The 112,303-nt window shown below is 71.8% G+C and carries 105 protein-coding genes, 1 pseudogene and 1 riboswitch (2 of these 107 only partly in view); of the genes and pseudogenes, 42 read left to right on the top strand and 64 right to left on the bottom strand.

Annotated elements, in window-relative coordinates; translation table 11 throughout:
- Positions 1-302, top strand: the 3' portion of a protein-coding gene (locus ACWC5C_RS05945) for a D-alanyl-D-alanine carboxypeptidase family protein (protein WP_450874121.1). The gene continues 571 nt to the left of window position 1, outside the view; only the last 302 of its 873 coding nucleotides appear in the window; its start codon lies off the left edge, out of view; its stop codon occupies positions 300-302.
- A gap of 71 nt (positions 303-373) precedes the next feature.
- Here ACWC5C_RS05945 and ACWC5C_RS05950 read toward each other — a convergent pair whose 3' ends face one another.
- The 5 genes from ACWC5C_RS05950 to ACWC5C_RS05970 all read right to left on the bottom strand — a co-directional run bounded on the left by ACWC5C_RS05950 (position 374) and on the right by ACWC5C_RS05970 (position 5,256).
- The gene (locus ACWC5C_RS05950; protein WP_450874123.1) at positions 374-1,231 is read right to left on the bottom strand and encodes a helix-turn-helix transcriptional regulator; all 858 of its coding nucleotides are present in this window, start codon (positions 1,229-1,231) and stop codon (positions 374-376) included.
- Between the two features lie 184 nt (positions 1,232-1,415).
- A complete protein-coding gene (locus ACWC5C_RS05955) occupies positions 1,416-2,447 on the bottom strand; it encodes an L-idonate 5-dehydrogenase (RefSeq protein WP_450874125.1) in 1,032 nt (343 codons plus the stop codon).
- 49 nt (positions 2,448-2,496) lie between these two features.
- Positions 2,497-3,279, bottom strand: coding sequence for an SDR family oxidoreductase (locus ACWC5C_RS05960; protein ID WP_450874127.1), 783 nt, complete (start codon positions 3,277-3,279; stop codon positions 2,497-2,499).
- 48 nt (positions 3,280-3,327) lie between these two features.
- Positions 3,328-4,725 carry a GntT/GntP/DsdX family permease gene (locus tag ACWC5C_RS05965; protein WP_450874129.1) on the bottom strand — a complete coding sequence of 466 codons (1,398 nt, stop codon included), beginning with the start codon at positions 4,723-4,725 and terminating at the stop codon, positions 3,328-3,330.
- Positions 4,726-4,746: 21 nt separating this feature from the next.
- The gene (locus ACWC5C_RS05970) at positions 4,747-5,256 is read right to left on the bottom strand and encodes a gluconokinase (protein WP_450874131.1); all 510 of its coding nucleotides are present in this window, start codon (positions 5,254-5,256) and stop codon (positions 4,747-4,749) included.
- Positions 5,257-5,438: 182 nt separating this feature from the next.
- On the opposite strand from ACWC5C_RS05970, the gene ACWC5C_RS05975 reads away from it, so the two are divergent.
- Positions 5,439-6,155 (top strand): FadR/GntR family transcriptional regulator, encoded by a 717-nt coding sequence (locus tag ACWC5C_RS05975; protein WP_450874133.1) that lies wholly within the window; start codon positions 5,439-5,441, stop codon positions 6,153-6,155.
- 9 nt (positions 6,156-6,164) lie between these two features.
- On the opposite strand, the gene ACWC5C_RS05980 is transcribed toward ACWC5C_RS05975, so the two are convergent.
- Entirely contained in the window at positions 6,165-6,551 is a 387-nt protein-coding gene (locus ACWC5C_RS05980) for a VOC family protein (RefSeq protein WP_450874135.1), read from the bottom strand.
- Between the two features lie 250 nt (positions 6,552-6,801).
- Here ACWC5C_RS05980 and ACWC5C_RS05985 point away from each other — a divergent pair, with 250 nt between their 5' ends.
- The 3 genes from ACWC5C_RS05985 to ACWC5C_RS05995 all read left to right on the top strand — a co-directional run bounded on the left by ACWC5C_RS05985 (position 6,802) and on the right by ACWC5C_RS05995 (position 9,286).
- Entirely contained in the window at positions 6,802-7,053 is a 252-nt protein-coding gene (locus ACWC5C_RS05985; protein ID WP_450874137.1) for a hypothetical protein, read from the top strand.
- Positions 7,054-7,252: 199 nt separating this feature from the next.
- Positions 7,253-8,095 (top strand): helix-turn-helix domain-containing protein, encoded by an 843-nt coding sequence (locus ACWC5C_RS05990; RefSeq protein ID WP_450874139.1) that lies wholly within the window; start codon positions 7,253-7,255, stop codon positions 8,093-8,095.
- A gap of 111 nt (positions 8,096-8,206) precedes the next feature.
- On the top strand, positions 8,207-9,286 hold the full coding sequence (locus ACWC5C_RS05995; protein WP_450874141.1) for a hypothetical protein: 1,080 nt from the start codon (positions 8,207-8,209) through the stop codon (positions 9,284-9,286).
- A 139-nt stretch (positions 9,287-9,425) separates the two neighbouring features.
- Here ACWC5C_RS05995 and ACWC5C_RS06000 read toward each other — a convergent pair whose 3' ends face one another.
- Positions 9,426-9,755, bottom strand: a complete 330-nt coding sequence (locus ACWC5C_RS06000; RefSeq protein WP_450874143.1) for a hypothetical protein — start codon at positions 9,753-9,755, stop codon at positions 9,426-9,428.
- A gap of 200 nt (positions 9,756-9,955) precedes the next feature.
- On the opposite strand from ACWC5C_RS06000, the gene ACWC5C_RS06005 reads away from it, so the two are divergent.
- The 9 genes from ACWC5C_RS06005 (at position 9,956) to ACWC5C_RS06045 (ending at position 14,795) form a co-directional block, all read left to right on the top strand.
- Positions 9,956-10,807, top strand: coding sequence for a helix-turn-helix domain-containing protein (locus tag ACWC5C_RS06005; RefSeq protein ID WP_450874144.1), 852 nt, complete (start codon positions 9,956-9,958; stop codon positions 10,805-10,807).
- Between the two features lie 12 nt (positions 10,808-10,819).
- Complete coding sequence (locus ACWC5C_RS06010; protein WP_450874146.1) at positions 10,820-11,050, top strand: DUF397 domain-containing protein; 231 nt, start codon at positions 10,820-10,822, stop codon at positions 11,048-11,050.
- Positions 11,022-11,555: a DUF6879 family protein gene (locus ACWC5C_RS06015; protein WP_450874148.1), complete on the top strand. Its 534-nt coding sequence runs from the start codon at positions 11,022-11,024 to the stop codon at positions 11,553-11,555. The genes ACWC5C_RS06010 and ACWC5C_RS06015 overlap by 29 nt, the downstream gene beginning before the upstream one ends.
- On the top strand, positions 11,536-12,012 hold the full coding sequence (locus tag ACWC5C_RS06020) for a DUF6879 family protein (RefSeq protein WP_450874150.1): 477 nt from the start codon (positions 11,536-11,538) through the stop codon (positions 12,010-12,012). The genes ACWC5C_RS06015 and ACWC5C_RS06020 overlap by 20 nt, the downstream gene beginning before the upstream one ends.
- 156 nt (positions 12,013-12,168) lie before the next feature.
- A complete protein-coding gene (locus ACWC5C_RS06025) occupies positions 12,169-12,372 on the top strand; it encodes a hypothetical protein (RefSeq protein ID WP_450874152.1) in 204 nt (67 codons plus the stop codon).
- Positions 12,356-12,880, top strand: coding sequence for a DUF6879 family protein (locus ACWC5C_RS06030; RefSeq protein ID WP_450874154.1), 525 nt, complete (start codon positions 12,356-12,358; stop codon positions 12,878-12,880). Before ACWC5C_RS06025 ends, ACWC5C_RS06030 begins: the two co-directional genes overlap by 17 nt.
- Positions 12,856-13,707: a helix-turn-helix domain-containing protein gene (locus ACWC5C_RS06035; protein WP_450874156.1), complete on the top strand. Its 852-nt coding sequence runs from the start codon at positions 12,856-12,858 to the stop codon at positions 13,705-13,707. The genes ACWC5C_RS06030 and ACWC5C_RS06035 overlap by 25 nt, the downstream gene beginning before the upstream one ends.
- 58 nt (positions 13,708-13,765) lie before the next feature.
- Positions 13,766-14,077 (top strand): hypothetical protein, encoded by a 312-nt coding sequence (locus ACWC5C_RS06040; protein WP_450874158.1) that lies wholly within the window; start codon positions 13,766-13,768, stop codon positions 14,075-14,077.
- Positions 14,078-14,393: 316 nt separating this feature from the next.
- Positions 14,394-14,795 carry a hypothetical protein gene (locus ACWC5C_RS06045; RefSeq protein WP_450874160.1) on the top strand — a complete coding sequence of 134 codons (402 nt, stop codon included), beginning with the start codon at positions 14,394-14,396 and terminating at the stop codon, positions 14,793-14,795.
- An 8-nt stretch (positions 14,796-14,803) separates the two neighbouring features.
- Here the strand turns inward: ACWC5C_RS06045 and ACWC5C_RS06050 are convergent, their stop codons facing one another.
- Both ACWC5C_RS06050 and ACWC5C_RS06055 read right to left on the bottom strand, forming a co-directional pair.
- A complete protein-coding gene (locus tag ACWC5C_RS06050; RefSeq protein WP_450874162.1) occupies positions 14,804-15,718 on the bottom strand; it encodes an anti-sigma factor RsbA family regulatory protein in 915 nt (304 codons plus the stop codon).
- On the bottom strand, positions 15,718-16,023 hold the full coding sequence (locus tag ACWC5C_RS06055; RefSeq protein WP_450874164.1) for an STAS domain-containing protein: 306 nt from the start codon (positions 16,021-16,023) through the stop codon (positions 15,718-15,720). Before ACWC5C_RS06055 ends, ACWC5C_RS06050 begins: the two co-directional genes overlap by 1 nt.
- Before the next feature lie 200 nt (positions 16,024-16,223).
- Here ACWC5C_RS06055 and ACWC5C_RS06060 point away from each other — a divergent pair, with 200 nt between their 5' ends.
- Positions 16,224-17,063, top strand: coding sequence for an aldo/keto reductase (locus tag ACWC5C_RS06060; RefSeq protein WP_450874166.1), 840 nt, complete (start codon positions 16,224-16,226; stop codon positions 17,061-17,063).
- An 11-nt stretch (positions 17,064-17,074) separates the two neighbouring features.
- Here ACWC5C_RS06060 and ACWC5C_RS06065 read toward each other — a convergent pair whose 3' ends face one another.
- Positions 17,075-17,827, bottom strand: a complete 753-nt coding sequence (locus tag ACWC5C_RS06065) for a dienelactone hydrolase family protein (protein ID WP_450874168.1) — start codon at positions 17,825-17,827, stop codon at positions 17,075-17,077.
- Positions 17,828-17,869: 42 nt separating this feature from the next.
- A complete protein-coding gene (locus ACWC5C_RS06070) occupies positions 17,870-18,478 on the bottom strand; it encodes a TetR/AcrR family transcriptional regulator (RefSeq protein WP_450874170.1) in 609 nt (202 codons plus the stop codon).
- Between the two features lie 422 nt (positions 18,479-18,900).
- On the opposite strand from ACWC5C_RS06070, the gene ACWC5C_RS06075 reads away from it, so the two are divergent.
- Entirely contained in the window at positions 18,901-19,161 is a 261-nt protein-coding gene (locus ACWC5C_RS06075) for a hypothetical protein (protein WP_450874172.1), read from the top strand.
- Positions 19,162-19,236: 75 nt separating this feature from the next.
- A complete protein-coding gene (locus tag ACWC5C_RS06080) occupies positions 19,237-20,181 on the top strand; it encodes a hypothetical protein (RefSeq protein WP_450874174.1) in 945 nt (314 codons plus the stop codon).
- A gap of 35 nt (positions 20,182-20,216) precedes the next feature.
- Here the strand turns inward: ACWC5C_RS06080 and ACWC5C_RS06085 are convergent, their stop codons facing one another.
- Together ACWC5C_RS06085 and ACWC5C_RS06090 are read right to left on the bottom strand one after the other, a co-directional pair.
- Entirely contained in the window at positions 20,217-20,930 is a 714-nt protein-coding gene (locus tag ACWC5C_RS06085) for a DUF4232 domain-containing protein (protein WP_450874176.1), read from the bottom strand.
- 123 nt (positions 20,931-21,053) lie between these two features.
- The gene (locus tag ACWC5C_RS06090) at positions 21,054-22,142 is read right to left on the bottom strand and encodes an AI-2E family transporter (RefSeq protein ID WP_450874178.1); all 1,089 of its coding nucleotides are present in this window, start codon (positions 22,140-22,142) and stop codon (positions 21,054-21,056) included.
- 127 nt (positions 22,143-22,269) lie between these two features.
- On the opposite strand from ACWC5C_RS06090, the gene ACWC5C_RS06095 reads away from it, so the two are divergent.
- Entirely contained in the window at positions 22,270-22,866 is a 597-nt protein-coding gene (locus tag ACWC5C_RS06095; protein WP_450874180.1) for a TetR/AcrR family transcriptional regulator, read from the top strand.
- Between the two features lie 13 nt (positions 22,867-22,879).
- Complete coding sequence (gene dnaE, locus ACWC5C_RS06100; RefSeq protein WP_450874182.1) at positions 22,880-26,398, top strand: DNA polymerase III subunit alpha; 3,519 nt, start codon at positions 22,880-22,882, stop codon at positions 26,396-26,398.
- Positions 26,399-26,418: 20 nt separating this feature from the next.
- Here the strand turns inward: dnaE and ACWC5C_RS06105 are convergent, their stop codons facing one another.
- Complete coding sequence (locus ACWC5C_RS06105; protein ID WP_450874184.1) at positions 26,419-27,201, bottom strand: SAM-dependent methyltransferase; 783 nt, start codon at positions 27,199-27,201, stop codon at positions 26,419-26,421.
- Between the two features lie 84 nt (positions 27,202-27,285).
- On the bottom strand, positions 27,286-28,209 hold the full coding sequence (locus ACWC5C_RS06110; RefSeq protein WP_450874186.1) for an alpha/beta fold hydrolase: 924 nt from the start codon (positions 28,207-28,209) through the stop codon (positions 27,286-27,288).
- A 74-nt stretch (positions 28,210-28,283) separates the two neighbouring features.
- On the opposite strand from ACWC5C_RS06110, the gene ACWC5C_RS06115 reads away from it, so the two are divergent.
- Positions 28,284-30,647, top strand: coding sequence for a BTAD domain-containing putative transcriptional regulator (locus ACWC5C_RS06115; protein ID WP_450874188.1), 2,364 nt, complete (start codon positions 28,284-28,286; stop codon positions 30,645-30,647).
- Here the strand turns inward: ACWC5C_RS06115 and ACWC5C_RS06120 are convergent.
- Positions 30,644-30,781, bottom strand: coding sequence for an SCO1431 family membrane protein (locus ACWC5C_RS06120; protein ID WP_450874190.1), 138 nt, complete (start codon positions 30,779-30,781; stop codon positions 30,644-30,646). The genes ACWC5C_RS06115 and ACWC5C_RS06120 overlap by 4 nt on opposite strands.
- A 154-nt stretch (positions 30,782-30,935) precedes the next feature.
- Here ACWC5C_RS06120 and ACWC5C_RS06125 point away from each other — a divergent pair, with 154 nt between their 5' ends.
- Positions 30,936-32,345, top strand: a complete 1,410-nt coding sequence (locus tag ACWC5C_RS06125; protein ID WP_450874192.1) for an amidase — start codon at positions 30,936-30,938, stop codon at positions 32,343-32,345.
- 196 nt (positions 32,346-32,541) lie between these two features.
- Here the strand turns inward: ACWC5C_RS06125 and ACWC5C_RS06130 are convergent, their stop codons facing one another.
- Genes ACWC5C_RS06130 through ACWC5C_RS06140 form a run of 3 tightly spaced genes read right to left on the bottom strand, consistent with a single transcriptional unit; the run spans position 32,542 to position 35,017 of the window.
- On the bottom strand, positions 32,542-32,754 hold the full coding sequence (locus ACWC5C_RS06130) for a hypothetical protein (RefSeq protein ID WP_450874194.1): 213 nt from the start codon (positions 32,752-32,754) through the stop codon (positions 32,542-32,544).
- Between the two features lie 14 nt (positions 32,755-32,768).
- Positions 32,769-33,395, bottom strand: a complete 627-nt coding sequence (locus ACWC5C_RS06135) for a SecDF P1 head subdomain-containing protein (protein WP_450874196.1) — start codon at positions 33,393-33,395, stop codon at positions 32,769-32,771.
- 32 nt (positions 33,396-33,427) lie between these two features.
- Positions 33,428-35,017, bottom strand: coding sequence for an acyl-CoA mutase large subunit family protein (locus tag ACWC5C_RS06140; protein WP_450874198.1), 1,590 nt, complete (start codon positions 35,015-35,017; stop codon positions 33,428-33,430).
- A 132-nt stretch (positions 35,018-35,149) separates the two neighbouring features.
- Here ACWC5C_RS06140 and ACWC5C_RS06145 point away from each other — a divergent pair, with 132 nt between their 5' ends.
- A complete protein-coding gene (locus tag ACWC5C_RS06145) occupies positions 35,150-36,064 on the top strand; it encodes a L,D-transpeptidase family protein (RefSeq protein ID WP_450874200.1) in 915 nt (304 codons plus the stop codon).
- A gap of 168 nt (positions 36,065-36,232) precedes the next feature.
- Here the strand turns inward: ACWC5C_RS06145 and ACWC5C_RS06150 are convergent, their stop codons facing one another.
- From ACWC5C_RS06150 to ACWC5C_RS06165, 4 genes are all read right to left on the bottom strand, one after another.
- Positions 36,233-37,414, bottom strand: a complete 1,182-nt coding sequence (locus tag ACWC5C_RS06150; RefSeq protein WP_450874202.1) for a hypothetical protein — start codon at positions 37,412-37,414, stop codon at positions 36,233-36,235.
- Positions 37,414-38,058 (bottom strand): RNA polymerase sigma factor, encoded by a 645-nt coding sequence (locus ACWC5C_RS06155; RefSeq protein WP_385438984.1) that lies wholly within the window; start codon positions 38,056-38,058, stop codon positions 37,414-37,416. The genes ACWC5C_RS06150 and ACWC5C_RS06155 overlap by 1 nt, the downstream gene beginning before the upstream one ends.
- A 55-nt stretch (positions 38,059-38,113) precedes the next feature.
- A complete protein-coding gene (locus ACWC5C_RS06160) occupies positions 38,114-39,154 on the bottom strand; it encodes a DUF4328 domain-containing protein (RefSeq protein WP_450874204.1) in 1,041 nt (346 codons plus the stop codon).
- 352 nt (positions 39,155-39,506) lie between these two features.
- A complete protein-coding gene (locus ACWC5C_RS06165; protein ID WP_450874206.1) occupies positions 39,507-41,153 on the bottom strand; it encodes a beta-N-acetylhexosaminidase in 1,647 nt (548 codons plus the stop codon).
- A gap of 188 nt (positions 41,154-41,341) precedes the next feature.
- Here ACWC5C_RS06165 and ACWC5C_RS06170 point away from each other — a divergent pair, with 188 nt between their 5' ends.
- The 7 genes from ACWC5C_RS06170 (at position 41,342) to ACWC5C_RS06200 (ending at position 48,549) form a co-directional block, all read left to right on the top strand.
- Positions 41,342-41,920 carry a 2-oxo-4-hydroxy-4-carboxy-5-ureidoimidazoline decarboxylase gene (locus ACWC5C_RS06170; protein ID WP_450874208.1) on the top strand — a complete coding sequence of 193 codons (579 nt, stop codon included), beginning with the start codon at positions 41,342-41,344 and terminating at the stop codon, positions 41,918-41,920.
- A gap of 168 nt (positions 41,921-42,088) precedes the next feature.
- Positions 42,089-42,469 carry a succinate dehydrogenase, cytochrome b556 subunit gene (sdhC, locus tag ACWC5C_RS06175; RefSeq protein ID WP_450874210.1) on the top strand — a complete coding sequence of 127 codons (381 nt, stop codon included), beginning with the start codon at positions 42,089-42,091 and terminating at the stop codon, positions 42,467-42,469.
- Between the two features lie 5 nt (positions 42,470-42,474).
- Entirely contained in the window at positions 42,475-42,945 is a 471-nt protein-coding gene (locus tag ACWC5C_RS06180) for a succinate dehydrogenase hydrophobic membrane anchor subunit (protein ID WP_123107238.1), read from the top strand.
- A 24-nt stretch (positions 42,946-42,969) separates the two neighbouring features.
- A complete protein-coding gene (sdhA, locus tag ACWC5C_RS06185; protein ID WP_450874212.1) occupies positions 42,970-44,724 on the top strand; it encodes a succinate dehydrogenase flavoprotein subunit in 1,755 nt (584 codons plus the stop codon).
- On the top strand, positions 44,724-45,497 hold the full coding sequence (locus tag ACWC5C_RS06190; protein ID WP_385438783.1) for a succinate dehydrogenase iron-sulfur subunit: 774 nt from the start codon (positions 44,724-44,726) through the stop codon (positions 45,495-45,497). The genes sdhA and ACWC5C_RS06190 overlap by 1 nt, the downstream gene beginning before the upstream one ends.
- Before the next feature lie 227 nt (positions 45,498-45,724).
- Complete coding sequence (locus ACWC5C_RS06195; protein ID WP_450874215.1) at positions 45,725-47,167, top strand: protein kinase domain-containing protein; 1,443 nt, start codon at positions 45,725-45,727, stop codon at positions 47,165-47,167.
- Positions 47,168-47,304: 137 nt separating this feature from the next.
- On the top strand, positions 47,305-48,549 hold the full coding sequence (locus ACWC5C_RS06200) for a VanZ family protein (RefSeq protein ID WP_450874217.1): 1,245 nt from the start codon (positions 47,305-47,307) through the stop codon (positions 48,547-48,549).
- Here the strand turns inward: ACWC5C_RS06200 and ACWC5C_RS06205 are convergent.
- Positions 48,535-50,001: a metallophosphoesterase gene (locus tag ACWC5C_RS06205; protein ID WP_450874219.1), complete on the bottom strand. Its 1,467-nt coding sequence runs from the start codon at positions 49,999-50,001 to the stop codon at positions 48,535-48,537. The two genes, ACWC5C_RS06200 and ACWC5C_RS06205, sit on opposite strands and share 15 nt — an antisense overlap.
- Positions 50,002-50,052: 51 nt before the next feature.
- On the bottom strand, positions 50,053-50,304 hold the full coding sequence (locus ACWC5C_RS06210) for an SCO4848 family membrane protein (RefSeq protein WP_055547269.1): 252 nt from the start codon (positions 50,302-50,304) through the stop codon (positions 50,053-50,055).
- Positions 50,305-50,314: 10 nt separating this feature from the next.
- On the opposite strand from ACWC5C_RS06210, the gene ACWC5C_RS06215 reads away from it, so the two are divergent.
- On the top strand, positions 50,315-51,673 hold the full coding sequence (locus ACWC5C_RS06215; RefSeq protein WP_450874221.1) for a D-alanyl-D-alanine carboxypeptidase family protein: 1,359 nt from the start codon (positions 50,315-50,317) through the stop codon (positions 51,671-51,673).
- Positions 51,674-51,676: 3 nt separating this feature from the next.
- Here ACWC5C_RS06215 and ACWC5C_RS06220 read toward each other — a convergent pair whose 3' ends face one another.
- The 3 genes from ACWC5C_RS06220 to trpS all read right to left on the bottom strand — a co-directional run bounded on the left by ACWC5C_RS06220 (position 51,677) and on the right by trpS (position 54,604).
- Positions 51,677-52,660 (bottom strand): YihY/virulence factor BrkB family protein, encoded by a 984-nt coding sequence (locus ACWC5C_RS06220; protein ID WP_450874223.1) that lies wholly within the window; start codon positions 52,658-52,660, stop codon positions 51,677-51,679.
- 116 nt (positions 52,661-52,776) lie between these two features.
- On the bottom strand, positions 52,777-53,388 hold the full coding sequence (locus ACWC5C_RS06225) for a 2'-5' RNA ligase family protein (RefSeq protein WP_450874225.1): 612 nt from the start codon (positions 53,386-53,388) through the stop codon (positions 52,777-52,779).
- A 202-nt stretch (positions 53,389-53,590) separates the two neighbouring features.
- Positions 53,591-54,604, bottom strand: a complete 1,014-nt coding sequence (gene trpS / locus ACWC5C_RS06230) for a tryptophan--tRNA ligase (RefSeq protein ID WP_385438796.1) — start codon at positions 54,602-54,604, stop codon at positions 53,591-53,593.
- Positions 54,605-54,836: 232 nt separating this feature from the next.
- On the opposite strand from trpS, the pseudogene ACWC5C_RS06235 reads away from it, so the two are divergent.
- Positions 54,837-55,373: pseudogene (locus ACWC5C_RS06235) on the top strand (RNA polymerase sigma factor); the annotation flags it as partial.
- A gap of 487 nt (positions 55,374-55,860) precedes the next feature.
- On the top strand, positions 55,861-57,105 hold the full coding sequence (rocD, locus tag ACWC5C_RS06240) for an ornithine--oxo-acid transaminase (protein WP_450874227.1): 1,245 nt from the start codon (positions 55,861-55,863) through the stop codon (positions 57,103-57,105).
- A 59-nt stretch (positions 57,106-57,164) separates the two neighbouring features.
- Here rocD and ACWC5C_RS06245 read toward each other — a convergent pair whose 3' ends face one another.
- From ACWC5C_RS06245 to pdxR, 3 genes are all read right to left on the bottom strand, one after another.
- Positions 57,165-58,352 (bottom strand): glutathionylspermidine synthase family protein, encoded by a 1,188-nt coding sequence (locus ACWC5C_RS06245; RefSeq protein ID WP_450874229.1) that lies wholly within the window; start codon positions 58,350-58,352, stop codon positions 57,165-57,167.
- 15 nt (positions 58,353-58,367) lie between these two features.
- Entirely contained in the window at positions 58,368-58,724 is a 357-nt protein-coding gene (locus tag ACWC5C_RS06250) for a hypothetical protein (RefSeq protein WP_450874231.1), read from the bottom strand.
- Between the two features lie 84 nt (positions 58,725-58,808).
- Positions 58,809-60,308 carry a MocR-like pyridoxine biosynthesis transcription factor PdxR gene (gene pdxR / locus ACWC5C_RS06255; RefSeq protein ID WP_450874233.1) on the bottom strand — a complete coding sequence of 500 codons (1,500 nt, stop codon included), beginning with the start codon at positions 60,306-60,308 and terminating at the stop codon, positions 58,809-58,811.
- A 47-nt stretch (positions 60,309-60,355) separates the two neighbouring features.
- On the opposite strand from pdxR, the gene ACWC5C_RS06260 reads away from it, so the two are divergent.
- The gene (locus ACWC5C_RS06260; protein WP_385438808.1) at positions 60,356-60,838 is read left to right on the top strand and encodes a carboxymuconolactone decarboxylase family protein; all 483 of its coding nucleotides are present in this window, start codon (positions 60,356-60,358) and stop codon (positions 60,836-60,838) included.
- Between the two features lie 26 nt (positions 60,839-60,864).
- The gene (locus tag ACWC5C_RS06265; protein WP_450874235.1) at positions 60,865-61,632 is read left to right on the top strand and encodes an isocitrate lyase/PEP mutase family protein; all 768 of its coding nucleotides are present in this window, start codon (positions 60,865-60,867) and stop codon (positions 61,630-61,632) included.
- A gap of 60 nt (positions 61,633-61,692) precedes the next feature.
- Here the strand turns inward: ACWC5C_RS06265 and ACWC5C_RS06270 are convergent, their stop codons facing one another.
- From ACWC5C_RS06270 to purN, 15 genes are all read right to left on the bottom strand, one after another.
- Positions 61,693-62,682, bottom strand: coding sequence for an ABC transporter substrate-binding protein (locus tag ACWC5C_RS06270; protein ID WP_450874237.1), 990 nt, complete (start codon positions 62,680-62,682; stop codon positions 61,693-61,695).
- A 1-nt stretch (position 62,683) separates the two neighbouring features.
- On the bottom strand, positions 62,684-64,705 hold the full coding sequence (locus ACWC5C_RS06275) for an ABC transporter permease (protein WP_450874239.1): 2,022 nt from the start codon (positions 64,703-64,705) through the stop codon (positions 62,684-62,686).
- Positions 64,706-64,751: 46 nt separating this feature from the next.
- Positions 64,752-65,852: a quaternary amine ABC transporter ATP-binding protein gene (locus tag ACWC5C_RS06280; RefSeq protein WP_450874241.1), complete on the bottom strand. Its 1,101-nt coding sequence runs from the start codon at positions 65,850-65,852 to the stop codon at positions 64,752-64,754.
- Positions 65,852-67,438, bottom strand: coding sequence for a GMC family oxidoreductase (locus ACWC5C_RS06285; RefSeq protein ID WP_450874243.1), 1,587 nt, complete (start codon positions 67,436-67,438; stop codon positions 65,852-65,854). Before ACWC5C_RS06285 ends, ACWC5C_RS06280 begins: the two co-directional genes overlap by 1 nt.
- 211 nt (positions 67,439-67,649) lie before the next feature.
- Complete coding sequence (locus ACWC5C_RS06290; protein WP_450874244.1) at positions 67,650-69,152, bottom strand: aldehyde dehydrogenase family protein; 1,503 nt, start codon at positions 69,150-69,152, stop codon at positions 67,650-67,652.
- 171 nt (positions 69,153-69,323) lie between these two features.
- Positions 69,324-70,229 (bottom strand): serine/arginine repetitive matrix protein 2, encoded by a 906-nt coding sequence (locus tag ACWC5C_RS06295; protein WP_450874246.1) that lies wholly within the window; start codon positions 70,227-70,229, stop codon positions 69,324-69,326.
- 154 nt (positions 70,230-70,383) lie between these two features.
- Positions 70,384-71,181 carry a hypothetical protein gene (locus ACWC5C_RS06300; RefSeq protein ID WP_450874248.1) on the bottom strand — a complete coding sequence of 266 codons (798 nt, stop codon included), beginning with the start codon at positions 71,179-71,181 and terminating at the stop codon, positions 70,384-70,386.
- 1 nt (position 71,182) lies between these two features.
- Positions 71,183-71,602 carry a hypothetical protein gene (locus tag ACWC5C_RS06305; protein WP_450874250.1) on the bottom strand — a complete coding sequence of 140 codons (420 nt, stop codon included), beginning with the start codon at positions 71,600-71,602 and terminating at the stop codon, positions 71,183-71,185.
- A complete protein-coding gene (locus ACWC5C_RS06310; protein ID WP_450874252.1) occupies positions 71,589-73,343 on the bottom strand; it encodes a hypothetical protein in 1,755 nt (584 codons plus the stop codon). Before ACWC5C_RS06310 ends, ACWC5C_RS06305 begins: the two co-directional genes overlap by 14 nt.
- 135 nt (positions 73,344-73,478) lie before the next feature.
- Positions 73,479-74,468, bottom strand: coding sequence for a malate dehydrogenase (locus tag ACWC5C_RS06315; RefSeq protein WP_450874254.1), 990 nt, complete (start codon positions 74,466-74,468; stop codon positions 73,479-73,481).
- 214 nt (positions 74,469-74,682) lie between these two features.
- Positions 74,683-75,855: a DUF2690 domain-containing protein gene (locus ACWC5C_RS06320; protein ID WP_450874256.1), complete on the bottom strand. Its 1,173-nt coding sequence runs from the start codon at positions 75,853-75,855 to the stop codon at positions 74,683-74,685.
- Between the two features lie 404 nt (positions 75,856-76,259).
- Positions 76,260-76,664, bottom strand: a complete 405-nt coding sequence (locus ACWC5C_RS06325) for a DUF3017 domain-containing protein (RefSeq protein ID WP_450874696.1) — start codon at positions 76,662-76,664, stop codon at positions 76,260-76,262.
- Between the two features lie 199 nt (positions 76,665-76,863).
- A complete protein-coding gene (locus tag ACWC5C_RS06330) occupies positions 76,864-77,751 on the bottom strand; it encodes a bifunctional methylenetetrahydrofolate dehydrogenase/methenyltetrahydrofolate cyclohydrolase (protein ID WP_385438840.1) in 888 nt (295 codons plus the stop codon).
- 149 nt (positions 77,752-77,900) lie between these two features.
- Positions 77,901-79,490: a bifunctional phosphoribosylaminoimidazolecarboxamide formyltransferase/IMP cyclohydrolase gene (purH, locus tag ACWC5C_RS06335; protein WP_450874258.1), complete on the bottom strand. Its 1,590-nt coding sequence runs from the start codon at positions 79,488-79,490 to the stop codon at positions 77,901-77,903.
- A complete protein-coding gene (purN, locus tag ACWC5C_RS06340) occupies positions 79,487-80,134 on the bottom strand; it encodes a phosphoribosylglycinamide formyltransferase (RefSeq protein ID WP_450874260.1) in 648 nt (215 codons plus the stop codon). The genes purH and purN overlap by 4 nt, the downstream gene beginning before the upstream one ends.
- A gap of 354 nt (positions 80,135-80,488) precedes the next feature.
- Between purN and ACWC5C_RS06345 the strand changes: the two genes are divergently transcribed.
- The gene (locus tag ACWC5C_RS06345) at positions 80,489-81,430 is read left to right on the top strand and encodes a hypothetical protein (RefSeq protein WP_450874262.1); all 942 of its coding nucleotides are present in this window, start codon (positions 80,489-80,491) and stop codon (positions 81,428-81,430) included.
- 73 nt (positions 81,431-81,503) lie between these two features.
- Here the strand turns inward: ACWC5C_RS06345 and ACWC5C_RS06350 are convergent, their stop codons facing one another.
- The 8 genes from ACWC5C_RS06350 to ACWC5C_RS06385 form a co-directional block, all read right to left on the bottom strand.
- Positions 81,504-83,303, bottom strand: a complete 1,800-nt coding sequence (locus tag ACWC5C_RS06350) for a cell division protein PerM (protein ID WP_450874264.1) — start codon at positions 83,301-83,303, stop codon at positions 81,504-81,506.
- A 195-nt stretch (positions 83,304-83,498) separates the two neighbouring features.
- Positions 83,499-84,383: a succinate--CoA ligase subunit alpha gene (sucD, locus tag ACWC5C_RS06355; protein ID WP_385438852.1), complete on the bottom strand. Its 885-nt coding sequence runs from the start codon at positions 84,381-84,383 to the stop codon at positions 83,499-83,501.
- A 21-nt stretch (positions 84,384-84,404) separates the two neighbouring features.
- Positions 84,405-85,577, bottom strand: coding sequence for an ADP-forming succinate--CoA ligase subunit beta (sucC, locus tag ACWC5C_RS06360; protein WP_450874266.1), 1,173 nt, complete (start codon positions 85,575-85,577; stop codon positions 84,405-84,407).
- Positions 85,578-85,892: 315 nt separating this feature from the next.
- On the bottom strand, positions 85,893-87,509 hold the full coding sequence (locus ACWC5C_RS06365) for a hypothetical protein (RefSeq protein ID WP_450874268.1): 1,617 nt from the start codon (positions 87,507-87,509) through the stop codon (positions 85,893-85,895).
- Positions 87,510-87,605: 96 nt separating this feature from the next.
- On the bottom strand, positions 87,606-88,553 hold the full coding sequence (locus tag ACWC5C_RS06370) for a hypothetical protein (protein ID WP_450874270.1): 948 nt from the start codon (positions 88,551-88,553) through the stop codon (positions 87,606-87,608).
- A 158-nt stretch (positions 88,554-88,711) separates the two neighbouring features.
- Positions 88,712-89,908, bottom strand: coding sequence for a VWA domain-containing protein (locus tag ACWC5C_RS06375; protein WP_450874271.1), 1,197 nt, complete (start codon positions 89,906-89,908; stop codon positions 88,712-88,714).
- A complete protein-coding gene (locus tag ACWC5C_RS06380; RefSeq protein ID WP_450874273.1) occupies positions 89,905-92,250 on the bottom strand; it encodes a DUF5682 family protein in 2,346 nt (781 codons plus the stop codon). The genes ACWC5C_RS06375 and ACWC5C_RS06380 overlap by 4 nt, the downstream gene beginning before the upstream one ends.
- Entirely contained in the window at positions 92,247-93,383 is a 1,137-nt protein-coding gene (locus ACWC5C_RS06385; protein ID WP_450874275.1) for an ATP-binding protein, read from the bottom strand. Before ACWC5C_RS06385 ends, ACWC5C_RS06380 begins: the two co-directional genes overlap by 4 nt.
- Positions 93,384-93,519: 136 nt before the next feature.
- Between ACWC5C_RS06385 and ACWC5C_RS06390 the strand changes: the two genes are divergently transcribed.
- A complete protein-coding gene (locus ACWC5C_RS06390) occupies positions 93,520-95,100 on the top strand; it encodes an SWIM zinc finger family protein (protein ID WP_450874277.1) in 1,581 nt (526 codons plus the stop codon).
- The gene (locus tag ACWC5C_RS06395) at positions 95,097-96,737 is read left to right on the top strand and encodes a DUF5691 domain-containing protein (protein WP_450874279.1); all 1,641 of its coding nucleotides are present in this window, start codon (positions 95,097-95,099) and stop codon (positions 96,735-96,737) included. Before ACWC5C_RS06390 ends, ACWC5C_RS06395 begins: the two co-directional genes overlap by 4 nt.
- 87 nt (positions 96,738-96,824) lie before the next feature.
- On the opposite strand, the gene ACWC5C_RS06400 is transcribed toward ACWC5C_RS06395, so the two are convergent.
- Positions 96,825-97,235, bottom strand: coding sequence for a cobalamin B12-binding domain-containing protein (locus ACWC5C_RS06400; protein WP_385438871.1), 411 nt, complete (start codon positions 97,233-97,235; stop codon positions 96,825-96,827).
- A gap of 236 nt (positions 97,236-97,471) precedes the next feature.
- On the opposite strand from ACWC5C_RS06400, the gene ACWC5C_RS06405 reads away from it, so the two are divergent.
- On the top strand, positions 97,472-98,329 hold the full coding sequence (locus ACWC5C_RS06405; RefSeq protein WP_450874697.1) for an esterase/lipase family protein: 858 nt from the start codon (positions 97,472-97,474) through the stop codon (positions 98,327-98,329).
- A 184-nt stretch (positions 98,330-98,513) separates the two neighbouring features.
- Positions 98,514-100,181, top strand: coding sequence for a peptidoglycan DD-metalloendopeptidase family protein (locus ACWC5C_RS06410; RefSeq protein WP_450874281.1), 1,668 nt, complete (start codon positions 98,514-98,516; stop codon positions 100,179-100,181).
- A 27-nt stretch (positions 100,182-100,208) separates the two neighbouring features.
- On the opposite strand, the gene pcrA is transcribed toward ACWC5C_RS06410, so the two are convergent.
- The gene (gene pcrA / locus ACWC5C_RS06415) at positions 100,209-102,716 is read right to left on the bottom strand and encodes a DNA helicase PcrA (RefSeq protein WP_450874283.1); all 2,508 of its coding nucleotides are present in this window, start codon (positions 102,714-102,716) and stop codon (positions 100,209-100,211) included.
- 183 nt (positions 102,717-102,899) lie between these two features.
- Positions 102,900-103,094, top strand: a riboswitch (cyclic di-AMP (ydaO/yuaA leader).
- Positions 103,095-103,101: 7 nt separating this feature from the next.
- Here pcrA and ACWC5C_RS06420 point away from each other — a divergent pair.
- Positions 103,102-104,301, top strand: a complete 1,200-nt coding sequence (locus tag ACWC5C_RS06420; RefSeq protein WP_450874285.1) for an NlpC/P60 family protein — start codon at positions 103,102-103,104, stop codon at positions 104,299-104,301.
- Positions 104,302-104,350: 49 nt separating this feature from the next.
- Here ACWC5C_RS06420 and ACWC5C_RS06425 read toward each other — a convergent pair whose 3' ends face one another.
- Together ACWC5C_RS06425 and ACWC5C_RS06430 are read right to left on the bottom strand one after the other, a co-directional pair.
- Complete coding sequence (locus tag ACWC5C_RS06425; RefSeq protein ID WP_450874698.1) at positions 104,351-105,001, bottom strand: L,D-transpeptidase family protein; 651 nt, start codon at positions 104,999-105,001, stop codon at positions 104,351-104,353.
- Positions 105,002-105,246: 245 nt separating this feature from the next.
- Positions 105,247-105,600, bottom strand: a complete 354-nt coding sequence (locus tag ACWC5C_RS06430; RefSeq protein ID WP_385438882.1) for a hypothetical protein — start codon at positions 105,598-105,600, stop codon at positions 105,247-105,249.
- A 232-nt stretch (positions 105,601-105,832) separates the two neighbouring features.
- Here ACWC5C_RS06430 and ACWC5C_RS06435 point away from each other — a divergent pair, with 232 nt between their 5' ends.
- Positions 105,833-106,921: an NlpC/P60 family protein gene (locus ACWC5C_RS06435; RefSeq protein ID WP_450874287.1), complete on the top strand. Its 1,089-nt coding sequence runs from the start codon at positions 105,833-105,835 to the stop codon at positions 106,919-106,921.
- A gap of 188 nt (positions 106,922-107,109) precedes the next feature.
- The gene (locus ACWC5C_RS06440; protein WP_450874289.1) at positions 107,110-108,000 is read left to right on the top strand and encodes a hypothetical protein; all 891 of its coding nucleotides are present in this window, start codon (positions 107,110-107,112) and stop codon (positions 107,998-108,000) included.
- A 29-nt stretch (positions 108,001-108,029) separates the two neighbouring features.
- On the opposite strand, the gene ACWC5C_RS06445 is transcribed toward ACWC5C_RS06440, so the two are convergent.
- From ACWC5C_RS06445 to ACWC5C_RS06470, 6 genes are all read right to left on the bottom strand, one after another.
- A complete protein-coding gene (locus ACWC5C_RS06445; RefSeq protein WP_450874291.1) occupies positions 108,030-108,842 on the bottom strand; it encodes a MerR family transcriptional regulator in 813 nt (270 codons plus the stop codon).
- Positions 108,843-108,950: 108 nt separating this feature from the next.
- Positions 108,951-110,135, bottom strand: coding sequence for a tetratricopeptide repeat protein (locus ACWC5C_RS06450; RefSeq protein WP_450874293.1), 1,185 nt, complete (start codon positions 110,133-110,135; stop codon positions 108,951-108,953).
- Complete coding sequence (locus ACWC5C_RS06455) at positions 110,135-111,013, bottom strand: AAA family ATPase (RefSeq protein WP_450874295.1); 879 nt, start codon at positions 111,011-111,013, stop codon at positions 110,135-110,137. The genes ACWC5C_RS06450 and ACWC5C_RS06455 overlap by 1 nt, the downstream gene beginning before the upstream one ends.
- 157 nt (positions 111,014-111,170) lie before the next feature.
- Positions 111,171-111,797, bottom strand: a complete 627-nt coding sequence (locus ACWC5C_RS06460; protein ID WP_450874297.1) for a DUF6879 family protein — start codon at positions 111,795-111,797, stop codon at positions 111,171-111,173.
- Between the two features lie 158 nt (positions 111,798-111,955).
- Positions 111,956-112,126, bottom strand: a complete 171-nt coding sequence (locus ACWC5C_RS06465; RefSeq protein WP_450874299.1) for a hypothetical protein — start codon at positions 112,124-112,126, stop codon at positions 111,956-111,958.
- Positions 112,123-112,303 carry the 3' end of a Uma2 family endonuclease gene (locus tag ACWC5C_RS06470; RefSeq protein ID WP_450874699.1) on the bottom strand. 398 nt of this gene lie beyond the right edge of the window, so the window shows 181 of its 579 coding nt (coding positions 399-579); its start codon lies beyond the right edge, outside the window; the stop codon is at positions 112,123-112,125. Before ACWC5C_RS06470 ends, ACWC5C_RS06465 begins: the two co-directional genes overlap by 4 nt.

A 112,303-nucleotide genomic window follows, 5' to 3' on the forward strand; every position in this document is an offset into this window, starting at 1 on the left:
GCAGTGCGATGAAGTACTCCACGTTCCGCACGGTCGTGAAGACGAAGAAGACCACGCAGAAGACCGTCACCAAGAGTGGCGGCTACCGCAACATGACGTGGGAGAACACCAACCCGCTGCTCGGCACCTACTCGGGCGCCATCGGCGTGAAGACCGGCTCCGGCCCGGAGGCCAAGTACTGCCTGGTCTTCGCCGCCACCCGGAGCGGCAAGACGGTCATCGGCACCGTCCTCGCCTCCTCCTCGGTCCCCACGCGCACCACGGACGCGAAGAAGCTGCTGGACTACGGCTTCAAGAAGTAGTCACGCACGCAGTACGTCAGCACGTCAGGGGCCTGCCCGCCAACCGCGCGAGCAGGCCCCTTCGTCATACGTCATGTGTCGGTGCAGAAGTGGTCGGTGCCCAACACGGTGAGCAGGGCGAGCTTTTCGTGGCTTTCGGTGCCCGGGGTCGCGGTGAAGATGAGCAGCGACTGGCCCTGGTCCGGCTCCAGGAGGGTTTGGCAGTACAGCTCCAGCTCCCCCACCTCGGGGTGGACGAAGCGCTTGGTCTCGCTCCACCGCAGACCCACCTCGTGGCGCCCCCACAACCGGGCGAACTCGTCGCTGGTGCGCAGCAGGATGTCCGCCAGATCCGCCGCCGGGGAGTCGGGGCCGTCGCGGGTGACGGCCGCGCGCAGCAGTGCGACGTTGGTCCGGCTGTTGGTGCCGTGTTCGTCGGGGTGGTAGCGCTCCCGGGCGGCCGGGTCGGTGAACCAGCGGTACGTGGCGCTGCGGGCGTGGCCGGTGTACTGGGTCTGGTCGCCGAACAGCGCCACCGCGGACGGCGTCTGCAGCAGTGTCTCCCCCATCGGGCCCATGACCTGCGCGGTGACGTCGGCCAGGCCGTCCATGACCCGCATCAGCCCGGGACTCACATGCTGGAGCCGCAGGTTACGGCGGGCGGTGCGGTAACCGGCGAGCAGGAACAGGTGGTCGCGTTCGTCCGGGGTCAGCCGCAGACCTCGGGCGATGGCCGCGATCAGCTGCTCCGACGGTTGCGGCCCGTCGCCGCGCTCCAGCCGGGCGAAGTCGTCGGCGGACATGGCGCACAGCTCCGCCACCTCCTCGCGGCGCAGGCCCGGAGCGCGGCGGCGTTGTCCACGCCGCAATCCGACGTCCTCCGGTTGCAGCGCCGCACGCCGGTTGTGCAGGAAAGCCCCCAGGGACGAGCGATCGAACGAATGGTCCATAGCCCCCATCGTGGTCTATATGGCGGGGCTTATCCACGACCCCCCATTCAGTCATTGGACGTATCCTTCCAGTCCTTCCAGCGCCGTGGTGCGGCGAGTTCACTGCTGGAGGCGGCCGAGCACAGCAGTCCGCCGCCCCGGTGCGGCACCGGGGCGGCGGACGTAGGTCGTAGGTCGTAGAGGGTCAGGCCTCGAAGTCCAGCAGCACCTTGCAGGACTCGCGGCGGTCGGCGGCCTGGGCGAACGCCTCCTTCGCCTCCCGCACCGGCCGGACCCCGCTGATCAGCGCGTCGAACGACGGCTCCGCCGCCAGCAGTCGCAGGGCGTCGTCGAACTCCTCGTGGAAGCGGAACGCGCCGCGCAGGTCGATCTCGCGCGCCACGAGGAGGTTTCCGGCGAACGGGCTCTGCCCCGGGGGCAGCATGCCCAGCTGCACGATCACGCCACCGCGCCGCACCCGGTGGAGGCAGGTGTCGAGCCCGGCGGCCACGCCGGACGCCTCGATCGCGACGTCCACCTCGACAGAGGGCCAGTTCGGGTCGTCCGGGTCGTCGGCCCGTACGCACGCCGTCGCACCGGCCGCCGCCGCGAACTCCAGGGCCCGGGGCAGCACATCGGTCGCGGTGATGCTCGCCGCGCCCGCCGCCCGGGCGGCGGCGATGGCCAGGCAGCCGATCGGGCCGGACCCGGTGACCAGGACATTACGGCCCGTCAGATCGCCCGCGCGGCGCACCGCGTGCAGCGCGACGGACAGCGGTTCGGCGAGCGCCGCGCGGCGCGGCTCCAGCCCCTCGGGCAGCACCCGCAGCTGTCCGGCCGGGACCGCGATACGGGACGCGAAACCGCCCTGTACGTGGGGGAAGCGCGCCGCGCTGCCCAGGTAGCGGGTGTCGCGGCAGATGTTGGCGCGGCCGCCCGCGCACTCGGGGCACACCCCGCACGGGGTCGCCGGGTGCACGGCCACCGGGGTGCCGGGGGCGGGCCCGCTCGCGCCCTCGCCGTACGACACGACCGTGCCGACGACCTCGTGCCCCAGCACCATGGGCTGCTTCAGCCGGAAGTCGCCCACGCCGCCGTGGGCGTGGTAGTGAAGATCGGATCCGCAGATTCCGCCGTACCGGATGGCCACCAGCGCCTGTCCGGGCGCCACCTCCGGTTCGGGGAGTTCGTCGACCCGCAGGTCTCCCTGCCCATGGATCACACAGCCCAGCACCATCGCCCAGCCTCCTCAAGTGGTTTCACGGCGTTCACGGGGTTCACGGGGTTCACAGGACGCTCGTCATGCCGCCGTCTACGTACAGCACCTGCCCGCTGACGAAGTCGGCGGCGGGCGAGGCGAGATAGAGGAGCGCGCCGATCAGGTCCTCGGTGCGGCCCCAGCGGCCCGCCGGGGTGCGGCCGCGGACCCAGGTGCTGAACTGCTCGTCCTCGACGAGCGGCCGGGTCAGCTCGGTCTCGATGTAGCCGGGGCCCACCCCGTTGACCTGGATGCCGTACTGGCCCCAGTCGGCGCACATGCCCTTGGTGAGCATCTTCAGCGCGCCCTTGGTCGCCGAGTAGGGGGCGATGCCGGGGCGTACGACCTCGCTCTGCAGCGAGCAGATGTTGACGATCTTGCCGTGGCCACGGGCGGTCATACGCCGCGCGGTCTCCCGGCCCACCAGGAACGCGCTGGTCAGGTTGGTGTCCACGATCTGGCGCCAGGCCTCGTCGGTGAACTCCAGCAGCGGTGCGCGGTTCTGCATCCCGGCGTTGTTGACCAGGATGTCGAGCGGGCCGACCCGCTCCTCCACGTCGGCGATCCCGGCGGCGACGGCCGGGCCGTCGGTGACGTCGAAGGCGGCGGTGTGCACGCCCGCCGCCGCGCCGCCTCCGATCGCGCCGAGTTCGGCCGCGGCCTTGTCCAGGGCCTGCTGGTCGCGGCCGTTGAGGACGACCGTGCAGCCTGCCTCCACCAGCCCGCGGGCGAGCGCGTGGCCGATGCCTCGGCTGGAGCCGGTGACCAGCGCGGTGCGGCCCGCGATGTCGAAGAGCGGATGTGTCGTCATGGCGTACGTATCCTTCCGGGCCTTCCGGGCCTCATATGACCCCGGGCCTTATATGACCAGTGACAGCAGCAGGACGAAGGCCAGCGCGACGACCGAGATGATCGTCTCCATCACGGACCAGGTCCGCACCGTCTGCCCCACGCTCATCCCGAAGTACTCCTTGACCAGCCAGAATCCCGCGTCGTTGACATGGCTGAAGAAGAGCGACCCGGCGCCGATGGCCAGCACCAGCAGGGCGACGTGTGTGGTGGACATGTCGGCGGTGAGCGGCCCCATCAGCCCGGCGGCGGAGATGGTGGCCACGGTCGCCGAACCGGTCGCCAGCCGGATCGCGACCGCGATCAGCCAGGCGAGCAGCAGCGCGGAGACGTTCCAGTCCTTCGAGATGTCCATGATCATGTTGCCGACGCCGATGTCGATCAGCGTCTGCTTGAAGCCGCCGCCCGCCGCGACGATCAGCAGGATTCCGGCGATCGGGGCGAGCGAGGTCTCCACGGTGGTGGAGATGCGGTCGCGGGTGAAGCCCGCCGCGCGGCCGAGGGTGACCATGCCCACGATCACCGCCGCGAGCAGCGCGACCAGGGGGTTGCCGATGACGTCGGCGACACGCTGGACGGTGTTCTCCGGGTCGTCCACGGCGATGTCGACCAGCGCCTTGATGAGCATCAGTACGACCGGGAGCAGCACGGTGACCACGGTGGCGGCGAATCCGGGACGCCGCTCCAGGTCCTCCGAGGGGCGCGTCGGTATCAGCCGGTCCGGCGGGGTGACGTCGACCCAGCGGTCGGCGACGCGCGAGAAGACCGGGCCCGCGATGACGGCGGTCGGCACCGCGATGAGGACGCCGAGCATCAGGGTGACGCCCAGGTCGGCGTGGACCGCGTCGATCGCGGCGAGCGGGCCGGGGTGCGGCGGCACCAGGCCGTGCATCACGGACAGGCCCGCGAGCGCCGGGATGCCGATCCGCATCAGGGAGAGGTTGCCGCGCTTGGCGACCAGCAGCACCACCGGGATCATCAGCACCATGCCGACCTCGAAGAAGAGCGGCAGGCCGATGATCCCCGCGATGAGCACCATCGCCCACGGCATCGTCCGGGTGCTCGCCTTGGCGAGGATCGTGTCCACGATCTGGTCGGCGCCGCCGGAGTCGGCGAGCAGCTTGCCGAGGATCGCCCCGAGGGCGATCAGCACGCCGACGCCCGCGACGGTGTCGCCGAGCCCGCCGGAGAAGCTGGTGATGACCTTGTCGAGCGGGGCCCCCGCGATGGCGCCGAGCGCCAGTGAGCCGATCGTCAGCGACAGAAACGCGTGCAGCTTGGTCTTGGTGATGAGCAGGACGAGAACGGCTATGCCGACGAGGACGGCTATGCCCAGCTGTGCGTGACCGGCCGACGTGATCGGGTCGACGGTGTCCGCTGCCAGCATCTCGGCGCTGAGTCTGGTCACGGAGGGGTTCCTAACGTGCGTTTACTGGCGTGGGGCCCGCCGCAGTGCGGCGACGGCGTGCTCGGTGACGGTCTCGGGGCCCGGCTCGATGTCCACGGCGACGCCGTTCTCGTCCGGCTGGAGCGGCTCCAGGGTGGCGAGCTGCGAGTCGAGCATCGCCCCGGAGAAGAAGTGGTCCTTGCGCTCCCGCATCCGGTCCGCGATCAGCTTGCGGTCGCCGGTCAGATGCAGGAAGACGACCCCGGGCTCGGCCGCGCGCAGCCGGTCCCGGTAGCTCCGCTTGAGCGCGGAGCAGCTGACCACACCGCCGTGGCCGACGTGCTCATGGGCCCAGGCGCCGATGGCGTCCAGCCACGGCCTGCGGTCCTCGTCGCCCAGCGGGGTACCGGCCGACATCTTGGCGATGTTGGCCGGCGGGTGGAAGTCGTCGGCCTCGGCGTACGGCACGCCGAGCGCGTCGGCCAGCAGGGGGCCGACCGTGGTCTTGCCCGTGCCGGACACTCCCATGACGACGACCAGGGGGGCATGCATGTGGAAAACCTCGCTGTCTGCTCCGGCGCTGCTGCTGTCTGTCTCGGCTGTCTGCCGCGACTGTCGTTCTCGACCTCGGCACCGCTGGCAGCACACTCAACCCCACTGATACGACGTATTCAAGAGTTCGTGATGTAAAAGTCATACTTAAACGCTGCGGGGCGGCCACGTAGTCTGACTCCATGGAGAACCAGGGGCCCACCACGACAGGGCGGGGACTGCACGCTCGGCTGCTGGCATCCCTCGGCCCCGCGATCACCGCGGGCGACTACCCGCCGGGCACCGTGCTGCGCACCGATGAGCTGGAGCGCCGCTTCGACGTCTCCCGGACCGTGGTCCGCGAGGCAGTGCGGGTCCTGGAGGCGATGCACCTGGTCCGCTCCCGCCGCCGCGTGGGGGTGACCGTCCTCCCGCCGGAGGAGTGGGACGTCTTCGACTCGCAGGTCATCCGCTGGCGGCTGGCGGGCCCCGACCGCCCCCGCCAGCTGCGCTCCCTGACCTCCCTGCGCTCGGCCATCGAACCGGCCGCCGCCGCCCTGGCCGCCGAGCACGCCACCGCCGCCCAGTGCGCGGAGCTGACCGAGCACGCCCTCAACATGGTCGGCACCTCGCGCGGCCAGCAGCTCCCCGCCTACCTCGTCCACGACGTGGCCTTCCACCGGACGATCCTGCGCGCCTCGGGCAACGAGATGTACGCACGGCTGGGCGATGTCGTCGCCGAGGTCCTGGCGGGCCGCACCGAGCACCGCGTGATGTTCACCGACCCGGACCCGGAGGCGGTCACCCTCCACGTCCGGGTCGCCGAGGCCATCCGCGCGGGCGACCCGGAGCGCGCCGAGCGCTACACCCGCGAGATCACGGTGGGCGCGATGCGTGAACTGGACATCCTGGCGCCGTAGCGCGTGGTCTTACGGGCGGACGTACGGCTGGGTCAGGATCTCCATGTTGTGGCCGTCCGGGTCGCCGAAGTAGGCGCCGCGGCCGCCGAAGAGGGTGTTGACCTGGTCGGGCTGGGTGTGGCTGGGGTCCGCGTAGTAGGTGACCCCGGCCGCGTCCAGGTGGGCGATCATGCCGTCGAAGCGCTCCTCGGGGACGAGGAAGGCGTAGTGCTGCGACTGGATCGGCTCGTCGCGCTTCTCGTAGTAGTCGAGCGTGACGCCGTTGCCGAGGTCGACGGGGAGGAACGGCCCGAACGGGGCCCCCACCTCCAGGCCGAGGACGGTGGCGAGGAACTCGGCCGACAGCGCGCGGTCGTAGGCGAATATCACGGTGTGGTTCAGCTGGATGTCGTTCATGTGAGGTCTCTCCGGTGTCGTCGTGGTCGCGGTGGTCGCGGTGATCGCGGTGATCGCGGTGCGAACGGAAAACGCGGAGATGGGTGGGCGGGGCTCTGGCCCGCCCCGGCCTCACGCCGAGGCCGGGCGCCTCACTCGTGAATGGCCCTCAGGGGCCGACCCGGCAGTCACCCGAGTGAACCTAGCCGCCGCCACGGGGAACCTCAACAGGATTGCTGCGGTAGCACGTTGGCGGCTCGTCCTCGGTGCCGTGACGTCGGTAACCGCGCTGTCCGGCAGTGCCTCGGCCGACGACATGGACGCCCCGTACGCCCGCGCCGCCGCGAAGGTGGCCCGGGACGCCACGGTCCTCGCGTCCAAGAACGTCGCCTCGGTCACCCGGGGAACCGGCACGAGCGCTGAGGCGCGCTTCTTCTCAGGCGTGGGACGCGCCCACCGGAGGCCAGGAACCCTGGTTCCGGTGGGCCGCGCATCGGTGCGGCGGGCCGTCAAAGACCAATGAACTCGGGGAAAGAACCCTCCCAACCCATCCAAACCTCATACTAGTCACCCGGACGGGTGATTTCGCCCAACTCGGCTGGCGCGGGAGCGGATTGGCACGGCAGGCTCGGCCACAACAACCCCGGACATGCGACGGCCCCCGGCCGGGACTGGCATCCCGAGTCGAGGGCCTGACCACCGAAGGAAGAAGCACCTTCCCGATGGCTGAGCAGAACCCTAGCGCGCGTTCGCGCGCCCTATCCCTCGTTCGCCGATTCACCGGCGGAGTCACCCAGGTGAGGGAACGACACCCGAACCGCTATACGGTCGTCGGCAATCACCTCACCCAGCACCGCCACCTCTCCCTCACCGCGATCGGCCTCGGCGCGCACATCCAGTCGCTGCCGGAGGGCGCGTCCGTGGACATCCGTACGCTGGCCGAGCGGTTCCCGGAGGGGCGGGACCGGATCGCCGCCGCGCTGCGGGAGTTGGAGGCGTACGGCTACCTGGAACGCGTCCGGGAGCGCACCCCGGAGGGCCGGATGGTCACCCGTACGCTGGCGTACAACCACCCGGAGGCCACGCGCGCCCGCCGCGCCCGCGAGCCGCAGCCCGTACGGCCCGTACGCGAACCGCAGCCCGTACGGCCCGTACGCGAGCCGCGTCCCGAACCGCCGCCGCCCGCCGACGCCCCCGAACCCACCCCGCACCCCGCCGCGAACGCCCTCCTCGCCACGCTCCGCCGTGACGACGACCGGTTGCTGCTCTCGCAGCGCGAGGTGTGCCGCCTCGCCCCGGCCGTGGCGGCGTGGCTGGCGCGCGGGGCCGCGCCCGCAGCCGTACGCCGTACCCTCACCGCGAACCTGCCGCCGGACCTCCGCCACCCGGCCGCGTTCCTGGCGCACCGCCTCACCGCGCTGCTCCCCCCACCGCTCCCAGCAGCGCCTTCATCCAGCCCCCGACCACCGGCGTTCGTACCCCTCCGGAACTGCGACGGCTGCGACCGAGCCTTCCGCGCCCCGGCCCCCGCCACCCTCTGCCGGGACTGCCGTCAGGCCGCGTGACCCGGCATGACCCGCTGGCCGCGCGGAGGGACCGGGTGGGGCGTATCGTCGTATAAGGCCTTTCGGAGGGCTCCTTTGGTTAACCCCTGTTGCTCTGCAGATGGGATTGCCATGGCTACGGTGAGCGTCCGGTACGTTTCCCCCTTTTCGTGGGTCGTTCTCAACACAAACGAGGCGCTGGAGGTATTCGCCCGCGCTTCCGACGGGACTCTCCAGCACAACTGGCAGACGGCCCCCAGCCGCAACGAATGGTCCGGCTGGTCCTCGATCGGCGGCAATCTGGACGGCGATCCGGTCGTGGCCATGAACCTCGATGCCCGGCTGGAGGCTTTCGTCCGCACTCCGGACGGCAATATCCAGCACGCCTGGCAAATCACCCCCCACGGCACCGACTGGTCGCGCTGGGAATCGCTCCGCGACAGCCCGTCCCCGGCGGGCAACCCGGTCGTCGCCAGAAACTTCGATGGCCGATTGGAGGTTTTCGTCCGTGCTACGGACGGTTCTGTCCAGCACATCTGGCAAACCGCGCCGAACAACGGATGGGAGCCCTATTGGAAAGCGCTCTTCACCGACCAGGTAATGGGCGATCTCGCGGTCGTGCCGGACGCCGATGGTCGGCTGGAGGCTTTCGCTCGCGGCTACGACGACCAGAATGGCGTACTCACCATTCTGCACGCCTATCAGCGCCCCCACGTCAACGGATGGGCCTTCGGCGATCTGGGCGGCACCCCGCAGGACGACCCGACGGCCGTCTTGAACACCTCCGGCCAGCAGGAGGTCTTCGTCCTCGGCCCGGGCGGCTCCGTCGAGCACATCTGGCAGACCAAACCCAGCAACGGCTGGGCCCCGGGCTGGAAATCGCTCGGTGGCGACGACCCGGTCGGCACCCCCGCCGTCGGCGTGAACCCAGATGGCCGCCTGGACGTCTTCACCCGCCAGGAAAGCGGCACCCTCCAGCACAGATGGCAGACCAACCCCGCCCCCGACGGCAGCTGGTCGCCCAACTGGGCACCGCTCTACAGCGGCAGCCCGCTCGCGATCGGCGACCCGGTGGCCGCCTCGAACGCCGATGGCCGCATGGAGGTCTTCGCCCTCTTCGGCGACGGCGCCATCAGGTGCGCCTGGCAGAACACCCCCGGTGACGACACCGACTGGTCGGCCTGGCACTCGCTGGGCGTACCCGGGCAGTAGCGCCTCTGCGTGCCCGGGGGCTGGCCCCGCCGCCTCTTGCGCACAGCGGGACCAGCTCCCGGCCCTGCCTTCTAGTTCAAACCCCCGGCGGGCATCGGGGCTGCCGGGGTCATACGTTCGTATTCGCGCGGGCCGCAGGTCAGGCCGCGAGGCCGGGGTCGAGCGAGGCCGCCGTCGACGGCGCGAGCCACACGAGCTGCGCGGTGACCACGCCCCGGGTGAACCACGCCTCCACCCGCTCGGGCGAGGAGAGCACCAGCCGCTGCCCTGGGGCGATGACTTCGGTGCGCCCGTCGCCGTAGTCCATGCCCCACGCCGCGATCTCCACGTCCACCTCGTCGGTGTCCTCGTACGGGTGGATGCGAGCCACGGCGAAGAGGCGCGGCGCGGTGGCGAGGGCGAGGGCGCGGAGTTCTTTGCCGAGGTCGAACGGCTCAGAGGGGGTTTCCTGCGGCGGCGCAGCGGTCATTGCGTGTCTCCCTACCGAAAGGTGCAGTTGGCCAGGACCAGGGCGTGCGTGGTTGGCGACCACGGTCCCGCCGAAGTGGCCTGCCTCACATCGTAGAGCAGAAACTAGAAGACTTTCTATACTTCACTAGATGAGCTTCTAAATGGAGCGTGGGAGGCATTCGCGGCAGACTGTGCCCAGGCGCGAGAAGGAGAGGCCGGATGCCACCAAGGGACGTACTGACCGTCCGCCAGCGCCGTTTGGGAGCCGAGCTACGGAAGTTGCGCGAACGCGCGGGGCTGACCTCCACCGCGGCGGCAGTCACCAACGGCGTCAACCAGGCACGGATCAGCAACCTCGAAGCGGGGCGCTACGCCGTGAGCGCCGAGCGCGTGCGCACACTCGCGCGTAGCTATGACGCCGCAGACCAAGCCCTGATCGACGCGCTGGCCGCCATGGCTGGACGACGGGATCGCCACTGGTGGGAGGAGTACCGCGAAGTCCTGCCCACGGTCATGCTCGACATCGCCGAACTGGAACAGGAAGCCTCGGGCTTGCGCGTCGCCTTGGCGGTCCACATGCCCGGACTGCTCCAGACCGTGGATCACGCCCGCGCCCTCTACCGCGAAACCGTCCCGGCCCTGGAACCGTACGAGGTGGAGCACCGGGTCGCCTTCCGCGTCCGCCGACAAGGAGTCCTCCACGGCAAGCGGCCGATGCCGTACAAGGTCATCATTCACGAAGCCGCTCTGCGATTGGGCTGCGGCGGGCCGACAGTCGCCCGGGCCCAGTTGGAGCACCTGATGGACATGAGCGAGCGCGAGAACATCACCGTGCGTGTGATCCCGTTCGGCACCGGCCCGTTCCCCGGCTCCGGCCAGCCGATCGACTACGTACGCGGCCCGGTACCCCAGCTCGATACGGTGACGTTGGATACCGATCACGGCTGTGAGTTCCTGGACGCGGAAGCGCAGTTGGCGAAGTACCGGTCCGTCCTGGACCGCCTGGAGGAGACCGCGCTCACCCCGAAAGCGTCACGGGACCTGATGCGCCACATCGCGCTCGACACCTGAGAGGAAACGTACGTGTCCGAACGTCACTGGCGGAAGTCGTCCTACAGCGTGGAAGGCTCCAACTGCCTGTACGTCGCCGCGCGGGAGCACGACACCATCATGCTCCGCGAGAGCGAACACCCCGAGACCGTGCTCGCGACCACCCGAGCGCGGCTGAGAGCCTTCATACGCGCCGCCAAGGCAGGCCGGTTCGACCACATGAAGGAGGCGCGCGATGCCCCAGAAGGTGCCAGCGTTCGCTGAGCTGCTGGCCGATTGCCGCCGGTCAGCCGTCCACTTGGAAATGTGCGACGTTTACGCGGTCGACTACGAGACCGGTGACTTCGCCCAATGGCGGAAAACCGGCGTGTGGAACAACCCCGAGTACTGGCAGCCGTGGAAGGACCTCGTTGCGGAAGCGGTCGGACGAGGCGTGATCATGCGGCGGGCGCGGATCGTTTCGGAGCCGGTGAGCGAGTACATCCGCTTTGAGCACGCGGGCACGGTCAACAACATCGAGGCCGGTGAACTGGTGCGCTGGCTGCCCCGGAGACAAGCCTCGGACCTGACCCTGCCCGGCAATGACTTCTGGGTATTCGATGATCGGCTGGTTGAGTTCAACCACTTCACCGGCGACGGAGCATCCGCCGGGCCGTCGCTCAGCGACGACCCCGGTGTCGTAAAGCTCTGCTCCACCGCTTTCGAGTCAGTTTGGCGGCGCGCCATTCCGCACGAGGAGTACAAGGTCGATGGCCACAGCAGTACGTGAGGCGTTAGGGAAGGCGCAGCGCTCGGCGGTGCATCTGGAGATGCGGGACATCTACACACCCGACGACCCCGATTTCGCCGACTGGCGCGCGGGCGTCCGATTCGACCCCGCCGAGCGGTGGCGGGGCTGGTTCGACCTCGTCGTGGCGACCGTTTCGCGCGGTGTGCGGATGAGGCGTGCCCGGGTCGTCTCGGAGCCCGTCAGCGAGTACATCAGGTTCGAGTACGACGTGACGGACAGCCATAACGTGGCCGCCGGGGAAGAGGTGCGCTGGTTGCCCCGCAGGCGCGCGGCCGACCTCGCGCTTCCTGGCGCGGACTGCTGGCTGATCGACGAGGAGATCGTCATCTTCAACCACTTCGACGGCGACGGGAACTGGGACCCCGCCACGGGGATGGACGTGCGGACCGACCCGGACACGGCAAGGATGGTCGCCGCAGCCTTCGAATCCGTATAGGAGCGAGCAGTACCGCACGCCGCGTACCGGCCACGGTGAACCGCCCGCCCCAAGCGATCTGGTGACGATTTCCCGTTCCGGAAACAGATGCCTCTTGCGTACGAGCACCGATACTCGCAAGCATCGACTCGACACAGCACACCAGGGAGGGGACTCATGAAGGTTTCGAAGCTTGTGAGTACGTGCGACATCAAGGACTGTCCGACCATCTACGCCACCGACCGGGATACTCTCCTCGTGCAAGGCGAGGTCCCCACCGACCACGGGTTGAACATTCCCGCACACGAGGGAATCGTGGAGATCCCTATGCAACTCATCCTCGACCTCATCCGGAAGGGCCTTCGTGACAAACTCGTCTAAGGACCTCGGCGAGCTGTTCGACACCTTCGAGCGTGAGGCATTCCGGCTGGAAACGCTGGACGACTACGGCGGATCGGGCAACACCGGGGCGTACGGGAGGTTCCTTGCGGGGGACCCCCGGCCTGAGGACTACAACGCCGAGTGGGTGGCAGAACTTCGTTCTCACACCGGCCAGGGGAAGCGCGTCTACCGGGTGCACATCCTGTCCCGGCCGCTCACGCCCTACCTCCGCTTCGAACTCGGGTGGGGGTACCGCACGAACCAGACCGGCGGTGAAGAGTTCTTCATTCTCGACACCACCGACAAGTCCAACCCCATCGAAGGCGTAGGGGACTTCTGGCTCTTCGACGCCCAGACCCCGGTCGTCATGCACTACGACGCCTCGGGGACCGTCACCGGGCGGGAGACGCTGCCCGATGAGCGAGGGCAAGAGTTCATCGGCTACCGGGATACGGCCCTCGCCCATGCGGAGCCCTTCTCTGAATGGTGGTCGAAGCACGGGGAGTGAATAGAGGAGAACTGGGAGCGGCGCTGCGGGCGCTTCGGCTGGCATCCGGGAAGGAAGCCAAAGCCGTCGCCCGCAGCGCTGCCATGTCCACCAGCAAGCTGAGCAAAATTGAGACCGGGAAGGTCGCGCCGTCCGTTGTGGACGTCGAGAGCATCCTGGTAGCGCTCGGTGTCTCTGACGAGGTCAAGGCTGAGTATCTTGACGTCGTGCGGGTGGCAGCGACAGAGACCACGGCATGGCGACTCGTACGCCGAATGGGAGTACACAAAGCGCAGCAGCAAACGAGAGCGCTTGAAGCTCGCATGACGCTCTTGCAGTTGTTCCAACCCGCTTTGGTTCCCGGCTTGTTGCAGACACCCGAGTACATCCGCGCTGTCCTCGCTCGCCATGACCTCGGCGAAGACACCCTGACGCGCACCATCGCGGCCCGTCTGGAACGCCAGCAGGTTCTGTACGACGACAGCAAGAGCATGCGTTTCGTTATCACCGAGAACGTATTGCGCTGGCGCATCGTCTCGCCCTCGCGAATGGCTGAGCAGATGGACAGGCTCATCTCGCTGGCACGGCTGCCTCATATAGACATCCGCGTCGTACCGTTCGCCACTCTGCAGAGTGATATTGCGAACCACGCGTTCGTGATCCGAGACAGTAGGACCGTGACCGTTGAGACGGTACACGCCGAGCTGGTGGTGACGGATCCGAGAGACGTTTTCCAGTACGTCAATAAGTTCGAAGGGTTTGCGTCCACGGCCCTTTTCGGTGACGGCATGCGGAGAATGGTCGCGAGCGTGCGAGACGACTTCTTGCGCGAACAGGAAACCGACTAGAGCCCCTTCCGAGATGCCCATAGATTGAACCGAGCCCACACGGCCGGGAGTGCGATCTATGAAAATCACCGAAGAACACATCGACGCCATGCGTTCCGGGCGCCATCGGGCGGCTGGTGCGGAGGCGAGGGCGGTTGCCGAATTGCTGCGGGAGGCGCTGGGGCGTCTCGGCTTCACTCCCGATGTGGCCGTGCCCCACGACGCGCAGCGCGAGGACCTGTTCTGGCCGGTCCTGCGCGGAGAGGTGACGGTCTCGGGACACCCCATGGTCGCCCTGGGCCGCATTCCGCTCGACAGCGCCAACCGCCTCGCGGACATCCTCATGCGCGCCGCGCTGGAAGAGCAGACCAAGAAGGCCGCCACGAGCTGAGCGGCCCCCTTCTTAAGACCCCCGTCCCGGCTGGACCGGAGCCCTGGCAGGTCGAGCCCAGCGCGGAACGGGTGCACGTGCACGACGGCGCGAGGAGAGCCCCCGCGACCGACAGCACCGAGAGGAATCATCCCGATGCACTTACACGGACACAAGGCCGCCGTCCTCCGACAGGACCCGGAAGACGACGGCCCCACCGAGGGCGGACAGCAGGGCGGCTGCGGCGACGGTGACGGCTGCGGCCGTCAGTAGCCGGTAACCCAGGACGCGGCCCCCACCTCGGGCGGGGGCCGCGCTCCCCCGAGAGAGCGAGCACATGCACCACCACGGCTACACCTGGCTCGGGTCCGCCCACGACTTACACAAGGACGGCCCCCGACGCCCCCTGCACCCCGAATTCAGATCCAGCAAAGTCGTCCCCCTGGAACTGGCCCACTGGCTCCTCAAACCGCCCTCCTTCATCCAGGGCACGTGGACCGACCCGCAGGAGGCGGCGCAATGGTTCGGCGGTCAAGCGCGAGCCTCCGCAGCCTCGTTCACCTCGGAACACGAACGCGACCGCCTCGCCGACGCGGCCAGCCGGGCCGTCGAACGGGTCGCGCAGGGCGAGGATGTCGTCGGCGGCTGGTACCTCACCGGCCAGCGATTCCTGTCCGTGTGCCTGATCGCATGCAGCCCACACCGCACGCGGCCGGAGATCGCCTGCCCGCGAGGGTGACGCTGCCCCTACATGTAAAAGCGGACCGTCGTGCCATCGGGGCCGGTGTGGACGCGGACGAGGTCGGCGAGGCTGTGGACCATCAGCAGGCCCCGGCCTCCCGGCTCGTCGGGCGGGGGCGGGCGGCGGCCGGCCAGGGGGTCTCGCAGCCATCCCCGGTCCCTCACCTCGCACACGATCTGCGCGCCGTAGGCCCAGACCGATACGGTGCCCGAGCCGCCGCCGTGCTGCACGCTGTTGGTGGTCAACTCGGTGACGGCAAGCGCGAAGTCGTCCATTCGCTCGCCTGTCAGGCCGAGGCGCCTGGCCAGTTCGACGGCGAGGTCCCGCGCGCCGGACAGACGGCCGACGTCGAAGGTGAAGACGACGGCCCAGGGCGGTGGGACGAGGAGTTCATTGAAGGTGGAGGCGGCGCGGTCGGCGTCGTAGGTCGTACTGCGCTCCTCCCTGCCGTCGACCACGACAACGGGGTGGGTGGTGTACGCGTCGGCGAGCCATCCGGCGTTGAGCCGTTCGGCGTCGTAGGGGCACAGGATGGTGACGTTCCGGCCGCGGAAGGCCTCGTTGATCAGTGCCTCGTGCTGCACACAGGCCGGGTATTCGGTGGGGGTGCGGGCGGGCCAGATCGGCTCGCCGATGATCCGTACCCGCTTGGCGAGATACGGGTCGGCGAATTCGCGCAGCACGTTGGGAATGATCCGCCCCGGGTTCCGCCCGGCCCGGCTCATGTCGGTGAACCGCACCAGTTCGGCGCTCGCGCCCAGCTCCGCGCGCAGGGTCCTGAGGTTGCTCGCGGGAACGGCCACCGCCACCGGCTCGCCCGCGGCGAGGCCCTCCAGGATGAACGGGACCGTCCCGGCCACATACTCCTGGACGCCTCGGTAGAAGAAGGCGGGATGCGAGAAAGGCTCAGCCGCGCACATCACGTCATCACCTCAACCGCCACCAGTTCGGGCAGGAAGGCGGCCAGTGCGCGGCGCAGAGTGGGCGGCGGCCCCTTGATGACCAGGCGACGCCTGCCGTCCAGGCCCTGGGCGGCCAGCACCAGAGCGGTCGCGCCGCCGACATCGATGAACGTGAGCCCGGACAGGTCCAGCGTCACGTCGCCACTGCCGCGGACGGCGTCTTTCAGCGCCTGCTCCCACGAGGGCCGGGTGGTCAGGGTGACCTCGCCGGAGACGCGTATTCCAGCCCGATCCGAGAGCGGGCGGACCTTGAGTGCGCTCACTCTCTTCTCGGCGACCGGCCGTGGGCCCGACCGGCCTGAGGTGCCCACGTCGTCACCTCCAGCGGTCTCGACGCCGGAGTACCACCGCTTTCACCGTAGCGCGGTAAGGGGGACCTACCAAGGGGCCCTGTTTCTCAAGATCCAATGGCGTCCGGCCGCGCTGCTAGCGTGCTGACCTCAACGGGAGACGGGGGCAGCGGATGACATCGATGAGCTTTCGCATCGGCGGCGATCTGGAGGTACGGCGGCTCGGGTTCGGGGCCATGCGGTTGCCGACCGAGGCCGGGCCGGAGCGGCAGGGGGCCATCGCGGTCGCCCGGCGGGCCGTGGAGCTGGGGATCACGCTGATCGACACCGCGCACCTGTACGGCGGGGGAGCCAACGAGGAGCTGCTCGCCGAGGCGCTGTACCCGTACGCGGACGGGCTGCTCGTCACCACCAAGGTCGGCGTCGCGCGGACCGGGCCCGGCGGGGAATGGAAGCTGGACGGGCGGCCGGAGGTGCTGCGGGACCAGGTGGAGCAGGCGTTGCGGCGGCTGCGCGTCGAGCGGATCGAGCTGCTGCAGCTGCACCGTATCGACCCGGACACGCCGCTCGCCGACCAGCTGGGCACGCTGCGGGACCTGCGGGACGAGGGCAAGGTGGGCAGGCTCGGGCTGTCCGAGGTCACCGTCGCCGAACTCGACCGGGCGCGGGAGATCATCGACGTGGTGAGCGTGCAGAACCGCTATAACGTGCTCGACCGCGAGCACGAGCCCGTGCTCGCGGCCTGCGCGGCGGCGGGCATCGCGTTCCTGCCGTGGCGGCCCGTCGCGGCGGGGGCGTGGGAGGCCGGGTCCGAGGTCGCCGCTGTGGCGGCCGAGACCGGCGCCACCCCGACCCAGGTGTCCCTGGCCTGGCTCCTCGGCCACTCGCCGGTCATCCTCCCGATCCCCGGCACCGCCCGGATCGACCACCTGGAGGAGAACTGGGCCGCGACGCACCTCCAGCTGACCCCGGAGCAGCGCGACCGCCTCGACCGGTTGGCCGGGCAAGTGTAGGGCCGTGCGGCTCAGCCCCTGGTCAGGGTGCGGTCGAGGAGGGGGAGGAGACGGTCCCAGTGGTGTTGGAGGGCGGTCGCGCTGAAGGCGTCGGTGTCGGACATCGTGAAGCCGTGGACGGTGCCGGGGTAGATCTCTGAGGTGTGCGCGACGCCCGCCGCGTCCAGGGCCTTGTTCAGCTCGTCGAGCGCATCCGGCGTGATGTCGGTTTCGGCGTGGCCGAGGTGGACCTCGGCGGTGAGCGGGGAGAGGAGCCGGTGCAGGCTCTCGGGGCCGTCCGCGCCCACGGGGCCGTGGAAGCTGGCGACGGCGGCCACCTGATCGGGGTGGGCCGAGGCGGTACGTATCGCCAGGAGGCCGCCGATGCAGTAGCCGGTCACCGCGACCGGTCCGGGGCCGACCTCGGGCTGGGCGGTGAGGAAGCCGAGGTAGGCGTCGGCGTCGCTCAGGATGCGGTCGTCGGTGCGCGTGTGCGCCTCGATCAAGGGCATCAGCTGGGCGATGATCGCGGGCCGGACCTCTTCGCCGATGTGCGCGGGAAGGTCGACCACCGGCGTGGGGCCGTGCCGGTAGAACAAGTTGGGGACGAGGACGTAGTACCCGTGCCCGGCCAGCTCGCGGGCCATCTCCTTCAGCACGGGCCGGATGCCGAAGGCGTCCGCGTACATCAGCACCCCTGGGTGCTGCTCGCCGTCGTCGGGGAAGGCGGCGAAGGCGTCGGACTGGCCGTCCGGGGTGGGGATGCGCAGGGATTTGGTGGGCATGGCTGATCATCTTGGCGTGGCGGGCGCCGGTGCACAACAGGATCAGTGAGGCAGCGGGCGCAATCCCGCGATGAGCAGCTCGACCAGTCGGCGCGGGTCGTAGCGCTCATCGCTGTCCGCGCCGATGCACAGGTTCCCGACGCCCCGCATCACCTCGTACGGGTCCAGCCCCGGCCGGATCTCACCGGACGCGGCCGCGGCGTCGAACAGCTCGGTGCAGACGGGCAGCAGGCGGTCGAGGAAGTAGGCGTGCAGCGTGTCGAAGCCGGAGCTGTCGGACTGCAGTACGGCGGCGAGGCCGTGCTTGGTGACCAGGAAGTCGACGAAGAGGTTGACCCACTGCCCCAGCGCGGCGTACGGAGTCGCGCTGGACGCCAGCAGCGCCGGACCGGCCTCGGCGCACGCCTCGACCTGGTGCCGGTAGACGGCGATGATCAGGTCAGCGCGGGTGGGGAAGTGGCGGTAGATCGTGCCCATCCCGACGCCCGCCTCGGCCGCGATGTCCCGTACGGGCGCCTCCACGCCTGACCTGACGAAGACCGCGGCGGCGGCGTCGAGCAGCGTCTCCTTGTTGCGCTGGGCGTCCTTCCGTTTGGACGGAGCCCCGCGCCCCGCGCCGCCCCCGCCGCCGCTGTTGGCGCCGTCGTTCACCGTGCCGCTCCCCTCGCCGTCGCGCCTGCCGTTAAACGGAACTATGCTCCGTTTGCCCATGATGCCAGCTCCACCCGCCGCGGAGGAACACCGTCCGTCCGTACGAGACTCTGGGCTCATGAACCTTCACGAGACGGAGCGGGTCCGTCTGGCCGTCCACAACGGATTCGCCCGCACCGGCCGCGCTCCCGGCGTGCCGGAGCTGGCCGCGCTCACCGGGCTCGCGTCCGACCGGGTACGGCGGGAGCTGCGCGCCCTGCACGGTTGCGCCTGGGACTCGTTCGCCCTGCCCCATCTGCTCCGCGACGAGCCCGACGTCCTGGTCGCCACCTGCTGCCCGGCCTGCGACACCCCGCACGCCTGGGTCGTCGGCCGGGACGCGCCCCCGCGCGGCGACCAAGCGGCCCATTTCCCTCATCCCCATGCACCGGGCCTGGGACGACGTCGTACGCACCTACGGCAATCAGCGCCTGTTCTGCTCCACCGACTGCGTCGACACCTGGCTGCGCCGGACCGGCCAGGAGCGCGGCTACGTCATGGACCTGGACACCCTCTGGCGCTTCGCCAGCGACTGGTACACCGGACGCCTGGACCCGGGCTACACCCGCCGCGACCCCGCCGCCGCCAGCGCCTACTTCGCCGAGGTCGGCCTGCGCGGATCGTTCTGGGGGCTGCCTGACTGAGTGGGGAACCCCGCGCGTCCGGTGATCGTCTTGGGGGGCGTTACCGCGGAGTCTTACGAAGGTCAGGGCAGGTCGATGGTGCACGAGGAAAGTCAGTCGGCCGACCGGGCGGGCCGCCGGGTGTTGTACGGGTTCACGCTGTGGGTGTCCGGCCTGACCGCCGTGGTCGGGTGCGCGATCGTGGGGGGTGGGTTCGCGGCGGCGTGGGACGGCTTCGAGAGGGTCCGGGACTACGCGGACGCCAACATCGCCAACGAGGACTCCTACGTGGCGTATGCGGACGGTGGCCTGGAGCCGCTGGTGCGGGTCGGGTTCGTGGTGGCCCCGCTGTTGCTCGTGCTGGGGCTGCTCGCTCTCTCCGTGCTGCACACCGCGTACGCCGTCGGTGGCTCGCATGCCGCGCGGGACGACGGGCCGCTGACCGTCAGCGAGTTGTGGCGGCGGACCCGGCGGCGGTTTCCCGCCGCCCTCGCGGTCAACGCGCTGACCGGGCTGGCCGTGGGCGCCGTGGTGATGGCGGGGCTGGTGCTGTTCGCCCTCGTCGACGGCAACATGGTGCCCGGTGTGGAGACCACGCCGCTGGGCGAAACCGCGTCCTGGCAGTACACACTGGTGGGGTGGGTGCTGCCGATCGCCATCTGGTGCCTCGGCCCGCTGCTGTACTCCCGGCTGGCGCTGGCCACCGCCGAGACGGTGGTGGAACGCCGTAACCCGTTCAGGGCGTTGTCCCGCTCCTGGGTGCTGACCCGCCGCGCGCGGTGGCGCACGCTCGGCCTGGGCGCGCTGGGCATGGTGGCCGCCGTGGTCGTCTTCGTGCTGGCCCGGTACGCGGCCGCGCCCCTCGCCCACTACGCCGGGCTCGGCATGCTGTGGCTCAGCGACGACAACGTGTGGATGACCGGCGTGCTGGTGAAGATCCTGCCCACGGGCGTGGCCCTGCTCCTGCTGCCCCCGGTGGTCATGCCGCTGGTGTGCGGGGCGTTCGTACGGCTCCATGGAGAGCTGCGCGCCCCGGCGTGACGTCGCGTCACACCGGGGCAGCGGCGAGGGGGTGGTCAGCCGATGGGGTTGACGAAGGTGGCCGGACGGGTGGCGCTCCGCTGGTCGGTGAGGCCGCCCCAGGGCCAGTCGAGGGTGATCGACTTGGTCTGGTTCGGCGGGGTGATGACCGCGAAGGCGGGCGTCCAGGAGTCCTCGTCGTCCTCGGCGGCCAGGGCGAGGTTGATGGTGAAGTCGGTGCTGTCCCCCGGGCCCAGGGTGATCGAGCTGTACTTGGTCGAGGAGCGCTGAAGCGACCAGTCCGCGCTGCCGTGCTCGGTGTTGAGGTCCACGCCCGGGAAGCCGCCGATCTTGCAGGACGTGCCGGTGGTGTTGGTGAGCACGATGGAGGTGGTGGTCGAACCCTCCGCGTTCGGGTCCGGGACCGCGTCCTCGCCCGTGGCGAACGCCGCCTTCAGGCCGTCGGTGTGGCAGGTCGGGGCGGACTGGTTGCCCCCGCCCCCCGCCTTCGTACCGGAGTCCGCCTGGGACTCGGAGCCGGACTCCGAGCCGGACTCCGAGCCCTGCGCCTCGGAGGAGCCCGCGCCGTCCTTGGCGGCCGCGGCGGAGTCGGCCTTGCCCGAGGTCTTCGCTCCGGCGTCCGAGCCGTTGCACGCGGTCAGGGTCAGGGCGGCGGCCGCGGTGAGGGCCGCGGCGGCGACGCGCAGGGTGCGGCGGCGGGCGGTGCGGGCGGTGCGGGCAGTGGCGGTGGCGGTGGCGGTGGAGTTCATTTCAGGTCCCCCCCCGGGACAGTTGGTGTCGTCGTTTCCTCGGTACGACAACCACTCTGGCCGGGGCCGCTACCGCAAACCTGCCGCTCCGCTGCCGCCCGCTACCGCTCCGCTAACGTCCGGCTAACCCAGGGGCTCCGGCTCCTGCGGCGGGTCGCTGAGCTGCTCGCGCAGGTAGTTCCAGACCACCGCGATCAGCGCGGCGACCGGTACGGCGAGCAGGCTGCCCACGACACCGGCCAGGCTGGTGCCCAGCGTCACCGCCAGCAGGATCACCGCGGCGTGCAGGCCGAGCCCTCGGCTCTGGATCAAGGGCTGGAACACGTTGCCCTCAAGCTGCTGCACCACCACGATGATCCCCAGCGTGAGGAGCGCGTCCATCGGGCCGTTGGCCACCAGCGCGATGAGCACCGCGACGAAGCCCGCGAACAGGGCGCCCACGATCGGTACGAAGGCGGATACGAAGGTCAGCACCGCCAGCGGCAGCACCAGCGGTACGCCCAGGATCAGCAGGCCGAGGCCGATGAAGACGGCGTCCAGCAGGCCCACCAGCGCCTGGGACCGTACGAACGCGCCGAGCGTGTCCCAGCCGCGCGCGGCCACGGTGGGGATGTCGGTGGCGAGCCGACCGGGCAGCTGGCGGGCGAGCCAGGGCAGGAAGCGCGGGCCGTCCTTGAGGAAGAAGAACATCAGGAAGAGGGCCAGGACGGCGGTGACCAGACCGCCGACCACGGCGTTCACTCCCGTGATGACCGTGCCGACCATGCCGCTGGCGCTCTTCTGCAGGCGGGCGGCAGCGCTGTCCGTCGCGTCCGTGATCTGGGCGTCGTCGATGTTCAGCGGTGGCCCGGCGGCCCAGTCGCGCACCTTGTGCACGCCCTGGGTCACGCCGTCGACCAGGTCGCCGGACTGGGATGCCACCGGGACCGCGATCAGCGCCACGACACCCGTCGCGAGCAGGAGGAACAGCACGGTCACGGCCGACGCGGCCACGGCGGGCGGCCACCCGTGCCCGCGCAGAAAACGCGCCAGGGGCCAGGTCAGCGTGGTGAGCAGCAAGCCGACGATGAGCGGCCAGACGACCGACCACATCTGGCCCAGAAGCCATAGGACCACCGCCGTCGCCACGAGGACCAGGAGGAAATCAAGGGAAATGCGCGCTGATGAGCGGAGTGCGGCGCGGGTTCTCGCGGAACTGAAGCTGGCAGGCATGAGACCTCCGTACCCCGTTCACCCTTCGCTATCGCTGCTGCGCAGGAGCGTTTCAACACACAGTCCTCAACCAACTTCTGAACGAACGTCCTGAACGTTCGTTCAGAAGTGAGGTACGCTGCCCCGCATGCGACACCGCGAACAGCTCATGGCCGGGGCGAAGAAGTGCCTGGAGGAGCGGGGATACGCCCGCACCACCTCGCGCGACATCGCCGCCGCCGCCAACGCGCCGCTCGGCACGATCAACTACCACTACGACTCGAAGGAAGCCCTGCTCAACGCCGCGCTCCTGGAAATGCTCCAGGAGTGGGGCGACAAGGTCCGCGCCCAGTCGGCGGCGGGGCGGCGCGTCGAGGCGATGTGGGAGCGGGTCGTCGGGTCCGAGGCCACGGACCGGCCGCTGCTGGTGGCCAGCGCCGAGGCGCTCGCGCAGGCCGAGCGCTTCCCGGAGATCCGGCAGCAGATCGCGGCGGCCTTCGAGGCGTCCCGTACGGAGATGGCGGCCGATCTGCACGGCATCGACGGCACCGACAGCGCGGAGGCGCGCGCACTCGCCCGCGCGGTCGGGTCGGTGCACATGGCGCTGGTCGCCGGGCTGACCCAGCAGTGGCTGATCGATCCGCAGCACGCCCCGTCGGCGCGGGAGGTGGCCGCGGGGCTGCGGAGGATCGCCGAGGACCTCGACGCCGACGGGTCCGAGACGCCCCACGTGCCCGACGCCTGACGGGGGGCCAGCGGTGCCAGCCACGCGTCCCTTCACCCATCTCCACGTCCACACGCAGTACTCGCTGCTGGACGGCGCGGCCCGGCTCAAGGACATGTTCAACGCCTGCGCCGAGATGGGCATGTCGCACATCGCCATGACCGACCACGGCAATCTGCACGGCGCGTACGACTTCTACCAGCAGGCGACGGGCGCCGGGATCACCCCCATCATCGGCATCGAGGCGTACGTGGCGCCCGCGTCGCGGCGCCACAAGCGCAAGGTGCGGTGGGGGCAGCCGCACCAGAAGCGGGACGACGTCTCCGGCTCGGGCGGCTACACCCACAAGACCATCTGGGCGGCGGACAAGACCGGGCTGCACAACCTGTTCCGGCTGTCGTCGGACGCGTACGCGCACGGCTGGCTGCGGAAGTGGCCCCGTATGGACAAGGAGGTCATCGCCGAGCACGCCGCCGGGCTGATCGCGTCGACCGGATGTCCGTCGGGCGAGGTGCAGACGCGGCTGCGGCTGGGCCAGTTCGACGAGGCGCTGAAGGCGGCCTCCGCGTACCAGGACATCTTCGGCAAGGGCCGGTACTTCCTGGAGCTGATGGACCACGGCATCGAGATCGAACGCCGGGTCCGGGACGGGCTGCTGGAGATCGGGCGGCGGCTGGGCATCCCGCCGCTGGTCACGAACGACTCGCACTACACGTACGCGCACGAGTCGCAGGCCCACGACGCGCTGCTGTGCATCCAGACGGGCAAGAGCCTCGCCGTCGCCGACCGCTTCCGCTTCGACGGCACGGGCTACTACCTGAAGTCGGCGGACGAGATGTACGCGATCGACTCCTCCGACGCGTGGCAGGAGGGCTGCCGCAACACCCTCCTGGTGGCCGAACAGGTCGATGTCACCGGCTGGTTCGAGAAGCGCGACCTGATGCCGCGCTTCGATGTGCCGGACGGGTACACGGAGGTGACGTGGTTCCGGGAGGAGGTCCGCAGGGGGATGGCGCGCCGCTTCCCCGGCGGCGTTCCCGGGGACCGGGAGAAGCTGGCCGCGTACGAGATGGACGTCATCATCCAGATGGGGTTCCCGGGGTACTTCCTCGTCGTCGCCGACTTCATCATGTGGGCCAAGGACAACGGGATCGCGGTGGGGCCGGGGCGCGGCTCGGCGGCCGGTTCGATCGTCTCGTACGCGCTGGGCATCACCGACCTCGACCCGGTCGAGCACGGGCTGATCTTCGAGCGGTTCCTCAACCCCGAGCGCGTCTCGATGCCCGATGTCGACATCGACTTCGACGAGCGCAGGCGCGGTGAGGTCATCCGGTACGTCACGGAGAAGTACGGCGCCGACAAGGTCGCGATGATCGGCACGTACGGCACCATCAAGGCGAAGAACGCGATCAAGGACTCGGCGCGGGTGCTGGGCTATCCGTACGCGCTGGGCGACCGCATCACCAAGGCCATGCCCGCCGATGTCTTCGGCAAGGGCATCCCGCTGTCCGGGATCACCGACCCGGAGCACCCGCGCTACGGCGAGGCGGGCGAGGTCCGGTCGATGTACGAGGGCGATCCGGACGTGAAGAAGGTCATCGACACCGCGCGGGGTGTCGAAGGGCTGGTGCGCCAGATGGGCGTGCACGCGGCGGGCGTGATCATGTCGAGTGAGCCGGTCGTGGACCACGTCCCGGTGTGGGTGCGGCACGCCGACGGGGTGACGATCACGCAGTGGGATTACCCCACGTGTGAGTCGCTGGGCCTGCTGAAGATGGACTTCCTGGGGCTGCGCAACCTCACCATCATGGACGACGCCGTGAAGCTGGTGCGTGCCAACAAGGGCGTCGAGCTGACGCTCCTCGATCTGCCGCTGGACGACCCCACGACCTTCGAACTCCTCGGGCGCGGCGACACCCTCGGTGTCTTCCAGTTCGACGGCAGCGCGATGCGGTCGCTGCTGCGGCTGATGAAGCCCAACCAGTTCGAGGACATCACCGCCGTCACCGCCCTGTACCGGCCGGGTCCGATGGGCATGAACTCGCACATCAACTACGCGCTGCGGAAGAACGGCCAGCAGGAGATCACCCCGATCCACCCGGGGGTCGAGGACGCGCTGCGGGACGTCCTCGGCATCACCTACGGCCTGGTCGTCTACCAGGAGCAGGTGCAGAAGGCCGCCCAGGTGCTCGCCGGGTACTCGCTCGGCCAGGCCGATCTGCTGCGGCGGGCGATGGGCAAGAAGAAGCAGGAGGTGCTGGACAGGGAGTTCATCCCGTTCCGGGACGGCTGCCGGGCGCGCGGCTATCCGGACGACGCCGTTCAGGCGGTGTGGGACGTGCTGGTGCCGTTCGCCGGATACGCGTACAACAAGGCGCACGCGGCCGCGTACGCGCTCGTCTCGTACTGGACCGCGTACCTCAAGGCCAACTATCCGGCCGAGTACATGGCGGCGCTGCTGACCTCGGTGCGCGACGACAAGGACAAGTCGGCGGTCTATCTGAACGAGTGCCGCAAGATGGGCATCAAGGTGCTGCCGCCGGACGTGAACGAGTCCGAGGCCGACTTCACGCCGCGCGGGGACGACACGATCGTCTTCGGCCTGACCGCCGTGCGCAACGTCGGGCAGAACGTGGTCGATTCGGTGGTCCGGCGGCGGGCGGCCGCCGGGCGCTATGTCTCGTTCCCCGACTTCCTGGACAAGGTCGAGGCGGTCGCCTGCAACAAGCGGACCGTCGAGTCGCTGATCAAGGCGGGGGCATTCGACGCGCTGGGGCATACGCGCAAGGGGCTGGCCGCGCGGTACGAGCCGATGGTCGACACGGTGGTGGCGGTCAAGCGGAAGGAGGCCGAGGGGCAGTTCGACCTCTTCTGCACCGACGAGAGCGATGCCCCCGGCCTCGGGCTCGACGTTGAGTTCCCCGACGACGAGTGGGACAAGACGTATCTGCTCGCCCAGGAGCGGGAGATGCTGGGGCTGTACGTCTCCGACCATCCGCTCTTCGGCGTCGAACGGCTGCTCAGCGACAAGGCGGACGCCGCCATCGCGCAGCTGACGGGTGGCGAGCACGCGGACGGCGCGATCGTCACCATCGGCGGCATCATCTCCGGCCTGCAGCGCAAGATGACCAAGCAGGGCAACGCCTGGGCCATCGCGACCGTCGAGGACCTGGCCGGGTCCATCGACTGCATGGTGTTCCCCGCCGCGTACCAACTGGTGTCCACCCAGCTCGTCGAGGACACGATCGTCCTGGTCAAGGGGCGGCTCGACAAGCGCGAGGACGTGCCCCGGCTGGTGGCGATGGAGCTGGCCGTGCCCGACCTGAGCGCCGCCGATGCCCCGCTGTGCCTCGACATGCTGGCGGCGCACGTCACTCCGCGCGCCGTCCAGCAGCTGAAGGAGATCCTCCAGGCCCACCCGGGCCCCAGCGAGGTGCGGCTGCGGGTCCGGGGGCCGGTGCGGACGACCGTGTACCGGCTGGGGTACCGGGTCAGCGCCCAGCCGGGGTTCTGGGCGGACCTCAAGGCGGCGGTGGCGGTGACGCGGGCCTGAGTGGCTTGCGGCTTGCGGGCTTACGGCTTGCGGGCCACGCCTCCGTACGCGTCCACCGCGTGGGTGTCGGCTTCCGGCCGCCAGTGGGTGATCGGGACGATGCCCGGGTCCAGCACATCGAGCCCGTCGAAGAACGACGCGATCTCGTCCACCGGACGGACGTAATACGGCACCGCCCCGCTCGCGTTGTACGCCGCCGAGGCCGCGATCATGCCCTCGCTGGTGGCGGTGGAGTCGCCGATCACCAGATAGCTGCCGGACGGCAGCCCCGCCATCAGACGGCCCACCAGCGAACGGACCTCGGCGGGCTCGGCGACGTGGCCGAGGACGTTCAGGAGGACGAGGGCGACCGGGCGGGTGAGGTCCAGCGTCCCGGCCGCCGCCGCGAGGACGGCGTCCGGGGCGTAGAGGTCCGCGTCGAGGTAGTCGGTGGCGCCCTCGGGGGTGCTGCTCAGCAGGGTGCGGGCGTGCACCAGCACGAGCGGGTCGTTGTCGACGTACACGATCCGCGCGTCCGGCGCGACGCGCTGCGCCACCTGGTGGGTGTTGTCGGCCGTCGGCAGGCCCGTCCCGATGTCCAGGAACTGCCGTACGCCGTGCTCGGCGGCCAGGCAGGTGACCGCGCGGGCGAGGAAGTGGCGGCTGGCCACCGCGACATCGGCCAGGCCCGGGAAGATCTCCTTGATCTGGTCGCCGACCTCGCGGTCGGCCTCGTAGTGATCCTTGCCGCCCACGAAGTAGTTCCAGAAACGGGCGGAGTGCGGCTTGGTGGTGTCGATGCGCTGCGCGACATCATCGGACACGGAGCGGGCTCCTGACGGGTGGGGGCCGTGCGTACGGATGACCTGCCGCCAAGCTAGCCGGAGTTGACTTCCCGTAGGGCGGTTTTACGGCCTACGGGAGGTGCGGGCCAGGAGCGTGCGCAGCGCCTTCGCGACGTCGGCGGGCGCCTCCTCGGCCATGAAGTGGCCGTACGACACGGTCGCGTGGTGCAGATCGGGCGCCCACGCGCGCCACAGGGCCTCCGCGTCGAACCCGAGGGCGGCGCCCCAGTCCTGCTGCAGGACGGCGACCGGCATCCGCAGCCGGTGGCCCGCTTCCCGGTCGGCCCGGTCGTGTTCGGCGTCGATCCCGGCGGAGGCCCGGTAGTCGGCGACGATCGAGGGGACGGCGGCGCGGCAGGCGTCCAGGTACGCGGTGCGGACGGGGGCGGGGATCGCGGCGGGGTCCGTGGCCCAGAGGTCGAGGAAGTGGCCGAAGAAGTCGTCCGGGGCGGCGGCGATCATCCGCTCGGGCAGGCCGGGGGGCTGCGCCATCAGGTAGAGGTGGAAGCCGACGGCCGCGGTGGTGCCGTGCATGGCCTCCCACATGTCCAGCGTCGGCAGCACGTCGAGGGCGGCGAGGTGGGTGATGGCCTCCGGGTGGTCGAGCCCGGCGCGGAAGGCGACCAGGGCGCCGCGGTCGTGCCCGGCGAGGGCGAAGCGGTCGTGGCCGAGCGCGCGGGCTACGGCCACGATGTCGGCGGCCATCGTGCGCTTGGCGTACGTGGTGCCGTCGTCGGCCTCGGCCGGTTTGTCGCTCGCGCCGTAGCCGCGCAGGTCGGGGCAGATGACGGTGTGGTCGGCCGCCAGGTCGGCGGCGACGTGCCGCCACATCAGGTGGGTCTGCGGGAAGCCGTGCAGGAGGACGACGGGGGTGCCGGTTCCGCCTACGGCGACGTTGAGTTTGATGCCGTCGTGGGCGGCGATGCGGCGATAGTCGAAGCCGGGGATGGCAGGGGTGGTGTGCTGTGACCTGTTCTGCTGTGGCATGTGACGAGGCTGCCGCGCCCCAATCAGCAGCCGATCAGCGCCGGGGCGTGCCGGGGTGTGGTTACGGTGGCCGGGTGACGTGGGAACGGGTCGCGTTCGGTGTGCTCGGGCCGGTGGTGGCGGAGGGCGACGGCGGCGCGCTCGCGTTGAAGGGGCCCCGGCACCGGGCGGTGCTGGCGCGGCTGATCGTGGCCCGCCGCCGGGTCGTACCGGTGGCGCGGCTGGTCGAGGACCTGTGGGACGAGCCCCCGGCGGGGGCCGTGGGCGCCGTACAGACCTTCGTCGGCGCCCTCCGCCGCGCCCTGGAACCCGACCGTCCGCCGCGCACCCGGGCCCGGCTGCTGGTCACCGAGGGCCCCGGGTACGCGCTGCGGGCGGCGCCCGACGCGGTGGACGCGTGGCGCTTCGAGGCGGCCGTGGGCGCCGCCACGACCCTGCCGCCCACGGCGGCGCTGCGGCGGCTCGGCGAGGCGCTGGAGCTGTGGCGCGGTCCGGCGTACGCGGAGTTCGAGGCGGAGCCCTGGACCCGCGCCGAACGCTCCCGCCTGGCCGAACTGCGGCTCCGCGCCGTCGAGCAGCGCGCCGAGACCCTGCTCGCCCTCGGACGCCCCGCCGAGGCGGTCCCCGACCTCGACGCCCACCTGACCGACCACCCCTGGCGCGAGGACGCCTGGCGCCTGCTGGCCCTCGCCCTCTACCGCTCGGACCGCCAGGCCGACGCCCTGTCCGCCCTCCGCAGGGCCCGCACCACCCTGACCACCCACCTGGGCCTGGACCCCAGCCCCCGCCTCCGCCACCTCCAGTCAGCCATCCTGACCCAGGACCCCGGCCTGGACGCCTCCGCTCCGACACCCCCGACGACGCCCCTCGGCCCCCTGGCGGCAGCGACCTGGGCCACCCCCGGCCAGCCGCCCGACCCAGTGGCGACGATGCCCGCCGCCGGACCAACGACATCCGCCGGACCCCCGACCACGACCGGGCCCGGCGCCGGGCCGGTCACGCTCACCGGACCCCCGACTACGGCCGAGCCCGGAACGCCGCCCGGCCAGACCGCCGGGCCCGGCATGCCCACCGGCCGGACATCCTGCACGCCAGCCGTCGCCGGGTCGGGCGCCCTGGCCGGAACGCAGGAGCCCACCACCGAGGCGGGCGGCTCCGCCGTGTCTGGTGCGGGGGCGCTTGGCGGGTTCGGGGCGGGCGAGCGCGCAGGCGGGGCGGCTCGGGTTTGGGATGAGGTGGCTGCCGTCTATGGGCGGACCGTCGGCGGTGGGGCGCGGGCTCGGCTGGAGGCGGCGGTCGGGCTCATCCGGAACCTTGCCGTGACCGGCGGCGGCGGGCTGGAGGCCGCCCGGCAGCACCGGTTGGCGGCCATCACCGCCGCCGAGGAGTGCGGCGATCCGGAACTCACCGCGCGGGTGATCGGCGCGTACGACGTCCCCGCGATCTGGACCCGTAGCGACGACCCGGAGCTGGCGGCCCGGATCGTCGGCGCGGCCGAGCGCGCCCTGGCCGCGCTGCCCTCGCTGCCCGAGGGCAGCGCGGCGCGCTGTCGGCTGCTGGCCACCGTCGCGCTGGAGTCGCGCGGCACCCGCTCCCCGCGCGGGCCCGAGGCGGCGCGGGAGGCCGAGGGGATCGCCCGGCGGCTGGACGATCCGGCGCTGCTGGTCTTCGTCCTCAACGGGGCGTTCATGCAGGCCTGCACCCGGGCCGGGCTCGCGCCCCGGCGGGACGCGATCGGGGCGGAGCTGGTCGCGGTGGCCGCCCGGCACGGGCTGGTGACGTACGAGGTGCTGGGCCACCTGGTCCGGCTCCAGGCGCGCTGCGCGCTCGGCGACTTCGCGGCCGCGGACGGCCACGCCGCCGCCGCGGACCGGCTGGCCGCGCGCCACGAACTGCCGCTCGTCGGCGTCTTCACCGAGTGGTACGCGGCGCTACGGCTCGCCGCGGCCGGGCAGACGGCGCGGGCCGAGGCCGCGTACCGGGCCGCGGCCGGGCGGCTGGCGGGGGCCGGGATGCCGGGGGTGGAGCGGGGGCTGTTGCCGCTGGCGCTGCTGTGCCTGCGGCTGTCCGGCGGTGAGCGCTCCGCCGCGCGGGAGGCTGGCCGGGGCGTCGTCGACCTGGGCGCGGACTGGGGTCCGTACCGGCCCTGGGCCGAGCCGTTCGCCCTGCCCGCCGACCAGGCGCGGGCGGCGCTGCGCGCCCTGCCGGAGCCGCCCGCGGACCTGCTGTACGAGGCGCTGTGCTGCCTGGAGGCGGCGGCCGCCCTGGAACTCGGCGACCGGGACACCCTCCACCGCGCCCACGCCCGCCTCCTCCCCGCATCGGGCCAGCTCGCGGGCGCGGCCAGCGGCCTGCTGACCGTCGGCCCGGTGGACCGCCACCTGTCCGCGATCGCGGCGGCGCTGGACGGCGCACGCCCGGCGCAGCCCGGGCGCTAGAACAGGCCCAGCTGGGCGGCGAACATCGCCATGGCGATGGCGAGCACCCAGCCCATGGCCTGTTCCATCAGCTTGTCGTGGTCGGAGCCGGAGGGGCCGCCGGTGCCGGTCCGGTGGACCGCGATGTCGCTCATGCGGGTCGTCCTTGCTGCTTGAGGAAGATCAGGAGGATGGTGATGATGGTGATGAAACGGGCAATCACTGTTGCCCAGGGTGCGTGGCCTTCCCCGCTCGGGTAAAGGGGGAGTGGCGTAACTCACCTATCTGTGAGACCGAGGAGGTCCATCGTTGACCAGCGTGATTCCGAAGGGGCTGGGCGAGCAGGTCAGGGCGCTGGCCGACGGCGAGGTGACCTCGCGGGCGCTGGTCGAGCAGGCGCTGCGCCGCATCGCCGAGACCCAGGCCACGCTGAACGCCTTCCGGCGCGTCCGGGCCGAGGCCGCGCTGCGCGAGGCCGCCGACGCCGACCGGCGGCTGGCGGCGGGCGAGCGGCTGCCGCTCCTCGGGGTGCCCCTCGCGGTCAAGGACGATACGGATGTGGCGGGCGAGCCGACCGCGTTCGGCTGCTGCGGCGACTTCCCGGCCAAGACGGAGGACGGTGAGGCGGTACGGCGGCTCCGGGCGGCCGGGGCCGTGATCGTCGGCAAGACGAACACGCCCGAGCTGGGCCAGTGGCCGTTCACCGAGGGCCCCGCCTTCGGCGACACCCGCAACCCCTGGAGCCTCGCCCACACCCCCGGCGGCTCCTCCGGCGGCGCCGCGGCCGCCGTCGCCGCCGGGCTGGTCCCCGCCGCGCTCGGCTCGGACGGCGCGGGGTCGGTCCGTATCCCGGCCGCCTGGACGCATCTCGTCGGCATCAAGCCGCAGCGCGGCCGGATCTCCACCTGGCCGGACGCCGAGGCCTTCAACGGCATCACCTGCAACGGCCCCCTCGCCCGCACCGTCGCCGACGCCGCCCTGCTGCTGCACGCGGCCAGCGGTAACCGCGACGGCGACCTGCACTGTCCCGACCCCATCGACGTGCTGTCCGCCCCGGGGCGCGATCCGGGGCGGCTGCGGATCGCCCTGTCGTTCAAGCCCGCGTTCACGGGTACGCCGAAAAGCCTGGACCCGGCCGTCCGCGCCGCCGTGACCGGCCTCGCCGAGCGGCTGGCCGCCCTCGGCCACGAGGTCGAGGAGGCCGAGCCGCGCTACGGCGCCGTCGGGCTCGCCTTCCTGCCCCGCGCCACGGCGGGCCTGTGCGAATGGGCGGCCCGGGTGCCCGATCCGCTCCTGCTGGACGTCCGTACGCGCGCCGCCGTCCGCAACGGCCGCCTCCTGCGCGGCGGCGCCCTGCGGCTGGCCCGCGCGGCCGAAGGGCCCCTGCGGCGCCGGGTCGGCGCCATCTTCCGCCGGTACGACGTCGTCCTCTCCCCGACGACCGCCACCCCGCCGCTGCGGATCGGCGCCATGGCCCGGCTGTCCGGCTGGCACACCGACCGCGCGATGATCGCGGCCTGCCCGTACGCCTGGCCCTGGAACGTCATGGGCTGGCCCGCCGTCAGCGTCCCCGCGGGCTTCGCCGACCCCGCCGCCACCCTCCCCCTGGGCGCCCAGCTCCTGGGCCCGGCGTGCAGCGAACCCTTGCTGATCTCCCTGGCCGCCCAGCTGGAGGCCGACCAGCGCTGGCACGAACGCTGGCCGACGACCGCCGCCTGACGTCACCCGACCGCGCCCCACCCCCGCCGGGGCCGTTCCGGCCGCCCGGGACTGGCCCCGCCTGACGGGGGCGCGGGGGCGCGGGCCGGGTCCCGGACCGGCTGCCGAGGCGCGGCGGGGCGGAGCGTGTCCGCGCGTCTGGCGAGGCGTGCCGGGGTGCCCCCGGGCCCGCTCCGGAGCGGGCCCGCCGCGCGGCTCAGAACAGCGGCTGCTGGCCCTGGGTCGGCGGCTCGTCCCCGCCGAACAGCTTCGGCGGGGTGGTCAGCAGCGGCGCGATCCGCCGCGACCCCGGACAGGAGACCAGCTCGTAGTCGGAGCGGCGGCCCGGCGGGTCGTGGCGGGCGAAGCGACCGCCGACGACCGCGATCTCACGGGTGCAGACCGGACAGGTGCGGCGGGGAGCAGACATGATCCCAGTGTCGCTCACTCGCCCCGGATGTCCCGGGCGAGCTGGCGCGCCGAGTCCCCGGTGAAGCTCCCGGAGATCTGGACGGTGCCCCCGGTGAGGGCCTGCGCGACGGACGGCGCGGACAGCAGCGTGCCGTCGCGCACCATGGCCAGCTGATTCTGCGGCGGCTGCCGGGCGGCCAGCGTGCCGGTGAGCCGCGCGAACCGGGCGCGGTCGCGGCCGGTGAGGCCGACGGTCACGACCCAGCCCGCGCCCGATGTCACGTAACTCGCCTTCGCCCAGGCGGGCCGCGCCGTCATACCGGAGTCGGGCGTGACGACGTAGCAGGTGTCCGCCTTGGCGTCGCGGTACGTGGCGTACGCGTCGGGGCTCGCGCCCAGCGCCGTACGCCCCGGGCAGGGGCCCTGGACGGACGACGCGACGGGGAGGAACCGCAGCGGCTCCGCGTCCCGCGCCACGGCGGAGGGCGCGGCGGAGGACGGCGGCGCGGAGGAGGGGCGCGCGGCGGCGCTTCCGCCCGGCCTGTCGAAGACCCGGCCCGCGTCCCCGTCCCCGTCCCCGTCCCCCTCCCCGCCGCTACAGCCCGCGATCGCCAGCGCGCACCCGAGGGCCGCCGCGCCCCGCCACCATGAAGCCCTCATCGGACCATCCCCCCTGATAAAGCGATTACCGCTCAGAATGCATCAGCCGGGACATACGTGCCCCACACTTCCCGCAACGCGTCGCACACTTCGCCGAGCGTGGCCCGCGCGGCGAGCGCGTCCTTCATCGGGTAGAGCACATTGGCCGTGCCCGGTTCGCTCTCGGCCGCCTTCTTCAGCGCCGCCAGCGCCGCCGCCACCGCCGCCCGGTCCCGCCCGGCCCGGAGCCGGGCGAGCCGGTCGCGCTGGCGCTCCTCGATGGCCGGGTCCACGCGCAGCGGTTCGTACGGCTCCTCCGCGTCGATCCGGAACCGGTTCACGCCGACCACCACCCGCTCCCCCGCCTCCTGTTCCCGCGCGATGCGATACGCGTTGCGCTCGATCTCGTCCTTCTGGAAGCCCTGTTCGATGGCGGCCACGGAGCCGCCCAGATCCTCGATCCGGCGCATCAGGTCCACCGCCGCCTCCTCGACGGCGTCGGTCAGCGCCTCCACCGCGTACGAGCCCGCGAACGGGTCGACGGTCGCCGTCACGTCCGTCTCGTACGCCAGCACCTGCTGGGTGCGCAGCGCGAGCCGGGCCGAGGTGGCGGTGGGCAGGGCGATGGCCTCATCGAAGGCGTTGGTGTGCAGCGACTGGGTGCCGCCGAGGACCGCCGCGAGCCCCTGGACGGCGACCCGGACGAGGTTCACCTCGGGCTGCTGGGCGGTGAGTTGGACCCCCGCCGTCTGCGTGTGGAAGCGCAGCATCTGCGACTTCGGGTCACGCGCCCCGAATTCCTCGCGCATCACCCGCGCCCAGATCCGGCGCGCGGCGCGGAACTTGGCGACCTCTTCCAGGAGGGTCGTACGGGACACGAAGAAGAACGAGAGGCGCGGCGCGAAATCGTCCACGCCCATGCCCGCCGCGAGGGCCGTACGGACGTACGCGATGCCGTCCGCGAGCGTGAACGCGATCTCCTGCGCGGGCGAGGCACCGGCCTCGGCCATGTGATAGCCGGAGATCGAGATCGTGTTCCATTTGGGCAGGGCGGTCCGGCAGTACTGGAAGATGTCCGCGATGAGCCGCAGCGAGGGCGCGGGCGGGAAGATGTACGTGCCGCGCGCGATGTACTCCTTGAGGACGTCGTTCTGGATGGTGCCGGTCAGCCGGTCCCCCGGCACCCCCTGCTCCTCGGCGACGAGTTGATAGAGGAGCAGCAGCAGCGCGGCGGGCGCGTTGATCGTCATCGACGTCGAGACCCGGTCGAGCGGAATGCCGTCGAACAGGACGCGCATGTCCTCGATCGAGTCGATGGCGACGCCGACCTTGCCGACCTCGCCGTGCGCGAGCGGCGCGTCGGAGTCGTAGCCCATCTGGGTGGGCAGGTCGAACGCGACCGACAGACCGGTGGTGCCGTGCTCGATCAGCTCCCGGTAGCGGGCGTTGGACTCGGCGGCGGTGCCGAACCCCGCGTACTGACGCATCGTCCACGGACGGCCGGTGTACATCGACGGATAGACGCCACGGGTGAACGGGTACGCGCCGGGCTCGCCGATCCCGCCGAGGTCGCGGCGACCGTCATCACCACCGGGCCCGTACACCGGCTCGATCGGGAAGCCCGACTCCGACTCGCGCGCCATGAGTCCCTGCCTTCCGGTGGCTTATACCTGCCCTTGTACCCATTCAGGGCCTTCTTCACAGCATGCGCCGATGTTCACGGCACGGCAGCCCCGGGCAACATTCCGGGCGACGAACCGGCGATAGGGGGATGCATGCACGGAAGATCGGTCGTCCGCACCGCACTCGCCACAGCCGCGGCCGCGGCCCTCGTGGCGGGCTGCCGGGGCGAGACGGTGACCCTGGACGGACAGCGACATACCAGAGCGGCGGAGCCACGGGCGGGCACGAGTACGGCGAGCACGGCGCCCCGTACCCCGGCGGCCGCCGCGCCGCGCCCGCACCGCACGTACACCCACACCCCACGGGCCACCCACCGCCCGGCGACCCCGCCCCGCACCCGGGTGGCGGCGAAGCCGCGCACCGCCCCGAGGGTGGCGCCGCCCGTCGTCGCCTTCGGCACCAGCGGCGAACGGGTGCGCGAACTCCAGGCCCGGCTGCGCCAGCTCGGGCACTTCGACCGCAACCCGACCGGCTACTTCGGCACGGTGACGCGCGCGTCGGTCGCCTCGTACCAGCGCGCCCGGGGCCTCACGGCCACCGGCTCGGTGGACAGCCGCACCTGGACCTCCCTGCGGTCCCGCACCACCCCGCCCACCCGCGACCAGCTGTACCCGCCGACCACCAACCCGCTGGCCAAGCCGGATTCACGGTGCCTGACGGGGCGGGTGCTGTGCATCAGCAAGAACAGCCGGACGCTGGCGTGGATGATCAACGGCCGGGTCGTGTCGGCCATGGACGTGCGCTTCGGCTCGCAGTACACGCCGACCCGGGAGGGGCTGTTCCAGGTCAACTTCAAGAGCCGGGACCACGTCTCGACGATCTACGAAACCCCGATGCCGTACGCGATGTTCTTCAGCGGCGGCCAGGCGGTGCACTACTCGGCCGACTTCGCCGCCCGGGGCTACAGCGGGGCGTCGCACGGATGTGTGAACGTGCGCGACAAGAAGAAGATCGCGGCGGTCTTCAACCAGGTGAAGGCTGGCGACAAGGTCGTGGTCTACAAGTAGGGCGAGGTAAGTGGCGCGGGCAGAGCCGGGGGAACGTGCTCTGCCCGCGCCGATGCGCGGAGCCGTCGGTACGGGGGGAACCTCGGCTCCCGCGCGGCCGATGACCAGTCGGCCCGTTTCTTACTGCGTCGCCCCTGAAAAAAACGTCACACCTGGTTCCTGGGAGGCTCAGGAAGCGCCGGATTTCGCTGGCTTCGCGGGGTCCGACGGAGTCGTGGAGGCGCCGTCGGACGGGGTGCCGGACGGGGTGCTCGACGGGCTGTCGGACGGGTCGCCGGACGGCGTACCGGACAGGGTGCTCGACGGGACATCGCTCGGCGTGGGCTCCGGGCTCTGCGTACCGGGCGGCGGCGGAGGCGCCGGGTGGGAGGACCCGTCGTCACCGCTCCCGGAGTCGTCGTTGCCGGTACCGGAAGGCGTGACCGTACCGCCGCGCGGAACGGCGGTGTCGCCGACGAGCTGTACGCAGTAGTCGTGGATGGCGGACCGGCCGCCCGCCGCCCGCTTCAGCTTGTTCATCGCCTTCCGGCCGACGTCCGGTCCGGTACCGGCCTCCGCCGCGAGGTAGCGGCGGCAGGCGCCCAGGGCGCGCTGTCCGGTGCCGTTGTTCTTGCCGTCGCCGATGCCGGTGCCGGATTTCCGGGCCCCGGGGGCGCCCTTCTCCCCCTTGCCGGGCTTCCCGGGCTTGTCGCGCCCGTCGTGCTTGCCGTGCTTGCCGTGCTTGTCCTTGCCGTGGCCCTCGCCCGGCACGCCCCGGCCCTGGGGGCCCTCGGAGGTCCCGCCGCCGGTGTCGTCGGGCGCCGTCGACGCGCCGCCGCCCTCGGAGATCTCCGGCCGCACCGAGTCCCCTCCCCCGGGGCCGGTGTCCGACACGCTCGATCCCGGGCCCGGGGTGCCGCCGCTCTGCCCGAACGGCAGGACACCGGCCGCCGCCGCGACGGCGAAACCGCTCAGCGCGCAGCCCGCGACCGCGGCCACCATGCCCGCGCGCAGCGGACGCCGCGTCCAGCGCCCTCCGGCCGGTCGCGCTATGCGCGTTGACTTGTCGCCGACCTGGGCTTCTACCGAAAGGGGAACCACGGTCGGCGGGGTCGGCTTAGCGTGTGCGGCGCGGAACGCGGCCACCGCCGTGTCCTCGCCGGGAAGCGGGCTCGTGCCCTCGGCGGCGCCGTCCGGGCGGCGGGCCTCCTCGGCCACGGCGCTGAGCACGGCGGCCAGCCGTTCCGCTTCGGCGTGCGGCCGATCGCTCCGGCCGTCGGGGGTGCCGTGCTGCCCCTCGACCGGTTCACCTCGAAGCAGCCGCTCCGCGGCCTTGTCATCCAGCCAGCTGTAGCGGTGGTCGTCGGCCATCACATGTCTTTCTGCGTTGGCGCGCCCGATTCCGTCACACCCGCGGACCTGGCCACCCCCGTCTCCCGCTGCCCGGGTATCCCGTCGAGCACGGGTGTGTCGCCGAGGAGATCGGCCAGCCGCCGCAGGCCACGGTGCGCGGCGGTCCGTACCGCGCCGGGGCGCTTGCCCAGCACCGCGGCCGCGCTCTTGGCGTCCAGGCCGAGGACCACCCGCAGCACCACGGCCTCCGCCTGGTCCTGCGGGAGCTGGGCGATCAGGCTGAGCGCGCGGCCGGTGCCGAGGGCCTCCAGCGCCTCACCGGCGGTGTCGGCCTCGGACGCCCGGGACTCCAGCTCGGTCTCGTCGGCGCCGATGACCGGGCGGCGGCCGCGCATGCGTATGTGGTCGAGGGCGCGGTTACGGGCGATGCGCGCGGCCCAGCCGCGGAACCGGTCGGCGTCGCCGTGGAACCGTCCGAGGTCGCGGGCTATCTGCAGCCAGGACTCGGAGGTGATGTCCTCCGCGTCCGCGTCGCCGACCAGGGTGCGCACGTAACCGAGCAGGCGCGGGTGGACAGACCGGTAGACGGCCCGGAAGGCGGTCTCGTCCCCGGCCTGTGCCGCGTTCACCGCGGCGGTCAGTTCCGCGTCGTCCCCCTGCACGCTCTCTTCCTGCCCCACTCGGAGAAGTCTCGGTCCAGCGATGCCGGGCGGCGCGCTAGCCCTGCCCGTACGGCGGCTGCGGCCCGGCGGGCGGGCCGGACGGCGGGGCGGGCGGGGCCTGCGGGACGACCGGGGGCATCTGCGGTGCGCCGCCGCCGTACGGGGACGGGGCGGGCGCGCCGTACGGGTTGGCCGGGGCGCCGCCGTACGGATTGGCGGGGGCGCCGCCGTACGGGGCACCCGCACCCATCGGGGCCTGCGGCGGCATCTGGCCGTACGGGGCCTGCGGCGGCAGCGCGGCGCGCTGCTCCTGCATCGCGGTGATCTGCCGGACGAGCAGCAGGCCGAGGATCGCGGCGGCGATGGTGAGCAGGTACGCGAAGCAGTTCGTGCCGATCGCCGTCTGCATGTCCTCGATGGCGCCCCGCGCCCCGAAGATGCCGCTGTCGAGGGCCCGCTGCCGGGCGTTGCTCCACTGCCCCAGGGACAGGCTGAAGAGCGGGCCGCTGATCACCCAGCACACCCACCAGCCGTTGAGCAGATTGCGGTTGGCCTGGTGCGGGCCCTGCGGGGAGCTGGCGCGCCAGATGTCGTTGGCGATCTGCTTGGGGAACCAGAGGCTGACCACGGGGGTGAACCAGGCGCCCGCCGCCCATCCGGCGCTGAAGCGGTGCTGGCCCGGCGCGAACGTCTCGGCGTTCACCCGCAGCCGCCGGAACCAGATGGGCCACACGATGGCGACCGCGAGCATGGACAGCGAGGAGACGACCAGCGCGAAGGCGTAGAAGTCGTCGGCGTCGTCGGCGTCCGAGCCGGACACCGATACGCCGTCCAGGACGTCCCCGTAGAGGTTGTACTGCTGGACGCGGGCGATGAACGCCAGGATCAGCACGGCGATGGTCACGCCGAACAGCACGGTGAGCGTCGTGGCCAGCCCGCGCCGCAGATCGACACCGCCGGGCGGCATGCCCATCGGCGACGCAGCGGGGTAGCCGCCGGGCCCGGCCATCGGCTGCTGCTGCTGATAGGTGCCGCACGCAGCGCAGCGACCGTCGGGGCCGACGGCGGCAGCGCGGCAGTTCCCGCACGGATACATTTCTTGATCCCCCTGGGGACGTGGCCCGACCGGAACCACGCGAGAAAATAAATCTGACCGCGCCCACAGCGCGGACCTGCACGTTACGGGCATCCGACCGGTCCCGTCCAGAGTCGGCCCAGGGCATGGACGCGACCGGCGTGCCCGTAACGGTCAGGTTTCGAGTCCACGGCGGGTGTGACGTATTCGAAGCGTGCGACGCTATAAGGAGCAAGGGCCTTAGCTGGCCCAAGCTGGACGGCGGTCGGGGCCTCTCCTGTGGGGGGTGGCGGCCCCGGCCGTCCCTCCTTCTCTCCCCCTCTACCGCGCAGGCCTCTACCACCCAGGCCTCTACCGCGCTGCCCGCTGCCGCTCAGACTCCCAGCCGGTTGGCGAGACGGGTGAAGTCGGCCCAGCTCAGCGGGGGTGTCCCGGGGTCCCACAGGCGCTGGGAGAGCGCGGCGAGCGGCAGCCGGATGCCCTTGGCCACCTGCTGCTCGGTCTGGGCTTCGGGCTGGTCGGACCAGACCGCGAAGCGGCCGCCGAGGACGCGGCTCGGGCCGGTCAGCTTTTTGTCGGAGACGGGCTGGGTCCCGCGCAGGGTGCCGGGGGTCCATTCGTCGTAGATGCGCTTGCCGGTGGGGTAGTAGAAGCCGTTGGGCTCACCGAGCACGTAATAGAGGTACTCGGAGTTGAGGTTCACCACGTTCCGGCCCTCGCGCAGATACTCCACCGGCGGCCGGGCGGACCACCGGGTGCGGCCCGTCCAGTACTCGACCTCGATGTTCTTGTCCGGGGTGATGACGCCGCCGCTGAAGAAGCCGTCGTTCCACGCCTTGGGCTCCTTGCCGAGCGAGCGGGCGACCGCCGCCCGGTCGTTCAGCCAGCCGGTGGCCAGGTCCTGGACGGTGGCCTGTGAGCCGTACTTGCGCTTCGCGGCGGCGACCAGCTGCGGGAACGAGGCCTCGGGGTCCTTCACGGTGAGCGCCAGGTACTCGTCGGCGCCCAGGTGCCAGTAGCGGCCCGGGAAAAGCGGGGCGTACTCGCGCATCAGCTGGTCGACGATCCGGGCCGAGCCCGGCTTGGAGATGTCCACGTCGCCCTGGAACGAGGTGCCGCCCGCGTTGCGCAGCTGGAGGTCCGGGTACTGGCGGATCACCGCGCCGAGGTGGCCGGGCGAGTCGATCTCGGGCACGACCGTGATGTGCAGCTGCCCGGCGAGCGCGACGATCCGCCGGACCTGGGCCTTGGTCAGATGCTGCGGCGAGACGATCTCGGGGTTGGTATCGCTTTGGATACGAAATCCCTGGTCGTCCGAGAAGTGCAGCCCCAGCTGGTTGAGCTTGAGGTCGGCCATCTCGCGCAGCCGCGCCTCGATCCAGCTGGCGGTGTAGAACTTGCGCGCGATGTCCAGGTTCAGCCCGCGCTGGGAGCGGCCGGGGCGGTCGTTGATGACGCCCTCGGGGAGCTTGCCGCCGGAGCGCAGGGCCTGCTTCACGGTCCGGGTGCCGTAGAAGACGCCCGCGGTGGCCGGTCCGGTGACGCGGGCGGCGCCCTTGCGGACGGTGAGCCGGTACGCCTCGGCGCCGCCGCCCTGACCTGGCGCGACGGCGAGGGACAGATCACCTCGGCGCGGGGTGCCGGAGGCGGTGCGCAGCCCCAGCTCGTCGGCGATCATGCGGGCCTCGTCGGCGAGCGGGCCCTTGAGGTCGGCGACCACCCGGCTGTTCTTGCCGGGCTTCCAGCCGGGTCCTGACTTCGGCGTGAAGTCGCGCACGGAGGGGATCGTGCGGGGTGCGGCGGAGTGCGGCGCGGTGGACGTGGGCGCCGTACCGGCATGGGTGGCGGATGAGCCCGCGGTGTGTCGCGTGGGGAGGGAGGGCGCCCGTGGGGAGCCCGAGCCGTTGTTCGTCGACTGCGTCTGCTGGCAGCCGAGGCCGATCAGGACGACGGTCGCGGCGGCACCGGCGATGCCGCCGCGGAGGATGGCCGCCTTGGCGGCTCTGACGGGCAACCCCATGGCGCGCACCTCCTGCTATCGGACTGTGCTGCTGCGGCGCTGCGGCGGCCGCTCGGGCCGCGATGTCTACATCACGCCACAAAACGTCCCCCTACGAGTGAATTTACGCTCTCTCCGCCACACCCACCTCTCCACGTCGTTACCGTGTACTGCTCACGCTTCCCAGCACACCTCCCCCACGCGCCACCGTGTGTCCCCGCGCGCCCAAGGAGTCCACGCTGCCCAGGTCCCGTCCCCGCTCCAGCACCACAGGCGGCCTCGACCGGCTCAACCGGCTGACCGCCGACGCCGCCGAGGCGGCGCTGCTCTCCTGCTGCGGCAGCCGCCGCTGGGCCCGGCTGATCGCGGACCACCGCCCCTATCCCGATCTCGGCGCGCTGCTGGCCGCCGGGGACGAGGCGAGCTACGACCTCACCCCGGCCGACCTCGCCGAGGCGCTGGCCGACGAGACCATGACCGGCCATCCGCTGCCCGCCGACACGGAAACCGGGGTCGGCTCGCTGGCCGCGCACACCGCGTTACGGGCCGCGCACGCCGCGTACGAGCAACGATTCGGCCACGCCTTCGTGATCTGCCTGGACGGCCTCGCCCCCGAGGAGCGGCTGAACCGGCTGCTGACCGGAATCCGGGACCGGCTGGGGAACGAACCCGAGGAGGAGCGGGCCCACGCCGCCGAGGAGCTGCGCCGCATCGCTCGCGGGCGGCTCACCCGGATGGTGACCCCGGATGGCGCTATGCCGGATATCGCCCGGTTCGACCTGGCGTGAAGCGCACGCGAGGCGCCCACCCGTGCCTCTTTGATCACACCTGAGCCCCCCGCGCGAACCCGCCGACAACACGTCGCTACGATGGCCAGGGCCGGTGGACCGTACCCGGCCGGGCCCGACCGACAGTCAAGCCGGCAGGCCCCAGTCCCCGCTTCCGGAGGGTTTTCCGTGCCGGCTGGAACGCTGTATCGCGGCCGGGAAGGTATGTGGTCCTGGGTGGCTCATCGAGTCACCGGCGTCCTCATCTTCTTCTTCCTGTTCGTACATGTCCTGGACACCTCGCTCGTCCGGGTGTCCCCCGAGGCGTACGACGACGTGGTCGCGACGTACAAGACGCCCATCGTGAACGTGATGGAGTACGGCCTCGTGGCCGCCATCCTGTTCCACGCCCTCAATGGCCTGCGCGTCATCGCGGTGGACTTCTGGTCGAAGGGCCCGAAGTACCAGCGCCAGATGCTGTGGTCCGTAGTCGGCATCTGGGCCGTGCTCATGGCCGGTGCCTTCTACCCGATCCTTCAGCACACGCTGCGCGAACTGTTCGGGAGCTGACGCACATGTCCGCCGAGACCACCACCCCCGCGACCGACGCGGTCAGCGCGTACGACGTGGACCACCCGGCGCCGGTCATCGAGCCGCCCCGGGCCCGTACCCGTAAGACGCCCAAGACGACCCGGACCAACTTCGAGATGTACGGCTGGCTCTTCATGCGCCTGTCCGGCATCGTGCTGGTCGTCCTCGTCCTGGGCCATCTGCTGATCCAGCTCGTGCTGGACGGCGGAGTCACCAAGATCGGCTTTGCCTTCGTGGCCGGCCGCTGGGCCTCGCCGTTCTGGCAGGCATGGGATCTGATCATGCTGTGGCTCGCCACGCTGCACGGCGCGAACGGCCTGCGCACGATCATCAACGACTACGCGGAGCGGGACAACACCCGCCTGTGGCTGAAGGGGCTGCTCTACACGGCGGCCGGATTCACCATCGTGCTCGGCACCCTGGTGATCTTCACCTTCGACCCGAACATCCGCTAGGCCCCGGGGCTGAGGTATCCACTCATGAAGATCCACAAGTACGACACCGTCATCGTGGGCGCCGGCGGCGCCGGCATGCGCGCGGCCATCGAGTCGACGAAGCGCAGCCGCACGGCGGTGCTCACCAAGCTGTATCCCACCCGCTCCCACACCGGCGCCGCCCAGGGCGGCATGGCCGCCGCCCTCGCGAACGTCGAGGAGGACAACTGGGAGTGGCACACCTTCGACACGATCAAGGGCGGCGACTACCTGGTCGACCAGGACGCCGCCGAGATCCTGGCGAAGGAGGCCATCGAATCCGTCCTCGACCTGGAGAAGATGGGCCTGCCGTTCAACCGGACCCCGGACGGCACGATCGACCAGCGCCGCTTCGGCGGCCACAGCCGTAACCACGGCGAGGCCCCGGTCCGCCGGTCCTGCTACGCCTCGGACCGCACCGGCCACATGATCCTCCAGACGCTGTACCAGAACTGCGTCAAGGAGGGCGTGGAGTTCTACAACGAGTTCTACGTCCTGGACCTCCTGATGATCGAGGTCGACGGGGTCAAGCGCACCGCGGGCGTCGTGGCGTACGAGCTGGCCACCGGCGAGCTGCACGTCTTCCAGGCGAAGTCCGTCGTCTTCGCGTCCGGCGGCTGCGGCAAGTTCTTCAAGGTGACCTCCAACGCCCACACCCTCACCGGTGACGGCCAGGCGGTCGCCTACCGGCGCGGGCTGCCGCTGGAGGACATGGAGTTCTTCCAGTTCCACCCGACCGGCATCTGGCGCATGGGCATCCTGCTGACGGAGGGCGCCCGCGGTGAGGGCGGCATCCTCCGCAACAAGGACGGCGAGCGCTTCATGGAGAAGTACGCGCCGGTCATGAAGGACCTGGCCTCCCGTGACGTGGTCTCCCGCTCCATCTACACGGAGATCCGCGAAGGCCGTGGCTGCGGTCCCGAGGGCGACCACGTCTTCCTCGACCTGACCCACCTGCCGCCGGAGCAGCTGGACGCCAAGCTGCCGGACATCACCGAGTTCGCGCGCACCTACCTGGGCATCGAGCCGTACACCGACCCGATCCCGATCCAGCCGACCGCGCACTACACGATGGGCGGCATCCCGACCAACGTCGAGGGCGAGGTGCTCTCCGACAACGACACCGTCGTGCCGGGCCTGTACGCCGCGGGCGAGGTCGCGTGCGTGTCCGTGCACGGCGCCAACCGGCTGGGCACCAACTCGCTGCTGGACATCAACGTGTTCGGCCGCCGCGCGGGCATCGCCGCCGCCGAGTACGCCGCCACGGCCGACTTCGTCGAACTCCCCGAGGACCCGGCCGGGTTCGTCCGCGACCAGGTCGAGAACCTGCGCGACGCCACCGGCACCGAGCGGGTCACCGAGGTGCGCCGGGCGCTGCAGGAGACCATGGACAAGAACGTCATGGTCTTCCGCACCGAGCAGACGCTCAAGGAGGCCGTCGAGGAGATCGGCAGCCTGCGCGCCCGCTTCAAGAACTGCTCCGTCCAGGACAAGGGCAAGCGGTTCAACACCGACCTGCTGGAGGCCCTCGAGCTGGGAAACCTGCTCGATCTGGCCGAGGTCATGGCGATCTCCGCGCTGGCCCGCAAGGAGTCGCGCGGCGGTCACTACCGCGAGGACTACCCGAACCGCGACGACGTCAACTTCATGCGGCACACCATGGCGTACCGAGAGGTGGGCGCGGACGGCGCCGAGTCCATCCGCCTCGACTACAAGCCGGTCGTGCAGACCCGCTACCAGCCGATGGAGCGTAAGTACTGATGAGCACCCCCACGCTTGAGAAGCAGGACCAGGCTCCGGAGCCGGCCGACGCCACCGCCGCGCACACGATCACGGTCACCTTCCGGATCCGGCGCTTCAACCCGGAGATCGCGGCCGAGTCGTACTGGGAGGACTTCCAGCTCGACATCGACCCCAAGGAGCGCGTCCTCGACGGCCTCCACAAGATCAAGTGGGATCACGACGGCACCCTGACCTTCCGCCGTTCCTGCGCCCACGGCATCTGCGGCTCCGACGCCATGCGGATCAACGGCCGCAACCGGCTGGCCTGCAAGACGCTGATCAAGGACATCAACCCGGAGAAGCCCATCACGGTCGAGGCCATCAAGGGCCTCACGGTCCTCAAGGACCTGGTCGTGGACATGGAGCCGTTCTTCCAGGCCTACCGCGATGTGATGCCCTTCCTGATCACGACGGGCAACGAGCCGACGCGCGAGCGGCGGCAGACCGCCGAGGACCGCGAGCGCTTCGACGACACCACCAAGTGCATCCTGTGCGCCGCGTGCACCTCCTCGTGCCCGGTGTTCTGGAACGACGGCCAGTACTTCGGCCCGGCGGCGATCGTCAACGCGCACCGCTTCATCTTCGACTCGCGCGACGAGGGCGGTGAGCAGCGGCTGGAGATCCTGAACGACAAGGACGGCGTCTGGCGCTGCCGCACCACCTTCAACTGCACCGACGCGTGCCCCCGTGGCATCGAGGTCACCAAGGCCATCCAGGAGGTGAAGCGCGCGCTGATCACGCGGCGCTTCTGAGCCCCCAGTCGGTTCGTAGCCTTACGGCTGCTCGTACGGGCCCGCCCCCTCATCCGGGGGCGGGCCCGTCGCGTTGTGGCGGCTCATAGGGTTTTCACAGCCGTTGAACGCCCGCCGCGACCTCGACGTACCTCCTGGGGAAGAGGGTGGATGGGGCACGTTCATCAAGGGGTGACAGCGTGACCGGCACGCAGGAGCGCGGCACAGCGGAACGAATCGGCCGGCCCATGAGCGACAGCCGCCCATTAAGCGAGGAACTCGCCTGGCGCGGCGGGCTGGAACCGGTCCGTGCCACCCGCATCGGCCTGCAACTCCTCGCCGTCCTCGACTCCGCCCATCGCGCGGGCATCGTCCACGGGGACATCAGCCCCGCGCGGGTCCTGCTGCGCTCGGACGGCGAGGTCGTCCTCTCCGGCTTCGGCCAGGTCGGCACCGAGCCGTCCCGGCAGGTCACCGACGCCGCGTACGCCTCCCCGGAGCAGGCGCGCGCGACCGGCGCGTGCGCCGCGTCCGACATGTGGGCGCTGGGCGCGGTCCTGTTCGCCATGGTCGAGGGGCGCCCGCCGCACCGGAGCCGGGACTCACCGGAGGAGACGCTGCGGGTCATCCGGGAGGAGCCCGTACCGCCCCCGCCGCACGCGGGACCGCTCGTCCAGGTCATCCACGGGCTGCTGCGCGACGATCCCCGGGAGCGGCTGACCGCGCCGGTGGTACGCCAGGCCCTGGAGCGCATCCTCAACGAGGGCGAGCCCGTCCCGATCCGCGCGGCGCCGCGCCTGCCGTGGCTGCGCACCACGTACGAGGCGTGGTTCCCGTCGGCGCGGCGCGGCGGCGCGCACGAAGGAGGACCGGAGGGAGGTCCGGAGGGGGGACGGGAGGGCGGCCGCGAGGGCCGCCGGATCGCTCCGTTAGCCCTGGCCCTCGCCACCCTGGTCCTCGGCACGGCGGTCTCGGTCGTGGCCCTGGCCTCCACCAGCGGTCTGGGCGGCGGCGACGACCGCGCCGCCGACCCCTCCCCCTCCGCCCCACCGGCGGGCGGCGCCGCCCCGAGCCTGCCGCGCGAAACTCCCCCGCCCTCCGCGCCGGACACCCCGCGCCCGCCCGGCTCGTCCGCCCCCGAGCAGCCCCCGCCGTCGTCGTCCGCGCCCCCCGCCGGTGGCGGTGGCGGCGCGTACCCGGGCCCCGACGACCCGCCGCCGCCCGGCTACTACCGCTACACGAGCGAGACGGGCGGGTTCTCCATCGACCTCCCCAAGGGCTGGAAGCAGGTCAAGAGCGGGTCGCGCTTCCACATCAAGTTCGCCGCCGAGGGCGACCCCCGCAATCTGGTGGTGACCTTCGGGAAGGGCCCCGAAGAGGACCCCGTGGAGGGCTGGCGCCGCCTGATCCCGACGATCGAGAAGATCTACCCCGGCTTCCAGCGGATCGACGACATCCGCCCGGTCGACTACCGCGACTGGAAGGCCGCCGACATGGAGTGGAGCACCGCGGTCGGGCAGGACCGGCTCCGCACGTTCGGCCGGGGCTTCCTGGTCGGCGGCGGCCGGGGCTTCTCCATCCGGTGGACGACACCGGCGCACGACTGGAACGCCAAGGAGAACAAGCAGGCGCTCGGCATCTTCCTCAGCTCCTTCGAGAAGACCCCGGCCAAGACGACGAAGGGTTCGTAGGGGCCGTACTGCCGCTACCGCCGTCCCCGGGGCCTCTCGGGGCCTCCCCGGACCTCCCAAGGCTTCCCGAGGCGGCGGCGTGGCCACCCCCGGCCTGCTATGCACCCCGCGTATACACATGACGTATAGTCCCCGCCATGGCCACCGCCTATCTCCTCCCGATCCAGACCGCCGCCGCCCTCTTCCCGCTGCTCGCGCTGTTACTGCTGCTGCCGACGGCCGTCGTCCTCTACCGGAGACACGGTGTGCTGTCCCATGGCCGGTCGCTGTCGCTGTACGGCTTCCTGTTCTACGGACTCACCGCCTTCTGCATGACGATCGTGCCGCTGCCGAAGGACGCGTCGATCACGTGCACGCGCTTCGCCGCCGCCTCCCATCCCCAGTGGATACCGGGCAACATCTTCGGGGACATCTGGAAGGAGGCGGGGCGTCAGCTCACCCCCGGTGCGCTGGTGTTCCAGAATCCCGCCGTCGCCGGGGCGCTCTTCAACCTGCTGCTGACCGTGCCGCTCGGGCTCTTCCTGCGCTACCACTTCCGGCTCGGGCTGCGGCCCACCGCCATGATCGGGGCCGCGACGGCGCTGTTCTTCGAGATCACGCAGGTGACCGGGGTGTGGGGCATGTACAACTGCCCGTACCGGCTCTTCGACGTGGACGACCTGGTCATCAACACCTCGGGCGCGCTGGTCGGCTGGCTGCTCGCCGGACCGGCGGCGCGGCTGCTGCCCGCGCTGGAGGCGCTGGACGGGCGGGCGCTGGGGCGGCGGCCGGTGCCGTTCGGGCGGCGGCTGGCGGCGCTGACCGTCGACCTGGCCGGATACGTACTCGCGACGGTATTCGCCGGTTTCGTGCTGACCGCTCGGGGTGCGGCGGTCCCGGCCTGGCTGCTGTTCCCCGGGATCTTCGTGGCCTGGTTCGTCCTGGTGCCGCTGGCGACCGGCGCGACGCCCGGCAAGTGGCTGCTGCGACTGCGGCTCGTGGCGACCGACGGCGGCCCGTTGGTGCCCTGGCGGCTGGCCCTGCGGGCGCTGCTGCTGGGGGCGTTCGTGCTGCCGCTGATGGCGGCGCTGTTCCTGGCCGTGCTGATCGTGCTGGACGAGCCGTGGCCGGGCGACCTGTTCGCCCTCGCCCATGACCCGGGCGCCCGGGGCGCGGAGGCGGTCTTCACCACGCTCGGCCCCGTCCAACTGCTCGCCGTGGCCGCCGGGTTCGCGCTCACCGTCACCTGTGCGCTGGAGACGCTGCGCCACCCGGAGCTGCTCGGCCCGCACGACCACGCCTCGGGCCTGCGCAACGAGGCACTGCCGCACAGCCGCGCGCGGTCGGCGGCCGACGAGCAGGACCCGGAGCCCGCCCCGGAACTCACCTCAAGCGCGCGTTGAGGCCAGTTCCACGACGGTCACGTCCGGCGGCGCCCCGACCCGCACTGGCGGGCCCCAGGCGCCCGCTCCCCGGGTGACGTAGAGCTGGGTGTCGCCGTACCGCTCCAGCCCCGCCACGGTGGGGTTGGCCAGCGCGGCGACGTACTCGCCGGGCCAGAGCTGACCGCCGTGGGTATGGCCGGACAGCTGGAGATCGACGCCGCGCTCCACCGCGTCGTCGATCACCACCGGCTGGTGGGCGAGCAGGACGGACGCCCGCGCCCGGTCGCGGTCGCCGAGCGCCCGCTCGAAGTCGGGCCCCTGCCCCTCGTCCTCCCCGGCCACGTCGTTGACCCCGGCGAGGTCGAACCAGGGCAGCTCGACGCGCTCGTTCTCCAGGGGGCGGACGCCGAGTTCGCGGACGTGGTCGACCCACTGCTCGGCGCCGGAGAAGTACTCGTGGTTCCCGGTGACGAAGAAGCTCCCGAGCCTGCCGCGCAGCCCGCGCAGCGGCTCGGCGGCCGGGCCGAGGTCCGCGACGCTGCCGTCCACGAGGTCGCCGACGACGGCGATGAGGTCGGGGTTCGTACGGTTGATCGTCTCGACGACGCGCCGGGTGTGGGCGCGGCCGAGGACCGGGCCGAGGTGGATGTCGCTGACGACGGCGATCCGGAAGCCGTGCGCGCGGCGCGGCAGCTTCGCGAGCGGCACGGTGACCCGCTTGACGCGCGGGCCGCGCAGCATGGTGTACGTCCCGTACCCAACCGTCCCGGCGGCCGCCGCCGTGGCACCCACGGCCACGCTCCGGGCGACAAACAGCCGCCGGGAGGGGGCGGTGGCGGTGGCGCCCGCTTCGTGGGCCCCGTCCGCCGCGTCGGCACGTACCGCTGCCTCGGCGGCGTCCGCCGGATCCGGGCCGCCCGCTACCGGGCCGCGCGCGCCGGGCCCTGCGGCGTCCGGGGCGGGCTCCGCAGGGTGCGCCGCATGCCCGGCGGGCCGTGCGACGGGCACGGCGCCGTCAGGCCCGAGCCCGGCCGGAGCGGGGGGCTCCGCAGGCGCGCCCGCCGCCGGTGCCGCGTGCGCGACGGCGACCGGCGCGGCCTCGGCGCGTACCGCCCCATCGTCGGCGTCCGGCCCGGCCACTGCGTCGGCACGACGCTTCAGCCAGGCGCGCAGGACGGGGCGTATCGCCTCGCCGACCAGCAGGGCAAGCGTCAGATACAGCAGCAGCGCGAGCCACAGGTAGCCCGGCCAGGCCAGCACCCGCTGGACCGGGAAGGGCACCCCCGTACGCCCCGCGACCAGGGCCCCGACGCTGATCAGCGGGAGCGCGAAGGCCGCCGCCGTGCCCGTACGGCGCGCCCAGCCGCCGGGCGCCGTCGTATCGCGGATCAGCCGCCGCCACACGTACCAGTGCACCCCGGCGAGCAGACCGACGACGGCCAGTGCGATCAAGACGAAGAGCACGACCATCCCCGGTCCTCCCTATGCGGCTGTATGACTAATCCGGAACGCCCGGAACGGCTACTCTTCGGCGTCATTTCGGCGCAAAGCACGCAGCCCGCGCAACCCGATCACCCCGATGGCCGTCCCCAAGAGAAAGGACGTGATCGCGAGCAGCAGATGCACCCAAAAGTACGCGGTGGGGTCGCCTGCGTCGTCGAAAGCGAGCCCGCTGGCGTCCTTCCACAAGTTTTTGACAAAGGTGAACCAGATGACCCAGCTCCAGACCCCGAAGGCGAGCAGGAACCAGGACACGGGGCGGCTGAGCTTCATGGTCTCCAGTATGGGCACCCGGTCGCGTACCTCCACGCGGGGGGCCACCGCCCGTAAGACGGCGGTGCTTTCGCCGTCCGGAACGGCGACGGGTACGTTCGCAGACGTGCCGATCTCTTCGAACACCTTCACGTCGCGAAGCGCCGCCGCGCCGCTGGCCACCACCGCCGCCCTGCTGCTGTCCACCCTGCTGTCCCCGCTGCTCGCCTCCCCCGCGCTCGCCGCCGACGACCCCGGCGGCGCCAAGGGCGCCGAGGCCGCGAAGCCGCCCGCCCGGATGTCCACGGTGGGCGGGACGCGGCTCGGCCGACCCGGTACCCAGGTGGATCCGAAGAAGGGCGCGCCCGCGCTGCCGAAAGGGCTGAGCGGTAAGTCCTGGATGGTGGCGGACGCCGAGTCGGGCGAGGTGCTGGCCTCGCACAACGCCCACTGGCGGCTGCCGCCCGCGAGCACGCTGAAGATGCTGTTCGCGGACACCGTGCTGCCGAAGTTCCCCAAGACCCAGAAGCACACGGTGCAGGCGGCCGACCTCGCCGGAATGGGCTCGGGCAGCAGCCTGGTCGGGGTGAAGGAGAACCTCGACTACACGGTGCACGACCTGTGGCTGGGCGTCTTCCTGCGCTCGGGCAACGACGCGGTGCACGTCCTGTCCGCGATGAACGGCGGCGTCCCGGCGACCGTGCGGGACATGCAGGCGCACGCCAAGAAGCTGAACGCGCTGGACACCCATGTCGTCACGCCGGACGGCTACGACGAGGAGGGCCAGTACAGCAGCGCGTACGACCTCACGCTGTTCGCCCGGTCCGGGCTGCAGAACGCGGACTTCCGGGAGTACTGCGCGACGGCGAATGCCCAGTTCCCGGGGGAATACAAAAAGGACAAAAAGGGCAAGAAGGTCCGCATGAGCTTCGGGATCCAGAACACCGACCGCCTGCTGACCGGTATCGACATCAAGGCCTACAAGGGCCTGGCGGGCGTCAAGAACGGCTATACGAGCAAGGCGGGCTCCACCTTCACCGGCGTGGCCCAGCGCGGCAAGCGGGTACTGCTGGTCACGGTCATGAACCCGCAGAAGTCGGAGCCCTACGGGGTCTACAAGGAGACGGCGAAGCTGTTCGACTGGGGGTTCAACGCGGCGGACTCGGTGAATCCGGTCGGCACCCTCGTCCGCCCCGGCCCGGCGGGCCTGGAGCAGAGCCACACGTCGGCGGACGGCAAGAAGAACGGCGACGAGCACACCCAGGCGTCCGTCTCCAGCGGCGGCGACTCGGGCGGCATGTGGACGGCGGCCGGGATCGCGGCCGGTTCGCTGGCGGTGCTGGGCGCGGTGGCGTACGCGGTGCACCGCCGCTGGCCGCGCCGGGGCTGAACGTTACGCCGCCGAGCGGCCGGGCCCATCGGCCCGGTCGCTCGGCCCGAGGGACGGGGAGTCCTCCTGGGGCTCCTTCCCCGGCTCGTCCCCCGCCTCGTCCCCCGGCTCGTCCCCCGGCTCGTCCCCCGGCTCCTCGGCGGCGGATCCGGTGGCGGTCCACGCGGCGCAGTACAGGGTGAGCTTCGCGGTGAAGTTGATCCACAGCAGCAGCGCGATGGGCACGCCGAACGCCCCGTACATGCTCTTCGCCGCCACCCCGCGCAGATAGCTGCTCAGCAGCAGCTTCAGCAGTTCGAAGCCGATCGCGCCGATGAGCGCCGCGACCACGACCCTCCGGCGCGGCGGTTCGACCCGGGGCAGCCAGGTCAGGGCGTAGCACAGCAGCAGGAAGTCGGCCGCGACGGCGATCAGGAACGCGGCGATCCGCAGCAGCCAGCCGCCCACCCCGTTCTCGGGGATGTGGAGGAGCTGCGTCAACCGGTGGACGACGGTGACGGCGAGCGTCGAGACGGCGAACGAGGCGAGCGTGACGCCGCCCAGGCCGACGAGCACCAGACCGTCCTTGGCCCGGCGCGCCACGGGATTCCCGGGATCCTCCTCCAGCTCCCAGACGGCCCGCAGACACTCGCGCAGCGAGCCCACCCAGCCGATGCCGGTGAACAGCAGCAGGGCGCCCGCGACGATCCCGATGGTCGTGGCGTTCTGGATGAGACCGCTCAGATCGAGCTGACCGGAGATGCCGGGGATCTGCTGGGCGACCTTCCGCTGCAGCTGATGCATCTGCGCTTCGGTGAGCGTCGCGGCGCCGATGGCCGCCCCCACGGTGATGAGGGGGAAGAAGGCCAGAAAGCTGATGAAGGTGATCGCGGCCGCCAGTCGGGACCAGTGGACGCGTTCCAGGCGCTCGTACGAACGCCAGGCGTGGGTGCGCATCAGCCGGGCGAGGGCGGGACCGATGAGCGGCAAGCGGGTCAGCCAGTCCATGATCAACAACTACCCTTCCGCCGAGTTTTACTCCTCGGCGGCGGGTTCCCGTTTATCCGCTGCTCCACGACTCCGCTACGCCGTCCGGCTCAGGAGCTGCCAGGGGTCGCCGGGATCTACCAGGGCGAGGGGGCGGCCGGGCGGGTGAGATCGGCCTGACGGGGCACCACGGGCGAGGCCGCGTCCGGCTGTTCGCCCGAACCGCCGGGGCCGAAGGGGTACTCGCGGTCGAGCCGCCAGATCCCGTCCTCGCCCTGCTCGTACAGCGCGAAGCCGTTGATCGTCCAGGCCGCCTCGAAGTCCTTCAGCTCCGCGAACGCCCGGTCCATCGCCTCCTCATCGATACCGTGCGCGACGGTGACGTGGGGGTGGTACGGGAACTGCAGCTCACGGGCGCACGGCCCGGACGCCGACCGGATCCGCTCCTGCAGCAGCGCGCAGTCGTCCGCGCCTTCTACGATCTTGACGAAGACGACGGGCGACAGCGGCCGGAAGGTGCCGGTCCCCTCCAGCCGCATCGGGAACGGCCGCCCCTCGGCCGCGACCTCGGCCAGATACTCCTCGATGGCGGGCAGCGCCGAGGCCTCGACCTCGGTCGGTGGCAGGAGGGTGACGTGGGTGGGGATGCCATGAGCGGCCGGGTCCCCGAAGCCCGCGCGCCGCTCCTGGAGGAAGCTGCCGTACGGCTCCGGGACCGCGATCGAAACGCCGAGCGTTACGGTCCCCACTGCGTTCTCCCTCCTGGCCCTCCCGGGCTGCTGGGCTTCAGTCCGCTGCACCGGTGCCAGTGTGGCGGCTGTGCCGCCTTCGCGGCTAGATTCCTCGATTCTTGGGCACACGGGCCGAAGAACCCCCTGGTCAGGGGTGAGCCGCTGTACACTCCGGCGGCGCCCGCCTCCGACGACCCCGTGGCTGCCCCGCCGTAGGCGGTCAGCGCGCCGCGGGCAGGAACCCCACCTTGTCGTAGGCGAGGGCCAGCGTCTCGGCGGCGACGGCACGCGCCTTCTCCGCCCCCTTGGCCAGGACCTTGTCCAACGCCCCCGGGTCCCCCAGGTATTCCTGGGTCCGCTCGCGGAACGGCGTCACCCACTCGACCAGCACCTCGGCCAGGTCGGTCTTGAGCGCGCCGTACCCCTTGCCCTCGTACTTCCCCTCCAACTCCGCGATGGAGTCGCCGGTGAGGGTGGAGTAGATGGTCAGCAGATTGCTGACGCCGGGCTTCTTCTCCTCGTCGAAGCGGATCTCGGTCTCCAGGTCGGTGACCGCGCTCTTGATCTTCTTCGCGGAGACCTTCGGCTCGTCGAGGAGGTTGACGATGCCCTTCGGCGTGGAGGCCGACTTGCTCATCTTGACCGTCGGATCCTGGAGGTCGTAGATCTTCCCGGTCTCCTTGACGATGTACGCGTCGGGAACGGTGAAGGTCTCGCCGAAGCGGCCGTTGAAACGGTCCGCGAGATCGCGGGTCAGCTCGATGTGCTGACGCTGGTCCTCGCCGACGGGGACGTGGTTGGCCTGGTAGAGCAGGATGTCGGCGACCTGGAGGATCGGGTACGTGAAGAGGCCGACGGTCGAGCGGTCGGCACCCTGCTTGGCCGACTTGTCCTTGAACTGGGTCATACGGGAGGCCTCGCCGAAGCCGGTGAGGCAGTTCATCACCCAGCCGAGCTGGGCGTGCTCGGGCACATGGCTCTGGATGAAGAGCGTGCAGCGGTCCGGGTCGAGCCCGGAGGCGAGCAGCTGGGCGGCGGCGAGCCTGCTGTTGGCTCGCAGCTCCGCCGGATCCTGCGGAACGGTGATCGCGTGCAGGTCGACCACGGTGTAGAACGCGTCGTGGGTCTCCTGCAGCGCGACGTACTGCCGGATCGCACCGAGGTAGTTCCCGAGATGGAAGGAGCCTGCGGTGGGCTGGATACCGGAGAGCGCACGGGGACGATCAAGGGCCATGCCACCCATTCTCTCAGGTGTGGAACCAGACTCGGTCCGCCGGTGTATCAAAGGTGTGAGGACTCGTGAGGGGGCGCGGGAGGGGGACCTCGTCGCGCGGGACGAAGAGCAAGACGCAACGCAGGACGCAACGCACGACGGAACGCAGGACGAAGCACCGGACGAAGCACAGGACGCAGCACAGGACGAAGCGCAAGACATCGCGGGGCTGGAGGCAGGGCCGGATGCGGCCGTGATCGCTCGGGTGCGGGCCGGGGATGCCGAGGCCTATGCCGAGCTGGTGCGCGCCCACGCGCCGATAGCGGTGCGCACCGCAGCACTGATGGGCGCGGGCGCGGACGCCGAGGATGTGGTGCAGGACGCCTTCGTGAAGGCGTATCTCGCGCTCGGCACCTTCCGGGGCGACGCCGCCTTCCGGCCGTGGCTGCTGCGGATCGTCGCCAATGAGACGCGGAACGCGGTGCGCTCGGCACGCCGTCAGCAGACGGCGGTCGACCGGGAGGCGGCGATGGCCGGAGCCGGTCCGGAGGGTCCGGCGATACCGGAGAGCGCGGATCCGGCGGCCGTGGCGCTCGCGGACGAGCGGCGGGCGCGGCTGATGGCCGCGCTGGAAGAGCTGAGCGAGCCGCAGCGCTGGGTGGTCACCTACCGCTATCTGCTGGATCTGGACGAGGCAGAGACCGCGGCGGCCCTGGGCTGGCCGCGCGGCACGGTGAAGTCGCGGCTGAGCCGCGCGCTGCGGCGGCTGGAGCTGCTGCTGGAGGCGGGCCCGGAGCAGACACGGCAGACACGGCAGGCACGGCAGGGAGGCATAGGGGATGGACGGGGAAGGGCTGCCCGGCGAGCTGCGGGCACTCGGGCGCGCGCTGGAGGAGCCACCGCCCGCCGAGGTGCCGGGGCGCGGCCTCCCGGCGGGCGGCGAGACGCTGGCCGAGCGGGTGCTGGCCCGGATCGTGGGCCTGTCGGACGGGGCGACGCCCGGCGGGCGGTTCCGGGAGGAGCAGTGGTGGCACGCCCTGCCGGTGCTTGAGGCCGGGCAGGGCCCCACGGGCCGGGGCCGCCGCCCCAGCCGACCGGCGGACCGGGACCAGGGGTGCGACAGACCACCCCCGGCCCGGCGCCCCCGCCCCTGACCCTGGCGAGGCCGACTCGCCAGTCACGGTGCACAGCCCCACCCTGGGTGGTGGCGCAGCCCCTCGGTGGTGGCGCAGCCCCTCGGTGGTGTCACAGAGCGGTGTCACAGAACGGAGGACGTCTTGACCTCGACCGAACGCTCCCCGAACCCCTCGCAGGACTCAGCGCGCGCCATCGCGGCCGCCGAGGCCCACAGCGCGCACAACTACCATCCGCTTCCGGTCGTCGTCGCCTCCGCCGAGGGGGCGTGGATGACCGATGTCGGAGGCCGCCGGTATCTGGACCTGCTCGCCGGGTATTCCGCGCTCAACTTCGGGCACCACAACCGGCGGCTGATCGACGCCGCCAAGGCGCAGCTGGAGCGGGTCACGCTGACCTCGCGCGCCTTCCACCACGACCGCTTCGCCGCGTTCTGCGCGGAGCTGGCCGCGCTGTGCGGCATGGAGACGGTGCTGCCCATGAACACCGGCGCGGAGGCGATCGAGACGGCGATCAAGACCGCCCGCAAATGGGGCTACCGCGTCAAGGGCGTGCCGGACGGGCGGGCCAGGATCATCGTCGCGGACAACAACTTCCACGGCCGCACGACCACGATCATCAGCTTCTCCACCGATCAGGAGGCCCGCGCGGACCACGGCCCGTACACCCCGGGGTTCGACATCGTGCCGTACGGCGATCTGGCGGCCATGGAGGCCGCGCTCGACGCGGGGGCCGGGGAGACCGTCGCCGTGCTGCTGGAGCCCATCCAGGGCGAGGCGGGGGTGCTGGTGCCGCCGCCCGGATATCTGGCCGGGGTGCGCGAGCTGACCCGGGCGCGGGGCGTGCTGTTCATCGCCGATGAGATCCAGTCGGGCCTGGGCCGCACCGGGAAGACCTTCGCCTGTGAGCACGAGGGCGTCGTGCCGGACGCCTATGTGCTGGGCAAGGCGCTGGGCGGCGGGGTGGTGCCGGTGTCGGCGGTGGTGTCCTCCGCCGAGGTGCTGGGCGTCCACCGCCCCGGTGAGCACGGGTCGACCTTCGGCGGCAATCCGCTCGCCTGCGCGGTCGCCCTGGAGGTGATCGCCATGCTGCGGACCGGGGAGTTCCAGGGGCGCGCGGCGGAGCTGGGCGAGCATCTGCACCGGGAGCTGGCGCATATGGCCGATGGCCGGGCGGTGGTGAAGGTGCGGGGGCGCGGGCTGTGGGCCGGTGTGGACATCGACCCGTCGCGCGGCACCGGGCGGCAGATCTCCGAGCGGCTGATGGACCGCGGGGTGCTGGTCAAGGACACCCATGGGTCCACCATCCGAATCGCACCGCCCCTGGTGATCGGCAAGGAGGATCTGGACTGGGGCCTGGACCAGCTCAGGGCGGTGCTGGCGGCATGACCCGGAACCGCGAACGGCTGCGGCCCGGGTCGCTCAGCCCCCGGTCGCTCTGGCGCCGCTTAAAGAATCACATGCGGCACAAAGCGCGCGTACTCGTCCGTGATCAGCCCGGCCGACTCCCGGATGCCGAGCCCCGCCGGTTCGTCCTCCACCACCCACGCGCCGAGCACTACCCGGTTGCCGTCCACGTCGGGCAGCGGGGCCAACTCCTGGTAGCAGCAGGCCTCGTCCCGGATGACGGGCTCCGCGCCCGGCGGGTGCACGGTGACGCCCGCGCCCTCCCGGCCGAGCAGCGGCTTGGCCACGTAGCCGCCTGTGCGGGCCAGATCGCGGGGCCCGTCGAGGTAGGCGGGCAGCAGATTGGGATGCCCGGGGTACAGCTCCCACAGAATGGCCAGCAGCGCCTTGTTGGACAGCAGCATCTTCCAGGCGGGCTCGATCCACAGGGTGGAGCCGGTGCCGCCGCCGATGTCGATCGTGTCCAGCACATGGCTGCCGAACCGGTCGCTGACCAGCCACTCCCAGGGGTAGAGCTTGAAGCAGCCGCGGATGAAGCGGTGCCGCATGTCCACGAAGCGGCCGGAGAGCCGTTCCCAGCCGATGTCCTCCATGGAGATCGCCTCGGTCCGCAGCCCCGCCTGTTCGGCCGTCTCCCGCAGGTAGGCGACGGTCATCAGGTCCTCGCCCAGCTCGTCCCCGGCCGAGTGGGCGAAGTACAGGGGCACACCCGGCGGCAGCAGGGCGGCCTGGTGCTTCCAGGCGTCGACCAGCCGCTCGTGCAGGGAGTTCCACTGGTCGGCGCCCGGGAAGCGGTCCTCCATCCAGAACCACTGGGCGCTCGCCGCCTCCACCAGCGAGGTGGGCGTATCGGCGTTGTACTCCAGCAGCTTCGCCGGTTCCGGGCCGCCGTCGTACCGCAGGTCGAACCGGCCGTAGACGCTGGGCTGTTCGGCCCGTCGGCGCCAGGACTCGGCGATCAGCCCGGCCACTCGCGGCTCCTCGATGCCGAGGTCGGCGAAGCGGTCGGCGTCGACGATGTGGGCGGCCGCCTCCAGACACATCCGGTGCAGCTCCTCGACCACCTCCTCCAGCGCCTCGACCTCGGGCAGCGAGAAGACGTAGTAGGCGCTCTCGTCCCAGTACGGGCGCAGCGAGTCGTCCGGGTAGCGGGTCAGCGGGTAGATGACCCCCTGCTCCTCGACCGTGGCCTGCCAGCCGGGGCGGGGGTCCATGGTGTGACGCTTCATCGGGTCGTCGTCCGGTCAGCCGCCGCCGGATCCCGAGCATCCGAAGCCGCCGCGGTCGGCGGCCTGGCTCTTGCTGAAGGTGCCGTAGTCCGCCCAGCGGCCGTCGACGTCGGCGTCGTAGTACCAGTCGCCGTCGACCCGCTTGGTGGTGGTGCTGCCGCCGCCGCGCTTCTTCTTGCCGGTCGTGGAGCCCGAAGAGCTGTTGCAGGCGCTGGAGTCGACGATGCGGTAGCCCCTGATGTCGTAGCTGTCCGGGTCGACACAGCGCTTGTCGGGCTCCGACCCGCAGGAGGTGAGGGCCGCCGCGAGGGCTCCCATGCCGCCGAGGATCACCGTGCTCGACCGCAGCCGACGTGGACTTTTCCGTTCCATGGGTACTGCTCCCCCGTTCGTTTGACCGCCCACCCTAGAGGGAGTTATCGCACAGGTGAACGCCGGGGGTGGGGGGCGGCCCGGTCAGGGCAGCACCCGGCACAGCGCCTCCAGGGCGCCCGCGAAGGCGTGTTCGGGCGGCGCCCCGTAGGCGAAGACCAGTCCCTCCGGCTCCGATCCGCCGCTTCCGGGCTCGTTCTCCTCGCGGTACCGGTAGCGGTTCAGCCCCTCCATGGCCAGGCCCTGCCAGGCCGCGCCCTGGAGGACGGAGCGCACGGTGCCCGGCGGCAGTTCGAGCACCGCGTGCAGTCCGGCCGCGATGCCCGTGACGCGCACCTGGGGCGCGCGTTCGGCCAGCGCCGCCACCAACTGGTCGCGCCGCCGCTGGTAGCGCAGCCGCATCCCGCGCACATGGCGGTCGTACGAGCCCGAGGCGATGAACTCCGCGAGGGTCAGCTGATCCAGCGCGCCCGACTGCCATTCCCCCGTCCGCTTGACCGCCAGCAGCCGGTCCAGCAGATGGTCCGGCACCACCATCCAGGCCAGCCGCAGCGCGGGTGCCAGGCTCTTGCTCGCCGTGCCCAGATAGACGACCCGTTCGGGGTCCAGCCCCTGGAGCGCCCCCACCGGCTGGCGGTCGTAGCGGAATTCGCCGTCGTAGTCGTCCTCCAGCACCAGCCCGTCGGTCCGGGACGCCCAGTCGACCACGGCGGCCCGCCGGTCGGGGTCCAGGGCGACCCCCGTGGGGAACTGGTGCGCCGGGGTGAGCAGCGCGGCGCGTACGTCGGTGAGGCGGTCGAGTTCGCCGGTGCGGGCGCCCCGCCCGTCGACCGGCAGCGGCACGGTGCACAGTCCGGCGCGGCGCAGCACGTTCCAGTGGATGTCGAGTCCGTACGACTCGACGGCCAGCGCGCGGTGGCCGTCCCCGTGCAGCGTCCGGCTGAGCAGGCCGAGCCCCTGGATGAACCCGGCGCAGACCACGATCCGTTCGGGTGCGGCCCGCACCCCGCGGGCGCGCGCGAGATAGTCGGCCAGGACCCGGCGCAGCTCGGGCCGCCCGCTGGGGTGGCCGTAGCCGAAGGCGTCGCTGGGGGCCGTGGTCAGGGCGCGCCGGGCGGCGGACAGCCAGGCGGAGCGGGGGAAGGCGGAGACATCGGGCGACCCGGCCCGCAGGTCGTACTTCGGGCGGGTGGCGGCCACGGCGGCGGGCGGCGGGGTGCGCGGCGGCGCGGGCTCGGGCGGCACGACGCGCCGGGCGACCCGGGTGCCGGAGCCCTGCCGGGCGGTGAGCCAGCCCTCGGCGACGAGTTCGCCGTAGGCGTCGGCCACGGTGTTGCGGGCGATGCCGAGGTCGGCGGCGAGCGAGCGGGAGGAGGGCAGCCGGGTGCCGGGGGCGAGGCGGCCGCCGCGTACGGCGTCGCGCAGGGAGCGGATCAGCGCGGCCCGCACCCCGGTGGTCCCGCCCCGGGGCAGGTCAAGGTGGAGATCGGCGCCGAGCCCGGCCGCCTCCCCGGCCCCGGAACCCGCTTTCGCGGGCCCGGAAGGGGCCTCTCCGGACCCGGAAGTGGCCCACGAATCCTCCATGGAAATGGACCATACCTCTGGGCTGCCGAGCTTCTAGCGTGGACCGCATGACGACGCATGAGAGCACCCCGCACCACGGCCCCCGGATGAGCTTCGCCCACACGGCACCCGCCGTCTACAAGGCCATGGTCCAGCTGGACGTGGCGGCCCGTAAGGGGCTGGAGCCGTCGCTGACCGAGCTGGTCAAGATCCGCGCATCGCAGATCAACCACTGCGCGTTCTGCATCGACATGCACATCAAGGACGCCCGGGCTGCGGGCGAGTCCGAGGAGCGGATCTACCTGCTCAACGCCTGGGAGGAGGCGGCCGGTGTCTACACCGAGAAGGAGCAGGCCGCGCTCGCCCTGACCGAGGCCGTCACCGTTCTGACCGGCGGCGTCCCGGACGACGTGTACGACAGGGCCGCCAAGCACTTCGAGGAGGAGGAGCTGGCCCAGCTCATCGCGGTCATCTTCACCATCAACGCCTGGAACCGGATCGGGGTGACCACCCGCCTGGTCCCTGGTTCCTACAAGCCGACCGCGGGCTGACACCGGGCTCTACCAAGGGGGTTCTCATGACGATCAGCGCCACGGCCGAGGCCAGGGCGTTCCGGGCGATGCACCACGGCCGGGACGCGGAGGCACCGCTCGTGCTGCCCGGTCCCTGGGACGCCGGTTCGGCCCGTGCCTTCGCGGACGCGGGCTTTCCGGCCCTGGCGACGCCGAGCGCCGGGGTCTCGGCGTCGCTGGGCTACCAGGACGGCCGGATACCGGCCGAGGAGATGTTCGCCGCGGTGGCCCGGATCGTCCGGGCGGTCGAGGTGCCGGTGTCGGCGGACCTGGAGAGCGGCTACGGCCTGGACGCCAAGGAGCTGGTCGAGCGGGTGCTGGAGACCGGGGCGGTGGGCTGCAACCTGGAGGACTCCGACCCGCTGACCAAGCGGCTGGCCGACCCCCGGGAGCAGGCGGACCGGCTGGCCGCGGTGCGGGCCGAGGCGGGCGACGGGCTGGTGATCAACGCCCGGGTCGACGTCTTCGCCCACGGCGAGTTCGAGGGCGGGGCCGACGGCACCGAGCGCGCGGCCGAGGCGGCGATCGAGCGCGGGCGGGCCTATGCGGCGGCGGGCGCGGACTGCGTCTATCCGATCTTCGCGCCCCCGGAGCTGCTGCCCCGGCTCGCGGCCGCCATCGGCGCCCCGGTCAACGCGGCGGCCTTCGCACCGGACGGCCCCTCGCCCGCCGAGCTGGGGCGGCTCGGCGCCGCCCGCGTCACCTTCGGCCCCCGGCTCTACCGCGCGACGATGGCCGCCGCGCGGGACCTGGCCCAGCAGCTGGGCAACTAACAGCCGGGCCCCGCTCACAAGGCGGGGCCCGGCTGAGGGCGTAGCTCTTTCAGGCTGCCGCTACGGCAGCCACTTCTTCCAGACGTCCGGATGCGCCTTGATCCACTTCTTGGCCGCGTCCTGCGCCGACAGCCCGTCCGAGGCGATCAGCTCGGACACCTCGTTCTGGTCCTTCTTGGTCCAGTGGAACTTCTTCAGGAAGGCGGCGGCCTTGCCGCCCTTCTTCGAGAAGTCCGCGTTGAGGTACTTCTGCAGCGGGGTGGTCGGGTAGGCGCAGTCGATGGAGTCGGGGTCCTCCTCGCCCTTGGACGCACACTTGTCCGTGTACTTGGGCAGCTTCACCTCTTCCATCGGCACCTGGTTGAACAGCCACTGCGGCTCGTACCAGTACGTCAGGAAGGGCTTCTTCTGCTTGGCGAACTGCTTGAGCTGGGTGATCTGGGCGGACTCCGAACCGGCGAAGACGATCTGGTAGTTCAGATCCAGGTTCTTCACCAGCGCCTTGTCATTGGTGACATAGGACGGGGAGCCGTCCAGCAGCTGGCCCTTCCCACCGCTTTCCGCGGTCTTGAAGGTCTTGGCGTACTTGTTGAGGTTCTTCCAGTTGAGGACGTCCGGATGCTTGTCGGCGAAGTACTTCGGCACCCACCAGCCGATGTGGCCGGTGACGCCGAGGCCGCCGCCCGACGCGATCGTCTTCTTGTCCTTGACGTAACGCTGTTCCTGCTCCGGGTGACCCCAGTCCTCCAGGATCGCGTCCACCCGGCCCTGGCTGAGCGCGTCCCACGCCGGGATCTCGTCCACCTGGACGGTGTCGACGTGGTAGCCCATCTCATGTTCCAGCAGGTACTGGGCGACGGCCACGTTGGCCTGTGCCCCGACCCAGGACTGGACGGAGAGCGTCACGCTCTTCGCACCGCCCACATTGGCGTACGGCGAGGACTGCTTGGACATGTCCGCCGCGCCGCAGCCGGTCGCGGTGAGCAGGGCCGTGACCCCGGTGGCCGCCATCAGCAGCTGCCGACGGCGAGGGTTATGGGCCGTAGCCATCTCAGGCCCCCTTCCTGTCGCGGCGCGCGGTCGGCTGGGTCACCCGGTCGAGCATCAGCCCCAGGCAGACGATCGCCGCGCCCGCCACCAGACCGGTCGCCAGGTCACCCTGCGCCAAGCCGAACAGCACGTCGTAGCCGAGCGCGCCCGAGCCGACCAGACCGCCGATGACGACCACGGCCAGCACCAGCACCACGCCCTGGTTGACGGCGAGCAGCAGCGCCGGACGGGCCAGCGGCAACTGGACCTGGCGCAACTGCTGCCCCTGGGTGGCGCCGAGCGAGCGCGCCGACTCCAGCGCGGACGGGTCGACGTCCCGGATCCCCTGGGTGGTGATGCGGATGACGGCGGGCAGCGCGTAGACGATGGCCGCAGCCGCCGCCGGGGCGCGGCCGACGCCGAACAGCGCGACCACGGGGATCAGGTACACGAACTGCGGCATGGTCTGGCACACGTCCAGCACCGGTCGCAGCATCCGCTCCAGCCGGGCGCTGCGCGCGGCCCAGATGCCGATCGCGAACCCGAGCACGAGCGTGACGAAGACGGCCGCCAGCACCTGGGAGAGGGTGTCCATGGACGCCTCCCACACGCCGAGCACACCGATCGCGGCCATGGCGGCGGTGGCGGTCAGCGCGGTGGCCCAGGTGCCGATCAGCCAGGCCAGCGCCCCGACGATCAGCAGGATCCCGTACCACGGGATGCCCTGGAGCCCCTCACGCAGCGGGTCGAGGACCCACTTGAGGTAGTTCGCGGCCCATTCGGCGGTGCCACCGACGACCGGCACACCGGTGTAGAGGTGGTCGACCATCCATTCCTTGAATTCGTTGACCGGCCCCTCGATGGCGACGGTCCAGCCGCCCGGCCACGTCTGGGAGCCGGACAGCCGTCCGGCGACGGTGACGACCGCGGTGATCACCGCGACGCCCGCCCACGCGGGCCAGCCGCGCAGCAGCCGGGAGCCGCCCTCGGCCGGGGGCGTGCCGAGCCGCTCGCCCGCCGCTCCGATGGTGCGGTCCATCACGACGGCGAGGAGCACGATCGGGAGTCCCGCGGCGAGCGCCTTGCCGACGTCGACGCTGGACAGCGCCTGGTAGACGCGGTCACCGAGACCGCCGCCGCCGATCACGGACGTGATCACGGCCATGGACAGCGCCATCATGATCGTCTGGTTGATGCCCAGCATCAGTTCCTTGCGGGCCAGCGGGAACCGGGCGGACAGCAGCCGCTGCCGCCAGGTCGCGCCGAGCGAGGCCACGGCCTCCAGCACCCCGGCGTCCGCGCCGCGCAGGCCGAGGGCGGTGAGCCGGGCCATGGGCGGAGCCGCGTAGATCACGGTGGCCAGCACCGCGCCGGGCACACCGTTGCCGAAGATCATCACGACCGGCAGCAGATACGCGAACGCGGGCAGCACCTGCATGGTGTCGAGCACCGGCCGCAGCACCCGGAACGCCAGTTCCGAGAGCCCGCCGGCCAGCCCCAGCAGTCCGCCGACGATGACGGACGTGGTGACGGCGATGGCCATCAGCGCGAGCGTCTGCATCGTCGGCACCCACATGCCCAGCAGTCCGCAGACGGCGAGGGCCACGAGGGTCGTCACCGCGACCCGCACGCCCGCCAGCCGCCAGGCGACCAGGGTCAGACCGGCGGTGACACCGGCCCAGCCGAGGGCGAGCAGGGCGACGTAGACGACGCGGACGCCGGTGATGACGGCCTGGCTGACGTGGCCGAAGAAGTAGAGGAAGATCCAGTGGCTGTCGCGGTTGTCGAGGATCCAGTCGCTGGACTTCTCCAGCGGTCCGGACACATCGACGGTCAGCGCGCTCGGCCAGCTGCCGCCGGACCACTGGGCGTGCGCGAGCGGTATCACCACGGCGGCGATCACCACGAGCACCGTGAGCTTGTGGACGGCCCGGCTGCGGACGAGGGTGTGCCACAGCGACGGGCGCGACTGGTCCGCGCCGGTCTTGCCCGCGGGCGGCCCGGTGCCGGGGTCGGTACGGGGGCGGGTGGTCGTGGCGCTCACACGCGCCCCCCGGTGCCGCCCCGCGGGAGGGGGGTCAGGGGCGTACTCATGCCGCTGCCGCCTCCTTCCCGTCCAGGCCCGCGACGACGCTGAGCAGGCAGGCGTGGTCGACGACGCCCAGGCAGCGGCCGCCGTCGACGACGCGCGCGGGGCCGCCGGTACGGGCCACGGCCTCGATCGCGTCGGCGACGGTGGTGCTCGGGGTCAGCGCGGGGCCGCCGTCCTTCTCGTCGGACTTCGCGGGGCGCATCGCGCGGCGCACGGTCAGCACCTGCTCGCGCGGCACATCGCGGACGAAGTCCCGTACGTAGTCGTCGGCCGGGGAGCCGACGATCTCCTCCGGGGTGCCGAGCTGCACGATGCCGCCGTCACGCATCAGCATGATGCGGTCGCCGAGCCGCAGCGCCTCGCTGAGGTCATGGGTGATGAACACCATCGTCCGGCCCTCGTCGTGGTGCAGCCGGATGACCTCTTCCTGCATGTCGCGGCGGATCAGCGGGTCGAGCGCGCTGAACGGCTCGTCGAACAGCAGCACCTCGGGGTCGACGGCGAGCGCCCGGGCCAGGCCCACGCGCTGCTGCTGACCGCCGGAGAGCTGGCCGGGGCGGCGGCGCTCAAGACCGTTGAGGCCGACCTTCTCGGCCATCTCGGCGGCCTTGGCGCGGCGCTCGGCCCGGCCGACGCCCTGGATCTCCAGGCCGTAGGCGATGTTGTCGAGGACGGAGCGGTGCGGCAGCAGCCCGAAGTGCTGGAAGACCATGGCGGCGCGGTGGCGGCGCAGTTCGCGCAGCCGGGCCTTGTCCATGGCCATGACGTCCTCACCGTCGATCTTGAGCGTCCCGGAGGTCGGCTCGATCAGACGGGTGAGACAGCGCACCAGGGTGGACTTGCCGGAGCCGGAGAGCCCCATCACCACGAACACTTCGCCCGGCTCGACGTCGAAGGAGACGTCCCGGACGGCGGCCGTGCAGCCGGTGCGGGCGCGCAGCTCCGCGGTGGACAGCTCGGCGTCGGGCGAGCCGGGGACGCGGTCGGCCTTCGGACCGAAGACCTTCCACATGTCACGGACCGAGAACACCGGGGTGCGGTCGCCGGTCTCGGGGGTCTTGGGGGTGTCGGGCGTCTCGGGGGCCAGGGTCGTCGCCATCACGCCTCACCTCCCGGGGCGAGCTGGGCGGCTCGCTCGCGCGATCGGTAACGGACCTGATCACGCTCCCCGACCAGCAGGTCCGCGCACTTCTCGCCGACCATCAGCACACCGATCATCGGGTTCACGGCGGGCATGGTCGGGAAGACCGACGCGTCGGCGATCCGGATGCCGGACAGGCCGCGGATGCGCAGATCGGGGCCGACCACGGCCAGGTCGTCGTTCGCGGCGCCCATCTTGCAGGTGCCCGCGGGGTGGTAGACGGTGTGCGCGACCTTACGGGCGTACTCGCTGATCTCCTCGTCCGAGGTGATCTCCGGGCCCGGGCACACCTCGCGCTTGAGCCAGCCGGACAGCGGCTCGGTCTTGGCGATCTCGCGGGCGAGCTTGATGCCGTCGACCAGGGTGCGGCCGTCGTAGTCGTCCTCGTCCGTGAAGTAGCGGAAGTCGAGGGCGGGCTTGACCTCGGGGTCGGCGCTCGTCAGGTACAGCCGGCCGCGGCTGCGCGGCTTGGGGATGTTGGGGGTCATCGACACCCCGTGCTCGGGCCGCTCGTAGCCCAGCCGCTCGGGGTTGTCGGTGAAGGGGATCTGGTAGAAGTGGAACATCAGATCCGGACCCTTGGACTCCGGGTCCCGGCGCACGAACAGACCGGCGTCCGAGTCCATCGCGGAGTTGTCCGGGATCGGGCCGTCCGTCTCCCACACGATCACCGACTCGGGGTGGTCGAGCAGGTTCTCACCGACGCCCGGCAGATCCACCTTGACCGGGATGCCCAGCGCCTCCAGGTCGGCCTTGGGGCCGATGCCGGAGTGCATCAGCAGCCGCGGGGTGTCCACCGCGCCCGCGCAGACCAGCACCTCGGTCTTCGCCGAGACGAGGATCTCCTCGCCGTCCTTGGTGCGCACATGCACGCCGGTGGCCCGGCCGCTGTCGTCCAGCTCCAGCTTGTGCGCCCAGGTCTCCAGCATGATGTGGAGGTTCTGCCGGTCCAGGAACGGGTGCAGATAGGCGACCGACGCGGAGGAGCGCTTGTTGTTCTCCGGGTGGTACGAGAGGTCGAAGAAGCCGACGCCCTCATGGAACGGCTGCTTGTTGAAGCCCTCGACGCGCGGCACCTCGGCGGCGGCCTGGGCGGCCTCCACGAAGTCCCGGGCGATCGCGTTCCGGTCCTTCTCGTCGACCGGCACGACGTTGTTGCGCAGCTTGTGGAAGTACGGGTCCATCTCGGCGGCGTCCCAGCCCTCGGCACCCGCCTCGGCCCACTCGTCCCAGTCGCCCGGCAGCGGCTTGAAGGAGATCAGGGTGTTGTGCGAGGAGCATCCGCCGAGCACCCGGGCGCGGCTGTGCCGGATGTGCGAGTTGCCGCGCGGCTGCTCGACCGTGGGGTAGTCGTAATCCAGGTCGCCGCCGAGCAGTCCCAGCCAGCGGCGCAGGGTGAGGACATCCGGGCGGTCGATGTCGGAGGGGCCACCCTCGATGACGGCGACGCGGACGTCCGGATCTTCCGTGAGCCGGGAGGCGATCACCGATCCTGCGGTGCCTCCGCCGATAACGACGTAATCGTATGCGTCAGGTACGGGCATGGTGGGGGTTACTCCTCGCGGTCTTCCGGTCTTCCGGGGCGGCACACACGGGTGCGGGCCGGGGGCCGCCCCCGGAAGGGATGGGGGGTTTCGGACGAAGGGGAGAGAAGGGGGAGACGCCGGGCGCCGTCACCGGACGCGACAGGACCCGGGCCCGGCGGGAGGTCCGGGCCCGGCGGTGCCGCCCCGGGCGGGGGCCGGCGGCGGGGCGTCAGCCGCCGAACCAGCGCACCGGGCTGGGCCGCAGGTTCTCGTAGACATGCTTGGTCTCGCGGTACTCGTCCAGGCCCGCCGGGCCCAGCTCACGTCCGACGCCGGACTTGCCGAAGCCGCCCCATTCGGCCTGCGGGAGGTAGGGGTGGAAGTCGTTGATCCACACGGTGCCGTGGCGCAGCCGCGCGGCGACCCGGCGGGCGCGCGCGGTGTCGGACGACCAGACGGCGCCGGCCAGGCCGTACTCCGTGTCGTTGGCGAGGGCCACCGCTTCATCTTCGGTGCTGAACGTCTCCACCGAAAGAATCGGGCCAAACGTTTCTTCGCGAACGACGCGCATTTCGCGGTGGCACTGGTCGAGCACGGTCGGCAGGTAGAAGTAACCGGTCGCGGGGCGGACGTCGGACGGCTCGGGCTGCTTGCCGCCGGTCCGCAGCACGGCGCCCTCCTCCAGGGCGGACGCCACGTACGCCTGGGTCTTGGCGAGCTGCTGGGCCGAGACGAGCGGGCCGCACTCGACACCCTCTTCGGTGCCGCGGCCCAGCTTGATCTTCTCGGCGCGGCTGACCAGCTCGGCGACGAACCGCTCGCGCACCGACTCCTCGATGATCAGCCGGGCACCGGCCGAGCAGACCTGGCCGCTGTGGATGAACGCGGCGTTGAGGGCCTGGTCGACGGCGGTGTCGAAGCCCTCCTCGGTGGCGCAGGCGTCGGCGAAGACGACGTTCGGGTTCTTGCCGCCCAGCTCCAGGGCGACCTTCTTCACGCTCGGTGCGGCGGCCTGGGCCACCTTGGTGCCGCTGGCCAGGCCACCGGTGAAGGACACCAGGTCCACATCCGGGTGGTCGGACAGCCGGGCGCCGACCGGGTCACCGGCACCGGTCACCAGGTTGGCCACACCGTTCGGCAGGCCCGCCTCGACCAGCAGCTTCACCAGGTGCACGGTGGACAGCGGGGTCACTTCACTGGGCTTGATGACGAAGGTGTTGCCCGCCGCGAGCGCCGGGGCCACCTTCCAGCTGGCCTGGAGCAGCGGGTAGTTCCAGGGGGTGATCATCGCGCAGACGCCGACCGGCTCACGCACCACGACGCTGTGCACATCGGGGCTGCCCGCGTCGACCACACGGCCCGCCGACTCGCCCGCGACCAGCTCGGCGAAGTAGCGGAAGGCGTTGGTCACGTCGTCGACGTCGACCCGGCCCTCTTCCAGCGTCTTGCCGGTGTCGCGGCTCTCCAGGAGCGCGATCTCCTCACGGTCGCGCTGGAGCAGATCGGCGACCCGCCGCAGCAGCGCCGCCCGCTCGGCGACCGGGGTGTGCGGCCAGGGGCCGCTGTCGAAGGCGCGGCGCGCGGCGGCGATGGCCGCGTCGGTGTCCTCGGCGCCGCCCTCGGCGACGACTGCGAGGGTCTTGGCGTCCGCGGGGTCGAGAACCTCCCGCTGCGCGCTGGATGCGGCCGCTCGCCACACCCCGTCCACATGAATGGTCTCGACTGCCGACACGTCTACCTCAGCCTTCCGGTGTTGCGAGCGTTTGCGCTGGCCACGCCAGCAACAGGGACCCCTTACCGGAACCGGGAAACGTATGCGCAATTTTTCCTTGAAAGTGGCCCGGCTCACGCGGGACGGACGCGCGGCCTGGGGTGTGAGGCGTGTGCGAGGCAGGTACGCGATCTACGAAGCGGTGCAGTAGGCGGTGGGGCAGAAGGTCTCCAGCACGGTGTCGTGCAGCGACTGCTCCTGCGCCCGGTCATCGGCGGGGCCGATGATCAGCACCGCGTACATGGTGCCGTTCTGGGCGGCGAAGCGGCGGTCGAGTATCCGGCGGTCGCCGGATTCCTTGCTCACGTACGTGTACTCCAGCTGGGCCGGGTCCATGGCGGCGGCGCCGAGCTGGGCGAGGGTGATCTGCTCGTAGCCGCGGTTGCGGGACGCCAGCCGCTCGGCCTCCTGCGCCGACTCATACGGCGTGGCCTCGGGGCCGTGCAGCTCGAACACCTGGATCTTGGTCGAGTCGTCGGGCGAGGTGTAGAAGACGCTCGGGCCCTCCACCGTCCGCCGCCATCCCTCGGGGACGGCGATGTCGAAGCCCTCCGGGTCCCGCGCGGTGCTGAAGCCCGCGGGCGGCGCGGAGCCCGTCAGGGACGGACCCGCCGAGGCGGACGCGGACGGCGCCCCGGACGGATACGCCGAGGGCAGCCCGGACGGCGCCGCGCTCGGCAGCCCCGACGGCAGATCGGTGGGCGCGCCGGTCTCGGGCGCGGGATAGACATCGCCGGGCGCGGTGGCGTCCGCGGTCGCCGAGGGCTTGGGGGTCGCGCGGTCCCAGGGCAGCGGCCCCGCCTGTTTCCCCGTCGTCCCGTCACCGCCGAAGGCCACCCAGCCGGAGAACGCGATCCCGACGGTCAGGAACAGCGTGACCGCGACCGCCTGCAGCACCCGCCGCGTCTCGTCCCCCGCTCCGGCGCCCGCTCCGGCGCCCGCTCCCGCGCCGGGACCGGCGCCGGGACCGGCGCCCGGCCGCTCCGCCGGGCCCTCGCCGTCTGGCTCCCACCGCTCCCCCGAACCCCCGTCAGCCATGCCCGCTCCCCCTAAATCGCATACTTCTACCGATAAGCTGAGTTAACCGAGTTAGCCGACATACGGTGTACCCAGTATGCGCGCCGCGCCCACCTCCGCTACCGCCCCGATGCCGGATAGTTGGCCACCGGAGATGTACGGCAGATGTGCGCGCTCAGCCCGCCGGGCAGTACGCGGTGGGGCAGAAGGCGTCCAACACGATCCGCTGCCGCTCCACTTGGTCCGGCCACTCGTCGGACGGGCCCGCCACCAGCACCGCGTACTGCACCCCGTCCGGCCCGGTGAAGGCACGGTCGACGACGCGGCGCGGGCCGTACTTCTCGCTGCGATAGCCGTATTCCAGCTGCGCCTCGGAGTCGTCCCCCGCGCCGAGCCGCTTCAGCCCGTACCGCTTGTAGCCGGGGTTCTTCTTGAGGCTGGTCTCGGCCTGCTTGAGCGCCTCGTACGGGGTGATCTGTGGGCTGGTCAGGGCGAACACCTGGATCAGACGGCTCGCGTCGGACGACTCGTAGAAGACGCCCGTATCGCGCTTGACGCGGTCCCAGCCCTCCGGGACGTTTAGCGTGAACCCGTCAGGATCGGCGGTGCGTTGATACCCCTGCGGCGGTGGACCGCTGCCCGCGGCGACCGACCCCGACGGCGATACGGACGGCTGCGCCGACGACGGCACCACATCCGACGGCGCGGGCGAGCCGCTGTCCCAGCCGGACGCTGTCGCGCTCGGGCCGCCGCTGCCCTCCTGCGCCGTGTCATCGCCGTTGTCCGACAGCAGCTGCCAGGCGCCGACGCCGATGCCGCCGATGAGCACCACGGCCAGCACCACGAGCAGCACCGGCCCCCGGTGCGGACTGGGCGGCCGTCTGCCCGGGGCGGGCGGCTCGGCGCCCGCCCCCACCCAGCGCTGCGCGGCCTCGTCCCAGCGGGGGCCGCGCTCGTCGCTCGGCGTGCTCATCTCAGCCGCCCAGCAGCGCGCCGACCGCCTGGCCGACGGCAACGCCCGACGCCAGCATGCCGATACCGGCCCCGGCGTCCTGCAGCAGCACCCGGAGCCGGGCGAGACGGCCCGCCCCGGCCCGGCCGGTGCGCTGGATCTCGTCCTGGGTGCTGGTCAGTTCGTCCGACAGGGCGCTGACCTGCGGGCTGTCGACCAGCCGCGCCAGATCGGCGGAGAGCTGCCCGACGGCGCGCAGCAGCTCCTCGTACGCGGGGTCGCAGATGGCGCCGCCCTGCGGCCCGTTCACGATGTGGTTGTTGTCGCCGATACCGACGACGCCGTCGCGCACATTGCCGATGCGGATGTTCCCGAACCGCCGCCCGCCCTGGCCTCCGGCCGTGCCCGCGCCGCTTTCCTCGTCCCTCTCAGCCGTCCCCATCGCCGCCTCCCCCTCTGTTGCCCCTGGTGTTGCTGACCGTGTTGTTGTCGCCGACGGTGATGGCGCTGTCCTGTGCGGACTCGATGAAGATGCCGCCACCGCTCACGTTGATGATCTTCTGCTCGAACTCGCCGGTCTCCCACCCGGCTTCGTCCAGCGCCTGCCGGACCCCGTTGGCCACCCGGTCCTCGACGCTCTTCAGATAGCGGCTGACGTCCATCTCCTGGAAGAGCGAGGCGCTGTGGTCGCTGCCCAGCTCGCGCACGGACTTCCAGGGCCCGTCGGGGATGGCCGCGCCATAGGCGCCCGTGTACATCCGCACGAAGAAGGCGATCATCCGGAAGCCGTGGACCAGTACGCGGCCCGCGGCCGTGGGCGTCCGGGCCAGCGCCCACAGCGCCTTGCCCGGCAGTCCGCCTCGGCGGTGGGAGTCGGTGAGCCGGTCGATCGCGCGGAAGTCCGGGCGGATCGGGCGCAGCACATGCGGGGCGAACTCCAGCATCAGCATGCCGCCCTGGGTGTGCACCCGGACGAAGACGGTGGTGACGACCTCCTCCTTCCAGGCTCCGACCCTGATGCGCAGGAAGTGCCGCCGGACCTCGCCGCCCTCCTCGACCGCCTCGGCCCGCTCCCGCTCGAAGTGCGCCTCTCCGTACGGCGCGAGGGAGCGGCTGCGCAGCCCGGTGGCCTTCACGAACACGCACTCGTCCAGCTCCAGACCGCGCAGCCGGTCGCGGATCTCGACCGACTGCCTCGGCACCACGGAAGTCGGCACCACGGGACTCGGCGCTACAGGACTTTGGGCGGGAGGCCGGGCGGACGGGGTGCGCAGGCTCTCCACCAGCGGCCGGATCCGCTCCAGGACCACCCGGTTGTCGAGCGGCACCGCCGTACGGCCCTCGCGCGGCCGCAGCTCGACCGCGAGCGTCCAGGTGGCGTGCGCGGTGCCCGCTCCGAGAAAGGGGTGCTGATCGTGGTAGAGGATCACGGGCGCGTGCTGCTCGCGCCGGATCAGCTCCCGCACCCGCCGGACGCGGGCGCTGCCGGAGCGCTCGGCGGGGTCGTCGGCCGGAGTGGCGAAGGTCTGCGGATCGAGGTCGCTGGACAGCACCCGGGCCACATGCTCGCGGTGCAGGGCGACCGCCGCGGCCATCGCGGTGGGGATGAGCAGCGCGGCCCAGGCGGCGCCCGTGCCCGACGCGGCCGTCAGCTCCGAGAGCGCGCCACCGTCCAGGGTGCTCGGCTCCGGATCGTCCGAGAAGACCAGCTCCAGCGCGGAGAAGACATAGACGATCAGCAGCAGCACTCCGGCCACCCGCAGCACCGCGGCCAGCCGCCGCCGCGAGGGCGGGATCCCGTCCGACCCCGGATAGTCGGCGCGGAACGGGCCCGAGGCGCCGCCCCTGGCCCAGGTCGCCACCAGTAACAGCCCGCAGGACAGCACGAAGATGAGAAAGAAGCCCTTGGCCAGCAGGGCGTGCAGCAGCCAGAGCCCGATCAGCAGCAGAATCCAGCCCGCCTCCAGGCGGCGGGCGCGCAGCGCGTGGGCGAGCACCCGGGACGCGTCGATGCCCAGCGACGGGGCCACGACACGCTCCTCGTGGACCAGCAGCTCGTCCACGACCGCGTCCCGGAAGTCATCGTCCAGATACGCCCCCGCGCACAGCAGCCGCGTGGCCTCACTGGCCGCATATCTGTCCGGGTGTCTGGTTTCAGGATCACTGCGACTGCCTGTGCCCATGCTCTCCCCCCGAGGCCGGCGTCAACCCCTCTTACGGTAGGAGAAGGTGGGGCGCAAGAACAGCGAATAGCCAAAGGGTCACCCTCCGGAGTGAATAACGGAGGGTGACCCTTCGGAAGTCCGCGGCGGGGCGCGTCAGATGAGGCCGAGACCGCGCACGGCCTCGCGCTCCTCCTCCAGCTCCTTCACCGACGCGTCGATGCGGGTGCGGGAGAACTCGTTGATCTCCAGGCCCTGGACGATCTCGTACTTGCCGTCCTTGGTGGTGACCGGGAACGACGAGATCAGCCCCTCCGGCACGCCGTACGAACCGTCCGACGGGATACCCATGGAGGTCCAGTCACCGGCTTCGGTGCCGTTGACCCAGGTGTGGACGTGGTCGATGGCGGCGTTGGCGGCGGAAGCGGCCGAGGACGCGCCACGGGCCTCGATGATCGCGGCGCCGCGCTTGGCGACGGTCGGGATGAAGGTGTCGGCCAGCCACTGCTCGTCGTTGACGACCTCGGCGGCGTTCTTGCCCCCGACCTCGGCGTGGAAGACGTCCGGGTACTGGGTGGCGGAGTGGTTGCCCCAGATCGTGAGCTTCTTGATCTCCGCGACCGGCACCCCGGTCTTCTGGGCCAGCTGCGACAGCGCGCGGTTGTGGTCCAGGCGCGTCATCGCGGTGAAGCGGTCGCCCGGTACGTCCGGGGCGGCGGCCTGGGCGATCAGCGCGTTGGTGTTGGCCGGGTTGCCCACGACCAGGACCTTGATGTCGTCCGCCGCGTGGTCGTTGATGGCCTTGCCCTGCGGCTTGAAGATGCCGCCGTTGGCCTCCAGCAGGTCGCCGCGCTCCATGCCCTTGGTACGCGGGCGGGCGCCGACCAGCAGCGCGACGTTGGCGCCGTCGAAGGCGACGTTCGGGTCGTCGGAGATGTCCACGCCGCGCAGCAGCGGGAACGCGCAGTCGTCCAGCTCCATCGCGGTGCCCTCGGCCGCCTTCAGCCCCTGGGGGATCTCCAGAAGCCGCAGTTTGACCGGCACATCAGCGCCGAGAAGCTGACCGGAGGCGATGCGGAAGAGCAGCGCGTAGCCGATCTGGCCGGCCGCGCCGGTGACGGTGACATTGACGGGAGTGCGGGTCATGGCGGTCTCCTGCGCTGTGTTTGTCCGAGATCTCTTGGTGTCGAGATACCGGCGTCAGGCTATCCGACGACGCGGCGCCCGCATCCCCGGGCCTGTGTGTCGCCGCTCACCGGCCACGCCCCGGCGGCCGCCTGCCAGGAGGGGGAGTACAGACGGCCGCCCGGTGCCGCACCCGTGGGGGGGTTCGGCCTGCGCCTGCCCCGATTCCCGGGGGTCATTCCCCCCGTTCCGAAATTCCCCCGGACGGATCCGCGGTGCCCTCCCGTGGCGTGCAGCCGCGCTGGCCGCCGGTGAGGGTGGCGCACGCGGTGGCCCGCGAGGTGGCGTCCGCGGTGACCATGGCGGTGTACGCGTCGCCGTCCGCGTCGACCGTGCCGCGCTCGGCACGGCCCGTCCCGCCGCCCTTGGCGGGGGCGCTGACCTGTACCTGATCACCGGGGGCCGCCTGGGCGATGCGGGCCCATGCGGCGCCGCAGACCTTGCTGTAGCGGACCTCGACGTACGCCGTCCCGACCATCGCGTTCGCGGTCGTCGTGGCGTGCTTGCCGCCGCAGCCCATGGCCTCCGGGTCCTTCCCGGCGCAGTCGTCCCCGGAGCACTTCACCCCGGCCGGGAGCCGGGAGGCGGTGGTGGCGGGGGCCTTGACCTGCTTCTGGGCCCGCTTCTCGCCGCTGTCGCCCTGGCTGGTCACGAGTACGGCACCGGCCACGATCAGCAGCGTGCCGACGACGCCCGCGGCGAACAGCGCGATACGGCGCCGGGGCCGCTCGGCGGGACGCGGCGGGCCCGGCTCATCGCCCTCAGGTGGTGAGGGCGGGGTGGGCGCGGCGGGCGCGGTGGGCTGCGCGGGCGATGACGCCGCCGGGACGGGCTCCACCAGCGGGTGTTCGGGCGCGGGTACGTCAACGCCCTGAACACTCGGGGTACTCGGGGTACTCGGGGCGCCCGGGGTGCTTTGCGCACCCGGGGTGCTCCGCACGCTCGGGAAGGCTGCCGGGTTGGACTTCGCCGGTTTGCGCCCGTTCTTCTTCTCCACCGGCGGCGGCGCGAACTCCTCCAGCGCCGCCCTAGCCCGGTCGACGCGGATCGCCTCCATCGTGACGTCGTGCCGCATCTCGGCGCGGCTCCACGCCCGCTCCGCCAGCTCCCACAGGGTGCTGAGATGCCCCACGTCCGCGCCCGTCGCCTCGGCCAGCGCCTCCACCGCGCCCTGCGGCGGCAGGAGTCTGCCGCCGAGGTAACGCTCCCAGGAGGTCTTGCTGTAGCCCGTGCGGTCGGCGATGGCCACGACGCTCATCCCGCTCCGGTCGACGAGCCCGCGTAACTGCCCGGTGAACTCCCGCACCTGCGGATCGAGTTCCTCCGGCAGGTCCCTCCAACGAGGCATGTGCCTCCCCCTGTCCCCCCGTACGTACCTGGTCGTTCCCCTGGCTCTGGGCGCCGAAGTGACTACCCAAAGAGATGCCTTGCCCCAGGATGTCAGTTCCTCGCGCGGGGGCGCATCGGAGCATTTCGGACTGGGGAGCGCACTCCCCCTGCTCCTGCTCGTCGTTGCACGGCCGAGACCTCGTTGCGGAACTGTCACTTCCAAGCCACAGGCGCCCGACACTCATTGATCCCGCACAGCTGACACACAACCCTGGTCATCAGGCGGTCCGTCCTTCTTCGGGGGAGAGGGCGGACCGCCGTCAGGGTCCGTGAGGGAAGCGAACAAGCCAACGGCGGCCCGTCCTCCCGCGGGGGGTGAGGACGGGCCGCCGTTCCGTTGACGGGCCGTGCGGAGGGCGCGGACTAGCGGACCGTGAAGTGCACCACGTCCTGAAGGAACGGGAGCTTGATCCAGGGGTCCGGCTGGACCATCAGCGACAGCAGCACGATCACCGCGCCGAGCCCGCCGTACGTCAGCAGGTCGGTGAAGCGCGACCGTACGGCCAGCATCCCCACCTCCGGCAGCGCCCACCGCAGCGCGGCGCCCGCCAGCAGGGACAGCCCGATCAGCGCCGTGCCCAGCCGGAAGCCGTCCAGCGAGACGATCAGCAGCCCGAGCGCAACGCCGCCCACCACGGCCAGGAACGGCCACTGCCGGGCGGCCGACGGGGCGCTGCCGGGCGCGGCCCGGCCGCCGCCCTGCGGACGCGCGGTGTCGCGGGTGATCAGCGGGAAGCGGCGGGACTTACGGAGCAGCAGCCCGGGCAGTTCCGCGACCGTCGGCTTACCCGACGAGGCCCCACCGGCCGCAGCGCCACCGGTCGCAGCGCCACCGGCCGAAGCCCCACCGGTCTCCGCTCCACCGGTCGCCGCTCCATCGGCTGGAGCCCCATCGGCCGGAGCCTGGTCATCAGCCGCCGCCTTCTGACCCGCCGCCGGCTGACCGGTCGCGGGCTCCTCGCTCGCCTCAGCCGTCATGACCGGCACCGCCGTCGGCGGCCGCCTTCGCGTCCCGCTCCGCCGCTTCCACGACGTTGACCAGCAGCTGAGCGCGCGTCATCGGGCCGACGCCGCCCGGGTTCGGCGAGATCCAGGCCGCGACCTCGGACACGTCGGGGTGCACATCGCCCGCGATCTTGCCCTCCGCGTCCCGGCTGACGCCCACGTCGAGCACCGCGGCGCCCGGCTTGACGTCCTCCGCCTTCACCAGGTGCCGCACCCCGGCGGCCGCCACGATGATGTCGGCCTGGCGCAGCTGCGCGGACAGGTCGCGGGTGCCGGTGTGGCACAGCGTGACCGTCGCGTTCTCGGAGCGGCGGGTGAGCAGCAGCCCGATCGACCGGCCCACGGTGATGCCGCGGCCGACGACCACCACATGCGCGCCGTTGATCTCCACGCCGTGGTGGCGCAGCAGCTGGATGATGCCCTGCGGCGTGCACGGCAGCGGCGCGGTCTCGTTCAGCACCAGCTTGCCGAGGCTCATCGGGTGCAGCCCGTCGGCGTCCTTGGCCGGGTCGATCAGCTCCAGCACCCGGTTGGTGTCGATGCCCTTGGGCAGCGGCAGCTGGACGATGTAGCCCGTGCACTCCGGGTCCTCGTTCAGCTCGCGGACCGCCGCCTCGATCTCCTCCTGGGTGGCGGTGTCGGGCAGGTCGCGGCGGATGGACGCGATGCCGACCTGGGCGCAGTCGCGGTGCTTGCCCGCGACGTACCACTTGCTGCCCGGGTCTTCGCCGACGAGCAGGGTTCCGAGGCCGGGATGGACGCCCTTGGCCTTCAGCGCCTCCACGCGGCTGACGAGATCGGACTTGATCGCGGCGGCGGTTGCCTTGCCATCGAGAATCTGGGCGGTCATGGCTTCATCCTCCCGGATGCGGGGACATCGATTCCACTCAGGGCCCATGAGAAGGGCCTGTGAGAGGGGACGCGGTGGGGTGGGCGGCGGAGGCCGCACCCCTGACCTCGGGGTGCGGCCTCCAGTGAGATATGTCGCGTCGGGCGGGCTCAGTGGAAGAAGTGGCGCGTACCGGTGAAGTACATGGTCACGCCCGCCTTGCTGGCCGCCTCGACCACCTGCTCGTCGCGGACCGAGCCGCCCGGCTGCACCACGGCCTTGACGCCCGCCTCGGCCAGCACCTCGAAGCCGTCCGGGAACGGGAAGAAGGCGTCGGAGGCGGCGTACGCACCGGCCGCCCGCTCCTCGCCCGCCCGGGCCACGGCCAGCTTGGCCGAGTCGACGCGGTTGACCTGACCCATGCCGACGCCGACCGTGGCGTTGTCCTTGGCGAGCAGGATCGCGTTGGACTTGACCGCCCGGCAGGCGCGCCAGGCGAAGGCCAGCTCGGCGAGGCCGTCGGCGTCCAGCGCCGCACCGGTCGCCAGGGTCCAGTTCGCCGGGTCGTCGCCCTCGGCCTGGAACCGGTCCTTGGCCTGCACCAGCGTGCCGCCCTCGATGGGCCGCTGCTCGGTGACGGCGGCGGGCGCGTCGGCGCAGCGCAGCACGCGGATGTTCTTCTTACGGGCCAGCACCTCGACCGCGCCGTCCTCGTACCCGGGCGCGACGATGACCTCGGTGAAGATCTCCGCGACCTGCTCCGCCATGGCGACCGACACCGGACGGTTGACGGCGATCACGCCGCCGAACGCCGACAGCGAGTCGCACGCGTGCGCCTTGCGGTGCGCTTCGGCGACGTCCGCGCCGGTCGCGATCCCGCAGGGGTTGGCGTGCTTGATGATCGCGACGCACGGCTCGGTGTGGTCATGGGCGGCGCGGCGGGCGGCCTCGGTGTCGACGTAGTTGTTGTACGACATCTCCTTGCCGTGCAGCTGCTCCGCGTGCGCGAGGCCGGTGCCGCTGCCGTCGCTGTAGAGCGCGGCGGGCTGGTGCGGGTTCTCGCCGTAGCGCAGGACCTGCTTGCGGGTGAAGGTCGCGCCGGTGAAGTCCGGCCACTCGCCCTCGCCATCGGCGGCGCTGTGCCCATCAGCGGCTCCGCCGCGGGCGTCGGCGAACCAGTTGGCGACCGCCACGTCGTACGCCGCGGTGTGCTGGAACGCCTCGGCCGCCAGCCGCTTGCGGCGCGCCAGGTCGAAGCCGCCGTCGGCGGCGGCCTTGAGGACGTCACCGTAGGCGGCCGGGTTGACGACGACCGCCACGGACGGGTGGTTCTTGGCGGCGGCGCGGACCATCGACGGACCGCCGATGTCGATCTGCTCGACGCACTCGTCGGGCGAGGCGCCCGAGGCGACCGTCTCGCGGAACGGGTAGAGGTTGACGACGACCAGTTCGAACGGCTCGACGCCCAGCTCGGTGAGCTGCTCGCGGTGCGCGTCGAGGCGCTGGTCGGCGAGGATGCCCGCGTGGACGCGCGGGTGCAGCGTCTTGACGCGGCCGTCCAGACATTCCGGGAAGCCGGTCAGCTCCTCGACCTTGGTCACCGGAACGCCCGCCGCCGCGATCTTCGCGGCCGTCGAGCCGGTCGAGACGAGCTGGACACCCGCCGCGTGCAGCCCCTGTGCCAGCTCCTCGAGCCCGGTCTTGTCGTACACGCTGACCAGCGCGCGGCGGATGGGCCGCTTGGTACCTTCGGCGGTCACGGGATCCTTACCTTTCGTCCCTCAATGCGGTAGCCGTGACGGGCCAGACGCCCCACGACCTCGACGAGCAGCGAACGCTCGATTTCCTTGATCCGCTCATGCAGAGCGGACTCGTCGTCCTCGTCCCGGACCTCGACCACGCCCTGGGCGATGATCGGGCCGGTGTCGACGCCGTCGTCGACGAAGTGGACGGTGCAGCCGGTGGCCTTCACGCCGTACGCGAGCGCGTCGCGCACCCCGTGGGCACCGGGAAAGCTGGGCAGCAGGGCCGGGTGGGTGTTCACACACCGGCCGCCGAAGCGGGCCAGGAACTCCTTGCCCAGGATCTTCATGAATCCCGCCGAGACCACCAGGTCCGGCTCGAACGCGGCGGTCTGAACTGCCAGCGCCGCGTCCCATTCGGCGCGGTTCGCGTAGTCCTTGACGCGGCAGACGAAGGTGGGGATACCGGCGCGCTCGGCGCGCTCCAGACCGGCGATGTCGCGGCGGTCGGCGCCGACGGCCACGATCTGGGCTCCGTAGGCCGCGGCGCCGTCGTCGGCGATGGCGTCGAGGAGCGCCTGCAGATTCGTACCGGAGCCGGAGACGAGGACGACGAGACGGGCAGGGGACCCGGAAGGGGCAGGGAGGGGCGGGGAGGCCACGGCGGGGATCTTTCTCGCGGGCGGTGCTGCCGTTTGTGTGGTCGTACAAGGTCATGGCCTGTTGAATTCCGGGGAACTCTACGAAGCCGCCGACCGTCAGCAACGATACCGGCACACGAAGCGGCCCCCGGGGGACGGGGGCGGGCACGGGAGGTAGCGTCTGGACTGCGAATCCAACTGACGCCGTGGGAACGACCGTCGCGCCCGCCCCGCCGAGCCGTACGGAAGCAGCCGTACCCGGGCCCGGGTGTGCAGGACGACGACACAAGGGGAAGACACATTCCAGATGCCGGACCGACGCCGCCGCGCGGCACATCGCCTCACTCCGACCCCCGCCCACACCGGGGGGCGGCGATGAGGCGCGCCCGCACGTCGCGTACGACGCCGCTGCTGCGCGAGCAGCAGTCACCGTCGTCCTCCTCCTCATCCCCCTCGTCCTCCTCGCCCTCCTCCGCCTCGTCCGGGGGCCACCACGGCGAGGACCGGCCCGAGGACAATCCGTTCGCCCCGCCGCCCGAGGGCAGGCCCGACCAGCCCTGGCAGCCCCGGCACCGGCCCGACGGCGACAGCAGCAGCGACAGCGGGAACGGTGACGCCCAGGGCGGCCAGGACGCGCAGAGCGGCGGCCAGGGCTCGCAGAGCGGTCAGGACGACCAGCCGCAGCAGCCCCCGGCCTGGGGCAGCCAGTGGAGCAGCCGCCAGCCCGGTCGGCAGGGCGGCGGCTTCGGCTCCGGTCCCGGCACCGGCGGCAACCGTCCGTCCGGCCCCGGCGGCCAGGGCGGCGGCCCGGCCGGTCCGCGCGGCTGGGACCCCACCGACCCGGCCCAGCGGCGCGCCCGGTACGCGCTGCTGGCGGGCATGTGGGCGTTCTTTTTCGCGCTCTTCAGCCTGGCGCAGATCGCGCTGCTGCTCGGCGCGCTCGCGCTGTACTGGGGCATCAGCTCGCTGCGGGCCAAGCCGCGCCGTAAGGCCACGGCCTCGGCCGCCGCGGTGAGCGGCACGGCGAACGCCCCGCTCAACGCGCCGCCCCCGCCGCCCGGCGCCACCCCGGCCCGGCTGCCCGCGCCCGGCACCGGCTCCGGCTCCGGCTCGTCGAAGCCGCAGTCGACGGCGGCGATCAGCGGGCTGGTGACGGGCGGGCTCGCGCTCGCGATCGTGGCGGCGACGTTCAGCTTCCAGATCGTCTACAAGGACTACTACAGCTGCGTGGAGGACGCTCTCACCCAGACCTCCCAGCAGGCCTGCGAGAAGCAGCTCCCCAAGGAGCTGCGGCCCCTCCTCAGCACCGGCGAATAGCACACCGGCGATACCCGCACCACCCGCATGCCGCAGCCGCCCCGGACGTCCTGTCCGGGGCGGCTGCGGCGGTCTACGGGGTCTCCTCCGGGGCGTCGGGTTTCCGGTGCGGGGGCGTGGCCTGCGCCTCCACCGGGCCCGGGCCCACCATCGGGCCGGTCGCGCCCACCATGCCGCCCATGAAGTCGGCCATCGTGCCCGCGCCCATACCGGTGCCGACCCCGGAGCCCAGGCCCGGGCTCGTCGCCGGATCCGGGGCGCGCTCCGGCTCGCGCTTCGCCTTGCCTCGCTTTCCCTTGCCGCGCTGCCGCGGGCTCGGCTTCAGCCACTGCCACCAGGGCTCGGCCATGGCCTTCCGCAGGTCGATCTGTTCGGCCTCCGGCTCCGGCTTCGGCTCCAGCGCCACCCGGGCCAGTGCCTCCTCGTGGGCCGCCCGCTCCTTCGCCCGCACGTCCGCCCGGGCCTGGGCCTTCGCCGCGCGGGCCGCCTTCCACTCCGCCCAGGTCGCCCTGGTGGGGACGTACAGCCGCACCCAGCGCACCACCAGCGCCCCGGGCACCGCGATCAGCCCGGTCCAGGCGAGCGTGGCCGTGCCGGTGCGCCACCAGTCGGGGCCGAGGTCGGCGAGGATGCCCGCGCCCAGCGGTCCGCCGGACACGGCGGCCAGCAGCGCCATCACGACCGCGCAGCCGAGCGCCGCGAGCCCCGCCAGCACCGCCGTCTCGCCCCAGCCCCACGCCGGGCGGGGCGCGCCCTTGCCGGGCCGCCGGGCCGCCGCGACCGCCGTCAGCCAGGCCACCGACGCCCCCGCCAGGGCCCCGATCAGCCAATTCACCGGCCAGTGCGGACCCTCCTCGGGCAGCGCCGAGACCAGGGGGAAGTGCGGCAGCTGGGGGTAGGTCGTGACGCCGAGCGGGGCGACCACGCTGCCGCCCCCGGCCGCGAAACCGGCGCCGATGCCGTACGAAGCACCCCACACGATGGCGTTCGGCAGCAGCGCCAGGCTGACCAGCAGCACCGCGAAGCGGCCCTGCCATACGTCGCTGAGCTGGAGGAACGCCACCTGCACTGACCCCGTGTGGCTCAGCACCGACACCCCGGCGAGCAGCGCGCCGCTGCCGAGCAGCACCATGACCCCGCTGGCCCCGGCGCGGCACGCGGCGAGCAGCCGGCGCCGTCGGCACCAGCTTCCGCGCAGCCACGACGCGCAGCGGACGGCGCCCGCCGCCAGCCACGCCGCGCCCGGCACCCGGCCCAGCGCCGCCTTCACCCGCGCGGGCGGCCGCACCGGGAACCGGCCGTCGGCCACCCACACGCCGAGGGCGGTGACGGCCGCGGCGACGAGCGGCAGCTGCAGTGCGGCGCTGAGCGGGTCGACGTGCAGCGGCCCGGCCGTGGCGTACAGCACGGCCGCCGTGCCGACGAGCAGATAGCCGCCCGTCACCCAGCCGAAGGCGGTACGGGGGTCGACGACGGATTCCTCGGGCACCCACTGGCCCTCGGCCTCCTCCGCCTGGCCCTGGTAGACCGCGTGCTGCGCGGCGCGGTAGAGCAGCCAGCAGGGCAGCGCGCTGATGAGCAGCGGGGTCAGCCCGACGGGCGACGGATGCCCGGACAGCGTCTCGGTCCGTACGAGGTCGGCGCCGTGCCCGAGGAGCCACAGGTCGGCGGCGACGTGCAGCGCCCCGTCGGGGCTGCTGTCGGGGGACGAGGAGGTGATCCACAGCAGCAGGACGACGACGGCGAGCGTGCCCAGGCCGAGCCCCGCGGCCACCACGCCGCCGAGGAACGCTTCCCTGGCGACGGAGGGGCGCTCGAGCGCGGCGCTACCGCGTGAGGACACCGATGGACTGCGATCGGTCGTTTGGGTCACGGGCCCATGCTGCCAATAACAGTCGTTTCATCCGTACATCAAGTGATTAGCCGCGTGTCGCACGTAATGGGCTTATGTACCTTTTGTCGAGCGGCGCCATACGGCCCTGGGAGCAGCCCGTGAACGTGAAAGGCGCGGGCCCGTACCACCCATATGGGGGTACGGGCCCGCGCCCATGAAGCGTGCTGCGCTCCGTCAGCCTGCCAGCGCGGCGCGCGCCAGACCGGCGGTCTCGGTCGGGGTCTTGCCGACCTTCACGCCCGCGGCCTCCAGGGCCTCCTTCTTCGCCTGGGCGGTGCCGGACGAACCGGACACGATCGCACCGGCGTGGCCCATGGTCTTGCCCTCGGGCGCGGTGAAGCCCGCCACGTAGCCGACGACCGGCTTGGTGACGTTGGCCTTGATGAAGTCCGCGGCCCGCTCCTCGGCGTCGCCGCCGATCTCACCGATCATCACGATCAGGTCGGTGTCGGGGTCGGCCTCGAAGGCGGCCAGCGCGTCGATGTGGGTGGTGCCGATGACCGGGTCGCCACCGATGCCGACGCAGGACGAGAAGCCGATGTCCCGCAGCTCGTACATCATCTGGTAGGTCAGGGTGCCGGACTTCGACACCAGACCGATGCGGCCGGGCTTGGTGATGTCGGCCGGGATGATGCCCGCGTTCGACTGACCCGGCGTGATCAGACCCGGGCAGTTCGGGCCGATGATGCGGGTCTTGTTGCCCTTCTGACCGGCGTAGGCCCAGAAGTTGGCGGAGTCGTGAACAGCGATGCCCTCGGTGATCACCACGGCGAGCGGGATCTCGGCGTCGATCGCCTCGATGACCGCGCTCTTGGTGAACTTCTCCGGGACGAAGATGACCGTGACGTCGGCGCCGGTGGCCTCGATGGCCTCCTTGACCGAGCCGAAGACCGGTACCTCGCTGCCGTCGAAGTCAACGGTGGTGCCGGCCTTGCGCGGGTTCACGCCACCGACGATGTTGGTGCCCGAGGCGAGCATCCGACGGGTGTGCTTCTGCCCCTCGGACCCGGTCATCCCCTGGACGATGACCTTGCTTTCCTTGGTGAGGAAGATAGCCATGGTTTCTGGTGACCTCGTCCCTTACTTCGCAGCCAGCTCGGCGGCGCGCTCAGCCGCGCCGTCCATGGTGTCCACCTGCTGCACGAGCGGGTGGTTGGCGTCGGTGAGGATCTTGCGACCCAGCTCCGCGTTGTTGCCGTCGAGACGCACCACGAGCGGCTTGGAGACGTCCTCGCCCTTGGACTTCAGCAGCTCCAGGGCCTGAACGATGCCGTTGGCGACGGCGTCGCACGCGGTGATCCCGCCGAAGACGTTGACGAAGACGGACTTGACGTCCGGGTCGCCGAGGATGATCTCAAGACCGTTGGCCATCACCTCGGCGGAGGCGCCGCCACCGATGTCGAGGAAGTTGGCGGGCTTCACGTTGCCGTGGTTCTCACCGGCGTACGCGACGACGTCGAGGGTCGACATGACCAGACCCGCGCCGTTGCCGATGATGCCGACCTCGCCGTCGAGCTTGACGTAGTTGAGGCCCTTGGCCTTGGCCGCCGCCTCGAGGGGGTTGGCCGCGGCCTTGTCCTCGAGCGCCGCGTGATCCGGCTGGCGGAACTCGGCGTTGGCGTCCAGCGTCACCTTGCCGTCAAGCGCGATGATCTTGCCGTCACCGGTCTTGACGAGCGGGTTGACCTCGACGAGCAGGGCGTCCTCGTTGATGAAGACGGTCCACAGCTGCTGGAGGACGTCGGCCACCTGGTCGGCGATCTCGGCCGGGAACTTCGCGGCGGCGACGATCTCGGCGGCCTTCTCGGGGGTCACACCCTCGATGGCGTCCACCGGGATCTTGGCGAGCGCGTCGGGGTTCTGCTCCGCGACGACCTCGATCTCCACGCCGCCCTCGACGGAGGCCATGGCGAGGAAGGTGCGGTTGGTGCGGTCCAGCAGGAAGGAGACGTAGTACTCCTCCTTGATGTCCGCGGTCTGGGCGAGCATCACCTTGTGGACCGTGTGGCCCTTGATGTCCATACCCAGGATCTGGGTCGCCTTCTCCACGGCGTCGGCCGGGTCGGAGGCCAGCTTGACGCCGCCCGCCTTGCCGCGGCCGCCAACCTTGACCTGCGCCTTGACGACCGCGCGGCCGCCCAGTCGCTCGGCCACCTCGCGCGCCGTCTCAGGCGTGTCGATGACTTCACCGGCCAGCACCGGTACACCGTGCTTGGCGAAGAGGTCCCTCGCCTGGTACTCGAACAGGTCCACGCGCGTCCGTCCCTTTTCCACTGGATATCGCGGTCGTTATCTGCGCGGGCGTGCCGCGATGGCCAGCGTGAGGACGCGATCTATGAGAGGGCGGCACACGTGCGCCGGGTACGCGGCATGTCCGTCTCGCAGGTTATAACCGCGAGACGTGCGTCCCTAAATCGCAGATCACACTGGAGCGGTGATTACAGTCACAGATCGCGACCGTACGCACCTATTTCGGCACCGAAAAGCGGGCAGCCCCCTCCCCAACGAGGACTGCCCGCTCTTGGCGTGTGCGCGGTATCACGGCTGCGTACAGCCGTCAGACGACCGTCAGACGGCCGGGAGGGTGCCCGGGGCGGTGGGCAGGTCGGCCGGGACGGTCGGCAGCTCGGCCGGGACGTTCGTCGGCAGGTCGGTGGGCAGCTGGGCCGGGACCTTCGGCAGGTCCGCCGGGACCTTCGGCAGGTCGGCCGGGGCCTTCGGCAGGTCGGCCGGGGCCTTCGGCAGGTCGGTCGGGAGCTGGCCCGGGACGGTCGGCAGGTCGGTCGGCAGGTCGGTCGGCAGGTCGGTCGGCAGCTGCGCCGGGACCGACGGCAGGTCCGCCGGAACGGTGGGCAGGTCCGCCGGGACGGTGGGCAGCTCGGCCGGAACGGTCGGCAGGTCCGCCGGAACGGTCGGGAGCTGGCCCGGGACGGTCGGCAGGTGGGCCGGGACCGCGGGGAGGGCCGGGAGGGCCGGGATGTTGGCGGCGTCGGTCAGGTCGACCGGGGCGACCGGGAGCAGGCTCTGCACGCGGGCCACGGTGTCCACCGCGGTGCCCTGCGCGTTCGTGGCCACGGAGCCGGTCAGGTCCAGCGCGAACGGAACGGTGCTGGTGGCCAGGTCGGCGGTGAACGGAACCGTGTTGGTGACGGTGTTCTGAGCGACCGGCACGGCGTTGGTCACGGTGTTCTGCACGAACGGCACGGCGTCGGAGACGGTGCCCTGCGCGAACGGAACCACGTTGCTGGCGGTGCCCAGCGCGTAGCCCTGCGCGCTGCCGCCCACGTAGGCGACGTACGGAACGGTCTTGCCCACGGCGTCACCGGCCAGCACGCCCGCGTCGTCCACGGTGCCCTGCGCGACCGGGACGACCTTGACCACGACGCGGTGCGCGACGGGCGGCAGCACGTCGTCGGCGACGCCGTTCACGACGGGCTTGGCGATGCCCACGGTGCCCTTGGCCTTGCCGGTCAGCTCCTCCGGGCGGACGCCCGCGCCGGAGAGGGAGGCGAGCAGGTTGTCGGCGGCGCCGGGGGCGGCGGGCAGCTTCGGGGTGGCCGGAAGCTGGGCGGGCAGCTCGGCCGGGGCGCCCTTGACGGACGGCACCGGGGCGGCGGCAGGCAGCGAGGAGCCGCTGACCGGCAGCGAGCCGAGGCCCGGCAGGTGCGGAACGACGCCGGGCACCTCGCCGGTGGGCAGGTCGACGTCGGCGGTCTTCTGGACGGACTTCACGGCCTTGTGGGCCTTCTTGACGACCTTGCCCGGCTTGGCGGCGTCACCGGTCACACCGTCGAGCGCGCCACCGGTCACATCGCGGGTGGTCTTGGAGACGTCCGGCAGCTGGCCCTTGGCGGCACCGTCCACGGTGTCGTCGACGGTGCCGGTCACGCCGTCCACGGTCTTCTTCGCGGAGTCGTTCAGCTTGGACGTGTCGGCCACATCGCCGGTCGCACCGTCGACGGTGTCGGTCACCTTGCCGGTGGTGTCCGTCACCTTGTCCGTCGTGTCGGTGACCTTGTCGGTCGTGTCGGTGACCTTGCCCGTGACGCCGCCCACCGTGCTGGTGACGCTGTCGGTGGAGGGGACGTTCGGGGTCTCGGCGGCGTTGGCGGCGGCGGAGCCGAGGGCCCAGATACCGGTGGCGGCAGCGGCGACGAGGATGGAGCGGCGAACGTTGTTGCGCATGGTGGAAGAAGTCCTTCGAATTCAAGAGGGGTGAGCGAACGGGCAGACCTGACCCGCCCCCGCGCGGCAGGTCTTACAGACGGGGGGAGGTCTGCCCTAGCCGGGGAATTCGAGGACTTCGTTGTACCGCTCGCGCGTCGGCGCTGAGCTGTCCGCGCGGACCGCGCCGGGCTCGAGCCCGAAGTGCGCGTCGCCGGACGGCGGCAGAGCGGCGTGGGTGTTCCCGCCACGGGGAGCGCCGCTGTCGCCGGTGCACTGGGTGACGGTCCCGAAGGGGGACCGCGGAAGGGGCATCGGCGCCGGAGCGCCGTCACCCCGGCCCGCGCCGTCGGACGCCCGGACGGCGGTGCCGTGACCGTCGTCGTGGGAGTCGGCGGTACGCGGCGCGTCGGCGTCCGAGTCCGCCGTGTCGGGCCCGAGCGGGGCCGCGGCGGGCTGGGCCGGGTGGTGCAGGGCGTCGTTCTTGTCGGCGTCGTCCGCGGCCGGGCCGTGGCCCGACGCGGCGCCGTGCTCGCCGGAGGCGTCGCCCAGGGCGCCGACACCGGCGTCGCCGACCTCGGACAGCCGGACCGGGAGGTCCGCGCCCGTGGCGTCCTTGACCAGGTCATCGACCGGGTCGGTGACCTGGCGGGTGTGCCGCTCGACCGGCTCGCGCACCGGTTCCACCGTCTTGCGGACGGTGTCGGTGGCGCTGTGCGCGGCGTGGCGCGCCACGGTGTCGGCGGTCTTGACCGCCTCGGCCGGGGCCGTCTTGGCTGCCGCCGCCTTGGCCGGAGCGGCCTTCGCCGGTGCTGCCTTGGCTTCCGTCGTGGCTTCCGTCGCCTTCGCCGGAACCGCCTTGGCGGCCGACTTCGCGGCGGCTCGCGTCGAGTCGACCAGGTCCGCTGCCTGGGCTTGGTGGCCCGTGACCGATCCGGTCGTCAGCTCTCCCCGCTCGGCCGCCTGGGCGCTGCCCCCGAAGAGGAACGCCAGTGCCAGGAAGCCCCCGAGGAACAGCGTCGCCAGCAGCGCCCGCCGCGCGGCCACGGTGCGCGGCAGGCGCACAGCGGCAGGCAGAGCGAACGCGGCAGACAAGAGGGAGGGCCTTCCGTGGTACGGCAACAGGCGAAGCGCCAAGCGGACGGTCACATTCCACGTCCTGGCGACGGGAATGATCCTTGCACGACCCACAGGGGGCGGCGCAAGCCCCTGGCCAGTGATGGTCAGTGATGCATCGCCATGTCCGGTATCGGCGGTTGGCGCCGCTCGATCGCCGCCGCCATCACCTCCGGGAAGAGATCGGGGGTGCAGGCGAAGGCGGGTACGCCGAGCGCGGCGAGCGCCGCCGCGTGCTCCCGGTCGTAACTCGGCGCCCCCTCGTCGGACAGTGCGAGCAGCGCCACGAACTGCACCCCGGACGCCTTCATCGCGGCGACCCGCCCCAGCATCTCGTCGCGTATCCCGCCCTCGTAGAGGTCGCTGATGAGCACGACGACGGTGTCCGCGGGCCGGGTGATCCGCGACTGGCAGTACGCGAGCGCCCGGTTGATGTCGGTGCCGCCGCCGAGCCGGGTGCCGAACAGGACGTCCACCGGATCGTCCAGATCGTCGGTCAGGTCCACGACGGAGGTGTCGAAGACGACGAGCCGGGTGGCGATCGACCGCATCGAGGCGAGCACGGCACCGAACACGGAGGCGTACACCACGGACGCGGCCATCGACCCCGACTGGTCGACGCACAGGATGACGTCCTTCTTCACCCCGCGCGCCGCCCGTCCGTAACCGATCAGCCGCTCGGGAACCACCGTGCGGTGCTCGGGGACGTAGTTCTTGAGGTTGGCGCGGATGGTGCGGTTCCAGTCGATGTCCCGGTGGCGGGGGCGGCTGATCCGGGCGGACCGGTCGAGCGCTCCGGTGAGGGTCGCGCGGGTGCGGGTCGCGAGCCGCTTCTCCAGCTCCTCGACGACCTTGCGGACGACGGCCCGCGCCGTGGTCCTGGTGGTCTCCGGCATCGCCTTGTTGAGCGAGAGCAGGGTGCCCACCAGATGCACGTCCGCCTCCACGGCCTCCAGCATCTCGGGCTCCAGCAGCAGCGCCGACAGGCCGAGCCGGTCGATGGCGTCGCGCTGCATGACCTGGACGACGGAGGTGGGGAAGTACGTACGGATGTCGCCGAGCCAGCGCGCCGCTTGCGGCGCGGAGCCGCCGAGCCCGCCCGACCGCGTGCCGCCGCCGGGGCCCGGGCCGTCTCCGTAGAGCGCTTCGAGTGTGCGGTCCATGGCGGCGTCGGTACCGCTCAGTTCGCGGCCGGTGCCGTCGCCGGTACCGCCGCCGGTACCGTCACCGCCGCCCTGCCCGCCGAGCACCAGCCGCCAGCGCCGCAGCCGTTCGCCGCCGCTGTCCGTGTCCGTGCCCGTCATCGGGCCACCTCCGAGATGTCGTCGCGATCAGGACTAAGACCGAGCAGCAGCCGCACCGTCGGTACGGCGGCCTCCGCCCGGTCCGCGTCGATCCCCGGGCCGAAGCCGGGCGCGGCGGGCCCCGCGGGTGCCGCCTCGCCGTCCGCGTCACTCCCCGGACCGCGGCGGACCAGCTCGCCGAGGGTGCGGCGGACGCCCGTGTCGTAGGCGGAGAAGGTGCGCCGCAGCAGCGGCAGGACGTCCGTGAACGCCTCGGCGGGCACGGAGGTGAGCCAGCCGTCGATGAGGCCGAGCAGCCGTTCGTCGTGGACGAGCAACATGCCGCCGCCCGCGCCGCCGCCGATGAACCCCTCGATCCAGGAGGCCGCCTCGGGCGGTGCGGTGCCGGGCGAGAGCGCGAGCCGCATCAGCCGCGCCGCCTCGTCCTCGGCGAGCCGCCCGTCGTCCAGCAGCAACCGCGCGGCCCGCCCCCGGAGCAGCCCCGGGACGGCGGACCCCCCGTCCCGCCCGGCGATCCCCCGCAGAACCCCCGCCCAGCGCCCCCGCAGCGGCCCACCCGAAGCGGCTGCCTCGGCCGCCTTGGGCTCCGGCAGGAGGGCGAGCGCCCGGTGTACGGACTCCAGGTGGCGGAGCATCTCGGCGGCGCCGTCCGCGTCGAGGCCTGCGCAGGCGGGCGGGAGGCCGACCAGGATCCGTTCGGCCAGGCCCGCGGCGACCTCGCCCAGCGCCGCGGTATCGGTGCCGCGTACGTCCCCGTACCGCACCGACCGCACCAGGGCGGGCAGCGCCTGGGCCAGGTGGCCCACGTCCGCGTCGAGCGCGGCGCGGTCGGCGAGCGCGCGCATCACCACGGGGAGGGCGTCCGGGAGCGCGGCCAGCAGACAGCGCTCGGCCAGCTCCGTGACCTCGGCCAGGGCTACGGCGCCCAGCGCCTCGGACTCGGCCTTGACGGTGGCCGCCGACAGCACGGTGGTGCCCCACACCCCCGCCTCGGCGACCCGCACCGACAGCTCCGGCTCCCAGCTCAGCCGCCACGTCTCGCGGAACGTGCCGGTGCTGCCGCGCGAGGCCGCCGGGGTGCCCCAGTCGACCCCCAGCAGCCGCAGCCGGTGCAGCAACCGGCTGCGCTCGGCGTCCATGTCCTTGCGCAGATCCAGCTCAAGCTCCCGCTCCACGGCCTCGGGCGCCAGCCGCAGCGAACGCTGGACGCGCCGCAGGTCCCGCTGGAGCGGTACGGCGGGGGCCGACGCGGGGACCTCGCCCAGCACGTCCCCCACCACGAGCCGGTCCCGCACCAGCGCGATCGGCACGTCCGAGCCCTCGCACATGACGGCCCGCACAGCGTCCGTCGTCTCGGCGAGCCCGGCGAGCGGGCGGCCGCGCAGGGCGGCGAGGGTCTCGGCGAGCCGCACGGCCTCGATGACATGCGCGGACGACACCGCGAAGTCCTCGTCCCGGAGCAGCCCGGCGACCTTGGTCAGCCAGCGCTCCAGGGGCCGGTCCGGGGCGTGGAAGAGATGGCTGTACCAGCCGGGCGAGGCGATCCCCGCCCCGTAGCCGCTGTGCCGCGCCAGCCGGCGGTGCGTCCAGGGCACCCAGCTGACCTCGGCCTTGACCTTCGGCAGCCCCTTGAGCAGCTTCCGGTCGGCGGTCACGGTGGAGCGGGCGGCCAGCGCCGGTACGTGCCAGGCCCCGCAGACGACGGCGACGGCCTCCCCGAACTCCCGCCGCGCCGCGTGCATCCGCACCCGCATGTGGGCTTCCCGGACGGCGTCGTCCTCGTGCCCGCCGTCCCCGTACGCGGCCCGCAGCTCCCCCATGGCCTCCCCGACGGCGGCGAACGCCGCCGTCCCGCCGATGCTGCGGTGCTCGACGACGTCCTCCCACCAGCGCTCCGGGTCCTCGTACCCGGCTGTCTCGGCGAGGACGGCGAGCGGATCGATACGCACCCGCTCGGCGTCGCCCGGCTGGTCCTCACCCGGCTCGGCCTTCGCCGTCATGGCCAGGGAGTTCGCGGCCGGGAGGTCGATGAACCGCACGGGCACATCGCGGGCCAGCGCCCACTGGATGGCCGCCCACTCCGGCGAGAACCCGGCCAGCGGCCAGAACCCGGCGCGCCCCGGGTCGTCCGCCACGTGCGCGAGCAGCGCGACGGGCGGCCGCATGCCCTCGTCGGCGGCGAGGTGCACCAACGCGTCCGCCTCCGGCGGCCCCTCGATGAGCACGCCCCCGGGCTCGCACTCGTCGAGCGCCGCCCGCACAGCCCGCGCCGACCCGGGCCCGTGATGCCGCACCCCCAGCAACAAGGGCCACTCCGGCACCCGGGCGCCGGGCGTGCTCACGCGGTCACCTCTCGGCAGGCGCGGTAGAAGTCCTTCCAGCCGTCGCGCTCGCGGACGACCGCCTCCAGGTACTCCTGCCAGATGACGCGGTCCGCTGACGGGTCGCGGACGACCGCGCCCAGGATGCCCGCCGCCATGTCGCCGGGCCTCAGCACGCCGTCGCCGAAGTGGGCGGCGAGCGCCAGGCCGTTCGTCACCACGGAGATGGCCTCCGCCGTCGACAGGGTGCCGGAGGGCGACTTGAGCTTCGTACGACCGTCGCCGGTCACGCCTTCGCGCAGCTCGCGGAAGACCGTGACGACGCGGCGGATCTCCTCCACGCCCTCCGGGGCCTCGGGGAGGTCCAGCGAGCGGCCGATCTGGGCGACGCGGCGGGCGACGATGTCGACCTCGTCCTCCGGGGTCGCGGGCAGCGGCAGCACCACCGTGTTGAAGCGGCGGCGCAGCGCGCTGGACAGCTCATTGACGCCGCGGTCGCGGTCGTTGGCGGTGGCGATGAGGTTGAAGCCGCGGACCGCCTGGACCTCCTCCCCCAGCTCGGGGACCGGCAGGGTCTTCTCGGACAGGACGGTGATCAGCGTGTCCTGCACATCGGCCGGGATGCGCGTCAACTCCTCCACGCGCGCGGTCATGCCGTCCGCCATGGCCCGCATCACCGGGCTCGGGACGAGCGCGGCGCGGCTCGGGCCGTGGGCGAGGAGCCGGGCGTAGTCCCAGCCGTAGCGGATCGCTTCCTCCGGCGTCCCGGCCGTGCCCTGGACCAGCAGCGTCGAATCGCCGCTGACCGCCGCCGCCAGGTGCTCCGAGACCCAGGTCTTGGCCGTGCCGGGGACGCCGAGCAGCAGCAGGGCGCGGTCGGTGGCCAGCGTGGTGACGGCGACCTCGACGATCCGGCGCGGGCCCACGTACTTGGGTGTGATCACGGTGCCGTCCGGCAGTGTCCCGCCGAGCAGATACGTGGCGACGGCCCACGGCGACAGCCGCCAGCGGACCGGGCGCGGGCGGTCGTCGGCGGCGGCCAGGGCGCTCAGCTCGTCGGCGAAGGCGGTCTCGGCGTGTGGACGGATGACCTCGGCGGCCTCGCCGCTCTCGGTGATTTCAGGTGAATTGGTTCCGGACACAGTGACGGTCACAGCTCCCCCACGACTCGTTGCTCGTTCCGCTCCCGGACTCGTGTTTCACTCTGCACCACCCCACTGACAACCGGCCCGGCCTCAACGAACCCGCAGGTCAGGGCAATTGTCAGTGGGCGCCCGTACCGTCGCAGACATGAATCCGCAGGGGGAACGCTGGACGGCGGAACAGGTGCTGGCCCTGGCGCCTGACACCGCGTCACGCAAGGCGGGCGGCAAGCTCGCGGGGGCCGCTTCGTGGTCGGGCACGGGAGCGCGGGGGCGGGCGGTGTGGGGGCTGTGCGCGGGCAGCGGCGGCGCACCGTACCGGACGGTGGTCGATCTGCACGGGCCTGCCTACCGGTGCAGCTGCCCGAGCCGGAAGTTCCCGTGCAAGCACGCGCTCGGGCTGCTGCTTCTGTGGGGGGCGGGCGAAGCGGGGGTGCCGGAGGGCGGGGAGCCGCCCGAGTGGGCCGAGCAGTGGCTCGGCGAGCGGCGCGAGCGCGCGCAGATCGCGGTGGGGGCCGCGCGCGGGGGTGCGGGCGCGGAGGCCGATGGGGGCGCGGAGGCCGATGGGGGCGGCGGCGCGGGGAAGGGGGCGGGCGGCACGGGCGGCGGTGCGGGCGGGGCCGCCGATCCGGTCGCCGCCCGCCGCCGCGCCGAGCGGCGCGCCCAGCGCATCGCGGCGGGCGCCACCGAGCTGGAGCAGCGGCTGTCGGACCTCCTGCGCGACGGTCTGGCCACGGCGGACAGCGCCGGATACGGGGCGTGGGACGAGACGGCCGCCCGCATGGTCGACGCCCAGGCCCCCGGCCTGGAGGCGCGGGTGCGGGAGTTGGGCGCGATCCCTTCTTCCGGCCCCGGCTGGCCCGCCCGTCTGCTGGAGGAATGCGCCCTGGCGCACCTGCTCGACCAGGGCTTCCTGCACCTCGACAGCCTGCCGGAGGAACTGGCCGCCACCACGCGCGCACGGGTCGGCGTCACGATGCCGGTGGCCGAGCTGCTCGCGCACGGGCGGCCGGTCCGGGACCACTGGCTCGTCCTGGGCCGCCAGGACAGCGGCGACGGCAAGCTCACCACCCGGCGGATCTGGCTCCATGGCCGGACCACGGGCCGGATGGCGCTGCTGCTGTCCTTCGGCGCGGCGGGGCGGCCCCCCGAGCTGGCCCTGCCGCCCGGGCTGGTGCTCGACGCGGACCTCGTCTACTACCCGGGCACGCGTCCGCTGCGGGCGGCGCTGGGCACGCGCTATCCGCCCGCCGAACCCCCGCTGCCGCCCGGGTGGCCCCCGGCGGCCCCCGCGTCCGCCGCGTTCGCCGCGTCCGCCACGTCCGCCGCGTCCGCCACAGACGGCGGGGCGGACGCTGAAGCCCTGGTGCCCGCCGGTACACCCAGCGGGGTCGGCATCGCTGCGGCCCTCGCCGCCTACGGCGACGCGCTGAGCGACGACCCCTGGCTGGAGGGCTGGCCCGTCGTGCTCTCCGGCGTCACGCCCGTCCCCGCCGGTGAGGGCGGTTGGCAGTTGGCGGACGAGGCGGCCGGGACCGCGCTCCCCGTCGACCCGAGGTGCCTCGGCCATACGAACCTGTGGCAGCTCACGGCGATATCGGGCGGCCGCCCCCTCACCGTCTTCGGCGAGTGCGGGCACCGCGGCATCACGCCCCTCACCACCTGGGATCCGGAACCCGTCCCGCTTGCCACGGGCACCGGCCCGACCTCGTACGGAGGCACGCGTTGACCAGCACCGCACCCGCACCCGCACCCGCGTCCGCACCCGTTTCGTGGGACGACCTCGTCGCCGCCGCCCTGCTCGGCACCGAGCGCCGCACCCCGCCGGTCGCCGCCCGCCCCGGGCAGGACGCGGCGTCCGCCCTGCTGGACGCCGCCGCGCTCAGCACCGTACGGCGGCGGGCCGGGCTGCGCCCCGCTCCCGCCCGGCCGGTCCCCGCCCCCGCGCCCGAGGACCCGCGCCCTCCGCTCCCGCCCGCCGCCCGCAGCCGACTGGCGATGCTGCTCGCCGACCGCTCATCTCCCGGGCGGAGCGGGCCGCGTTCCGCCCCCGATCTGGCCGAGCTGCTGCCCCAGTGGCTCGCCCTCGCCAACCAGCACGGCTACCGCGCGCCCGACGCGCTGCTCCCCACCCTGCTCGACGCCGCCCGCGCCCGTACCGATCTGCGGCCCGAGGCGCTCACCCTCGGCGGGCCCCGGGCGCTGTGGCTCGCCCGGCTCAACCCGGACTGGAAGTTCGCGCTGCGGGGCGGGCCCGGGCGGGGCACGGCGCCCGCGTCGGAGCCGGGCGGGGCGGCCTCTGACGACGCCGAGGTGCGGCGGAGCTGGGAGGAGGGGCTGTTCGCCGAGCGGGTGTCGCTGCTGGCCAGGACCCGCCACCGCGACCCGGCGGCCGGGCTGGCCCTGCTCAGCGGCACCTGGTCCACGGAGCGGGCGGAAGACCGGCTGATGTTCCTGGACTCGCTCCGCGACGACCTCTCGCCCTCCGACGAGCCCTTCCTGGAGCAGGCGCTGTCCGACCGCAGCCGGAACGTCCGGGCGACCGCCGCCGAGCTGCTGGCCGCGCTGCCCGACTCCGCGTATGCCGCGCGGATGGCGGAGCGGTCCGCCGCCTGCGTCTCCCTGTCCCCCGCGATCGGGCAGATCGCCGTCGACCCGCCGGAGCAGTGCGACAGCGGGATGCAGCGGGACGGCGTCGTGCCCAAGCCGCCGTCCGGCCGGGGGGAGCGGTCCTGGTGGCTGAGCCAGCTGGTGGAGGCCACGCCGCTGGCCCGCTGGTCCGAATGGTTCGGCGGGCTGGACGCCGACCGGATCGTGGCCCTGCCCGTCGCCGACGGCTGGACGGGGGACCTGCACGCGGCCTGGTGCCGGGCTGCCGTGCGGCAGCGCAGCGCGGAATGGTCGCGCGCGCTCCTCGGCCCGCCGGGTGCGCCCCCGGCCACCGCGGGTGCGCCCGCGGTGGCGGCTTGGCGGGACCCGGCGAAGCTGCTGTCCGCCCTCCCCGCGGAGGAACGGGCCCGGTGGGTCGCCGACTTCATCGCCTCCCACGGGCTGTCGGACGCGTTCCGGCTGCTGGGGGTGTGCGCGGTGCCGTGGGCCGAGCCGCTGGGCGGGGCGGTCGTGGACGCGCTGGACATCGCGCGGGACGCGGGCAGCTATCCGTGGAGCTTCAGCGGGATCATGGGCCTGGCCGAGCGCTGCCTCGACCCGGCGCAGGCGGACCGCCTGGAGATGCTGACCGCGCTGCCGGATGAGCCGGAGGGGGCGGCGCCGGGGGCCGGGGGGTACTGGTCGGAGGCGTTTCAGCGGTTGGTGGGGACGCTGAGGTTGAGGGGGGCGATGCGCGCCGAACTGGCCGGGGGCTGATCCCCCACCCCGCCCCTCCCCGAAACCGGGGCTCCACCCCGGACCCCGGGCTGCGTCCGGCGGACGGAGGGAGCCATGCGGGGTGGGTTAGGCGGGGACTGGGCGGACGTTTTGGCGGACCCAGTCGACGATCGACGTCGTCGTCGCGCCGGGGGTGAAGATCTCCGCTACGCCTTGTTCCTTCAGCGGGGGGATGTCCGCCTCGGGGATGATGCCGCCGCCGAAGACCTTGATGTCCTCCGCCTCGCGCTCCCGCAGCAGCTCCAGCACCTTGGCGAACAGGGTCATATGCGCACCGGAGAGGATCGAGAGGCCGATCGCGTCGGCGTCCTCCTGGATCGCGGTGTCGACGATCTGCTCGGGGGTCTGGTGGAGGCCGGTGTAGATGACCTCCATGCCCGCGTCGCGCAGCGCCCTCGCGATGACCTTCGCGCCGCGGTCGTGGCCGTCGAGGCCCGGTTTCGCCACCACCACACGGATCGGACCGGTCACACCCATCGCAGCCTCCAAGCCCTAGCAGCGCGCGCACCCGCGTGAACGAACGTTATGTCCAGCTTCCCGCAAGCATCCCCTACCCGGCAGTTTCGCGATGTGCGGCGAGGGGGAAATCACACCTGGGACACGTTCGACCTTGGGCCGGCCACCAAGGGGAGCCGCAGCGGGGACCGTCGCACCGCGCAGCGCCGCCCGGCAGCCGCATGGACGGCGGCATGGCATGGGCATGGCGCCGCGCGGTGCGACGGCGCGGTCATCGACCCGCTACCCGCATGGCACAAGGGCACAGGGGCACAGGGCACAAAGGGGGCGGTCGCGTGGGCCTCGTATGCAGCGGGAGCGGCGGTCGGGTTCGGGCTCTCGCGCTCGACCTGGCAATCCTCGCCGGGCACCTTCTCCTCTACCCCACCGGCCTCCGCCAGGAGCGTCCACCCGCCACGCCCCCACCCGACCTCCGGGGGCACCGCCCCGTGCTGCTCCTCCACGGCTTCATCGACAACCGCTCCGTCTTCGTACTGCTGCGCCGCTCCCTCCTCCGCAACGGCCGCCAGCATGTCGAGGCCCTCAACTACTCGCCCCTGACCTGCGACCTCCGCACCGCCGCCGCGCTGTTGGCCCGCCATGTCGAGGACGTGCTGGCCCGCACCGGCCACAGCCAGGTGGACATCGTGGGGCACAGCCTGGGCGGGCTGATCGCGCGTTACTACGTGCAGCGGCTGGGCGGCGACGTCCGCGTGCACTCCCTGGTCACGCTGGGCACCCCGCACTCCGGCACCCGCGTCGCGCCCTTGTTGTCCGCACATCCGCTCGTGCGTCAGATGTGCCCGAACTCCGAGGTGATAACGGAGTTGAGGCAGCCTGCCCCCGAATGCCGTACGCGTTTCGTTTCTTTCTGGAGCGATGTGGATCAGTTGATGATCCCGGCGGAAGTCGCCCGCATAGACCATCCAGATCTGATCTTCCGCAACATCCGGGTCAGCGGTGTGGGACATCTCGCCCTGCCGGTGCACTCGGCCGTCGCCGCCGGGATCCGGGAGGCGCTGGACGCCGCCAATGCCACGCCGACGGACACTTCGGGCGCCTTCTCGGTCGCTTGATACGACCGAAAATTGCCGAACAACCGTCGAACGCCGGGCCAAGAGTGGGCGCACAGTCAACCGAAAGAGGTCCAAATGCCCTTTCCTGTGCAGCCCAAAACTTGCTGAAGATTGTCGCTCCCGCGTACCGCCGGGTACAGTCGCCGCTAATTCTCCTGCAGCCGAGGCGAAAGAGAAGTTGGTGGTGAACGACCGTCACCCGTCGGGGGCAACCCCGGCCGTCCCTGCTCCCGACGCCTCGTACTCCTATGACGAGGCCTACGGCCAGCAGCAGGGCACAGCGCACGGTTACGCCGGGTATGACGGCTACCCCACCGGCAGCTTCGATAACCTCGGGGCCGCGTACGGTGAGGCCGATCCGCTCTTCGGCTCGCTCCCGGGCAGTTACGGGGACGGCCAGGGCGACCCGCACGGCGGGCACAGCGGCCAGTACGACGCGACCCAGTGGAGCGGCGGCACCCCGTACGACACCGGGACCTACGACACGGGCTCGTACGACACGGGCGCCCATGACATCGGCGCCTATGACACCGGTGCTTACGACACGGGCGCTCACGACACCACCGCGATGTGGGCCGCCTCCGGCTATCACCTGCCCACCGACGTCCCCACCCAGCGGCAGGACGACACCGGCGGCCACTGGGACGTCGGCGCCTGGGACACCCAGTCGCAGCAAGCGCATCAGCATCAGCCCCAGTGGGACACGGGCGCGTACGACGCCACGGGGCAGTTCGACACCGGGCAGTTCGATACGGGACAGGCCGATTCGGGCCACTACGACACGGGCGCGTACGACGTCATCAGTCAGAGCGCCGCGTACGACACCTCCGGCGTCGACACCGGGCAGACCCAGTTCTGGGATACCTCGGCCTACGCCACCGTCGACGAATCGCCGTACGACGGGCTCCCGTACAGCGAGCTGCGGTACGACGAGCAGCCGTACGACGAGCAGCCTTACGACGAGCAGCAGCAGACCGCCGTCTTCGAAGCCGTCGCCGAGCCGGAACCCGATCCCGACTTGGCGGACCCCGAGCCCGTCGCCGACATCACGCCGCCGCCCGTCCCCGCTGCCGCGCCCGTCACCGCCACCCGCTCCGGCAGCCGCTCCCGCCGCCGCAGCGCGCCCGCCCGCCCCAAGCGCTCCGCTCTCCTCACCGTCGCCGTCCCCTCCGTCTGCGCGCTCGGCGTCACCGCCGTGGCCGCCGCCTCCGTGAGCGGCATGTCCAGCGACAAGAAGGACGACACGACCACGCAGGCCGCGGCGCCCGACGTACAGCCCGTCAAGGCATCCGTCGCCAACAGCGAGATGGACACCCGGCTCGCCGGGGTCGACGACGGAGTCAACGACTTCCGGGACCGCGCCAGCCGTACCCAGGAGCGGATCGACCTCAAGGAGCGCCAAGAGGCCGAGAAGAAGCGCAAGGCCGCGGAGGCGGCGCGCAAGGAGGCGATGCGCCCGAAGTTCGCGCTGCCGGTGGAACAGCACGGGCTGAGCGCGGGCTACGGCCAGGCGGGCATCAACTGGATGTCCCTGCACACCGGGATCGACTTCCCGGTCAGCCAGGGCACGCCCGTCATGGCGGCGACCGACGGCACCGTGCGGACGCAGTGGAACGACGCCTACGGCAACATGGTCATATTGACCGCTCCTGACGGCACGGAGACCTGGTACTGCCACCTCAGCAGCACCAAGATCCGCTCCGGGACCGTCAAGGCCGGGGACGTCATGGCCTACTCGGGCAGCTCCGGCAACTCCACCGGCCCGCATCTGCACTTCGAGGTGCACCCGGGCGGCGGGGAGGCCGTGGACCCGACGCCGTGGCTGCAGAGCCACGGAATCAACCCCAACTAACCGCCCCCGCCCACCAAACCCAAACGCTCAGAGCTTTTCGACCGGCGCGTACCGCAGCAGCAGCCGCTTCGGCTTCTCGCCGCCGAAGTCGATCGTCGCCTCCGCGTTGTCCCCGGCGCCCTTCACGGCCACCACCGTGCCGAGCCCGAACGAGTCGTGCGTCACCCGGTCCCCGATGGCCAGGGAGACCACCGGACGGTCCTTCGCCCGCCGCGTCGCGAAACCGGACGCGGAGGACCCGCCCCGCGAACGCGACGACGACAGCCCTCCCCCGCCGCCCGACGTCATGGCGCCCATCGTCGCCGACGGGGTCGCGGGCCCGGTGCGCCGCCACTGCACGTACTGGTCGGGGATCTCCTCCAGGAAGCGGGACGGCGGGTTGTACGCGGGCGTGCCCCAGGCGCTGCGCATCGTCGACCGGGACAGATACAGCCGCTCGCGGGCGCGCGTGATCCCGACGTACGCCAGCCGCCGCTCCTCCTCCAGCTCCTTGGTCTGGCCGAGCGCGCGCATGTGCGGGAAGACCCCGTCCTCCATGCCGCTGAGGAAGACCACCGGGAACTCCAGCCCCTTGGCCGTGTGCAGCGTCATCAGCGTGATGACCCCGGCGCCCTCCTCGTCCTCGTCCGGGATCTGGTCGGAGTCGGCGACGAGCGCGACCTGCTCCAGGAACTCCGCGAGCGTGCCGGGGTTCTCCTCGCCCCGGTCCTGCTCGAACTCCAGCGCCACCGACGCCAGCTCCTGGAGGTTCTCGATACGGGTCTCGTCCTGCGGATCGGTGGACGCCTGCAGCTCCGCCAGATAGCCGGTGCGCTCCAGCACGGCCTCCAGGACGGTCGCCGGGCCCGCGCCCGACTCCACGATGGTCCGCAGCTCCTCCATGAGCGTGTTGAACCGCTTGACCGCGTTCGCCGAGCGGGCCGCCATGCCGTACGCCTCGTCGACGCGGCGCAGCGCCTGCGGGAAGGTGATCTTCTCGCGCGACGCGAGCGCGTCGATCATCGCTTCCGCGCGGTCGCCGATGCCGCGCTTGGGCACGTTCATGATGCGGCGCAGCGGTACGGCGTCCTCGGGGTTGGCCAGCACGCGCAGGTACGCGAGGACGTCGCGGACCTCCTTGCGCTCGTAGAAGCGGACGCCGCCGACGACCTTGTACGGCAGGCCGACCCGGATGAAGATTTCCTCGAAGACACGGGACTGGGCGTTGGTGCGGTAGAAGACCGCGACGTCCCCGGCGCGGGCGTCCCCCGCGTCCGTCAGCCGGTCGATCTCGTCGGCGACGAACTGGGCCTCGTCGTGCTCGGTGTCGGCGACGTAGCCGGTGATGGTGGCGCCGGTGCCCGCCTCGGTCCACAGGTTCTTCGGGCGGCGGTTCTCGTTGCGCTCGATGACGGCGTTGGCCGCGCTCAGGATGGTCTGGGTGGAGCGGTAGTTCTGCTCCAGCAGGATCGTCCGCGCGGTGGGGTAGTCCTCCTCGAACTGGAGGATGTTACGGATCGTGGCGCCCCGGAACGCGTAGATCGACTGGTCGGCGTCGCCCACGACGCACAGCTCCCCGGCCGCCACGTCTTCGGTGTCCGTGCCGACCAGCTCGCGCACCAGCGTGTACTGAGCGTGGTTGGTGTCCTGGTACTCGTCGACCATGACGTGCCGGAAGCGGCGGCGGTAGTGCTCGGAGACGTCCGGGAACGCCTGGAGCAGGTTGACCGTGGTCATGATGATGTCGTCGAAGTCGAGGGCGTTGGCCTCGCGCAGCCGCGACTGGTACATCGCGTACGCCTCGGCGAGCGTCTTCTCGAAGCCGTCCGCCGCTTGCCCGGCGAAGGTCTCCTCGTCGATCAGCTCGTTCTTCAGGTTGGAGATCTTGGCGCTGAACGACTTCGGCGGGAACTTCTTCGGGTCGAGGTCGAGATCCCGGCACACCAGCGCCATCAGCCGCTTCGAGTCGGCGGCGTCGTAGATCGAGAACGATGAGGTGAAGCCCAGCTTCTTCGACTCGCGGCGCAGGATGCGCACGCACGCGCTGTGGAACGTCATCACCCACATGGCGTTCGCGCGCGGGCCGACCAGCTCCTCGACCCGCTCCTTCATCTCGCCCGCCGCCTTGTTGGTGAAGGTGATGGCGAGGATCTGGCCGGGGTGCACATGGCGGGTGCCGAGCAGATACGCGATGCGGTGGGTGAGCACCCGGGTCTTGCCGGACCCGGCCCCCGCGACGATCAGCAGCGGCGAGCCGGTGTGCTCCACGGCGGCCCGCTGCTGCTCGTTCAGCCCCTCCAGGAGCGCCGCCGGGTCGATGGCGGGGCGCGGCGCGCCGTCCCGGTAGTACGCCTCTCTGGGGGCGCCGCTCGGCACCGGCGCGTCGAAGGCGCCCGTGAAGAGGTGGTGCGGCACCTCTTCACCGCCGGAACCGCCGCCGGGATCACCGCCGGAGTGATCGGCCGGGCCCGGGTGTGCGGAATCCTCGGGCGGCGGGGGCTCCTCGTCCGGAGGCCCGAGATTCGCCAGGAAGCTGTCGTCAAAGAGGCTGCTCATCGCTCACCGAGTCTAGGCGGCCGCACTGACAGCCTACGCATGGACCGCATATGGATGTCACGAAACGGTTTCGGGCATATCGGCCAACAGCCTTCACAGGAGCCCCACGAGTTGGCTACGGTCCTCCCTCAGGCAGTCCGTACACCCGTCGGCGAACCGCGTCGGCCCGGGCGGCCTCCGCCGAGTCCGGCCACGCCGCAAAGCGCCCGGAGCCGGGGACCCACAACGCAACATGGGGTGAATCGGCCCGAGCTGCGCGGTACGACACGTACGTACGGCATGTACGACGTGACCGTCCCGCCCGCGCACGGCCGTAGGGCAACCTTCCGTACCGCCCGAACCCGACAGCTAACCCGGTAGGCGGTCCACGGAAGGAGCGCCTCCCTTGGCGTCGCACCGCAAGCCGCGGACCCGAATACCCACCTACGCCTCGTCCACCGGGCGCCGCACGGCCGTCGGATTCACCACCGCCGCCCTCGCCTCCGTCACCCTCCTGTCCCAGACCGCGAACGCCGCCCCGGGCGACCCGAAGCCCGGCACCACGCAGTCGATCGAGGCGGTCAAGGAGAAGGTGGACTCGCTCTACCACCAGGCGGAAACCGCCACCCAGCACTACAACTCCGCCAAGGAGCGCTCCGAGCAGCAGGCCACCAAGGTCAACCGGCTGCTGGACAAGGTCGCCGAGAACACGGAGAAGCTCAACGAGGCCCGCCGCACGCTCGGCACGTACGCCGCGGCCCAGTACCGCGACGGCGGCATGACGTCGAGCGCCGCGAGCCTGCTGTTCTCCAACGACCCGCAGGACCTCTTCGACCAGTCCCATCTGATGAGCCGGATGGCCGGTTCGCAGAAGCGGGCCGTCGACGACTTCCAGACGCAGGCGGCGAAGGCCGCCAAGGAGCGCCGCGAGGCCGCGCAGAGCCTGGCGTCGCTGACCGAGACCCAGCGCGAGCTGAAGACCAAGAAGAAGTCCGTCCAGGACAAGCTCACGCAGGCCCGGCAGCTGCTGGCCAACCTGACCGCCAAGGAGAAGGCGCGGCTGGCGGCGATCGAGAAGAAGAAGGACGAGGAGGCGCGGCGCAAGGCGGCCGAGCTGGCCGAGAAGCAGCGGGAGGCGGCGGCCAAGGAGAAGCAGCGGCAGGAGCAGGAGCAGCCGTCGAGCGGCGCTTCCTCTTCCGGTTCCGGTTCCAGCACGGGCACGGGCACCGGCACCGGTTCCGGAAGCACCACCACCGGCACCAAGGCGGCCAAGGCGATCGACTTCGCGGAGTCGCAGCTCGGCAAGCCGTACGTCTGGGGCGCCACCGGGCCCAACTCCTACGACTGCTCAGGGCTCACCCAGGCCGCCTGGAAGGCCGCCGGTGTCTCGCTGCCGCGCACCACGTGGGACCAGGTGAAGGCCGGTACGCGCGTCTCGACCTCCGAACTCAAACCCGGTGATCTCGTCTTCTTCTACGACGACATCAGCCACGTCGGGCTCTACATCGGCGACGGCATGATGATCCACGCCCCGAAGCCGGGCGACGTGGTGAAGAAGGCGCCGATCACCGAGATGCCGATCTACGGGAGCGTCCGGCCCGCATAGGTCCGGTGCGGCTGCCCGGCCACGTGCCCGGGCAGCCGCTGTTTCCCGGTTACGTGCCCGGCTTGCGGCCGTACACGTACACGTCGTCCCCGTTCCGCAACAGGCTCCAGTACTTCTTGGCGTCGCCGGAGCGCATGTTGACGCAGCCGTGGGAGCCGGGCGGGGACCAGACGCTTCCCGCGATGGAGTGGAAGGCCTGACCGCCGTCGAAGAACTGGCTGTACGGCATGGCCACGTCGTAAATCGTCGACCAGTGGTTCTTGTTCCGCCAGTAGATCTTCTTCAGCCCGGTGCGGGTCTCGTACTTGTCCCGCCCGGTGCGCACCGGCACCGGCCCGAACACCAGCCGTGAGCCGTCCTGCACCCAGCTGAGCTGGCGAGTGAGGTCGACGCAGGCGATGCGGCCCTTGTTGGTGGGGCACTTGCGCGCCGCGTTGGGGTTACGCCCCGCCGCGTTCTGCGCGTTGATCAGCTTCATGACGCCCCAGGTGACGGGGCCCGCGTAGCCGATGGTCGGGCTGATGCCGTGGTTGATCTGGAACGTCCGCGTCGCGCGGCAGTCCCCCGAGGACTGCCGACCGTCGACGGGACGACCGAGGAACTTCTCCACCTGCTTCTGATACGGACCCGTGCTCGCCGTACACGCCGTCGCCGCCTGCGCCGGTGCCGCACCGAGTGCGACGGTCAGCGGCACCACCATGCCCGCCATACCCAACGCGACCGCCGTACGGCGGCGCCATGCCGCGAATCTTCCCTCTGCCCCCATTGCGCGCTCCCTCCGGGCTTGCCCTTGACGGGTAAGACAGTCGAAGGGTGCGTCGGGTTGCGCTTACAGGTGCGATTTCCCCCATTCCGCCCCTTCGCGCCCCCTGGTCGGGGGCGCGGCGGCGTGAGACAAACTGATGGACTGTCAGGAGCAGGGGTCGGGCGGTCAGGTCCAAACGGTCAGGTCCAGAGCACGGCGATGAAGATGTTCACCGTCGTCAGCGCGCCGACCGCGCCGAACACCGCGGGCTCCACCTTCTCCTCGTCCCGCTTCACGTACACCAGCCCCAGGATCACGACCAGCAGCGCCAGCTTCACGCCGATCTTGACCGTGTTCACGGTCTGATCGTCCGCCTGGTTCAGCCCGACCAGCGCGGCGCCCGTGACCAGCATGGTCAGGGCGCCGTGCAGCATCCCCGGCGTCATCCGCGCGCCGCCCCCGCGTACCGCCGTGAGCTGGGAGAGGAAGCCGCCCAGCAGCGCGGCGATGCCGACGATGTGCAGGCCGACGAACACATTGATGACTACGTCCATGGCACCGGAGACTAGCGCCGCACATATCACCGCCAGTCACCCGGGTGCACCCTGATCGGCACATCGGTCACAGCCGCCCCGATCCCGCCCACCCCACGCCGTCCTCGTGATCAGCAGACGCCACCGGGGGACGAATCCGTCCACCTCCGTTCATCCCAGCGCGCCGCGCCACCGACCGGCCTACCTTCCCCTCACAAGAAGCACGATCCCGTACGAAAGGTGAGTCGCCGCAGTGGCGCCGCAGCCCCCCACGAAGCCGAAGCAGCGGCACCGCACGTCGCTCACCGGCACCGCCCTCCGGACCACCACCATCCGGACCACCACCTTCCGGACCGCCGCGACCCTCGCCCTCGCGGGCGCCGCCTCCGCGACCGTCCTCCCGGGCGTCGGGCACGCCGAGCCCCGTCTGACGTCCGCCCAGGTGAAGGCGAAGGTCGACGCGTACCAGCGGGAGGCGGAGGAGGCCACCGAGAAGTACGACGGCGCCCGGGCCGCGACCGACAAGGCGCGGCGGTCGCTCCACCGGTTACGCGACGAGGCGGGCCGCCGCACCGCCCGCCTCAACACGGCACGTAACGCCCTCGGCGCCTTCGCCACCGCCCAGTACCGCTCCGGCACCGTCGCCCCCGCCCTTCAGCTGGCCCTCTCCTCCTCCCCCGGCCAGTACCTCCAGCGCGCCTCGCTCGCCGACCGCGCGGGCGACCGCCAGGCGGCGACGATCGCGCGCATCACCCGCGAGGAGCGGTCCCTGCGCCGGGTCCGGGACGAGGCGACCGGCCGCCTCCGTACGCTGCGTACCGCGCAGGCTGCCGCGTCCCGCCACAAGCACACGGTCCAGGAGAAGCTGGCCGCGGCCGACGCGCTGCTGACGAAGCTGACCCGCGAACAGCGCGACCGCCTGCGCGACGCCGCCGCCCAGGACGACGCCCGTACCGCGTCAGCGCCCCGGCACAGCGCCTCCGCCCGGACGGGCGGCCGGGCGGCCCGCGCCATCTCCTTCGCGTACGGGGCGATCGGCAAGCCGTACGTCTGGGGCGCGACCGGGCCGCACGGCTACGACTGCTCAGGGCTCACCCAGGCCGCCTGGCACGCCGCCGGGGTGGCCCTGCCGCGTACCACCTACACCCAGATCAACACCGGCCGCCGCATCTCGCGCGGCGAACTCGCCCCCGGTGACCTGGTCTTCTTCTACTCCGGCATCAGCCATGTCGGCCTCTACATCGGCAACGGCCAGATGATCCACGCGCCGCGCCCCGGCGCTCCGGTCCGGGTGGCCCCGATCGACCAGATGCCCTTCGCGGGCGCGGCCCGCCCGGCCTAGCTGAGGACTCACCGGCCTGGCCGGTCCGTTCGGGCACCGTGATTGCCCTCAGGAAGGTACGGACGGCCGTTCCCCTGGGCGTCGCCCGTGGGCAACGGTAGGGGCGGGAGGTAAGAACGTCTATGCGTACCCGCGAGGAACGACAGGGCGATGGCGTGCGCGGGCGTGTCCGGCCTCCCGCCCGCGCAGTGTCCCCCGAGCCGTTGCTGCCCGGCCTGCGGACGGCGCCGTCCGATCCGGCCACCCTGTCGTACGTCCAGTCCGCCGCGGGCAACGCGGCCGCGGTGCACATGATGCGCGGCGGTCGGCAGGCTTCCGCCACGCTGCCCGCCGTCCAGCGGATGCCCGCGGAAGAGTCGACGGCTCAGTCGACCACTCAGGCGACGGCCCCGTCGGCGGCCCAGGAGCCACGGTCCGTATTCGAGTGGGACTCGGATTCGGACTCGGACGCGGACTCCAACGCCACGGTGACCGAGCAGGACGACGCACTGCCCTTCCACAAATCCCTCAGGGCGCTGCGCACTCTGATCCGGCAGGGCATGAACGCGCCGGAAGCACAGGGCAAGGCGTGGACGGTCAAAGCGAAGATCGATCCCGGTGCGCCCTGGACGAGCCACGCGTTCCGCAACGAGGACGAGGTGGGTCACGTCTGGATCGAAGTCACCTCCCCGCTCGGTGATTCGACGGAGTTCGGGTTCTATCCGCAGACGCCCTCCGTCCGCAGCGTCCCGGGCGAAATCATCTGCCCGGACAACCACGGGGGCGACAAGGAGCAGAAGACGGAGAGTGTCGGGCTCGACGCCGTACTGCGGGGCTACCAGGCGGCGTTCGCCAGGAAGGACGCCAAGTACAGCCTCGCCACATACAACTGCGCGAGCTTCGCGTCCGACGTCTGGGAGAGCATGACCGGCAAGCCACTGCCGAACGGCCTCATCATCCCCAACCCGGCATCCGCGACGGAGTCGGTCCAATCCGAACGCGAACTGCGCGCGGTGTACGGCGGCGATAAGCGGATGAGCACCGACGCGGAGGATCTGATCGAGATGGTCAGCTCCGGCCGCATCCCGCCCGCCTTGTGATCGGCCCTGCTGTGATCGCCCCTGCGCGCTCAGCCCGCCGCGATCGGCTCCTGTAGCTCGGTCACCCACTCGTCGTGGTTCTCCGGGCACTCCAGGTAGATCTCCCGGGGGTATCCGGCCGACCGGTAGCCGTTGGCCTCGATCCAGCGGCCCAGGGTCTGGATGGTCGGCAGGACCGTCTCCATCGAACCCCGGTGGACGATCGCCGCCGCCGCTTCGACCGGCGGCAGGTCCACGACCCGCAGGCCGTCGTCCTCCCCCACCGGGGCCGCGACCTCGATCCCGGCGTGGATGAGGACACCGCCGTCCGGGGCGTCCTCGTAGTACGCGACCCCGGGCCCGGTCGGCGTGATCCCCGCCGCCGCCAGGCGCGGCAGCAGTTCCCCGTACAGCGGCTGGATGACGGGTCCGATGGCGTCGAAGCCGGTCGCCACACCGGTCAGCTCGGCGACGCGGACGCTCGGCAGGCTCTTCACCGCGACATCGTTGGGAGACATGTGTCCCTCGCTCTCGATCGACCGGAGCCTCGCCTCGACCCGAACCAGCCGGGCCGCCACGGCCGTCATCGCGGCCTCCAGGTCCGCCTGCCGCACCCGCAGCATGGTCCGCAGCTCCTCGGTGGTGACCTTCTCCTCCAGGATCTCCCGGATCTGCTGAAGGGTGAAGCCGAGGTCTTTGAGGGCGATGAGGCGGTTGAGGCGGGCGAGCTGGGCAGCGGTGTAGTACCGGTAGCCGGTGGCGGGATCGACGCGGGCGGGGTGCAGCAGTCCGGTCGCGTCGTAGTGGCGCAGCATCCGGACCGACACCCGCCCGTGCCGGGCGAAATCTCCGATGGTGAACATGATGTCTCTCAGTCCACGGCCTCACACGGTGTGAGAGTCAAGCCCCCGCCATGCCGGGGGCTTGACCTTACCGGCCCGCCGGGCGGGTGTGACGACCAAGGCGGTGCGCTATGACGAGTCGCTGGGGCTGCTGACGCCCGCCAGGCGCGCTTCGATGTCCGTCCGCAGCCTCAGCGCCCGCGCGTCCCGGTATCCGTCCAGGGCGCGCAGGGCGTCACTCCAGTGCCGGTGGCCCTCACTCTCCCCGGCGCTCAGCGAGGCGGCGGCGAGGCCGTCCAGCGCGATGGCCTGCTGCCACGCGTCGCCCAGCTCCTCCTGCACGGCGGCCGCCCGGCGGTGGAAGGCGGCGGCCTCGGCGTCGCGGCCGAGGCGCCGGTACGTCTCGCCGGTGCCCTGCCAGGCGAGGGCTTCGCGGGCACGATCCCCGAGGCGGCGGTGCAGGACGGCGGAGCGCTGGTACGAGATCAGCGCCTCCGCGAACCCGCCGACGGCTTGCTGGGCATCGCCCAGGTAGAGCAGCCAGTACGCCTCCGCTACGCGATCGCGTAGCTCCAGCGCGATGTCCACGGCGTCCTGGGCCGCTTGAACGGCCTCCTCCGGCTCCCCGCGTGCGCGAAGCACCGCGCTCCGAAGCCGCAGGGCGTTGCCCGCGCTGCGCTTGTTCCCCATCCTGCGGTGGACGGCCAGGGCCTGATCGAGTTGGTTCGCCGCATCCGCCGGGCTCCCCGCATCCAAGAACACCGTCGCCAGATTGGACCGCGTCACGGCTTCCCAATGCTCGGCACCGAAGTCCCGGAAGAGATCCAGGGCGTGGGTGAAATGGCCCTCGGCGTCGTCCAGCCGCCTCGTGCGCAGCGCGATCAGGCCCAAGGCGTTCAGCGCGGCGGCCTCGCCCTGCGCGTCGTCCAGTTCGCGCCGGATCGTCAGCGCCTCTTGGTGTGCGTTCTGGCTTTCGTCAAGGCGGTTGAGCTGGCGGTAGGTGAAGCCCAGGCTCTGCAGAAGCCCCGCTTCCCCGGCGCGGTCGCCGACACGGCGTACGGCACCCAGGCCGATCTCCCCCGCCGTCAGCCATTCCGCGACGGGAGCGGACGGCGCCCGGACGCTCCACAGCACCAGGGCCAACTGCCACGCGTACCGGTCGAGTCCGGCGGTCTCGGCGGCGCGTACGGCGGCGAGGAGGTTGGTCCGCTCCCGCTCGGCCCAGTCGACGGCCTGGTCGTGATCGGCGAACGACAGCGGGACGACCTGCTCGTCCGCCTGTTCGAGGGCGAGCCGGTCGCGGGCGGGCGCCATCAGGCCCTGTACGGCGTCGGCGGTGTGCAGATACCAGTCCAGGACGCGCCGCGACGCTGCGGCACGGCTGTCGGGCGTCTCCTCCAGCCGGGCCTGATCGGTCGCGTAGGCCCGGAGCAGATCGTGGAAGGCGAAGCGGTCCGGGGCCGTCTGTTCCAGCAGATGCGCGCCGACGAGAACGTCCAGCGACTGCCGGGCCGTACGCCCGCTGATCCCGGCCAGGGCGGCGACGGCCGCGATCCCGAACTCGGGAGCAGGCGGGCGCAGAGCCGGGCGAGTTCGGCCAGCTTCTCCGCGTTGTCCTCGGGCCGGTAGCCGGAGGTCACGGCCCGCAGCAGGGCCACGGCTTCGAGTTCGGGGAGGGTGCCGAGGGTGATGCGGTGCGCCCCGTCCCGTACGGAGAGCCCGGACAGCCGCCCACGGCTGGTGACGACGACGAGACAGCCGGAGTGACCGGGCAGCAGGGGCCGCACCTGGGCGGCGGCCGCGGCGTTGTCCAGGACGATGAGGATCCGGCGGTCGGCCAGCAGAGACCGGAACAGCCCGGCAGCGGACTCGGTGTTCGTGGGCACAGCGTTCGCGGGAACGCCGAGCCCGGTGAGGAAACGGTGCAGCGCCTCTTGCGCGGTGACCGGCTCGCCGGGGTCGTAGCCCCGCAGGTTGACGTAGAGCTGGCCGTCGGGGAAGTGGGCCTTCACCTGGTGCGCCCAGCGCAGGGCCAGCGAGGTCTTCCCCGCACCCGCCGTCCCCGCGACGACGCAGAGCGCGACGACGACCGTGTCTCCGCCGTCCCTTTCGGCCAGGATCGCGTCCAGGCGGTGCAGCTCATCGGCGCGGTTGACGAAGCCCCTTACATCGGCGGGCAGTTGTCGCGGCACGACCTTGGCGGGGGCGCCACCCGGTGCCGGTCCGCTGTGGAAGTGGACGCCACCGCTGATGGCTCCGGCCTGTATGACGTCGCGGGCGGAGCCCGACAGATCGTTGTCCGTATCCTCCGGGCACCCCTCTGGTGGTGCGTCGTCCTCGTTGATCGTCCTACTCCGCTTTCATCTGTGGCGGAGGAAGGTGTGCCACCTGGCGTTCGAAGTAGGGCAACAGGTCCTCCCCGTCTTCGTAGAGCTGCCCGATGAAGCCCTCCCAGCGCTTGATCAGGTCAGGGTCACGGAATCGGATGGCCCCGTCCAGGGCGCCTGCCTCGTTGTAGCGGACCCGGTAGAGCACCTGCCCGCCGACCACGACGACTTCGGGCAGCGGGCCGTCCGCCTCCAGCGCGCTCCACGCTCCGGGGCCGATGACGCGGATCTTCTTCCCGGACTCGGCCTGCACCCGGAACGAGTGCAGTTCCCATTGCAGATAGGGGGTCAGCGGCTCTTCGACAACCCGGACCCGGTGAAAGACGGTGTTGCGCTCCTGATCCTGCCGGACGCCTTCAAGAAGGCTCTCCCGCCTCTCCTCAAAGAGCCGCAGCGTTTCCTCCCAACGGCCCTGGCAGAAGGCCTCCCAGCTATCTCCCTTGTCTTCGAAATCCTGCTGCCGCTCGAACTTCCAGGAGTCCGCGTCGCGGATCGCGCCACGATGCACCCGGAAGTCGGCCCGGTAGTCGGCGACGGCCAGCCGCTCCCCCTGGGCAGGGGGCAGCTCAAGAAGGCTCCGGTCAAGCATCGGCAATGTCCGGCTTCGCCGAGCGGAGCATGACCCCTGGGATGATCACGAGGCGCTCATCCGACCTGATGGTCACATCCGCGGGTTCGCGGTCGGCCACGGACCGCCCTCACATCGGCTTGACCGATAGCCCGGCCGAGCACGCCGGTAGCGATGGCTCACCCAGGCACCTGGTCACGCGGCCCGGATGCCGCGTCGGCGCGAGCGTCATAGGTCAGGTCGATCTCTCCGCTGTCGATCGCGTCGAAGAGTTCCTGTCGGCGCTGCCTTTTCGCGACCTCCTGCGCAGCGGCATCGGCGGCGTCCGCCTCCGGATCTCCGCTCCTCACGAGGCGTAGTCCTTGAGCTTCTCGGTCTTGAGGCTGATCCCGACGGGATCAGGCAGCTCGACTGTCTCGCCGTAGGCCGAGACCCTCCGGTTGCGGTACCTCCCGCGCAGCGGCTCGCTGTAGACGACGAGCGTGCACGTGTCGCGGTCGACGAGGAGGTACACGGGGATGCCCGCA

Source organism: Streptomyces sp. NPDC001700, assembly GCF_053596435.1.

What these genes read in the sequence shown, in the direction of transcription:
- ACWC5C_RS06015 (WP_450874148.1), top strand. Translation starts at nt 11,022, where the DNA reads ATGCCCCAGAAGGTGCCAGCGTTCGCTGAGCTGCTGGCCGATTGCCGC.
- ACWC5C_RS06065 (WP_450874168.1), bottom strand. Translation starts at nt 17,827, where the DNA reads ATGCCCACCAAATCCCTGCGCATCCCCACCCCGGACGGCCAGTCCGAC.
- pdxR (WP_450874233.1), bottom strand. Translation starts at nt 60,308, where the DNA reads ATGGAGGATTCGTGGGCCACTTCCGGGTCCGGAGAGGCCCCTTCCGGG.
- ACWC5C_RS06090 (WP_450874178.1), bottom strand. Translation starts at nt 22,142, where the DNA reads ATGCCTGCCAGCTTCAGTTCCGCGAGAACCCGCGCCGCACTCCGCTCA.
- ACWC5C_RS06040 (WP_450874158.1), top strand. Translation starts at nt 13,766, where the DNA reads ATGAAAATCACCGAAGAACACATCGACGCCATGCGTTCCGGGCGCCAT.
- ACWC5C_RS06280 (WP_450874241.1), bottom strand. Translation starts at nt 65,852, where the DNA reads ATGGCGACGACCCTGGCCCCCGAGACGCCCGACACCCCCAAGACCCCC.
- ACWC5C_RS06265 (WP_450874235.1), top strand. Translation starts at nt 60,865, where the DNA reads ATGACGATCAGCGCCACGGCCGAGGCCAGGGCGTTCCGGGCGATGCAC.
- sucD (WP_385438852.1), bottom strand. Translation starts at nt 84,383, where the DNA reads ATGGCTATCTTCCTCACCAAGGAAAGCAAGGTCATCGTCCAGGGGATG.
- ACWC5C_RS06220 (WP_450874223.1), bottom strand. Translation starts at nt 52,660, where the DNA reads ATGGACTGGCTGACCCGCTTGCCGCTCATCGGTCCCGCCCTCGCCCGG.
- ACWC5C_RS06095 (WP_450874180.1), top strand. Translation starts at nt 22,270, where the DNA reads ATGCGACACCGCGAACAGCTCATGGCCGGGGCGAAGAAGTGCCTGGAG.
- ACWC5C_RS06135 (WP_450874196.1), bottom strand. Translation starts at nt 33,395, where the DNA reads ATGAGGGCTTCATGGTGGCGGGGCGCGGCGGCCCTCGGGTGCGCGCTG.
- ACWC5C_RS06205 (WP_450874219.1), bottom strand. Translation starts at nt 50,001, where the DNA reads ATGGTCGTGCTCTTCGTCTTGATCGCACTGGCCGTCGTCGGTCTGCTC.
- ACWC5C_RS06425 (WP_450874698.1), bottom strand. Translation starts at nt 105,001, where the DNA reads ATGGTGGTGCCGCTGACCGTCGCACTCGGTGCGGCACCGGCGCAGGCG.
- ACWC5C_RS06005 (WP_450874144.1), top strand. Translation starts at nt 9,956, where the DNA reads ATGCCACCAAGGGACGTACTGACCGTCCGCCAGCGCCGTTTGGGAGCC.
- ACWC5C_RS06035 (WP_450874156.1), top strand. Translation starts at nt 12,856, where the DNA reads ATGGTGGTCGAAGCACGGGGAGTGAATAGAGGAGAACTGGGAGCGGCG.
- ACWC5C_RS06060 (WP_450874166.1), top strand. Translation starts at nt 16,224, where the DNA reads ATGACATCGATGAGCTTTCGCATCGGCGGCGATCTGGAGGTACGGCGG.
- ACWC5C_RS06270 (WP_450874237.1), bottom strand. Translation starts at nt 62,682, where the DNA reads ATGGCTACGGCCCATAACCCTCGCCGTCGGCAGCTGCTGATGGCGGCC.
- ACWC5C_RS06260 (WP_385438808.1), top strand. Translation starts at nt 60,356, where the DNA reads ATGACGACGCATGAGAGCACCCCGCACCACGGCCCCCGGATGAGCTTC.
- ACWC5C_RS06365 (WP_450874268.1), bottom strand. Translation starts at nt 87,509, where the DNA reads ATGCGCAACAACGTTCGCCGCTCCATCCTCGTCGCCGCTGCCGCCACC.
- ACWC5C_RS06285 (WP_450874243.1), bottom strand. Translation starts at nt 67,438, where the DNA reads ATGCCCGTACCTGACGCATACGATTACGTCGTTATCGGCGGAGGCACC.
- ACWC5C_RS06215 (WP_450874221.1), top strand. Translation starts at nt 50,315, where the DNA reads ATGGGCACCCGGTCGCGTACCTCCACGCGGGGGGCCACCGCCCGTAAG.
- ACWC5C_RS06200 (WP_450874217.1), top strand. Translation starts at nt 47,305, where the DNA reads ATGGCCACCGCCTATCTCCTCCCGATCCAGACCGCCGCCGCCCTCTTC.
- ACWC5C_RS05955 (WP_450874125.1), bottom strand. Translation starts at nt 2,447, where the DNA reads ATGGTGCTGGGCTGTGTGATCCATGGGCAGGGAGACCTGCGGGTCGAC.
- ACWC5C_RS06305 (WP_450874250.1), bottom strand. Translation starts at nt 71,602, where the DNA reads ATGGGGACGGCTGAGAGGGACGAGGAAAGCGGCGCGGGCACGGCCGGA.
- ACWC5C_RS06000 (WP_450874143.1), bottom strand. Translation starts at nt 9,755, where the DNA reads ATGACCGCTGCGCCGCCGCAGGAAACCCCCTCTGAGCCGTTCGACCTC.
- ACWC5C_RS05990 (WP_450874139.1), top strand. Translation starts at nt 7,253, where the DNA reads ATGGCTGAGCAGAACCCTAGCGCGCGTTCGCGCGCCCTATCCCTCGTT.
- ACWC5C_RS06160 (WP_450874204.1), bottom strand. Translation starts at nt 39,154, where the DNA reads ATGTATCCGTGCGGGAACTGCCGCGCTGCCGCCGTCGGCCCCGACGGT.
- ACWC5C_RS06120 (WP_450874190.1), bottom strand. Translation starts at nt 30,781, where the DNA reads ATGAGCGACATCGCGGTCCACCGGACCGGCACCGGCGGCCCCTCCGGC.
- ACWC5C_RS06300 (WP_450874248.1), bottom strand. Translation starts at nt 71,181, where the DNA reads ATGAGCACGCCGAGCGACGAGCGCGGCCCCCGCTGGGACGAGGCCGCG.
- ACWC5C_RS05975 (WP_450874133.1), top strand. Translation starts at nt 5,439, where the DNA reads ATGGAGAACCAGGGGCCCACCACGACAGGGCGGGGACTGCACGCTCGG.
- ACWC5C_RS06375 (WP_450874271.1), bottom strand. Translation starts at nt 89,908, where the DNA reads ATGACGGGCACGGACACGGACAGCGGCGGCGAACGGCTGCGGCGCTGG.
- ACWC5C_RS06180 (WP_123107238.1), top strand. Translation starts at nt 42,475, where the DNA reads ATGTCCGCCGAGACCACCACCCCCGCGACCGACGCGGTCAGCGCGTAC.
- ACWC5C_RS06295 (WP_450874246.1), bottom strand. Translation starts at nt 70,229, where the DNA reads ATGGCTGACGGGGGTTCGGGGGAGCGGTGGGAGCCAGACGGCGAGGGC.
- ACWC5C_RS06110 (WP_450874186.1), bottom strand. Translation starts at nt 28,209, where the DNA reads ATGCCACAGCAGAACAGGTCACAGCACACCACCCCTGCCATCCCCGGC.
- ACWC5C_RS06195 (WP_450874215.1), top strand. Translation starts at nt 45,725, where the DNA reads ATGAGCGACAGCCGCCCATTAAGCGAGGAACTCGCCTGGCGCGGCGGG.
- ACWC5C_RS06345 (WP_450874262.1), top strand. Translation starts at nt 80,489, where the DNA reads ATGAGGCGCGCCCGCACGTCGCGTACGACGCCGCTGCTGCGCGAGCAG.
- ACWC5C_RS05995 (WP_450874141.1), top strand. Translation starts at nt 8,207, where the DNA reads ATGGCTACGGTGAGCGTCCGGTACGTTTCCCCCTTTTCGTGGGTCGTT.
- ACWC5C_RS06165 (WP_450874206.1), bottom strand. Translation starts at nt 41,153, where the DNA reads ATGGGGTTGCCCGTCAGAGCCGCCAAGGCGGCCATCCTCCGCGGCGGC.
- ACWC5C_RS06190 (WP_385438783.1), top strand. Translation starts at nt 44,724, where the DNA reads ATGAGCACCCCCACGCTTGAGAAGCAGGACCAGGCTCCGGAGCCGGCC.
- sdhA (WP_450874212.1), top strand. Translation starts at nt 42,970, where the DNA reads ATGAAGATCCACAAGTACGACACCGTCATCGTGGGCGCCGGCGGCGCC.
- ACWC5C_RS05960 (WP_450874127.1), bottom strand. Translation starts at nt 3,279, where the DNA reads ATGACGACACATCCGCTCTTCGACATCGCGGGCCGCACCGCGCTGGTC.
- ACWC5C_RS06310 (WP_450874252.1), bottom strand. Translation starts at nt 73,343, where the DNA reads ATGGGCACAGGCAGTCGCAGTGATCCTGAAACCAGACACCCGGACAGA.
- ACWC5C_RS06210 (WP_055547269.1), bottom strand. Translation starts at nt 50,304, where the DNA reads ATGAAGCTCAGCCGCCCCGTGTCCTGGTTCCTGCTCGCCTTCGGGGTC.
- ACWC5C_RS06085 (WP_450874176.1), bottom strand. Translation starts at nt 20,930, where the DNA reads ATGAACTCCACCGCCACCGCCACCGCCACTGCCCGCACCGCCCGCACC.
- trpS (WP_385438796.1), bottom strand. Translation starts at nt 54,604, where the DNA reads ATGGCCCTTGATCGTCCCCGTGCGCTCTCCGGTATCCAGCCCACCGCA.
- ACWC5C_RS06025 (WP_450874152.1), top strand. Translation starts at nt 12,169, where the DNA reads ATGAAGGTTTCGAAGCTTGTGAGTACGTGCGACATCAAGGACTGTCCG.
- ACWC5C_RS06320 (WP_450874256.1), bottom strand. Translation starts at nt 75,855, where the DNA reads ATGCCTCGTTGGAGGGACCTGCCGGAGGAACTCGATCCGCAGGTGCGG.
- ACWC5C_RS06400 (WP_385438871.1), bottom strand. Translation starts at nt 97,235, where the DNA reads ATGGGTGTGACCGGTCCGATCCGTGTGGTGGTGGCGAAACCGGGCCTC.
- ACWC5C_RS06080 (WP_450874174.1), top strand. Translation starts at nt 19,237, where the DNA reads ATGGTGCACGAGGAAAGTCAGTCGGCCGACCGGGCGGGCCGCCGGGTG.
- ACWC5C_RS06330 (WP_385438840.1), bottom strand. Translation starts at nt 77,751, where the DNA reads ATGACCGCCCAGATTCTCGATGGCAAGGCAACCGCCGCCGCGATCAAG.
- ACWC5C_RS06130 (WP_450874194.1), bottom strand. Translation starts at nt 32,754, where the DNA reads ATGTCTGCTCCCCGCCGCACCTGTCCGGTCTGCACCCGTGAGATCGCG.
- ACWC5C_RS06145 (WP_450874200.1), top strand. Translation starts at nt 35,150, where the DNA reads ATGCACGGAAGATCGGTCGTCCGCACCGCACTCGCCACAGCCGCGGCC.
- ACWC5C_RS06445 (WP_450874291.1), bottom strand. Translation starts at nt 108,842, where the DNA reads ATGTTCACCATCGGAGATTTCGCCCGGCACGGGCGGGTGTCGGTCCGG.
- ACWC5C_RS06250 (WP_450874231.1), bottom strand. Translation starts at nt 58,724, where the DNA reads ATGGAACGGAAAAGTCCACGTCGGCTGCGGTCGAGCACGGTGATCCTC.
- ACWC5C_RS06140 (WP_450874198.1), bottom strand. Translation starts at nt 35,017, where the DNA reads ATGGCGCGCGAGTCGGAGTCGGGCTTCCCGATCGAGCCGGTGTACGGG.
- ACWC5C_RS06075 (WP_450874172.1), top strand. Translation starts at nt 18,901, where the DNA reads ATGCACCGGGCCTGGGACGACGTCGTACGCACCTACGGCAATCAGCGC.
- ACWC5C_RS05950 (WP_450874123.1), bottom strand. Translation starts at nt 1,231, where the DNA reads ATGGACCATTCGTTCGATCGCTCGTCCCTGGGGGCTTTCCTGCACAAC.
- ACWC5C_RS06150 (WP_450874202.1), bottom strand. Translation starts at nt 37,414, where the DNA reads ATGGCCGACGACCACCGCTACAGCTGGCTGGATGACAAGGCCGCGGAG.
- ACWC5C_RS06045 (WP_450874160.1), top strand. Translation starts at nt 14,394, where the DNA reads ATGCACCACCACGGCTACACCTGGCTCGGGTCCGCCCACGACTTACAC.
- ACWC5C_RS06430 (WP_385438882.1), bottom strand. Translation starts at nt 105,600, where the DNA reads ATGGACGTAGTCATCAATGTGTTCGTCGGCCTGCACATCGTCGGCATC.
- ACWC5C_RS05970 (WP_450874131.1), bottom strand. Translation starts at nt 5,256, where the DNA reads ATGCATGCCCCCCTGGTCGTCGTCATGGGAGTGTCCGGCACGGGCAAG.
- ACWC5C_RS06050 (WP_450874162.1), bottom strand. Translation starts at nt 15,718, where the DNA reads ATGTGCGCGGCTGAGCCTTTCTCGCATCCCGCCTTCTTCTACCGAGGC.
- ACWC5C_RS06315 (WP_450874254.1), bottom strand. Translation starts at nt 74,468, where the DNA reads ATGACCCGCACTCCCGTCAATGTCACCGTCACCGGCGCGGCCGGCCAG.
- pcrA (WP_450874283.1), bottom strand. Translation starts at nt 102,716, where the DNA reads ATGAGCAGCCTCTTTGACGACAGCTTCCTGGCGAATCTCGGGCCTCCG.
- ACWC5C_RS06020 (WP_450874150.1), top strand. Translation starts at nt 11,536, where the DNA reads ATGGCCACAGCAGTACGTGAGGCGTTAGGGAAGGCGCAGCGCTCGGCG.
- ACWC5C_RS05980 (WP_450874135.1), bottom strand. Translation starts at nt 6,551, where the DNA reads ATGAACGACATCCAGCTGAACCACACCGTGATATTCGCCTACGACCGC.
- ACWC5C_RS06450 (WP_450874293.1), bottom strand. Translation starts at nt 110,135, where the DNA reads ATGGCGCCCGCCCGCGACCGGCTCGCCCTCGAACAGGCGGACGAGCAG.
- ACWC5C_RS06390 (WP_450874277.1), top strand. Translation starts at nt 93,520, where the DNA reads ATGAATCCGCAGGGGGAACGCTGGACGGCGGAACAGGTGCTGGCCCTG.
- ACWC5C_RS06245 (WP_450874229.1), bottom strand. Translation starts at nt 58,352, where the DNA reads ATGAAGCGTCACACCATGGACCCCCGCCCCGGCTGGCAGGCCACGGTC.
- ACWC5C_RS06460 (WP_450874297.1), bottom strand. Translation starts at nt 111,797, where the DNA reads ATGCTTGACCGGAGCCTTCTTGAGCTGCCCCCTGCCCAGGGGGAGCGG.